Here is a 114,810-nt window from a genome sequence, read left to right as displayed (position 1 = left end):
GCCTGCGAGATCTCGCGCGCCGAGCGCCGCGTCGTCGACCTCACCGAGATCAAGGGGGCCTGACCGTGGCCGGCATCCCGTCCGAGGCCCTGGCCGACCGCATCGCGGGGGCGCCCATCTCGTGGGGCGTCTGCGAGGTGCCCGGCTGGGGCCACCAGCTGCCGCCTGAGGTGGTCCTCGCCCAGATGTCCGAGCTCGGCCTGGCCGCCACCGAGTTCGGTCCCGACGGGTTCTTGCCCGACTCGGCCGAGGACAAGGTCGCCACGCTGCGCAGCCACGGGCTCGCCGCGGTCGGTCAGTTCGTGCCGCTCGTCCTGCACGACCCGGGCCACGACCCCTTGCCCGAGCTCGAGCTTGCCATGGTCGACCTCACGGCAGCCGCTGCCTCCACCGTGGTCCTCGCAGCTGCGACGGGCGCGGAGGGCTACGACGACCGCCCGCAGCTCGACGACCAGGGCTGGGCGACCCTGCTGGCGAACCTCGACCGGTTGGCTGCTGCGGCCGCCGCCCACGGCCTCACCGCCACCCTGCACCCGCACGTCGGCACGATGGTCGAGACCGGCGAGGAGACCGACCGGGTCCTCGCGGGCAGCCGGATCGGGCTCTGCCTCGACACCGGCCACCTGCTCATCGGTGGCGGTGACCCGGTGCGCGTCGCCCGCGAGCACCCCGACCGGATCGCGCACACCCACCTCAAGGACGTCCGGCTCGACCTCGCCCGCCGGGTGCAGGCCGGCGAGACGACCTACACCGACGCCGTCGCCGCGGGCATGTACGTCCCCCTCGGTCAGGGTGACGTCGACATCGCCGCCATCGTGGGCGCGCTCGAGGACAGTGGGTATGCCGGGTGGTACGTCCTCGAGCAGGACACCATCCTCCCGGGCGTCCCCGAGGGAGACGGTCCGGTGGCCGACGTCGAGGCGAGCTACTTCTACCTGCTGGGCCTGGCCGCCCAGCACTCCGGTGTGGGGATCTGACGTGACCGACCCCACCGCGGACGAGGTGCACGACGGTGCCTACGACCTGGTCGCCATGGGGCGCACCGGGGTCGACATCTACCCGCTCCAGTTCGGCGTCGGGCTGGAGGAGGTCGAGACCTTCCAGAAGTTCCTCGGCGGCACCGCCACGAACGTCTCCGTCGCCGCGGCCCGGCACGGCCGTCAGGTCGCCCTCATCACGCGCACCGGTGCCGATGCCTTCGGGCGCTATGTCCACCAGGCCCTGCGCGGCTTCGGGGTCGACGACCGGTTCGTCGCCGCCGTCGACGGGCCGCCCACACCGGTCACGTTCTGCGAGGTCTTCCCGCCCGACGACTTCCCCCTGTACTTCTACCGCTACCCCACGGCCCCCGACCTGCTGATCGAGCCGCAGGACCTGCCGCTCGAGGCGATCCGGGCTGCCCGGGTCTACTGGTCCACGGTCACGGGGCTCTCGCAGGAGCCCAGCCGCTCGGCGCACTTCGCCGCCTGGGAGGCGCGGGCCCGGCGGCAGCACACCGTGCTCGACCTCGACTACCGACCGATGTTCTGGCCGGACCCCGCCGAGGCCAGCGCCCAGGTGGGCCGCGCCCTCGGGCACGTCACCGTGGCGGTGGGCAACCGCGAGGAGTGCGAGGTGGCCGTGGGCGAGACCGACCCCCAGCGCGCGGCCGACGCCCTGCTCGAGCGTGGGGTCGAGCTGGCCGTCGTGAAGCAGGGCCCCAGGGGCGTGCTGGCGGCCACCCGCGACGAGCGGGTCGAGGTGGCGCCGTTCCCGGTGTCGGTCGTCAACGGCCTCGGGGCCGGTGACGCGTTCGGGGGCGCACTCGTGCACGGGCTGCTCGAGGGCTGGGAACTGCGTCGGGTCATCGAGTTCGCCAACGTGGCAGGCGCGATCGTCGCGTCCCACCTCGAGTGCTCGAGCGCGATGCCCACGACGGCCGAGGTGCTCGACACCCTGGCCGGAGCAGGCCGACAGGACGTGCTCCGATGACAGGCGTCACGGGCGCCAAGCCCGGCGCCGCGACCGGCTCGGTGACCGGCGCGGTCGACGTGGCCCAGCTGACCGAGCTGCGGGCCAGCGACCCGGAGGCGATCAGCCGGGCCTGGGCTGCCCGGGCCCGCCGCGACCTGCTTCGCGCCGACGGCCGACTGCTCCTCGTCGCCGCCGACCACCCGGCGCGGGGAGCCCTCGGGGTGCGCGCCGACCCGTGGGCGATGGCCAGCCGGCACGACCTGCTCGAGCGCCTGGTCACCGCGGTCTCGCGGCCCGGGGTCGACGGCGTGCTGGGGACGCCCGACATCCTCGACGACCTGCTGCTGCTCGGCGCGCTCGAGGACAAGGTCGTCATCGGCTCGATGAACCGCGGCGGCCTGCAGGGCGCGAGCTTCGAGCTCGACGACCGGTTCACCGCCTACCGGACGGAGGACATCGCGGCGTGCGGCCTCGACGGCGGCAAGACGCTGACCCGCATCTGCTACGACGACCCGGGCACCGTCGCCACGCTCGAAGCCACCGCCCACGCCGTCAACGAGCTCGCCGCACGAGGGCTGATGGCGATGGTCGAGCCGTTCCTCAGCGAGCGCCGGGAGGGACGGGTCGTCAACCTGCTCGACCCCGACTCGACGATCCGCTCCATCCACATCGCCTCGGGCCTGGGTGGCTCGAGTGCCCACACCTGGCTCAAGCTGCCGGTGGTCGACGAGCTCGAGCGGGTGATGGACGCGACCACCCTCCCGACCCTGCTCCTGGGCGGCGACCCGCAGGGCGACCCGCGGGACACCTACGCCTCCTGGGGGCGCGCGCTCACCCTGCCGCCGGTGCGCGGACTCGTGGTGGGCCGGGCCCTGCTCTACCCCCCCGACGGTGACGTCGCAGCCGCCGTCGACATCGCCGGGGAGCTCGTCCACGGGGCGCGCCCGTGACCGTGGAGCAGAGCGGCGCCGACAACGCCCGCTGGGTCCTGCCCCTGGGGTCCGCCGCGGCCGACGGCTGGCCGGTCGCCGTGGACGACACGGTGGCGGGGTGGCGGCACACCAGCCTGCACGTCGCCACGCTCGCCGCCGGCGAGGAGCGCAGCCTCGCGGCCGGGGAGTGGGAGCACGTGGTGGTCCCGTTGAACGGGTCGGTCCGGGTGCGCCCCGACGACCACGACGACGTCGTGCTCGCCGGGCGGGCGCACGTGTTCGCCGGCCCCACCGACGTCGCCCACCTGTCCCGCGACGTCGCCTTCACCGTGGTCGCCGAGGGCGGCCCCGCGCGGGTGGCCGTCTGCGGCGCGAAGGCGCGCACGCGGCATACCCCTGCCGTCACGGTGGTGCCTGCGGCGCAGGTGCCGGTCGAGCTGAGGGGCGCCGGGGCAGCCAGCCGTGAGGTGCGCAACTTCGGCGTGCCCGGGGTGCTGGACGCCGACGCGATCATCGCCTGCGAGGTGGTGACACCCGCCGGCAACTGGAGCTCGTACCCGCCGCACAAGCACGACGAGCGGCGGGCCGGGGTCGAGACCGAGCTCGAGGAGATCTACTACTTCGAGGTGCGACCCGTCGACGACGCCCCCGAGGGCGCGGATCCGGTTGGCTACCAACGGGTGTACGGCACCGGTGAGCGGCCGATCGACGTCCTGGCCGAGGTGCGCACCGGCGACGTGGTCCTCGTGCCGCACGGCTGGCACGGTCCGTCGATGGCTCCGCCGGCGGCCCACCTCTACTACCTCAACGTGATGGCTGGCCCTGGGCCGGAGCGGGCGTGGATGATCTGTGACGACCCGGCCCACACCTGGGTGCGCGACACCTGGGCGACCCAGGCCGTGGACCCTCGACTTCCGTTCGGAGACGACACATGAGCGACACGGTGCGGCTGACCGTCGGCCAGGCGGTGGTGCGGTTCCTCGGCCAGCAGTGGAGCGAGCGCGACGGCGAGCGGCAGCGGCTGTTCGCCGGCTGCCTCGGCATCTTCGGCCACGGCAACGTCGCCGGGGTGGGGCAGGCCCTGCTGCAGGCGGAGCTCGCCTTCGAGGGCCACGAGGACGACAACCCGCTGCCCTACGTGCTGGCCCGCAACGAGCAGGCCATGGTGCACACCGCGGTCGGCTATGCCCGGCAGCGCGACCGCCTGCAGACCTGGGTCTGCACGGCCTCGGTCGGTCCCGGCTCCACCAACATGCTCACCGGCGCCGCGCTGGCGACGGTCAACCGGATCCCGGTGCTGTTGCTGCCCTCGGGCACCTTTGCCACGCGGGTGTCGGCACCGGTGCTCCAGGAGCTCGAGCAGCCGTATGCCGCGGACGTCACCGTCAACGACGCGTTCCGCCCCCTCTCCAAGTTCTTCGACCGGGTGACCCGACCCGAGCAGCTGCCCGCTGCCCTGCTCGGGGCGATGCGCACCCTGACCGACCCGGTGGAGACCGGCGCCGTGACGATCGCCCTGCCGCAGGACGTGCAGGCCGAGGCGTTCGACTGGCCGGTCGAGCTGTTCACCGAGCGCACCTGGCACATCGCCCGACCGCCGGCCGAGGCGTCGCGGATCGCCGCTGCCGCCGACGTGATCCGGTCGGCCCGGCGCCCGCTGGTCGTTGCAGGTGGTGGTGTGCACTACTCCGGCGCCGAGGGGGCGCTGGCCGACTTCTGCGCCGCGACCGGGATCCCGGTGGCCGAGACGCAGGCGGGCAAGGGCTCCCTGCTGCACGGCCACCCCCAGCTCGTGGGCGCGATCGGCTCGACCGGCACGACCGCTGCCAACGCCCTGGCCGCCGAGGCGGACGTCGTGATCGGGGTGGGCACCCGCTGGTCGGACTTCACCACCGCATCACGGAGTGCGTTCCGGGACAACGGAGTTCGCTTCGTCAACCTCAACGTCGCCCCGGTCGACGCCGTCAAGCAGGGTGGGCTGTCGGTGCTCGCGGACGCTCGCGAGGCACTGACCGCGCTGACTTCGGCCCTGGTCGGGTACTCCGTCGACGAGGTGCACCGCGCCCGCCAGGCGGAGCTGTGGTCGGCGTGGGACGAGCAGGTCGAGGCGACCTACCACCCGGGAGCGGCCGTCACCGACGCCCTTGCCGAGGGGCTGCTGACCCAGGGCGAGGTGCTCGGGGTGGTCAACGAGCTCGCCGACCCCCGCGACGTCGTGCTGTGCGCTGCCGGCTCGATGCCCGGCGACCTGCACAAGCTGTGGCGGGTCCGCGACCGCAAGGGCTACCACGTGGAGTACGGCTACTCCTGCATGGGCTACGAGATCCCGGCCGCGATCGGCGTCCGGCTCGCCGACGAGAGCCGTGAGGTCTTCGCGATGGTGGGCGACGGCGGCTACCTGATGATGCCGACCGAGCTCGTCACGGCGGTGCAGGAGCGGGTCAAGGTGATCGTCGTGCTGGTGCAGAACCACGGCTTCCACTCGATCGGCTCCCTCTCGGAGAGCCTCGGCTCCCAGCGGTTCGGCACCCGCTACCGCTACCGCGACGACGTCTCCGGGCGCCTGGATGGCGAGCCGCTGCCGGTCGACCTGGCCGCCAACGCGCGCAGCCTCGGCGCCCACGTCATCGAGGTGCACTCGCGGGCCGGGCTCGAGGACGCGGTGAAGCAGGCGAAGGCGTCCAGCCACCCGGGTCCGGTGGTGATCCACGTGCAGACCGACCCCACCGTGCACTCGCCGGACAGCGGCTCGTGGTGGGACGTGCCGGTCGCCCAGGTGAGCGAGCTGGACAGCACGCAGGCGGCCCACGCGGCCTACCTGGCGCGCAAGGCTGACCAGCGCCCGCTGCTCTGAGCGCGTCACCCTGCGCAACACCGCAGGTGCGCGCGCCTCCGCCCAGCAGGTGGGCGGAATCAGACGCAACTCGCGTGTCGCGGGCTGGAGCGCCCGTGGCACCGGCAGAGGCCATGGGACAGAATCGGGCGCATGGACAGACGCGTGTCGATCGCGGCGACCGGTCCCGCGTCTGCCGACGCCGGCCTGGCCGCGGCGGCTGCCGGTGGCAACGCCGTCGACGTCGCGATCGCGGCGATGGTCTCGGCGATGACCACCGAGCCGGGAATCGTCTCGGCCGCCGGCGGCGCCTTCGTCAGCATCTGGCCGGCCGGTGGGGACCCCGAGCTCATCGACGGCAACGTCGAGATGCCGGGCCGCGGCCAGGACCCCGACCGGTTCGGCGCCGGGTTGCGCGAGGTGCGCACCTCCTACGGTGGCGGGCTGACCCTGTATGCCGGTCACGGCTCGGTGGCGACGCCCGGCGCCTTCGCGGCGCTCGGGATCGCCCATGACCGGCACGGGTCGGCGCCGTGGCGCGAGGTGCTGGCCCCGAGCATCGACGCGGCGCGTACCGGCTACTCGATCGGCGGCGCCGCGGCGCGCTACCTGGCGATCACCGGCGACCTGGTCTTCGGGTGGGACGAGCACACCTGGCCCCTGGTCCGGGGCGCCGACGGCAGGATCGTCACCGCCGGGCAGCAGGCCACGAACCCCGACCTGGCCGACACCCTCGAGCAGATCTCCGTCGAAGGCGCCCGGTCGCTCTACACCGGCGACCTCGCGGCCCGGATCGCGGCAGACAGTGCCGCCCGCGGTGGGCTGGTCACGGCAGCCGACCTCGCGGCATACCGGGCGGTGGTCCGCACGCCGCTGCGGCTGGGGGTCGGCGAGTGGGACCTGGCGCTCAACCCACCACCCTCGGTTGGTGGTCCGATGCTCGCGGTGATGCTCCGCGAGCTGGCCGCGGCGGGCTGGGACTGGTCACGGATCATCGACATCCAGCGGCGGGTGCTGTCGTTCCGCCACCAGGTGCACGACCTGTCGACGGACCTGGAGGAGGACGGCTACGCGCTGCTGGAGTCGATCGACCGCAATGGGCTGGCCGGCCTGCCCACCTCGTCCTCGACCGCCCACGTCTCGGCGGTCGACAGCGACGGCACCATCTGCGCGATCACCGCGTCGAGCGGATACGGCTCCGGCGCAACGGTGCCCGGCACCGGGCTGATGCTCAACAACTGCCTCGGCGAGCCCGAGCTCAACCGGTTGGGGCTGCACGCGCTGGCCCCCGGTACCCGCCTGGCCTCCAACATGGCCCCGTCCGTCGCGAGGTCGTCGTCGGGGTCGGCGCTCGCGATCGGGAGCCCCGGCGCCGACCGGATCACCACGGCGCTCATGCAGGTGCTCGGCCGGCACTGCCTCTCGGGCACCCCGATGCAGGAGGCCATCGACGCGCCCCGGGTGCACGTGCGGATCCTCGACGACGGCACGCCGCGGGTCGACCACGAGGACGACCCCGAGATCTCGGCTGCGATCGAAAGCCTTGGGCTGCAGTCGTTCTCGCACGGCGCCACCTCGATGTTCTTCGGCGGGGTAGGCGCGGCCCGACGACTGGCCGACGGGTCGCTCGACGCCGCCGGAGACCCCCGTCGAGAGGCCGCCACCCGCGTCTCCTGAGGTCCTCGCGACGCCGGCGTCATGTATCAGGGGGTGTCGGGTCACACTCCTTGACGTACACCCTCGGGGGAGGAGCCGAACAGCCGTGGCACGACACACCACCGCAGCAGCGGTCGACCTGGGCTGGGCCGACGCTGTCGAGCTGGCCGGTCGCCTGCTGCGCGGCGCGTCCTTGGCCCACCTCGAGCTCGGGGACCTGCCAGCGGGGGAACGGGCCACCCTCGAGACCACGCTGACCTACGAGCAGCAGTGCCCACGCGGGGAGACGCGTCGGGGTGAGGCGTCACCGGCCGACGTGGTGGTCACCGACCGTCGCATCCTCGTCAGCCGCCCGCTGCGGGGGCTGCTCAGCCTCTGGCACGTCGACCTCGAGAACCTCCAGCTCGGCGTGACCGGTCAGCAGTGCCACCTCGACCTGCACCCGGTGGGCATCAACCCGAGGGTGCGCCTCACGGGCGAGGCCGCACCGATGGTGGCCCTCCACGTGGCGCACGCCGTCTTCCCGAGCACCTGGGCGCGGCTGTCCGGGCTGCTGCCGCTGCTCGACTGCGCGGCCTAGCGGGCGGCGCCGGTCACGGCCCAGTCGTCGCCACGGATCCGCCACCAGAAGAACGCAGCGCGGATCGCCATGAACGCCGTGAACACCACCCACAGCACGGTCACGGCCCGGGGGGCCCCGTCGGCCACGAGGTCGTCGCCGCGGGCATGCACCCAGAGGGCGAGCGGCAGGTAGAGCACCAGCGTCGCGGCCATCGCCTTGGCCAGCCACCGTCCGTCGCCGGCGCCGATCAGCACGCCGTCGACCACGAAGACGTAACCGGCGAGGGGCTGCCCCAGGGCCACCACGACCAGCGCCGCCGAGAGCGCGGCGCGGACGGCGGGGTCGGTCGTGAAGAGCGCCGGCAGGAGCGAGTGGACGGCCAGCACGAGCAGCCCGAGCACGGCTCCACCCCAGAGGCCCCAGCGCAGCATCGTGGTCGTGGCGGCGCGGGCTGCGACGACATCACCTGCGCCGAGGGCCCGCCCGGTGATCGCCTGCGCGGCGATGGCCAGGGCGTCGAGGGCGAAGGCCAGGAAGGTCCACACCGTCGCTGCCACCTGGTGCGATGCCAGCGGCACGTCACCGAGGCCCGCTGCGACCCAGGTGGTGAGCAGGATGATGGCGCGCAGCGCGAGCGTGCGGACGAGCAGGGGTATGCCGGTGAGCCCGGCCCGCAGCACGCGCCCCGGGTGGGCGTGCAGGGCGGCTCCGGCGCGACGGGCGTGCCGGACCATGACCACCACCAGTCCGGTGGCCATCGCGGCCTGGGCGATCACGGTGCCCCACGCGGAACCCGCGATGCCCCAGCCGAACCCGTAGACGAACAGCAGGTTGAGCGCCACGTTCGCGGAGAACCCGGCGACAGAGGCCACCAACGGGGTCCGGGTGTCCTGCAACCCCCGCAGCACCCCGGTGGCGGCGAGCGCCACGAGCATCGCGGGGATGCCGAGGGCCGAGATGCGAAGGTACGTCGCGGCATACCCGATCGCGTCGGGGGAGGCACCGAAGACGCGGCACAGCGGCTCGGCTGCCACCGCGACACCGACGGACGTGAGGGCGCCGAGCCCGACGGCGAGCCAGGTGCCGTCGATGCCGGCCTCGAGCGCTCCCCGCTCGCTGCCGGCGCCGATCTGGCGAGCCACGATCGAGGTGGTGCCGTAGGCGAGGAACACGAAGATGTTGGCCGCGGTGATGAGCGTCGCGCTGGCCACGCCTAGCCCGGCCAGCTGGGCCGTGCCGAGGTGCCCGATGATCGCCGAGTCGGCCAGCAGGAAGAGGGGCTCGGCGACGAGCGCGAGGAACGCCGGGACAGCCAGCCGCAGGATCTCCCGGCTCTGCGCCGGGTCGCGGGGGCTGGTGCTCACCGCGCCACGGTAGCCGCGACCCGTGACGTCGTCGTCAGGGCGTCCAGCTCGTCAGGGCGTCCAGCGAGTGCGCACGCCCTCGACGAACGCGGCGAAGTCGCCGGCCATGTCGACCTCGTCGGGCCGCATCAACCACTGCACCTGCAGGCCGTCCATCAGGGCGACCGCTTGCCGGGCCAGGCTGTCGGCCGGGACAGCAGGGTCGGCCGTGCCGTCCGCGACGGCCTCGCGCAGGGCCACGGCAAGGGCTTCGACGGCGCTGCGGTGGTGCTCGCCGAGCCAGCCGTGGCCCGGGTGGTCGGGCTCCACGGCCTCGCCCGCGAGGCTGGTGAAGAGCCGGACGAGGACCTCGCGGTCGCTGTTCAGCCGGACCAGGCGGGTCATGTCGTCCCACACCTCCCAGCCGCGCGGGGCGCGGTCGCGGCCGGTGGCGAGCGTGGCCAGGTCGCGGACGTCGCGGGCGCGCAGCACCTCGGCGAGCAGCCCCTCCTTGCTGGGGAAGTGGTGCAGCAGACCGCTCTGCGACAGGCCCGACGCCTCGGCGACCGCCGTCATCGGGGTCGCGTGGAACCCGCGCTCGGCGAAGAGCTCCGCGGCCGCGGAGACGATCCGTTCGCGGGTGGCGGCGGTCGCCTCGGTGCCCGGACCGCGAGGGCGACCGCGACCCCGCCGAGCGGGCTGTCCGGTGTGCCTCGTGGTCACGCGAGCGGCAGCCGGAACCGGATGTCGCCGAGCCCACGGGCGACGAGCAGCTCGCCACCGTCGGCCAAGGACGCCCAGCCGTCGGCCGCGGTGTCCCAGCGACGCCACAGCCGCGGGTCGGTGGTCACCTCGACCGTGGCCGACTCCCCGGCCGCGACGTCGACGGTGGACCAGCCGACCAGTCGCACGGGCTGGTCGGCCTCGCTGGGCTGGAGGTAGACTTGGACCAGCTCCCGCGAGTCGCGACCGGCCGTGTTGCGCACCGCCACCGAGACGGTGGGGGACGCGTCGGCTCCGGAGCCGGTCAGCGCTGCCGCGGTGTAGTCCCAGGCGCCGTAGCCGTCGCCCGCACCGAGCCAGTGCGCCGGAGCGGCGGCTCGCCCGGCGTGGAAGCCGCGGTAGCCGACGAACGACCCGTCCGTGTAGTCGAGCTGGAGGTCGGTCGGCTCGACGGTCCACGCGGGCGCGGCCTCGTCGGCCGCCGGCCAGGTGGTGACCAACCGGCCGGCCGGCTCGCGGACGCCGAGCAGGGCGTCGGCGACGGCGTGGCCGCCTTCCTGTCCGGGCAGGCCCACCACCAGGATCGCGTCGACCTCGTCGGCCCACGGCATCAGCACCGGGGTCGCGGCGTTGACGACGACGACCGTCCGGGTGGCCGCCGCTGCGACGGCCCGGACCAGCGCGTCCTGCTCGCCGGGCAGCGCGAGCGTGGTCTTGTCGCTGCCCTCGGTCTCCTGCTCGGGGGTGAGCCCGACGACCACGACGGCGACGTCAGCAGCCTGTGCGGCCGCGGCGGCTGCGGCGAGCGTCTCGTCGACGGGAGCCGGCACCGGCGCGACGACGAGGGTCTTGGTGCCCATGCCCGAGGCGAGGATCTGCGACAGGGTGCTCAGCTTGCCGTCCGGACCCGGCACGGGCTCGGAACGGACCACGGTGAGCTCGGCCTCGACCAGCGCGCCGGCGGCGGCCTCGAGGTCGGCGGTCCAGACCGGCGGCTTGAACATCGCCTCGCCCGGGTCCGCCCCGCCGGACACCAGGTCGGCCCGGCCGATCTCGGTGCCGTCGACGCTGACCCGCCACGAGCCAGCCCCCTTGGCTCCCACGCGGACCCGCCCGCCCGTGACGAGGCGGGCACTGAGCCGCAGCTGCTCGGTCTGGCGGGGCAGGGTGTCGTCCCAACCCGTCGTGACCTCGGCGCCGTCGACGTGCTCCTCCAGCATGACCACGCCCTCGGCGTCCACGTGCTCGACCCGCATGCCGGGCTCGCCCGTCGACGGGTCCTGGATGGCCTCGAGCGCTGCGGGCAGCGGGCTCTCGCGCACGTCCACCCCGTCGACGACGACCAGTCGCTCACCGAGCTGCTCGCGCAGCCCGTCCGCGATGGAGACCTGGTGCGGAGGGTTGACCTGGGCCGAGCCGCCGCCCATGCACACGGTCTCGATGCCGTGCCGACCGATCAGGGCGACCGACCCTCCGGCCGCACCCGACCCGTCGGTCGTACCCCCCGCGAGCGGCAGGACACCGTCGGCGTTGCGCAGCACCACCATCCCGTCCGTCGCCAGCCGCCGCAGCTGGGCCCGGCGCTCCGGTGCGTCGGCGGCGAGCGAGTCGGTCGGCCAGCTGCGGTGCCCCTCGGTGGAGCCGGGGACGTCGAGGGCGCCGACGCGCTGCGCGAGCAGGAGCAGGCGGCACACGTGCTCGTCGATGACCGACTCGTCCACGGCACCCGCGCGGACGTCCGCCACCAGCGCCTCGCCCCAGGGCCCGTCAGGGCCGGGCATGACGAGGTCGAGACCGCCGAGGGCGGCGGGGGCCGAGGTCTTGGTCGCGAACCAGTCGCTCATCAGCAGGCCGTCCCAGCCCCACTCGTCCTTCACGACCTCGGTGTTGACGTGGACCTGCTCCGTGGCGGGCACGCCGTTGACGTCGTTGTAGGCGGCCATGATCGACCAGGGCTGCGACTCCTCGACCGCGATCTCGAACGGCAGGAGGTAGACCTCGCGCAGCACGTCCTCGGCCACGACGGAGTTCATGTAGTTGCGCAGCGTCTCGGACTCGTTGGCGACCAGGTGCTTGAGGCAGGCGCCGATTCCCTTGCCCTGCAAGCCCTTCACGTAGGCCGCGGCGAGCCGGCCGGTGAGCAGCGGGTCCTCGGAGTAGGCCTCGAACAGCCGGCCACCGAGCGGTGAACGGTGCAGGTTGATGGTGGGGCCCAGCACGACGTGGATCTGCTGGCGCTCGGCCTCCTCGGCGAGCATCTCGCCGACCTCGTGGGCGGTCTCCTCGCTCCAGGCGCTCGCGAGCAGGGTCGCGTTGGGGAAGAGCGCCACGTGGTCGCCACCGACGAACTTCAGCCCCCGGACGCCGGTGGGGCCGTCGGAGAAGGCCATCGGCGCCAGGCCGATCTCGTCCGCGCCGTGGAGGGTGAACGAGGTGGCGCCGGTCAGCAGCCGGACCTTGGTCTCGAGGTCGAGCTGGGCCACGAGGGGGGCGAAGTCGGTGGTGGTCACCGAGCCAGTGTCGGGAGCCGGGCCTCGACGGGTAAATAGATAGGGCTAACTATTTCGCAGTCTGAGACGACCCGGGGGCCCGCCCGCCGCGCGTGCGGGGTATGCCGCGTGGGCAGGACGGCGTGGCGTGTCCCCCGTCGGACGTGGTTGGCATGATGGCGTCGTGTCCACGATCGTGTTCCTCCACGCCCACCCCGACGACGAGGCCTCGCAGACGGCCGGCGCGATGGCCCGCGCGGTCGCCGAGGGCCACCGCGTCGTCACCGTGTTCGCCACCAACGGTGACCACGGCGAGCTCCCAGCGGCGGGCCTGCCGGAGGGGGAGACGCTGGTCCACTGGCGCCGTCGCGAGGCCCAGGCCAGCGCCGACGCCCTGGGCGTGCAGCGGATCGCGTGGCTGGGCTACGCCGACTCGGGTATGACCGGCTGGGAGCAGAACACCCACGCCAACGCCTTCCACGGCGCCGACGTCGACGAGGCGGCCCGCCGCCTCGTGGCGATCCTCGACGAGGAGGATGCCGACGTCCTGGTGGGCTACGACTGGCACGGTGGCTACGGCCACCCCGACCACGTGAAGGTGCACCCGGTCGTGCACCGCGCGGCCGAGCTGGCGGCCCGTCGACCGCGGCTGCTCGAGTCCACGATGAACCGCGACATCGTCCGAGGCGTGTTCCAGGCCGCCGTGGCCGCCGGCGCCGGCGACCAGGCCTTCGACCCGGACAGCCCGATGGACGACGGCAACCCGCTCGGCACCCCCGAGGCCGAGATCACCTGGCAGGTCGACACCAGCGACTACCTGGCCCAGCGGCGCGCCTCCCTGGAGGCGCACCGGAGCCAGGCGACCGACATCGAGGGGATGCTCTCGATGCCCGAGGCGTTCTTCGCGGAGTTCTTCGGGCGCGAGCACTACCTCGAGCCCGGCGTCGACAAGGACGCGCGCCCGACCATGCAGGTCGGCTGGCCGTTCGGTGACTGACCCGGCGCCGTCGCTCAGCCCCGGCGCCCTGCTGCGACTGCCCCAGGTCGCCCGCCTGCTCTTCTCGGCCTTGGTCGGACGGCTGCCCAACGGCATGGTGCCGCTGGCCTTGGTGCTCTTCGCCCGCGACACCGGCAGCGGCTACGGGCGCGCGGGCCTGCTCACCGCGGCATACTCGCTCGGCTGCTGCCTGGGCGGACCGGCGCTCTCGCGGGTCATGGACCTGCGCGGGCAGCGCCCGGCCCTGGTGCTCGGCGGGGTGGTCTCGTCACTGGCGCTCGCGGTGCTGCCGTGGGTGCCGTCCGGGGGCGCGCTGGTCGTCGCGCTCGTCGCCGGGCTGGCGACCCCACCGCTCGAGCCGGCGCTGCGCACGCTCTGGCCGTCGGTGCTGTCGCCGCGCCAGGTGCCTTCGGCGTTCGCGCTCGACGCGGCGGCCCAGGAGCTGATCTTCGTCCTCGGGCCGCTGGCGGTGCTGCTCGCCCAGGTCGCCGGAGACGGCGGTGGCCTCGTCGCCGCGGGCGTGGTCGGGCTGCTCGGCACGGTGTGGTTCGTGGCGTCGCGGGCGTCCGGCGCCTGGGTCCCGCCGGTCCACGAGGACCGCCACTGGCTGGGTCCGCTGCGCTCGCGGCGGCTGTGCGTCCTCTTCTCGGCCGTCATGTTGGTGGGGCTCACGGTCGGCGTGCCGGCCGTGGCGCTGGTCGCCTACACCGAGTCGATCGGTGACCGTGGGCTGGCGCCCTGGCTGGTTGCCGCCAACGCGCTGGGTGCGCTGGTCGGTGGGGTCGCCTACAGCCCGCGGGCCCCGCACCGCGACCCGCGCCGTGACCTCCTGCTCGGCCTCGGCGTCCTCGTCGTCACGTATGCCGCGTTGGCCGTGGTCCCGTCGAGCCCCTGGGTGATGGGGGTGCTCACCGTCGGCAGCGGCCTGGGCCTGCCTCCGGTACTGACCTGTGTCTTCCAGCTCGTCGACCGGCTCGCCCCGCCCGGGACGACCACCGAGGCGTTCGCGTGGCTGATCTCGGCGTTCCTCGTCGGCTCCTCGATCGGGGCGGCGGCGGCCGGCTCGCTGTCGGATGCCCGGCGGATCGGTGGGGCCTTCCTCGTGGCCGCGGCCGCGTCCCTGGCCGCGCTCGCGATCGCCCGCACGGTCGTCGGCCGCGGCGCCCCCGCCCTCAGAGGTGCTTGAGCGCCTCGCGCCGGCTCAGTCCGCTCAACCGGCCGTCGTACTCGGCCACCGTCGCCCGCACCCAGTCGGGGTCGGTCCGCGCGTACTGCCGCAGCGCCCACCCGATCGCCTTGCGGATCCAGAAGCTGGGGTCCTCGAGGTTGGGTTCGATGGCGGCTCGCAGCAGGCCGAGGTCGGTGCGCTCCTTGAAGGTGAGCTGGCAGATGATCGACGTCCGTCGGAGCCAGAGGTCCTCGTGCTCGATCCACTGCTCGACCCGTGGTGTGACCTCTTCCTTGTGGGACAACAGGATCGGCCCGATCCGGTTGCTGGCGACCTCGTCCACGTGGTCCCACCAGGCGCCGGTGACGACCAGGTGCTCGTAGAGCCGGAGGGTGTCGGGGTCCTGCCACGCGCGGTAGGTGCGCTGCCCCGTGAGTGCCGTCGCGGCATACCTCTCCTCGCGGTGGGTGGCGCCGTCCCACAGGTCGCGCACTGCCCGCTCCCATTCCCCGCGCTCGGCGATCCGGTGGGCCGGGTCGGCCAGGACCGGGCGCAGCAGCGTCTTCAGCTCGGGTGCCGTGATGCCGCGGTACGGCATCTGCGACTTCATGTAGGCCTGCTGGGCGGCGGCCCGCTCGGGGTCGCCGGTCGCGGCGAGGGCGGCTCGGATCGCGGAGACGACGGGGTGTGTCACGCAGCCAGCATGCCGGTTGCCGCGTCACACTGTCGCCAGCTCACGTCGTCGCACCGTCGTGCCACCAGGTCGTCGCAGTCCTCAGGGGGAGTCCATGTCGCAGCCGAGCCAGCAACAAGTCCAGCCGCCGTCGAAGCCGCCCATCGTGCGAATGCCCACGTGGGTCAACGTCGTCCTCGTGCTGATCCTGTTCGCGTCGTGCAGTGCCGCCAACGACGACGACCAGTACGTCGACAACGGGGGCATCGCCAACCAGGTGGTGAACCAGCTCCAGTCGCAGAACGGCTGGGGCACCCCCGAGGGGCCGGCCAGCGCCGCGGAGGTCGAGGACCTCTGCCGCCTCCTGGGCGCGGTGGCGGCGAAGCAGAAGGTGCCGCTCACCGTGATGAACCAGGACCAGCAGACCCGCTGCCGCGAGGTCGCCCAGGAGGCGGCCACCCCGACGCCGACCCCCACAGCGACGTCGACGCCCTGACCGCGCTCCGGTCAGGGCGTCGAGCAGGTGGATCGCTGGGACGTCAGTGCTGTGCCGGCGCGCTGTCGGTGGAGTGCGTGCGGACGGCGAGGGAGACGGCCACGACACCCAGCGCCAGCACCGCACCCACCCCGAAGCCCCAGCGCACGCCGGTGCTCAACGCGTCGAGGGGAGCGGCGCCGCTGACGGTGGCTGACGCGGCCCGCCCGGCCATCACGCTGACGACGATCGCCGTGCCGGCTGCGGCGGCGACCTGCTGGAGCGACCCGAGGACCGCGCTCCCGTGGGCGTAGAGGTGTGGCGGCAGGACCGAGAGCCCCGAGGTGAAGACGGGGGTGAAGATGAGGGCCAGCGACGCCATCAGCGCGACGTAGTTGACCAGGAGCAGCCAGGGCGAGGTGTCGGTGCCGACGCGGGTGAAGAGCGCGAGCGTCGCCGCCATCACGACCGCACCGGGGACCACGAGGCGCGGGGCGCCGAACCGGTCGTACGCGCGACCGACGACCGGGCCGAGCAGCCCCATCACGAGCCCGCCGGGCATCAGCAGGAGCCCGGTCACCAGCGTGCTGAGGTGCAGGACGTCCTGGAGGTAGAGCGGCAGCAGGATCATCGCGCCCATCATCGCCATGAAGGCCAGGCACATCACGCCGAGCGAGACGGCGAACGGCCGGAAGGTCAGGGTCCGCAGGTCGAGCAGGGCTCCGGTGCCGCGCTGCAGGACGACCTGACGGCGGACGAACGCGACGAGGGCGAGGACGCCGGTCGCCGTCACCACGGCCGGGGGGATGCTGTGCGTGGCGCGCGCCCCGTCCCCGAGTCCGCTGAGCCCGTAGACGAGGGCGCCGAAGCCGATCGCCGACAGTGCGACGCTGGGCAGGTCGATCCGGGTGCTGGTGGGTGCGCCGATGTTGACCAGCTCGCGCAGCCCCAAGGTGCCGACGACGCCCGCGATCGGCAGCACGACGGCGAAGATGAGCCGCCAGGAGCCGAGCTCGAGCAGCAGGCCGGAGACGGCCGGCCCGAGCGCCGGCGCGACCGACATGACGAGGGTGACGTTGCCCATCACCTTGCCGCGCTCAGCCGGTGGCACCAGCGTCATCATGGTGGTCATCAGCAGGGGCATCATCACGGCGGTGCCACTGGCCTGCACGACGCGGGCGACGAGGAGGACGGTGAACGTCGGCGCCAGGGTGGCGGCCGCGGTGCCGGTGAGGAACAGGCCCATCGCCAGCGCGTAGGCCGAGCGGGTGGTCACCCGCTGGAGGAACCAGCCGGTGGCCGGGATGACGACGGCCATGGTCAGCATGAACGCGGTCGACAGCCACTGGGCGCTCGTCGCCGGGACGGCGAAGTCGCGCATCAGCCGCGGGATGGCGTTGACCATGATCGTCTCGTTGAGGATGACCACGAACGTCGACAGCGTCAGGATCCGCATCACGAGGTTGACGTTGACCTCGGCTACGACCTCGGCGGGCCGCTCCTCGGTGGTGCTCACGGTGTCAGTCATGGGATGTCCTCGGTGTGTGTGGTGCTCTGGCGGTGGCCTTCTCAAACTGGCTTCATCGGGTTTGACCCGGGTCGCGGCCAGAACTCATCGCGACGCGCGACGAGGAGGGCACGGGTGTGCGCGAGGAGGACCTCCGGCCGTCCCGTCGGGCGCAGTCGTGGCGCCCCCGGGGGAGCGACCGGCAGGTCGGCTGCGGGGGCCAGTCGGTCGAGCAGGACTCCCCCACGTCCGGCAGCCGAGGCGGGCACCCCGAGCCGCGGCCACAGGTCGCGGGCGAGCAGGCGCCCCTCGCGTCCGAGCAGTCCGTTGGCCTGGGCGCCGGCCCACACCAGTGCGCCGACGGCCGTGTCGTCGCGGCTGCTCCGCGCGAGCATCCCCGGGTCGGTGACGAGCACCGCCTCCCACAGGCGTCGCAGCGCCGTGCCCAGCTCCTCGTCGTCGAAGACCTCGACCGCGAGCCGGTCGCACTCCGCCGCGACCGCCCGGGCCCGGGCGTTGAGCTCCGGACCCAGGTCGGGCACGGTGATCGGGCGCGGCTCGAGGGGTGCGTCGTCGAGGGCGAGCAGGGCCGCGCGCCCCCCAACCAGCGCCTCCAGCCAGCGCAGCTCGGCGTCGCGCTGCTCGGCCGCCGTGATCAGCGCCGCGGTCCGCCTGGCCCGGCCGCTCCCGGCGCGCGGAGGGACGGGCGGCGCGACGTCAGCGCTCTCCTCCACCCAGTGGTCGGCCGGCAACCCGTCGACCAGGACGAGGTGGGTGATGCGAGGGCGGCGGCGGTCGGTCGCGGGGCCGGGTGAGTCATTGCCGGGTGTTTCGGTGCTGGCTGAGTGCATCGCCCCACGATGGCAGCGCACCGGTCACGCCCTGGCGGATATCCACAGCCCTGCCATCGCCGCACGAGCCAGCCACGCGGCATACCCACGATCGGTATGCCGCGTGGCTCGGGCCGGCTGCGCGCGGCTCAGGCCGCGCCGTAGCGCGCCTGGGCGCGGGCGCGGGCCTTCGCGGCCTCGGTCTCGCGGTCCTTGGGCGGCGCGCTGGTGGTGAGGTGGTCGAGCAGGTGCTGGGTCGCGTGGGCGACCTCGGCCACCGCCTCGTCGAACGCCGCCTGGTTGGCAGCGCTCGGCTTGGTGCTGCCGCTGACCTTGCGGACGTACTGGAGGGCGGCGGCGCGGACCTCGTCCGAGGTGGCGGCCGGCTCGAAGTTGTGCAGTTGGCGGATGTTGCGGCACATGGCCTCAGGCTACGTCGCACAGGTCGAGTGTGTCCTGCGTCATGTGGAAGACCACGCGCGTGGACACGCCCGAAATTTTCTTGGGTCCACACCCGGTGGATCAGGAAACCGCAGGTCAGGGCATGTGTGTCGGACGGACCGTCGCGAAATCCACAGGGTTATCCCCCGACTGTGCACAAGGGACCCGGGCGTTGCGCACACCTTGTCCCCAGCCTTTCCACAGGGCTGGTTTGAGCTGCGGGTCCGGCCGCCATACGTTGTGCCGAATACGGGTCCCGGTCGTGTCGGCGGAGGTTTGTCGGTGGCGACTGGTGTACTCGAATCACACAGGTGGAGTTCGTCGCCGGTGGCCGTCAGGCGGCGCAGGTGGCGTCGGTGAGTTCGTGACAGGGGAGTTGCCCGAGTGTCTCTTGCGGAGCTGAGCACGAGCGCGTTCGGCACTGGTGGCGATGGTCCGCCACCCAGTGACGAGCGGGTTCCGCCGCAGGACGTGCACGCCGAGCAGTCCGTTCTCGGCGGCATGCTCCTCTCCAAGGACGCCATCGCCGACTGCGTCGAGGGCCTGCGCGGCACCGACTTCTACCGGCCCGCCCACGAGCTGATCTACGACGCGATCCTCGACCTCTACGGGAGGGGTGAGCCTGCCGACGCGATCACCGTCTCCGACGAGCTGTCCAAGCGGGGCGACCTGCAGCGGGTGGGTGGCCAGGCCTACCTGCACACCCTGATCCAGGCGGTCCCCACTGCCGCCAACGCCGGCTACTACGCCGAGATCGTCAGCGAGCGGGCCGTGCTGCGCCGGCTGGTCGAGGCCGGCACGCGCATCGTGCAGCTCGGCTACCAGCAGGGCAACGGCGACGTCGAGGACATCGTCAACGCCGCGCAGGCCGAGGTCTACGCGGTCGCCGACAAGCGCGGCGGCGAGGACTACCACGTGCTCGGCGACATCCTCGAGGAGACCCTCAACGAGATCGAGGTGGCGGCCGGGCGCACCGACGAGATGATCGGGGTGCCCACCGGGTTCATCGAGCTCGACGAGCTGACCCACGGGCTGCACCCCGGCCAGATGATCGTCCTCGCGGCCAGGCCTGCCGTCGGCAAGTCGACGATGGGGCTCGACATCGCCCGGGCCGCGGCGATCAAGCACAAGATGGCGACCGCCGTCTTCTCGCTCGAGATGAGCCGCTCCGAGATCACCATGCGGGTGCTCTCGGCCGAGGCCCAGATCCAGCTCCAGGACCTGCGCAAGGGCACCATCGGCGACGCGGGTTGGAAGAAGCTCGCGCGGATCATGGGGCAGATCACCGACTCGCCGTTGTTCATCGACGACTCACCGAACATGTCGCTGATGGAGATCCGCGCCAAGTGCCGGCGGCTCAAGCAGCAGCACAACCTCAAGCTGGTGGTGATCGACTACCTCCAGCTGATGAGCTCGGGCAAGAAGGTCGAGTCCCGCCAGCAGGAGGTCTCGGAGTTCTCGCGTGCCCTCAAGCTGCTCGCCAAGGAGCTCGAGGTCCCGGTGATCGCGATCAGCCAGCTGAACCGTGGTCCCGAGCAGCGCACCGACAAGCGGCCCCAGATGTCGGATTTGCGTGAATCGGGCTCGATCGAACAAGACGCGGACATGGTCATCCTGCTCCACCGCGACAAGGCCGACCCGGGTCGCGAGGGTGAGGCCGACGTGATCGTGGCCAAGCACCGTAACGGTCCGACCAAGGACATCGTGCTGGCCTTCCAGGGCCACTACTCCCGCTTCGCGAACATGGCCCGCGACGGCTTCTGATCGCCTCGGCGATTCGCGGGGCGGCCAACGCGTCGCGGCCCGGCTCGGCCGACCAGCGGGGAACTGGCAAAAGGCGAGACTCTCGTCTTCGTGACCATCGACAATGTCCCCGTGACCGTCGACCGCACTGATCGAGAGGAGCCTGCCCAGACGACTGGGGCCGGCTTCCCGCCGATGCAGCCGTTGTCGTGGTCCCAGCCCGAAGAGGCCCCGGTCGTGGACCGCAGCCGGTGGAGCCGCCGGACACACTACGTGCTCTTCGCGCTGTCCGGCCTGTGCGTCGCCCTGGCCAGCCTTGTGTTCTTCGCTGGGGACACCTACTTCGTGGTGGACCGGATCCTGCCGCCCGCGTTGTGGTTCATGGCCATCTGCACGTTGCTGAACATGGCGACGTCGTTCGATGAGCGCCGGGGTCAACCCAGCTGGGGACTGCGCACCCTCGTCGGCGTCGTGCTCCTGTGGGTCGCCTTCGGAGTGCATACGGTGTGGTCGGCCAACACCGAAGACCTGTCGAGCGTGCGTTCGCCGGACGGTCGGTTCACCGCAGTCGTCACCGAAGGCACCTCCACGATCGAGCCGACCTGGGACGTGACCGTGCACCAGAACGCGGGCCTGCTCTCCCGCAGGTGGGACGCTGGCTGCATCAGTCGCGACGACCCCGCCATCGCCAACGACAGCCTCGTGTGGGTCGACGACACGACCTTCGAGGTCCGCACCGACAGCGGGCAACAGCTGAGGGCCACCCTCGACAACACCGGACGCCCGCTCAGCCGGGTGACGAACGACGACGCCAGCTGCCCATGACCAGACGGAACCAGCGAACGCATCGCTTCCCGTGGCTAGAGGCGACCCTCTGGGTGCTCGACGGGAACCAGCGCGCTCGCCGGTTCTACGAGCATCACGGCTGGCGCTCCGACGGCGCGGCGAAGGTCGACTGGTGCGGCGACGTCCGTCTCGACGAGGTCCGCTACCGGCACTCGCTCGCGGCCGAGCCCGCGTGAGCAACCGTTCCACCGGTCGCCAGGCGGCCTGACCCCGCATCGCTGCGCGCCCCCCGGGAGTGGCGAGAGCCGGCGACGCCGTTGCCAAGGGAGGGTAACGAGGGTCGACGGAGGGAGTCGGCCATGGTCCCGAGAAAGTTTGGTTAAACGCTTGACCACGCCGCATCCCAGCCTCTACGGTCTGATCAAGCGTTTAACCAAGGCGCCGATCACGACGAAGTGAGGACCTCGATGGAACTGGGGACGACGACCGCGCCGGTGTTCTTCCGGCCGCGCGACGCCTGGGTGGGCGACGTCATCCCGTTCGAGCAGGATGGCCAGTTCTGGCTCTACTACCTCCTTGAGCGCCGCGCCGACCCGCCCACCGGAATGCCCTGGCACCTCGTCACCACCCGCGACCTGGTGACCCTCACCGACCACGGCCTGGCCCTGGCCACCGGCACCGAGCCGGACGCCGCCGACCACAACTGCTACACCGGCAGCCTCGTCCAGGACGACCAGGGCCGTCACCACCTCTTCTACACCGCCCAGAACCCGGACGTCCTCGGTGCCGACGGACTACCGCTCCAACTCGTCGCCCACGCCACCAGCGACGACGGCCAGACCACCTGGACCAAGCACCCCGAGCACACCTTCGGCGCCACGCCCGGCTACCAGCCGTCGGACTGGCGCGACCCGTTCGTCTTCCGCCACCCGGATGGCCGCTGGCACATGCTCCTCGCCGCCCGCCACCAGGACGGGCCCGAACGACGTCGAGGTGTCGTCGCTCGGTGCGTGTCCGACGACCTCGTGACCTGGGCGGCGGCCGAGCCGTTCTGGGACCCGCGTCGCTACATCACCCACGAGTGCCCAGAGGTCTTCCAGTGGGGGGAGTGGTGGTACCTCGTCTACTCCGAGTTCTCCGACCGCTTCGTCACCCGCTACCGCATGGCCCGCAGCCCCGAGGGGCCGTGGCAGGTGCCCGCCCACGACACCCTCGACGGGCGAGCCTGGTATGCCGCGAAATCCGCAGCGCGCGCCGGGCGCCGGTTCTTCTTCGGCTGGATCGCCAGCCGCGAGGGGCAGACCGATGATGGTCCCTGGCAGTGGGCCGGCAGCCTTTCGACCCTGGAGGCGCTGCAGCGCGAGGACGGCACCCTGGCCCTGCGTCCGCCGGCCGAGCTGGTCGACAGCTTCAGCGAGGACCGCTCCGCCCAGCTCGGCCTGGCCAAGGGTGTCCTCGAGGCCCCCGACTCCTACGCCGCGACCATCTCCGAGCACGCCACCCCGCGCCAGTTCCACACCAGGGTGGTGCTCGACGTCGAGGCCGGCACCCGGGAGTTCGGCCTGCTGCTTCGCTGTTCGGAGGACGGCGACACCGGCTACGTGCTGCGGCTCGAGCCGCACGCCTCACGGATGGTGCTCGACCGCTGGCCCCGCAAGTCGACCGGAGCCGCGCAGTGGCAGGTCTCCGGCGATGTCCCGCAGTTCCTCGAGCTCGAGCGCCCGGTCGACCTGGCACCGGGTCGGCACGTCCTCGAAGCCCTGGTCGACGACGACCTCGCCGTCTTCACCCTCGACGGCGCCGTGACCCTGAGCACGCCCCTCTACGACCACCGACGCGGACGCCTCGGTGTGTTCGTCGGCGAGGGACGACTCGAGGTGGTCGAGGCGAACCTCAGCCAACGCCCACCGGTCACCGATCTCACCCGCGCAGCCGAGCCCGGTCTGCCGGGCCACACCCTCACCGACAACTCGTACGCCACCGACGACACCGCGCTCCCCGACGCACCTGCTCTGCCCTCCCGTTTGACCACGACCGATCCCGGCGCCACGGGGTCCGCTGCACGAAGGAGTGCACCATGAAGAAGGTTTCGCTGCTGGCCGCTGCCGTAGGCACCGCGCTGGCCATGACCGCCTGTGCTGGGGGGTCGACCGGCGCCGCGCCGGGCGACGTCAACCCCACCGGGGCGATCAAAGCACGAGAGATCTCGTGGCTGCTGTCCCGTCCGGCCAACGGCTCCGTCATCACCGTGATGAAGGGCCTGGCCGACGAGTACGCCGCCACCCATCCGGGCTTCTCGCTGAAGTTCATCACGACGCCAGATCGCCCCTCCTACATCCAGAAGCTCGAGACCCTGGCGGCGGCCAAGAAGCTCCCCGAGTTCTTCGACACCGATGCCACGCCCTACGCCCAGAAGCTCGCCAAGCAGGGCCAGATGGTCGACGCCGAGAAGCTCCTCAAGGACATCGGTCTCGACCAGAGCTACCGCCCCTCGGCCCTGGCCTACCAGCGCTTCGACGACGGCTCCCTCTACCTCCTGCCGTTCGAGTACGGCGCCGAGTACTTCTGGTACAACAAGGCGCTCTTCGCCAAGGCCGGTGTCGAGGTGCCCAAGACGCTCGACGACTTCCCCGCCGTGTGCGCCGCGCTCGCCAAGACGGGGGTGACGCCGATCGCGATGGCCGGCAAGGAGCAGTGGCCCCTGGAGCGCTGGATGGCCTACCAGCCGTTCCGACTCGAGGGACCGGCATACGTCGGGAAGCTCAAGAAGGGTGAGGCCAAGTTCAGCGACCCCGCAGGGGCCACCGCGGCGAAGTGGCTCGGCGAGCTCGGCACCTCCGGGTGCTTCCAGAAGGGCTTCTCCTCGGTCGGCTACACCGACGCCCAGAACCTGTTCACCTCCGGCAAGGCGGCGATCTACAACATGGGCACGTGGGAGCTGGGCAGCCTCGCCACCGACAAGCTCGACGCGGGGGTGCGCAACGACGTCGACTTCTTCACGCTGCCGACGGTCGCCGGTGCCAAGACCGCGGACAACGACTACGTCGCCCCGTCCGGAATCGGCATGGCGGTCAACACCAAGACCTACGACCCGCTGGTGCGCGACTTCCTCAAGTTCGCCCTCACGAAGTACCCGCAGCAGTACGCGGCCTCGGGTGCGCTGGCCCCCACCACCACCGAGGTGACCTTGCCGGCCAACGCAACTCCGTTGTACTCCAAGGCGATCGCGACGGCAGAGAAGGTCGGTGACGAGCTGGCGATGCCCTGGGACACCCAGCTGGACCCCACCACGAACACCCGCCTCCAGCAGGAGCTGGTGCTGCTCGTCCAGGGTGACGTGACTCCTGCGGAGTTCATCTCCACGATGGACACCACACTCGCCCAGAACGCGCCGAAGTACTTCAAGTAAGGCCGCAGTCGGTGGGCCGGGAGCTCCCGGCCCACCGACCCGGAAGGAGACCCCGTGCTTCCCTACCGCTCCCGGCTCTCAGTCGTCGGCTTCCTGCTCCCGCCCCTGCTCCTCTTCGGTGGCGCGGTGTTGCTGCCCATCGTGCAGTCGGTCTACCTGTCGCTCTTCTCGTGGGACGGGATCACCGACCGGGAGTTCGTCGGGCTGGAGAACTACCGGCACATGGTCGGCGGCGACCCGACGTTCTGGACGTCGTTCACCAACCAGCTCGGCTACCTGGCCGTCTGCCTCGTGCTGCAGCTCGGCGGAGCCCTCCTGGTGGCCTCGCTGCTGCTGACCATCACCAGGGGCCGCGAGGTCGTCAAGGTCCTCTACCTGCTCCCCGCAGTCATCTCGACGGTGGCGATCGGCCTACTCTTCCAACGGATCTACTCCTACGACCCGGTCGGGTTGCTCAACGGGGTCCTCGACGACCTCGGCCTCGGCTCGCTGAGCCGCCCATGGCTCTCGGACGTGCACACCGTCCTCGCGGCCGTGTCTGCACCGGAAGGCTGGCGGTTCGTGGGTCTCTACACGATCATCGTGTATGCCGCGTTGCTGGCGGTGCCGCGCGAGCTCGAGGAGGCTGCGCGCCTGGACGGCGCGAACGCGTGGCAGGTCTTCACGAAGATCCGGTTCCCGTACATCCGACCGGTCTGGGTGACGACGACGATCATGGCCACCACCTTCGCCCTGCGCGGGTTCGACATCCCCTACCTGCTCACCAACGGCGGGCCCGGCCAGGCGTCGGAGCTGGTGACGACCTACATGTACAAGACCGCCTTCACCAGCACGAACTACGGCTACGCCAGTGCGATGTCCGTCTTCATCGTCCTCGAGTGCCTGGTCGCGGTCGGCCTCATCTACCTGCTGCTCAACCGGAAGGCCGTGCGATGACCTCCTCGCCCACCGACACGTTGCCCAAGCCGGCCCCGGCCCACGGCGGACAGGTGCCTCCGTCGCGCCGTTCTCCGTCCAGGGTCCACGCCCGACGGCGCCGTCCCCTCAGGCCGGCCCAGGTCGTCTCGAGGGTGCTGCTCGGCGCGTTGCTGGTCGTGCAGGTCTACCCGCTGGTCTGGATCTTCCTGACCGCCGTTCGCGACGACGCCGACTTCGCGTCACACGGCGCCTTCGGCCTGCCTCAGTCGTTCACGCTCGACAACTTCGCCCGGGCGTTCGAGCAGGGCGACCTCGGGCGCAACATCCTCAACAGCCTGGTCGTCACGCTCGGCGCCTCGGCGCTCATCGTGGTGTGCGGGATGATGGGCGCCTACGCCATCCAGGTCCTCGGCTTCCGCGGGAGCCGGGTGGTCCGCGCGCTGTTCCTCGTCGGCATCATCGTCCCGGTGCAGGTCGCCCTCGTCCCACTCTTCGTCGACTACGCGAAGGTGGGCCTGCTGGACACCCACCTGTCGATGATCATCCCGCTCGCCGGCTTCTCGCTGCCGATGTCGCTCTACCTGTTCATGTCCTTCTTCCAGTACATCCCGCAGGAGATCTACGACGCCGCCTCGATCGACGGGGCCGGTCCGACGGCGATCTTCGCCCGGATCACGCTCCCCATGTCGGTCAACACGATCGTCACGGTCGTCATGATCAACAGCATCTTCATCTGGAACGACTTCGTCTTCGGCAACACCTTCGTGCTGTCGGAGGAGCTCAAGACGGTGCCGCTCGGGCTGCAGAACTACATCGGCGCGATGGGCAAGACCGACTGGACAGCGACCTTCGCGGCCGTGTGCGTCACGGTGACTCCGCTGTTGCTGGTGTTCCTCGTCCTCAACCGCGCCATGATGTACGGACTCGAGAGCGGAGCAACCAAGGGATGAGTGAAGGGCGAGGCGCCACCGCGGCGTCCAGCGATGGCACGGCAGCCGCGTCGCCCCCTCGGGCTGGCGCGGCGCGCGTGACGCTGCGCGACGTCAGTCGGCTGGCCGGCGTCTCCACCACCACGGTGTCGCACGTCATCAACAACAAGGTGGGGGCCCGGATCGGCGACGACGCGCGCCGCCGGGTGCGCGAGGCGGTGGCGGCACTCGGCTACCGGCCCAACGCGACGGCGGCCAACCTCGTGAAGGGGCAGTCGAGCTTCATCGGGCTGGTCGCCGACTCGATCGCCACGACGCCCTTTGCCGGACAGATCATCCGCGGCGCCCAGGACGAGGCCTGGCGGCTCGGCTACACGCTGCTCATCGCCAACACCGAGGACAACGCCGACGCCGAGGCCGAGGCGTTGGGGATGATGCTGGCCCACCAGGTCAGGGGGATCCTCTTCTCGACCTGGTACCACCGTGAGGTCACCCTTCCGGCCGGGCTGAGCGAGGTGGACCACGTCCTGGTCAACTGCTACGCCAGCGACGGCGTCCGGGCGGTCGTGCCGGACGAGGTGGGCGGTGGCCGCGCCGCGACGGAGCTGCTCCTCGCACAGGGACACCGGCGGATCGCGTTCCTCAACACGACGACGCCCTCCCCGGCTCGGCGCGGGCGCATCGCCGGGCACCGCGAGGCGATGGCTGTGGCGGGCATCGACGTGGACGACGAGCTGGTCATCGACACCGCTCCCGACCAGGAGGGCGGGTTCGTCGCGGGTCAGCGCCTGGCCGACCTCGGGGTCACGGGGGTGTGCTGCCACAACGACCGGGTCGCGATGGGGGTCTACGACGCGCTGCGCGAGCGCGGGCTGGCGGTGCCGGACGACGTGTCGGTGGTCGGTTTCGACAACCAGGAGGTGATCGCGGCCCACCTGCGGCCGCCCCTGTCGACCGTCGCCCTCCCACACTACGAGCTGGGGGTGCAGGGCGTCCGAGTCCTCATGGGGGTCGAGGACTTCCCGGCCGTGGGGCCGCTGCGGGTGGCCTGCCCGCCGATCGGTCGCTCGTCGGTGGCTCGGCCCCGGGTGGGGACAGCCTGAGATGGCGGCCGACGACGGTCGGCCCGCGCTGCACCTCACCGCGGACCGTGGCTGGGTGAACGACCCCCTCGCCCCGACCTGGGACGGCGAGCGCTACCACCTGTTCTTCCAGTACGTGCCTGACTCGCTCGAGTGGCGGCCGCACTGCCACTGGGGTCACGCGGTGTCGGACGACCTCGTGCACTGGGAGCACCGCGGCGTGGCGCTCGCCCCCGGCGAGGGCGACGACGGCGTCTGGTCCGGGTCGATGGTCCGGCGCCACGACGGCTACCGGATCTTCTACACGGCGATCTCCGCCGACGACCTGCCGATGGGCCGGGTGCGCTGGGCGGACAGCCCGGACCTGTCCCCTGGCTCCTGGGTGAAGGGAGACGTCGTCGTGACGGCCCCGCCGCACGTCGACGTCACCGCGTTCCGAGACCCCTTCGTCTACCGCGACGGACCGGTGTGGCGGATGCTCGTGGGCACCTCCATCGGCGGCACCGAGGCGGCGGCGACCTCGTTCTCCTCGCCGGACCTGGTGGAGTGGACCTATGAGGGAGTGGCGGCGTCGCGTCCCACGACCGACAGCGACCCCCTGTGGACCGGCACCCTGTGGGAGTGTCCGCAGCTGGTCACGGTCGGCGGCGCGGATGCGCTGGTCGTCTCGGTCTGGGCCGACGACGCGCTCCACCACGTCGCCGCAGCCCGCGGTTCGGCCGAGGGTCCGACCTTCACCCCGGAGCGTTGGCAACGGCTCACCTACGGACACGGCTACTACGCACCAGCTTCCTTCATGGATGCCCAGGGACAGCCCTGCCTCGTCTTCTGGATCCGCGGGCTGCTCGACCAGTCAGCCGGACGGGCCGGCGCGCTCAGCGTGGTGCACCGCCTCGAGCTCATCGACGACGCGTTGGTGCTGCGGCTGCACCCGGAGCTGACCTCCCAGGGCCGGGAGCGACGCAACGGGGCCAACGCAGCGGTTGCCGAGCCGGCCGACCTGACCGACGGCCCCGTCCGGCTCACCTCGCACGGCCAGGACCTGCTGTCGGTGTCCTACGTGGACGGCGCGGTGGTCGTGGTCGCGGGCACCGAAGGGGTCGCCATCGTCGCCTCACCCCGAGGGGTGCAGGTGCTGGTCGACGGACCGTGCATCGAGGTCCTGACCTCGGGCGGTGCCTTCGCCCATGCCCTCCCCGGCGCGACGTGGTGGGACGACCGTGCGCAGGGGGCCGACCTCCGCTGGGTCGACTAGGCCAGGCGGGCCGGCGTCGTCACCACGAGGTCGGCGCGAGCTCGGGTTGCCGCGACCAGCGCGGCGTTCGCCTGGTCGACGCGGTCCACCCAGAGGGCGGCGGCGTCGGGCTCCTTCCCGAACTCCACGTGCCGCGCCACCAACCGTTCGAGTCGGGTCGGATCGTCGAGGTCGCAGAACCAGACCTCGTCCATCGCCTCCCGCACCCGGTGCCACGCCGGCTCGTCCAGCAGCAGGTAGTTGCCCTCGGTGATCACCAGCCGGGCCGACGGGGGCACGGCCAGGGCTGCGGCGATCGGCTGCTCGAGGTCACGCTCGAAGCCTGGCGCGTAGACGGTCTCCGAGGTGTCGGTCCGCACCCGCTCCAGCATCGCGGCATACCCGGCGGCGTCGAACGTCTCCGGCGCACCCTTGCGGTCCCGCAGCCCGAGCCGGTCGAGCTGGGCGTCGGCGAGATGGAACCCGTCCATCGGCACGTGGGCCACCCAGTCCGCACCCGCGCCCTCCGGCGGGTGCTCCGCGAGCTCGGCCAGGAGCCGTTCGACCAGCGTGGTCTTCCCCGCACCAGGCGCCCCGGTGATCCCCAGGACCGCGCGACCGCCGCGGCCCAGTGCCGCGCGCGCCACCAGGCCGCGAGCCCGCTCGCCCAGCACCGCGAACTCGCCGAGGCTGCCGTCGTCGCCGGCTCCAGAAGTCATGTCCCCCATGCCATCACACCCAGATCGCGGCGGGTATGCCGTCCGCGAAGGTCTGCGGCGGATCGGGCAGCGGGTGGGCGTCACCGTTCATGCGACGAGCCGCCGTCCACGCAGCCGCGCAGGCGTCGAGGACGTCGTCCGCGGCATACCCACTGCCGTTGAGCACCGATGGTGAGGGGAGCCCTGCGGCGGCCAGCGCGGCGAGCCTTGCGACGCGGCCCTCGTCGGTCTTCTTGCCGGCCACGATCGGTGCCCCGGCCATGACCGCGAAGCTGAGCTCGGGGTGCGCCTCGATGACGGTGACGGTGGGCCGGCCGCGGACCCACGCGTCCACCTCGTCCACCTGGTCACGAGGCAGGCTGTCGGCGTCGTCCCACGCGATGGCCACGGCCGCGAGGTCGAGCGACTGGCGCACCGTCTCGACGAGGTCGGCGATGGTCGACGCGACCGCGATCCGCGGGCGGGGCGCGCCCGGCTCGAGGATGGCGCCGACCCAGCCCGCCGGGCACGCGTCCACGCCGAGCACCGGCACGATCACGTCGACCGGCGGGGACGGCCGCGGACCGTCGTCACCGGAAGCGCGGAGAGCGGCGCCGAGCCGCTCCAGCGTGGTCGCGAGGGCCGAGTAGGTCTCGTCGACCCGGGCCCGGTCAGCCACGCCGGCAGCGGCGAGCAGCTCCGCCAGGGCGGCCGCCTGCTCAGCCACCCGGGCCGCCAGCTCAGACGCCTCGTCCGCCACTGCCCACCACCTTCCGTCGCCGTGGGTGAAACCTGCCAGGGGTGAAACAGTGCCAGACACCGCTGCGCGGCGGCGGATCGGCGACTCGTCACCCCCGCCGCCAGCCGGGATCGCGAGTAGAGTCGAAGCCGAAGGCTGCCCTGGACCCGGTGGCGTGAAACCACCCCCAGGAGTCCGGGATGAGCACCCTTCCCCGCATCGTCGACCCTGCGCCGCTCGCGCCGCGCCCGCTCTACCCCGAGGTCGTGAGCGCCGTGCGCGCCGCCGGGCTGATGGACCGTCGACTCGGCCCCTACTTCGTCCACTTCGCCGTCAACACCCTCGGGCTGTTGGCCGTCCTGGCCGCCATGGTCGTCTGGCACCACTCGTGGTGGCTGGTGGCGTGGGCGGTGGTCCTGGCAGTCGTGTCGGTGCAGATCGGCTTCCTGGGGCACGACATCGCGCACCGCCAGGTCTCGCGGCGGGCCAGGACGGCCGCGCTGCTCGGCCTCGTGCACGCGAACCTGCTCAGCGGCCTAAGCTACGGCTGGTGGGTGGACAAGCACAACGCCCACCACGCCCACCCGAACGACCTCGAGACCGACCCCGACGTCCGTGCTGGGGTGCTGATCTTCGACATCAGCCAGGCCCGCGAACGCCGTGGCCTGGCTGCCCTGGTGACCCGCCACCAGGCCTGGCTGTTCTTCCCGATGCTCACCTTCGAAGCCGTGAACCTCTACATCGCCGGCATCCGGTCGCTGGCCCGCCCCGGTCTGCAGCACCGCCCGGCCGAGGTCGCGCTCATCGGAGCCCACACCGCGGCATACCTCGTCGTGGTCGTCACCACGATGTCGTGGCTCCAAGGGCTCGTCTTCATGGCGGTGCACCAGGGCCTGCGCGGCCTCTACCTCGGGGTCTCGTTCGCGCCCAACCACAAGGGCATGCCGGTCCTGTCGCGCGCCGACGAGGCCGACCCGTTCCTGCGGCAGGTGCTGACCTCACGCAACATCCATGGCGGGCCGTTCGTTGACTGGGCGCTCGGCGGGCTCAACTACCAGATCGAGCACCACCTCTTCCCGAGCATGCCGCGCGCGAACCTCCCGAAGGCGCAGCGCATCGTCCACTCCGTCTGCGAACGCCACGACGTGCCCTACGTCGAGGCCACCGCGCGTGCCTCGTATGCCGAGGTGTTGCGTCACCTGCACGCCGTCGGGGCCCCGCTGCGCGCGGGTGGGTGACCGGCCCTCAGCGGGCGACGCTGAGACCGAGCCAGGCGGCGAGGTCCTCGACCTCCCGGTCGACGGCCTGGCGGACGGCGGAGCTGAACGGCGCGTCCTCGTGCACTGCGGCGACGCGCAGCACCCCGGCCGCGAGGTCGGCGCTGGCGTCGAGCTTCCCGACGAGGTGGTCGCCGTGCAGGATCGGCATCGCCCAGTAGCCCCAGCGGCGCTTGTCGACCGGCTTGTACATCTCCAGCTGGTAGTCGTAGCCGAACAGCTCGGTCATCCGCTTGCGGTCGAAGACCAACCGGTCCAGGGGCGACAGCAGCGCCGTGCGACCGCGGAACGGCTCGCCGAGGTGGTCGAGCTGGGCCGGGTCGACCCGCCACTGCCCGCGCAGCCCCTCGACGACCGCGGCCTCCCCCACCGACCCGACGTCGTTCGGCTCGGCGGAGACCTCGACCGCCTTGGCCCGCGCGATCCCGAGCGCGGAGAGCCTGCGGCGTCCCCGTTCGACCGACGCCTCCACGGCCGGGACGGCAGGCACCAGGGCGTCGTCGGGGTAGATCCGCGCGGCCAGGTCCCACTGCCGCTCACGTCCCTCACGGCTCGCGACGGCGACCTCCCCGCGGGCTTCCATGAAGTCGAGCATCCGCTGGGTGTTCTTGTTGTTGGTCCACCCCGTCGAGCGCCACGGGACGACACACGAGTCGGGCAGCCGTCGCGCCGAGAGGGGCGCCTCCGCCTCGAGCTGGTCGAGGATGTCGAGGCGGCACTCGTCGTTGGCCGACACCCACTCGGCGACGTCCATCTGCCAGTCGCGCAGCGGCTCCGGCCCCGGCCACTGCGCCATCTCGGCTCGGTAGAGCGCGATGTCCTCGGCCGGGCGCAGGAACCCCCGCAGCTCCACGACGACCCGCTCCTGGAACAGGTCGTCGAGGTCGCCGAGCGCGTAGCCGCCACCCAGCCGGCTCCAGCAGACCAGGTCGGCGCTGGGCGCGACGGCCGCCGTGAGGTCGACCTGCACCGCCCCCAGCCGACGCACCACGTTGAGCAGGTCCGTGGGCCGGGGCTCGTCGAGCAGCTGCGCCCGCACCGCGATCCGCCGGGCGTCGGCCCGCGACAGCCGGTGCTCGCTCACGTCGACCCCGTCAGCCGCGGCCGGACTCGAGGGCGAGCCGGCGGTCCAGCACCTTCGCGAGGTAGTTCATCTGCTCCACGTGGGCCGAGTCGCCGTCGGTCTGGCGCACCGCGGGGCCGACCGCGTCGGTGATGATCGCCACGGCATACCCGTCGACGATGCCCATCTGCCGGGTGACGGTGTCGCTGCGCAGCCAGCCGCCCTTGAACGGTCCGGCGCCGATCGTGCCCAGCCCCCAGCGGTGTGCTGCGATCGGTCGCATCGACGACAGGATGTAGGCGCTCGCTGCCTTGGACACCACCCGTCCCGAGCTGAGCGCGGCCATGAACCGCACCTGCTCACGGATGGTCCACTGCATCCCGCCCTGCGACGCGTCGGGGGCGACCGTGCGGGTGTCGCCGATCGACCGCAGCACCTTCGTGATGGCGGCGCCCGGGCTGCCGGGGATGTCCTCGCGCAGGGCGATGACGGCATTCATGTCGGAGGCGGTGAGGGCGGCCGTGACCCAGCGCTTCTGCTGGGCGCTGGCCTTGGCCGGGTCGCCGTCGCAGGCCGTGTCGAGGAAGGCTGCGACGACCAGCACCTTCGACGTCGACCAGGCCTTGTAGCTCGAGACCGAGCCCTCGACCGTGACGTTGCCGGGGTTGCTCAGCGGCGCGAAGGCGAAGGCGTCGTTGGTGTCGCCCTTGAGGCTGGTGCGCGGCTTAGCGGCCGACGGCTTGGGGGCGGACGGTGTGCTCGAGGGCTTGGGCTTCACCGGCTTCACCGTGGTCGTCCTCGTGCGGCTCGGGGTGGTCGTCGCCGTGGTCGGCGCGGCGGTGGTGCTGGTCGCCGGCGGGGCCGCGGGCGTCGGGCTCGCGGCCCGGGGGGTCTGGGTCGCGCCTGCGCACGCGCTGAGCGCGAGACAGGCTGCTGCCAACCAGACGGTATGCCGCATGGTCACCGAGGGTAACCCGCGCTCGCGTCCGCCCGCGTCTCGGAGATAATCGCGCCGTGCCCTACCTCGTGAAGCAGAGCCATCGGGCTCGACCCGTGCGAGGGCCGATTCCGCCCGACCCGCGGCTGCCCCGGGCGTGCGTCATCGGCGCCGGCTCCTCCGGCCTCGCGGCGGCGAAGGCGCTCTACACCGCACGAGTCCCCTTCGACTGCTTCGAGCGCGGCAGCGTCATCGGCGGCAACTGGGTCTACGACAACCCGAACGGGCTGTCCGCCTGCTACGAGACGTTGGAGATCAACACGTCCGGCCCGCGGATGGCCTTCTCCGACTTCCCGATGCCCGCCGACTACCCGCCCTACGCACGCCACGACCAGGTCGCCGCCTACTTCAACGCCTACGTCGACCACTTCGGGTTCCGGGACCAGATCACGTTCCACACCACCGTGACCGACGTCGCGCGCGGCGCCGGCGACAGCTGGCTGGTCTCCACCACGGGCCCCGACGGTGACCACGTGCGGGAGTACGACGCCGTCCTCGTCGCGAACGGCCACCACTGGGACCCGCGCTGGCCCAACCCGCCCTACCCCGGCGGGTTCGACGGCGAGCAGATCCACGCGCACGACTACCGCTCGGGTGCCCAGCTGGCCGGTCGGGACGTCGTCGTCGTGGGGTCGGGCAACTCGGCGCTCGACATCGCCGTCGAGGCCGGCACGGTGGCCCGGTCGGCCAACCTCTCGCAGCGCCGGGGACAGTGGGTGCTGCGCAAGTTCGCCCTCGGGCGTCCCGCCGACCAGGTCGCGCTGCCCGGGTGGCTGCCCTGGTGGGCCACGGCGCTGCGGCTGCGGATCGGGGCGCTGCTGTCCGGCAACGTCGCGAAGCTCGGCCTGCCGCAGCCCCACCACAAGCCCGGTCAGTCCCATCCGGTGCAGTCCGAGGGGATCCGCGACGCCCTCCGGGCCGGCCGGGTCGTCCCGCGCCCGGCGATCGAGCGGCTGGACGGCGACCACGTCGTCTTCGCCGACGGCAGCCGGGTGCCGGCCGACCTGATCGTCTGGGCGACCGGCTACCAGGTGAGCTTCCCGTTCCTCGACCCCGCGCTGGTCTCGGCCAAGGACAACGACCTGCCGCTGTGGAAGCGGACCATCCACCCCGACCTGCCCGGGCTCTTCTTCATCGGGTTGGTGCAGCCGGTCGGCGCCGTCATGCCGCTGGCGCAGGCGCAGGGGGAGTGGGTCGCCCAGCTCCTCATCGGCCGCTACGCGCCACCGCCGGACAGCGAGATCCGTCGGCAGATGCGGGCCGACCACGAGCGCAACAAGCGGCAGTTCTACTCCTCGGTGCGGCACACCATGGAGGTCGACTTCGACCACTACCTGTGGGACCTGCGCCGCGAGCTGCGCCGTGGGTTCGACCGGGCGAAGGCCGCCGCCCGCAGCCGCGCCTGACAGGATCGAGCCCATGGCTTCCAAGGCGCAGAAGTACCCGGACCTGTGGGTCGACCCCGAGGAGGACCCTCGCGAGACGGCGACCTCCTCCGCGACCGACGAGCGCAGCGTCCTCCTCGATTACCTCCGGCACTTCCGGCTCACCTTCGAGATGAAGTGCGAAGGTCTCGACGCCGAGCAGCTGGCCCGCCGCTCGGTGGAGCCGTCGACGATGTCGCTGCTGGGGCTCCTGCGCCACCTCGCTGCGGTCGAGCAGACCTGGTTCCGGATCACGATGGCGAACGAGGACGTCCCCCGGCTTTGGGGCAAGGACGACGACCGCGATGCCGACTTCGACCAGGCGGTGGCTGACGAGGCCGTCGTCGCCGAGGCCTGGGCGGCGTGGCGCCGTGAGGTGGCGTATGCCGTGGAGTTCGTCGAGCGCGCAGAGTCCCTCGAGCTGCTCAGCACCCACGCGACCCGTGGGCCGATCACGTTGCGCGAGCTGCTGGTCCACATGATCGAGGAGTACGCCCGGCACTGCGGTCACGCCGACCTGATCCGCGAGCGCATCGACGGCCGCACCGGCCAGTAGCCCCGGTTCGATGTAAACGCGCCCGGAATCTCCGGCGGGTTTACCTCGAACCGGCGGCAGGCACTGGTCAGGGGCGGATCTCGCAGACCGCCCGGAAGCCATAGCCTGTGCAGCGTGAGCACCGAGCCCGCAGCACCCGAACCGACCACCGTGCACGACGCGGTGCAGCGGTATGCCGCGATGCAGCCAGACCTGCGCGTGCCCACCGAACAGTTCGTCGCGCTCGTCACCTCGCTGCTCGACGACGCCGGCATCAACTACGTCAGCGTCACCGGTCGCACCAAGTCGGTGGCCTCGTTCGCGGCCAAGGCGTCCCGCACCCTCGACGGCGAGCCGGTCTACTCCGACCCGCTGACCGAGATCACCGACCAGCTCGGCGTGCGCGTCGTGACCTACCTCCACGGCGACGTCGACGCGGTGGCCGGTCTGCTCTCCGACCAGTTCAGCGTCCTCGACGACCGCGACATGGGTCGCGAGACGGCCCGGCAGGGCCGGTTCGGCTACTCCAGCCGCCACCTGCTCGTGGCGGTCGACCCCGTCAAGGGCGTGCCCGCGGCATACGAGACCCTGAAGGGGCGCAGCGCCTCGGTGCAGGTGCGCACGATCCTGCAGCACGCGTGGGCCGAGTTCGAGCACGACGTGCGCTACAAGGGGACCATCCCCGAGGAGCACGTGCCCGACCTCGACCGGCGGTTCACCCTGGCGGCGGGTTTGCTCGAGCTGGCCGACCGGGAGTTCTCCGAGATCCGCGACACGCTCCAGGCGACCATGGGTGGGCAGCGGCTCACCATCGACGAGGACGATCCGCGGATCAGCGCCTCCGACCTCGCGACCTTCCTCGCCGGGCAGTTCCAGGACGCCGGCTGGTCGCGCACCGACCACTACGCGTGGATCTCCGGGCTGCTGCTCGAGCTGGGCATCACCTCGCTCGACGAGCTCGGCGGGCTGCTGTCGTCGATCGACCTCGAGGGCATCAACGCGCGGATGGGCTACCGCTACCCTGCCGGTGCGGTGCGCCGCCTCGACGACGCGCTGCTCGCGGTCTACGGCTCGCGCTACCTCGCACTGCACGGCAACGGGCACCGGGAGGCCGCCCTGCGGGCCAGGCTCGACAAGCTCCGCGCGGTCTGAGTCCCCCCTGTTGGAAGCGTTCCTTCCGGAGGTCCGGAAGGAACGGCACCGACCCGAGGTGGGCTAAAGCGCCGCGAGCAGGGTGCGGGCCTCCTCCAGACGGCCGCGCTCCCGCTCCAGCAATGCGCGCCGGTCGGCCGCCTTGTCGGCCTGCTCGGCGACCCGGCGGGCGGCGAGCACGTCGAGCTCGACGGTGGTCCAGTCCTCGCACGCCTGCAGGATCTGCGGCCCGTCGCGCCGCCACACCTCCTGCTGGGCCTCGAGGTCGGCCAGCCGCGCGCGGGCGGTCGAGAGCTCCGCGGCGTACTCGGTCGAGAGTCGTGCGTGGGCCACCGGCCCGACGGTGCCCTGGTCGCGCCCGGCGTCGAGCCGGCGCTGGTAGGCCTCGAGATCGGCCACCGTCGAGCGGGCCTGCGCCAGGTCGTGGACCAGCTCGGGGAGCAGCACCGAGGCGGCCACCCGCAGCCGGACGATCCGCGTCTCGTCGGCGGCGAGGTGTCCGGCCAGCCCGCTCAGCTCGGCCGTCTCCAGCTCGAGGAACAGCTCGAGCAGCCCCACCTCCTGCGCGAGCCGGGCCACCTGGGCCGGCAGCTGCCGCACCCGGTCGCGCACGTCGAGGAACGGACGCATCACCCACTCGCGCAGGTCGGAGGACCGGTCGGTGGTGCGGTGCTGCACGTCCTTGATCCGACGCTGGAGGGTGCCACCCAGCCCGGTCAGCCCGGTCAGCCCGGCCGGGGCCTCGGGCGGCGCGGCCTCTCCGGTCGCGGAGCCCGTCTCGACCTCGACCGCGTGCACGTCGACCTGCAGGATCGCGTCGACGACCTGCCCGAGCTGGGCCACCCGGCCGAGGACCGTCTTCCACGCCGCCGTGCGCCAGCGCACATCGGCCAGGACCTTGAGGTCCTTGCGGATCCGGGTCGCGTCGACCGCTCCGTCGGGCGACTGCCGCTGCTTCTCCGCGAGGTCACTGATCCGCTCCAGCTCGGCCAGGTAGGCCTGGAACTCGCCGGAGGCCGAGGTCACGAAGGCGGCCCAGGTGCTCAGCGGCACCCCGGTCTGCTGCTTGACGTACTGGCTGGCCAGCCCCTTGACCGCGCGCACCGCCCCGGCGATCGGCAGCCCCACCAGCCCGAAACCGCTCATCGCCTGCGTCCCGCCACCGGCCCCACCCTGGGTGACCATGGCCAGGGCCTCCTCCAGCGACTCGAGCGTCTCGGCGACTTCCGCGCAGTCGGCCTGCACCGCCGCCACCGTGCGCCGCAGCGCGAGGAAGCTGGTCTGCACCACCATGGAGTCGCGCACCGCCAGCACGTCGCCGGTCATGGGCCCACGCCAACCATCCGGCTCGCCCCGTCGACGACCGGTGCGAGTGCCTGCGGTTGCCATCCGGTGGGACAGCTGGTGGGTGGCGGGCTCCCAGTGGCCATGTTTCTCATTGTCCACGCGCGCTCGAGCCTGTCCTCGGCCATTGGGGTGAGGCGTGACGGTCAGAGCCGGTGCGCCGTCAGGTGGCTGCCCTGACCCCCTGACGCCGTCGCCGACCGGGTCTATCGTGCGAGTCATCCACTCCACGACGGACCCAGGAGCACGCGATGGCCTCTCGCCTCAACCCCTACATCCAGTTCAAGGACAACGCCCGCGCGGCGCTCGAGTTCTACCAGGGCGTCTTCGGTGGCGACCTCACCGTCAGCACCTTCGGCGAGTACGGCGACCCCAGCCAGCCGGGCGCGGACGGCATCATGCACGGCCAGCTGGAGACGCCGAGCGGCTACACGATCATGGCCGCCGACACCCCGCCGGGCATGGACCACAACCCCGGCAGCAACATCGCCGTCAGCCTGTCCGGCGACGACCCCGACGAGCTGCACGGCTACTGGGACAAGCTCTCCGACGGCGGCCAGGTCCAGGTGCCGCTCGAGCAGCAGATGTGGGGCGACGAGTTCGGCATGTGCGCCGACCAGTTCGGGATCGGCTGGATGGTCAACATCGCGGGCGCCCGCCCCGAGTCCGACGGCTGAGGGTCAGGGGCGGAGCCAGGCGGTCGCGTCGGGCGGCAGCTGACCGTCCTCGAGCGGGATGCTGGACAGCAGCACGCGGTCGGCCGGCACGTCCACGAGCTCCGTGGACAGGTTGACGACGCAGCGCAAGGCGTCGTCGCGGTCGAAGTCGAGGACGTCCGGCGCGGAGTCGCGCCAGGCCAGCCCGGCGGCATACAGGCCGGGGGTCTCGCGGCGCAGTCGCAGCACGTCGCGGTAGAGGGTCAGCATCGACGTGGGGTCGCCCTCCTGGGCCTCGACCGTGAGGTCGCGCCACGACTCGGGCTGCGGCAGCCACGGCGTCACGCCCTCGGGCGAGAACCCGAACGGCGGTTCCTGCCCACTCCACGGCAGGGGCACCCGGCAGCCGTCCCGGCCGCGCATCTCGCCGCCGCTGCGCAGGAACATCGGGTCCTGGAGCACCTCGTCCGGCAGGTCGTCGACGTTCGGGAGGCCGAGCTCCTCGCCCTGGTAGACGTAGGCGCCTCCGGGCAGCGCGAGCATGAGCATCGCCGCGGCCCGGGCGCGACGGGTGCCCAGGGCCAGGTCGGAGACCTCGCCGGCGCCGTCGGAGATGAAGTACGAGCTCGTCGTCGTGCGGCCGTAGCGGGTCACCGGACGGGTCTCGTCGTGGCTGGTCAGCACCCAGGTCGACGGTACCGCGATCGGTGCGAACGACGACAGCGTCGCATCGATGACGTCGCGCAACGGCCCGGCCTCCCAGGGTCCCTTGAGGTAGGGGAAGTTGAAGGCGGTGTGCATCTCGTCGGGGCGCAGGTAGGCGGCAAGCCGTTCGGGCGTGCTGACCACTGCCTCGGCGACGAAGGCCCGGTCGCCGTCATAGGTGTCGGCGATCGCCCGCCAGCGCCGGAAGATGTCGTGCACGGTGTCGACGTCCCAGTGCGGGTTGTCGTCCCAGTCCACGGTCCGGAACTGCAGCACCCCGCCGTAGTCGGCGTCGGGCAGGCCGGCCTTCTTCGACATCGCCGGCGCCGCGTCGATCCGCAGCCCGTCGACCCCGCGGTCGAACCAGAACCGCAGCACGTCGTCGAAGTCGTCCAGCACCGCCTCGTTGCTCCAGTCGAGGTCGGGCTGCTCGGGCGCGAAGAGGTGGAGGTACCACTGGCCCGGTGAGCCGTCGGGCTCGGTGATCCGTGACCAGGCCGGCCCGCCGAACGCGCTGATCCAGTTGTTCGGGGGCTCCTCACCGGAGTCGCCGCGCCCGTCGCGGAAGAAGTAGCGGGCCCGCTCGGGGGATCCCGGTGCGGCGGCCAGCGCCTCGAGGAACCAGGGGTGCTGGTCGGACGTGTGGTTGGGGACCAGGTCGATGATGACCCGCAGGCCCAGATCCCGCGCCTCGCGCAGCACCGCGTCGGCGTCGTCCAGGGTGCCGAACATCGGGTGTATGCCGCGGAAGTCGCTGACGTCGTAGCCCCCGTCCGCCATCGGCGAGGGGAACCACGGGGAGATCCACAATCCGTCCACGCCGAGGTCGGCGAGGTAGGGGAGCTTGGCCCGCAGGCCCGGGAGGTCGCCCTCTCCGTCACCGTTCCCGTCGGCGAAGCTGCGCGGGTACACCTGGTACATCACGGCGGAGCGCCACCAAGCCTCTGGCGTGCCCGCCTCCTCGTCGAGTGCCACACGCCGAACCTAGTGCCCTGCAGCGGCTTCCAACAGGGTGAGACCGAGCGGTCCTGTGGGCGGCCGCACCGGTGACCAGCGCACCACGCGCATCGGCGCCCGACCCGGTGGGTCGGACGCCGATGAGCGGGATGCCGAGGTCGTCGCGGACCCGGCGCAGGAGATCCACCGTCAGTGGACCACCACCGGAGGCACCCCTTGCTCGTCGAGCAGGTGCGAGGCCTCCCGCTTGCGGGGCAGGAAGTACGCGGGGATGAGGGTGAGGCTCACCAGGATGGCGGCCCACCAGTAAGTGTGCGCGAACGCACTCGCGGCCGCGACCGGCGCCTGCGCCGGGCTGGTCGGTGGGTTGTCCTTGAGGGCGTTCGTGAGGACGACCGAGAACAGCGCCACCCCCACCGAGCTCGCGATCTGCTGCGTGATGTTGAGCAGCGTCGACCCACGGGCGACTTCGTGGTGGGTAAGCGTCTTCAGGGCGGTGGTGAAGATCGGCATCATCGTGCCGCCCATGCCGAGCCCCATCACGAACAGCACCGGGATGAGGAAGCCCCAGTGCGAGGAGTCCGCCTCGATCTGGGTCAGCGCGAACATGCCGCCGATGATGAGGACGAGTCCGAACGGCACGATCCGCCCGACCGGGAACTTGTCGACCAACGTGCCCGCGATCGGCATGGTGAGCATGGCGCCGACGCCTTGGGGCGCGACCAGCCAGCCCGCGTTGAGCGGCGTCTCACCCTGGACCTGCTGGAGGAACTGCGGCACGAGCAGCAGGCCACCGAAGAACGACGCCGCGAAGATGAACATGGTGATGACCGAGACGGTGAGGTTGCGGTTCTTGAACAGGCGCAGGTCGAGGAGGGGGTGCTTGGGCCGGAAGCTGTAGAGCACGAACGTCACCATCAGGGCCAGGCCGACGAAGCCCGGGATGAGCACCTTGGCGTGGCCGATGCCGCCCTCGCCGGGGATCGACGAGACGCCGTAGAGGAATAACGCCAGCCCGGGGCTCATCATCAGCATGCCGACGAAGTCGAACGACTCGGACGGCTGCGGGTTGTCCTTGGCCAGCGCGAACTGGGCGTAGATCAGCGCGATGAGCCCGATCGGCGCGTTGATCAAGAAGATGTAGTGCCAGCTGAAGTGGTCGATCAGCCAACCGCCGAGGATCGGGCCGAAGATCGGGCCGAGCAGCATCGGCACGCCGAGGATGGCCATCAGGCGGCCCATCCGGGCGGGGCCGGCGGCACGGGTCATGATCGTCATGCCGAGCGGCATGAGCATGCCGCCGCCCAGGCCCTGCAGGACGCGGAAGCCGATCAGCATGCCGATGGACGTGGCCGCGGCGCACAGGACCGAGCCGAGGGTGAACAACAGGATCGCCAGCATGTAGAGGCGCTTGGTGCCGAACCGGTCGGCCGCCCAGCCGGACAGCGGGATCACGGTCGCGAGCGCGAGCGTGTAGCCGGTCACCGTCCACGCGACGCTGGAGTAGGCGAGTGGCTCGCCACCGAAGGCCGTCTGGAACGTGCGCAGCGCGACGTTGACGACGGTGATGTCGAGGATCGACATGATCGCTCCGAGGACCACGACGCCGGCCACCTTGAGGACGGCAGCGTCGATCTTCTCGGGGTATTCCACGGGTGTCGTGGCAGGTGCTGACACTGGGAGTCCTCTCGGAACTGGCCTGAGCTGACAGGCAGATGGTTCAAGCGTGTGGTCGCGCCCCCCGCTCCGTTGCGTGACGCACGAAAAAGCCTAGACCCGCTGACCGACAGTCGACACGTGGATTTCTCCGCGTGATGTATCGCTGCAGGTGGGAGGGGGTCAGGCGTCGCCGGCCGCCTCGAGCGCGGCGATGTCGAGCTTCTTCATCGTCATCATCGCGGCGAAGACGCGGGCCGCGCGGTCGGGGTCGGTGGAGAAGATCGCGTCCCAGTCCTGCGGCACGATCTGCCATGACAACCCGAACTTGTCCTTGAGCCAGCCGCACGGTCCCTCCTCGCCGCCGTCTGCCGTCAGCGCGTCCCAGTAGTGGTCGATCTCCGCCTGGTCCGCGCAGTCGACGGTGATCGAGATGGCCTCGTCGAAGGTGAACTGGGGCCCGCCGTTGAGCCCGACGTAGGGGACCCCGTCGAGCTCGAACGCGACGGTCAGCACCTCCCCAGCCCGCTCCCCGCTGTCGTCGGGGTAGCGGGCGACGGTGCCGATGGAGGAGTTCGGGAAGACCGAGGTGTAGAAGGTCGCGGCGTCCTCCGCCTGGCGGTCGAACCAGAGACAGACGTACTGGCGTGGCATGGCGTGCTCCTCAGGGTCGGGGGTGGGTCGGGTATGACTGGTGTGGGATAGACCGCCACCGGCCCCGGAACTCATCGCGCGGTCAGCTTCGCCTCGGATGCGCACTCATGACGACACTCCTCGCTGAGGGGCACTTGCGGATCCTCTGGGCAGTCAGACGTATGAGGTGTCAGAGGGTGACGGCCCCTGGCTGGACACGCTCGGCGGTCCGTCCGCGTCCCGGCAGAGATCGGAGCCAGAGCCCGGGTATGCCGTAGCGTCGCCACCGTGGCCCCGTCACCTCCGTCGCTGCTCACGGCACCGCGCTCCGACGCCGACGTCCCGGCATACTGGCGCGCGCTGGGGCTGCCCGGACTCGCCGACATCCACGTGCACTTCCTGCCCGAGCCGGTGCTCGCGAAGGTGTGGGCCTACTTCGACCAGGCGCAGGAGCACTACGGTCAGCCGTGGCCGATCCACTACCGCGACGACGAGCCCACCCGGATCGCGACGCTGCGCGCGCTCGGGGTCCGTGCCATCCCCGCCCTCGCCTACCCCCACAAGGCCGGCATGGCGCAGTGGCTCAACGACTGGTGCGCCGACTTCGCGACCCGAGTCGACGGCGCGGTGCACTGCGCCACGCTCTTCCCCGAGCCCGGCGTGGGCGAGCAGGTGCAGCGCTCGCTGGAGTCGGGGGCGCGGCTGTTCAAGATGCATGTGCAGGTCGGTGGCTACAGCCCGGACGACCCGCTGCTCGACCCGGCCTGGGACGCGCTGGAGCGGGCCGGTGTGCCGGTCGTCCTGCACGCGGGGTCGGCGCCGAAGGAGGGCGCCTACACCGGGCCGAAGGCCGTCGCGGCAGTCCTCGACCGCCACCCACGGCTGACGTTGGTGGTGGCCCACCTCGGCATGGGGGAGTACGACGCGTTCGCCGACCTCGTCGAGCAGTTCCCGCGCGTGCACCTCGACACGACGATGGCCGGCACCGACTTCAGCAACCGGTTCGCCCCGCTGTCGCCGTCCTACGTCGAACGGCTCGGCGCCCTCGGCGACCGGGTCGTCCTCGGCTCCGACTTCCCCAACATCCCCTACCCTTACGCCCACCAGGTCGAGGCTCTGCACCGGCTCGGCCTTGGCGACGAGTGGATGCGGAAAGTGTTGTGGCACAACGGTGCCCGACTCCTCGGGTTGGAGGTCGACGATGCCTGACGTCCCCGACGCCGGCGCCCTCGCCGCGGCCCTGCGCAGTCTGTATGCCGTGCCGCCCGAGGAGTTCATGGCCGAGCGCAAGCGCCTGGTCGCCGCCGAGAAGGCGGACGGCGACCCCGCCGTGGCCAAGGAGATCGGCACCCTCCGCAAACCCAGCCTCGCTGCCTGGGCGGTCAACCTCCTGGCCCGCGAGGCGCCGGACCTCGTGGACGGCCTGGCCGACCTGGGCGGCCGGATGCGCGCGGCCCAGGGCCGGCTCGACACCGACACCCTGACCTCGTTGCGCCCCGAGCGTGACCAGCTGCTCAAGGAGGTCGTGCGGACGACGGTGCAGCTCGTCGCCGACGCGGGACGCACCTGCAGTGCGGCGGCGCAGCAGGACGTGCGGGCGACGGCGATCGCCGCCCTCGCCGACGAGCAGGCGATGGCGGCCGTGGCGTCGGGTCAGCTCGCGCGGACGTTGTCCTACAGCGGTTTCGGTGAGGTGGACCTCGCCGAGGCGGTCGTCCGCACCACGTCGGGCGCGATCCTCTCCGTCGTGCCGGGAGGCGGAGGTGGCAGGCCCGCCCGCGGCGACCGACCCGACGGCGGCGACGAGGCAGACGGCGACGAGGCCGACGAGGCCGACGAGGACACCGGCGACGCGGGCGACGAGGCCGACGAGGAGCAGCTCCGCGCGGCGCTCGAGCAGGCCGAGAAGCAGCTCGCCGCAGCGGAGTCCGACGTCACCCGGGCCCGGGAGCGAGCGGAGGAGACCCGCGAACGGCTGGCGGTCGTCGAGCGCCAGCTGGCCAAGGCCCGCGAGGCCGACGAGCGGGCGCTCGAGGCGGTGACCGACGCGGTCCGGGCGCGCAAGGCCGCCGAGGCCACCCGGCATACCGCGCAGGAGGCACTCGACCGGGCACGGTCGGACGGCTGACCGCCGACGGCTGCCGGGACGCGACCGACCGCGAGGGCGGGTACGTTGGCCGGACGGAGGTGGCCAGATGGCGCAGGAGCAGGTGGGAATCGACCCGGAGGTCGAGCCGAGCGGGACCGGATGCGTGGAATGCCTTGCGGTGCAAGGGTGGTGGGTCCACCTGCGTCGGTGCGCGCAGTGCGGACACATCGGGTGCTGCGACTCGTCGCCAAGTCAGCACGCGAGCCACCACTTCGAGGAGACCGGCCACCCGGTGATGGCCAGCTTCGAGCCGGGGGAGGACTGGTTCTGGGACTTCGCCCGGGAGCGGGGCTTCCGCGGCCCACGGTTGGCCGACCCGCAGAGCCATCCCGAGGACCAGCCCACCCCGGGTCCGGCGGGGCGCGTCCCGGCCGACTGGCAGAGCCACATCCACTAGTCGCGAGGACAGCCGCGCCACCCGTTCGCCTCAGGGTCGACCCTGAGAGTGACTAGTCACACCGAGGGTCGATCTGGGTATCTGCCCCCATGTACGGGGGTGCCCTGAGCCGGGACGGTTGACTCATGGCCCTCCAGACCGAGCTGATCCCGCCCACGGCACTGACCGCACCACTGCGGCNCCCGCCGCGCTCCTGGGGGAGGACGCGGCGGGCGGGGGGCCGCCAAGCTGCTCGTGACGGGCGCGCTCGCGACCGGCATCGTCGCGCTGGCCCTGCCCAAGGTGGCCGGCGCCGAGTGGGCCGACATCGCGACCGCGCTCAAGGGCCTGACCGTCGGCCAGCTCGCGGTCCTCACCGTCCTCTGGCTGGCCGGGCTCTGGGTGCAGACCCCCGCGCTCACCGCAGCCCTCCCTGGGCTGTCGCACCGCAGGGCGCTGATGCTCAACCTCACCGGCTCGTTCGTCTCCAACCTGCTGCCCCTCGGTGGCGCCGCCGGCACGGTCGCGAACTGGCGGATGGCGCGGTCGTGGGGCTTCGAGTCCCCGGCCTTCGCGCGGTGGGCCGTCCTGACCAACCTCGTCGACACCCTCCTCAAGTTCGTCCTGCCGGGGCTCGCGCTCGTCTGGCTGGGCGTCGCGGGGGTCGAGGTGTCGAGCAGCGTCAGTACCGCCGCCTACGTCGGGCTCGGCCTGCTCACCGCAAGCATCGCCGCCGTCTGGCTGGTGGCCCGCGACGACCGCGCGGTGCGGTGGCTCGGCCGGGTCGCCGACCGCGTCGTGGCCCGCGTCCACTTCCTGCCCAAGGCCGACGAGGGGTACGCCGAGCGCGCCGCGTCGTTCCGCCGAGAGAGCGCCGGGCTCGTCGCCGCAGGCTGGGGGCGGATGGTCGGCGGCAAGCTCGCGTATGCCGCGCTGCAGGCCGTGCTGCTCTGGGCCTGCCTGCGGGTGGTGGGCGCCGACGTGCACCCCGCCATCGTGGGTGCGGCCTTCGCGGTGGAGCGGATCCTGACCATGGCGGCGATCACACCCGGGGCCACCGGCATCGTCGAGCTCGGGATGACCGGGGTGCTCGTGGCGTTCCACGGCGAGCCGGCCACCGCTGCCGCGGGCGTCCTGCTCTACCGCGCGTTCATCTTCGGCATGGAGATCCCGGTCGGCGGGCTGTCGATGCTGGCCTGGTCACTCCGCCGCCGCAGCCTGGCCCTCGCCGCCTGACGGACCCCCGCACGCTCGGGTCTTTGATGGCTTGACCCCACCAGGGCGTGGTCAAGCCATCAAAGACCCCCGGGTGGGACCAGTCAGGCGGTCCGTTCGAGGAGGACCGCGAGGACGGCGGCCTGGGTCCGCAGCCGCGCGGCATACTCCCCGAGCCCGCCGGCCTCCGACTCCTCCGCGGCGTGGATCCGGTCCTGCCGTTCGCGCTCGACGATCTGGCGGACCTCGTCCTGGCTCAGCTCTCGCCGTGGGGCTTCCGTGGCGCCCAGCCCGACGGCCGCACCGGCGATCGGGCCATCGGTGAGCGGCGCGGCGTCGTCGACCGGCACGGCCTCGGCGTTCGCGATCGCAGCGAGGGCGGCCCGCACCACGGACACGGTGTCCTTGTCGCCCACCCGCATCGCGGGCAGCAGCGAGGACTGCAGCAGGGCTCGCAGGTCGGCACTCACACCCCGATCCTCGCACCGGCTCAGGGGGTGGTGGACGTGAACCCGCGCAGGCGGAGGCTGTTCGTGACGACGAACACCGACGAGAGAGCCATGGCGGCACCGGCGATCATCGGGCTGAGCAGGCCGAGCGCGGCCAGGGGGATCGCGGCGACGTTGTAGGCGAAGGCCCAGAACAGGTTACCGCGGATGATCCCGAGGGTGCGACGGGCCAGCCGGATCGCGTCGGGGGCCGAGCGCAGGTCGCCCCGGACCAGGGTGAGGTCGCTGGCCTGGATCGCCACGTCGCTCCCGGTGCCCATCGCCAGCCCGAGGTCGGCCTGCGCCAGCGCGGCCGCGTCGTTGACGCCGTCGCCGACCATCGCGACCGTGCGCCCCTGCTGCTGGAGGCGTCGGACGACCTCGACCTTCTCCTGCGGCAGCACGTCGGCGACCACCTCGTCGATGCCGACCTGGTCAGCCACCGACCGCGCGGCGGCCTCGTTGTCCCCGGTCAGGAGGATCGGGTGCAGCCCCAGCGCACGAAGCTGCGCCACGGCGGCCGCCGAGCTCTCCTTCACCGTGTCGGACACGACGAGCACGCCCCGGGCCAGCCCGTCCCACGCGACCACGACGGCGGTCGCGCCGCGTTGGTGGGCCGACTCCACGGCATACCTGAGGTCGTCGGGGACGGCCACCGCGCGCTCGGTGAGCATCCGTGGCCGGCCCACGAGGACCGCGTGCCCCGACACGCTCCCCGAGACGCCGAGCCCCTCGCTGTTGGCGAACCCCTCGACCCCGGGCAGTGCGCCGGCCGCGAGGGCGGCTTCGGCGACGGCGCGCGCGACGGGGTGTTCGGAGGCGTCTTCGATTGCACCGGCCAGGCGGAGCACGTCGGCCGCGTCCTCGCCGTCGGCGGGCACCACGTCGGTGAGTGACATCCGACCGGTCGTCACGGTGCCGGTCTTGTCGAGCAGCACGGTGTCGACCTGGCGGGTGGACTCGAGCACCTCGGGCCCGCGGATCAGCAGGCCGAGCTGGGCGCCGCGGCCGGTGCCGACCATGAGGGCGGTCGGCGTCGCCAGCCCGAGGGCGCACGGGCAGGCAATGATCAGCACGGCGACGGCGGCGGTGAAGGCAGCGGTCCAGCCGGCGCCGGTGCCCACCCAGAAGCCCAGGGTGGCCGCCGCCAGGAGGATCACGACGGGCACGAAGACGCCCGAGACGCGGTCGGCGAGCCGCTGCACCTGCGCCTTGCCGTTCTGCGCGTCCTCGACGAGCGTCGCCATCTGGGCGAGCTGGGTGTCGGCGCCGACCCGCGTGGCCCGGACGACCAGGCGGCCCCCGGCGTTCACGGTGGCGCCGACGACAGAGTCGCCGGGGCCGACCTCGACCGGCACGGACTCACCCGTCACCATCGTGGCGTCGACGGCCGAGGTCCCGTGCTCGACGGTCCCGTCGGTGGCGATCTTCTCGCCCGGGCGCACGACGAACCGCTGGCCGACGACGAGCTGCTCCACCGGGATCCGCTCCTCGCGGGCGTCTCCCTCGCCGCGCAGCACCGCGACGTCCTTGGCCCCGAGCTCGAGCAGCGCCCGCAACGCCGCGCTGGAGCTGCGCTTGGCGCGGGCCTCGGCATAGCGCCCGGCCAGGAGGAAGGCGGTGACGCCGGCCGCTGCCTCGAGGTAGATGTTGCCGGCGCCGTCGGTGCGTTCGAGCGTGAACCGGAACGGGTGGGTCATCCCCGGGACGCCAGCAGTGCCGAGGAACAGCGCGTAGAGCGACCAGCCGAACGCCGCCAGCGTGCCGACCGACACGAGGGTGTCCATCGTCGTCTGCCCGTGCCGCAGGCTGGTCCACGCGGCCCGGTGGAACGGCCAGCCACCCCACACGACCACTGGCGCGGCCAGGACGAGGGAGGCCCACTGCCAGTAGTCGAACTGCCACGCCGGCACCATCGCCAGCACGACGACGGGCACGGCGAGGGCCACCGAGACGAGCAGCCGCTGACGGAGCAGGGCGGTGGGGTCGGCCTCGGCCCCGGGGCCGGCGGCCGCGTCGGCGCGGGCGACGACCGGGAGGGACGCCGTGTAGCCGGTGCGCTCGACCGTCGCGAGGAGGTCGTCGGTCGAGACCGTGGCCGGGAAGCTGACCTTCGCCTTCTCGGTGGCGTAGTTGACGGTGGCCGTGACGCCCTCGATCTTGTTGAGCTTCTTCTCGATCCGCGTCGCGCAGGAGGCGCAGGTCATGCCCCCGATGACGAGCTCGACCGAGTCCGCCTCGACGGGCCCGGGCGCGGCGGTGGTGTCAATGGCCATGAGCCGGCGCCTCCTGCCCAGCAGTGACGGTGAACTCGGCGGTCCGCACGACGCCGTCGTGCTTGAAGTCGAGGTACAGCCGGTACGTGCCGTCGCTCGGGGCGGTGGCGTGGAACACGATCGCCGGCCCCGGCTCCGTGCGGCCGTCGCCGGGGGCGCCGTCCGGGTGGACGTGCAGGTACGCCAGGTCGCCCTGGCGCAGGGCCACGAGGTGCCCGTATGCCGCGAGGTAGGGCTGCAGGTCGGTCACCGGGGTGCCGTCCCGGCTCACCGACAGCGTGAGCCGGGAGTCGTGTCCCGGGGTCAGCCTGCCGTCGAGCGTGACGGTGTAGCCATCGACGACTGCCGTGCTCGACGGGGCCGGCAGGGGAGTGGGCATCAGGGGGCCGGAAACCAGCAGATCGGCGCCCAGCGTGAGCGGCCCGACCGCACCGGCGGGGTCGAAGTCGGCGAAGACGCGCCAGCTGCCCGGCGCCAGGCTGGTCGGCACGGACCAGGTGCCGTTGTGGTCGAGCCGCGGGTGCAGGTGGGCGAAGCCGCTCAGGTCGCGCCGCGCCAGGATGAGGTGCAGGTCCTTGTCGTGCGTCGTCGTGTAGCTGCGCAGGGGCTGGTTGTCCGGACCGAGGATGCGGAAGCTCAGCGCGCCGTCGTCGACGGGTTCGGCGATGGGGTGGTCGAGGACCAGCCGGTAGCCGTCCTGCGCGACCTGCAGGCCGCCCGGGACCGCCTCGGCCGCGGCGTCCCCGCTCGCGGCGGCACCGTGGTCGGCAGCCGGGCTGGTCGCGACCGCCCCGCCGTGGCCGTGGCCGGCTGCGTTCGGTGCCCCGGTCGCGGAGGTGCGGTCGGCGGCTCGGTCGGCACCCGGCACACCGAGGTCGGCGACGCGACCGATGCCGAAGGCGGCTCCGAACGCCACGGCGACCCCGGCGCCGAAGGCGGCGACGCGGGTGACGGCGTTCACGTCGCCAGGCTGTAGTCGCCCGCCTCGTCGAGGGCCGCGGCGACCTCAGCAGGGGTGAGCTCGCGTGAGGTCTCGACGCTGACGGCCGAGGTGCCGCCCGCGACGAGGTCGACGGTCACGCCGGACACGCCGTCGAGGGCGCTGAGCTCCTCGGTGACGGCGCTCGCGCAGTGGCCGCAGGTGAGTCCGACGACGTCGAAGTTCTGGGTGCTCATGGGGGTGCTCCTTGGGTGTCAGGGTGGTCGGGTCAGGACCGGACGAGCCGGGCGATCGCGTCGGAGGCCTCGCGGACCTTGTCCTGGGCCTCGGGACCGCCGCGGCGCGCGGCGTCGACCACGCAGTGCTCCAGGTGCTCCTCCAGCAGCTCCAGCGAGAACGACTGCAGCGCCTTGGTGGCGGCCGACACCTGGGTGAGGATGTCGATGCAGTACTTGTCCTCCTCGACCATCCGCTGGAGGCCGCGGACCTGCCCCTCGACCCGGCGCAGCCGCTTGAGGTGGCTGTCCTTCTGGTCGTGGTACCCGTGGTGCGTCTCGGTGTCAGCCATACGCACACCATACCCCCCTATGGTATCTAGTCAACCCCCTGCCCCCTCACAGGAACCTTTGCTAGCAAACAACAGTGGATGGCGGACAGGTTCCAACCTGTCCGCCATCCAGCAGTCCTTGCTAGCAAAGGTTCCTCGCGGAGGCCCCTTGCAGGGTCGTCAGCGCATCGGGTCGAACGGCTTGAGCTGCTCGACCTGCTTGCCGGTGACCATCGTCTCGGCGAGGAGGCGACCGGTGACCGGGCCGAGGGTGATGCCCCACATGCCGTGGCCACCGGCGGCGAAGACGCGCGGCGACTTCGTGGCACCGATCAGCGGCAGGCCGTCGACGGTGCAGGGGCGCGAGCCGACCCACTCGTCCTGGCGGTTGTCGAGGTCGGCGCCGCGCAGCAGCGGGCGGGCGGCCTCGGCGATGGCCTGGATGCGGCGCTGGTCGAGAGCGGCCTCGGGCTTGCGGAACTCCATCATCCCGGCGACGCGGAGGCGGTCACCGATCGGCGTGCAGGCGACGCGCTGGGCGGGGAAGTAGACCGGGCCGTTGGGCACGTGGTCGATGGCGACCGAGAAGGAGTAGCCGCGGCCGGCCTGCACGACGTTCTTCACGCCGAACTGCCTCGCGAGCTTGCCGAGCCAGGCGCCGGTCGCGAGGACGGCGGCGTCGAACTCCTCGACCGAGCCCTCCGCGGTGGTGACGACCACGCCGGTGCCGGTGTCGCGGATGTCGGCGACGGTGGCGGCGTCCATGATCTTGCCGCCGCGCGCCCGCACCGAGTCGGCGAGGGCGTGCACGTAGGTGCCCGGGTCGATGAAGCGCTGGCCCTTGAGCAGGATCGCGGCGCCGATCTCGTCGGACAGGCTCGGCTCGATGGCGCGGGCCTGGTCACCGGTGAGGGCGTCGAACTCGATGTCCTGGCCGGCGGCGTGGATGTGCTCGATCTCCTCGAGCAGGGTCACCCGCTCGGCCTCGGTGCGGTAGGACGCGAGGAACGACTTGGCCTCACGGGTCTCGGCCGGCACGCCACCGTCACGCAGGAGGTCGAAGCTCTCGAGCGACAGGTCGTTGACCGGCACGAGCGAGCCCATCGCCTTCTTCCACTGCTTCATCGTCGAGTTCCTGGTGAACCCGGTGACGAACTTGAGGAACTTGGGGTCGGCACTCGGCGGCACGTAAACCGGCGAGCTCGGCGACAGCACGGCGCGCAGCCCGTACTTCAGGACGGCCGGCTCCGGCAGCGGCGTCGCGATGCCGGGGGTCAGCCACCCGGCGTTGCCCCACGACGAACCCGCGGCGACACCCTCGCGGTCGAGGACGGTCACCTCCACACCGTGCTCCTGGAGGAACCAGGCGGTCGACAGACCGACCATGCCGGCGCCGACGACGGCGACGCGCTGGGGGACGGGGAGACCTGCTGCAGTGATGGGAGCCATAGATCGAGAGTGACAGCGCAGCCGGTATGCCGCCTTGGGCCGGGCGCATGAATGCCACGACGAGACTTGTGCCGGGAGCACAAACAGGAGCACCCTGAGCAGGTGCTCGCTGTCACCGACCTCGTGGCCACCCTCGGGGGCCTGCTGACCCTCGGGGTGCCGCATCCGGGTGCGGAGGTCGACGACCTGACCATCGCCGAGCCCGGCCAGGGGATCGTGGGCCAGCCGGGCGACCTCGTCCTCGGCGTCGGCATCGAGTCGGCCGAGTCGGCGGCCGACCTCGTGCGGCGGGCCGCCGAGGCGGGTGCGGGTGGCGTCGTGCTGCGGCGTGGCATCGCCCGGCGACGCACCGTCCGGGACCGGGCCCGGCGCAGCGGGATCGCGCTCGTCGAGCTCGCGGAGCAGGCGTCGTGGGCCCACCTGGTCTGGCTCCTCCGCGGCGTCATCGACCGCGCCGCCGTGGGGCCCGGGCGCCGTGAGGACGCCCCCGTGCAGGACGACCTGTTCGCGCTCGCCGACGCGGCCGCCGCCCTGGTCGACGCCCCCGTGACCATCGAGGACGCCCAGTCGCGGGTGCTGGCGTACTCCTCAAAGCAGGACCTCACCGACCCGGCCCGCGTCTCGACCATCGTCGGCCGGCGAGTGCCCGACGAGGTCCTCGCGACCTTGCGGGCACAGGGCGTCTTCCGCCGGCTCGCCCGGTCCCCCGAGCCCGTCTTCGTCCCGGCCTCGGGTGGCACCAAGCCCCGCCTGGTCATCCCCGTGCGCGCGGGGGGTGAGTGGCTCGGCTCGATCTGGGCCGTGGTCGAGGAACGCCCCCCGGCCGCCCTCGTGACCGAGCTGGTCCAGACCTCCTCGGTGGTGGCGTTGCACCTGCTCCGGCTGCGGGCCCAGGCCGACCTGTCCCGCCGGGTCGCCGCCGACCGCCTGCGCGGCGTCCTGGCCGGCAACACCAGCGGCGCCGCCGACTGGCTGCCGGCCGGTCCGTGGCGCGTCGTCGCCCTGGGCGGCGAGGGTGACCCGGTGCGCCTGCTCGACCTCTGGGAGTCGGTCTGCCGGCGGCACGCCTGGAACCAGCCGCTGCTCGCCGACCTCGACGGCCGTGGGTATGCCGTGGTGCGGGACAGCGACGAGACGTCACCCGGGACGTGGGCCTGGCTGGTCGGCGTGGTCGCGCAGGCCCGTGCCGAGTCGCTGGCGCTGACCGCGCGGGCCGGCCGCCCGGCATACGCACCGGGGGAGCTGGAGCGCTCGCGCGGTGAGGCGCAGGAGACCGACCGGGTCGTGGATCCGGCCGTGGCCGTGGCCGCGCACGAGGAGGTGTGGGCCGAGGTCACCATCGCCCGGGCCGCGGGCACGCTGGTCGGAGCCCCCCTCGGCCCACTCGCGGTGCTGCGGGAGCACGACGCCGAGCAGCACAGTGACTACCTGCGCACGCTGGCCGCCTGGCTGGACCATCCCGGTGCGCCCACCAGCGCCGCGCGCTCGATCCACGTGCACCCCAACACGATGCGCTACCGGATGGCCCGCATCGCCGACCTCGCTGGGCTCGACCTCGACGACGCCACCGTGCGGCTCGCCGTGCGACTCCAGCTCGCCGCGGCCGGTCAGTCGTTCCAGTAGTTGTCGTGGTAGCGCATGAACTCGTCGCGTTCCTGGTCGGTCAAGGTCTCGCCGGCGGCGACCCGGGCGAGGCCCTCGAAGTAGGCCTCGCGAGGGGCACCGGGCGCGAAGTGCAGCAGCATCGACGCCGGGCCCGACTCGTTGTGGAACCCGTGCAGCCCACCCGGCGGCACGTGCACGTAGTCACCCGGACGAGTGGTGTTCCAGCCCTTGCCGTCGAAGATGCTCACCTCACCGGACAGCACGTAGAAGGACTCGGCGAGGGTCCTGTGGAAGTGCGAGTCGGGGCCTGACCGCGGCCCCGCGAACTCCCACCGGTAGAGGCCGAACAACCGTCCGGTGGACTCGCCGGTCGACAGGTAGTGCACCCGGTTTCCGTTGGGGTAGATGACATCCGGCTCCGCGTCGCTCAGGCGGATGGTCGCGCTGACCTCACCCGTGGTGCCGTCGTAGAGCGGCGGTGGATAGCTCATGCCTGCCATCCTGCCCGGGCGGCCTCGAGCGCGCGACGGCTGCGTGCAGCGGGGGCGGCGCCGGCGTCAGACCGCGACGGCGGCCGGGAGCCGGTGCAGCGCGTCGACGAGTGGAGCCAGCTCCGGGGTCTGCTCGGCCTGTCGGATGGTGTCCTCGAGCACGCGGTCATGCGTCGGCCGGGCCGCCTCGAGGAGCTTGACCCCGGAGCGGGTGAGCTCGGTGTAGATGCCCCGACGGTCGTCGGCGCAGAGGATCCGCCGGATCAGCTTGCGGTCCTCGAGCCGGTTGACCAGGCGCGTCGTCGCACTGTTGGACAGTGCCGCCGCGCGGGCCAGCTGCGACATCCGCATGTGCCAGCCGTCCTGTCGGGAGAGGGCGTCGAGCACGGTGAACTCCACCACCGACAGGTCGTGGGCGCTGGTGAGCTCACGCTCGAGCGCCGACTCGATCAACCCGTGCAGCGCGGCGAGGGTCCGCCAGCCCTGGGCGCGCACCTCGACGGCATCGTCTGCGATTCCCATGTCTGCATCATAACCCGCATTTGCAACAACCCGCGCGTGCAACTACCTTGCTGCATACGCTGGTTGTTGCACACGCGGCATACCGGCTCGGGAAACCTCGAGACCACGAGACCCGACACCCCGACCGCACGGAAAGGCACGACATGCCCCTCGGACTCCTCGCCCTCGCCATCGGGGGCTTCGGCATCGGGCTCACCGAGTTCGTCATCGCGGGGCTGCTGCCCGACGTGGCCGCGGACTACGGCGTCGACGAGGCCGCGGCCGGCTGGCTGATCTCGGGCTATGCCCTGAGCGTGGCCGTCGGGGCGATCGGCCTCACCGCGGCGGTCACCCGGTTCAACCGCAAGCACGTGCTCACCGCCCTGATGGTGCTCTTCATCGCGGGCAACCTCGTCTCGGCGAACGCCCCCACCTACGAGGTGATGCTCCTCGGGCGGATCCTGGCGGCGCTGACCCACGGCGCGTTCTTCGGCATCGGCTCGGTCGTCGCCGCCAGCCTGGTCGCACCGGAGAAGAAGGCCGGCGCGATCGCGATGATGTTCGCCGGGCTGACCACGGCCAACGTGCTGGGCGTGCCCTTCGGCACCCTGCTCGGACAGCAGCTCGGGTGGCGCGCGACCTTCTGGGCGATCAGCGTGATCGGCGTGCTCGCCCTCGTCGGCATGGCCACCCTCGTGCCGTCGCAGCCGATGTCGGCCGCTGACGCGGGGCTGCGCGGCGAGCTGGGGGCGTTCCGGTCCGGTCAGGTGTGGCTGTCCCTGCTCGTGACCGTGCTCGGCTTCGGCGGGATGTTCGGCGCCTTCACCTACATCGCCTACACCCTCACCGAGGTGTCCGGCTTCGCGTCCTCCACCGTCCCGTGGCTGCTGGTGCTCTTCGGGGTCGGCCTCTTCGTCGGCAACTGGGTGGGTGGACGCGCGGCCGACCGCTCAGTCCCCGGCACGCTCACCGTGATGCTCGCGACGCTCACTGTCGTGATGGGCGGCTTCGCGCTCACCGCCTCCTCGCCGGTCCTGGCCGTGGTGGGGCTCGTGCTCATGGGTGGCTTCGGGTTCGCCACCGTGCCGGGGCTGCAGATGCGGATCATGACGTATGCCGGCTCGGCACCGACCCTGGCCAGCGGCGCCAACATCGCGGCGTTCAACGTCGGCAACGCCGCAGGTGCGTGGCTCGGCGGGCTCACCATCACCGCAGGGCTCGGCTATGCCTCGACCATCTGGGACGGTGCCGCGCTCAGCCTCGGCGCCCTGGTGGTGCTGCTGGTCGCCGAACGCCTCGCCCGCCGCTCGTCCGCCACCTCTGAGCCTCGCCTCGAGCCGGTGGCATCCGCGAGTCTTTGACGGGTTGACCCCACCCGGGCGTGGTCAACCCATCAAGGACTCGGCTCGTGGGTCGGGTCAGGAGGGGTGGAGGCTGGCCAGCAGGGTGGCGTAGCGGTCGAGGACGGCGGTGCCCTCGCCGGTGACGGGTGGGTCGAGGGTGGCCTCGTACCTGACCTCCCACTCGGGCGGGTGGTCGTCCCCGCCCAGCACCCACGCGGCCTGGCGGGCGGCGCCCAGCCCGACGTACTCACCGGGCTCCGGGATCGCGACCGGCACGCCGAAGAGGCCGGGCGCGACGGCTCGCACCGCGGCCGAGGCGGCGGCCCCGCCGATCAGCACCACGCGCTCGACGGGCAGGCCGAGCCGCCGCACGTCGGCCACCCCGGCGACGAGGTTGGCGAGCATCCCCTCCACCGCGGCCCGGGCGAGGTTCTCCGGGGTGGCGTTCGCGCGGGTGAGGCCCCCGAGGGTGCCGGTGGCGTCGGGCAGGTTGGGGCTGCGTTCGCCGTCGAGGTAGGGGAGCAGCGTCAGCCCACCCGCCCCGGGCGCGGCCGCGAGGGCGAGCCGGTCGAGCCCGGCGAGGTCGGTGCCGAGCAGCTGGGCGGCAGCGGTCAGCACCCGGGCCGCGTTGAGGGTCGCCATCAGCGGCAGGTGGCCGCCGGACGCACTCGCGAACGACGCGATCAGGCCGTTGGGGTCGGCCACCGGCCGGTCGGCATCGGCAAAGACGGCGCCGCTGGTGCCGAGGGAGACCACGACGTCGCCAGGGCGCAGCCCCAGCCCGAGCACGGCCCCGGCGTTGTCGCCCGTGCCGGGTCCGACGACCATCCCGAGATCGGTGCGGCCCGCGACCTCGTGGGGCCCCAGGACTGTGGGCACCCCGAAGACCCGTCCGAGGGCGAGCTCCTGGAGCTCGGGGAGGTAGGAGTTGTCGGTGCTGGAGAAGTAGCCGGTGCCGGAGGCGTCACCGCGGTCGGTGGTGTAACGCTCGAAGCCGTTGCCCTGCTTGAGGATCTGCGCGGTCAGCCAGTCGTGCGGGAGGACCACGTCGTGCACCCGCGCGGCATTGTCGGGCTCGTGCTCGGCCAGCCACCGCACCTTGGTCACGGTGAAGCTGGGGACCAGGGCAGACCCGGTGCGGCGCACCCACTCCTGCGGCCCACCCAGCTCGTCGGTGAGGTCACGGGCGGACTGCGCGGAGCGGGTGTCGTTCCACAACAACGCCTCCCGCACCACCGCACCGGACTCGTCGAGGGCGCACATGCCGTGCTGCTGCCCACCGACCGCGATGCCGGCGACGTCGTCGAGCAGCCCGTCGGCCGTCGCCGTGGTGAAGGCGTCCCACCACCGGTCGGGGTGCACCGACGTGCCGTCAGGGTGCGGCGCCCGTCCGGAGCGGACGATCTCACCGGTCGCGGCGTCGCAGACGACGACCTTGGTCGACTGCGTGGACGAGTCGACACCCGCGACGAGGGTGCGAGGGGCGTCGGGCATGAAGGCCTCCGGGACGGGCGGGCAGGGCGACCGTAGGGTCGGCACGAGATGCGCTGCTGGTGGTGCCGGTCAGGCTCTCACGCCCGGCCCGTCACCGCCTCCGTCGACATCCCGGGCCTGGTTGACTGTCGCTCAGATGAGCGCGATGATGCGCAAACGAGTTCGTCGAGCATGTCGGCGCACCCCGGACCCTGTCAATGGGAAGGACGGACACGTGGAGGACGACGGACCCGCCGAGCTCGTGATGCTCGCGGCGGTCGCGCGCCGCCACTACCTCCAGAACCAGTCGAAGGTCGAGATCGCCGACGAGCTGGGGATCAGCCGTTTCAAGGTCGCCCGGATGCTGGAGGCCGCCCGGCAGCGGGGCCTGGTCCGGATCGAGATCGTGCGGCAGGGGTCGCTCGACGTCGACCTGTCGGCGCGGCTCCAGGAGCGGTTCGGACTTGCGCACGCGGTCGTCGTCGACACCGCCGATGCCGACCCGGGAGCCGTGCGTCACCAGCTCGGCCGGGCGGCCGCCGACCTGCTCGCCGAGGTGCTCGTCGAGGGTGACGTGCTGGGCCTGCCCTGGTCGCGCAACGTCAATGCGATGGTCGGCGCCCTGACCAGCCTTCCGCGCGTCGACGTCGTGCAGCTGACCGGGGCGATCGCCCTCCCTGACCTCGACAGCAGCGCCGTGGACATCGTCCGCCGCGCAGCACGCGTGTCCGGAGGTAGGGCATTTGTCTTCTATGCGCCATTCGTCCTGGACAGCAAATCCAGCGCCGATGCGCTGCGCCGTCAGCCGGCCGTCGTGGACGGCCTGGCTCGGGCCTCCGGCGTGACCAAGGCCGTCGTCGGCATCGGCGGCTGGCAGCCGGGCGAGTCGACGATCCATGACCTCCTCGACGCGGCCGAGCAGCGCGACCTGACCGCCCGGGGAGTCATCGGCGAGCTGGCTGGCATCTTCTTCGATGCGAGCGGAAAACCGTTGCGCCCCAAGGTCGCTGCGCGTCTCATCACCATGGACCCCGACGACCTGACCCGGGTCCCGGAGGTCATCGCGGTGGTCTCCGGAGCCTCGAAGTCGACGGCCGTGCACGCCGCGCTCGACGGTGGGCTGGTGCAGGGACTCGTGGTCGACGCGACGCTGGCCGACGTGCTGCTCGCGGGCTGACCCACCCCCTCGACGCACCGGTCAGTCCGGCGGTTCGTCAGTCCGCTCCTGGCCCGCAAACCCCGTCGCGTTTGGTCGCCCCGGAAATCGGGTAGATGGCACGTAACCGACCAACAACGCGAACGGCACCTCTTGCACTATTCGCTCGGGGGTGGCATGGTCGAAACAGATGTAAGCGCTTTCAACGATGAGAGAGGCAGACCTGTGGCGACCGGTGCGACGCAATCCAACGGGACGACGATCTACTCCGTCGCCGAGCGCGCCGGGGTCTCGATCGCCTCCGTCTCCCGCGTCCTGCAGGGCTCCACCGCGGTCTCCGAGAAGACCCGCAAGCGCGTCCTGGACGCGGCCGAGGAGCTCAAGTACGTGCCGCTCGCTGCGGCCCGCAGCCTCGCCGTGCGCCACCACGAAGCCCACGGGCTCGTGCTGCCGGAGCTGTCCGGTCCCTACTACTCCGAGCTCCTGATGGGCTTCGAGTCGCGGGCCGCCGACCTCGGCCAGAGCGTCGTGCTCATGCTCGCCGAGGGCAAGGACAACCTCCCCGCGGCGGTCCGCAAGCTCGCCACCCGCGTCGACGGCCTCGCCATGCTGGGTTCGGCGGCCATCCCCGAGAGCACCGTCACCGCCCTGCACGGCTCGAAGCCGGTCGTCCTGATCGCCGGCGACCCGCGCACCGACGTCGACACCGTGACCTCGGAGAACACCCACAGCGCCGAGGAGCTCACCAGCCACGTCCTCGGGCACGGTCGCCGCACCCTCCGCTTCGTCGGTGACCCCGACTCGGGTCCCGACGTCCGAGACCGGTATGCCGGTTTCCTCGCCGCCCACTCGGCGGCCGGCCTGACCGCCGCGGAGCCGCTGCGCATCTCGCTGCGCGAGGCGGACGGCACCGCCCTCGCCGACCGGATCCTGTCCGGCGACCTGGCGACCGACGCCCTCGTCTGCGCGAACGACGAGCTCGCCCTCGCCCTGATCAAACGGCTGCGCGAGGGCGGCACCAGGGTCCCCGACGACGTGGCCGTCGTCGGCTGGGACGACGTGATGACCGCGCGGTACATCGAGCCCGCGCTGACCACCGTGCGTCAGCCGGTGCGAGAGCTCGGCGCCCAGGCGGCCGAACGGCTGCACCAGCGTGTCACCGGCGGCAGCGTCGAGGCCGGCCCGCTGGTGATCCCGACCCACCTGGTCCTCCGGTCGTCGTGCGGCTGTGCCCCCGGCCACCGCCCCGACCCACCGGACTGAGCCGCGGACTCCGCAGTCCGTCCCACCCCCAGTCCACCTCCCGTAATCCCCGCCCCCGATGAAAGAGAGAACCCCGATGAGACGCACCCCCGCCCTGGCGGTCGCGACGATCGCCGTCGCAGCGCTCACCCTGACGGCCTGTGGCCGTGGTGACGCAGGCTCGACCGCAAGCGAGACAGGCAAGGACGTCAGCGCAGGCAAGGCCACCGGCACCATCACGGTGTGGGCAATGGGCGCCGAGGGCGAGAACCTGCCCAAGCTCGCCAAGGAGTTCGAGGCAGCCAACCCCGGCGCCAAGGTGAACGTCACCGCGATCCCGTGGGACGCGGCATACCAGAAGTTCACCACCGCGATCACGGCCGGCACGACGCCGGACGCCGCCATGGTCGGCACCACCTGGATGGGTGAGTTCGCCGGTAACGACGCGCTCGACCCGACGCCCCCGTCGATCGACAAGTCGGTCTTCTTCGAGGGCGCCCAGAAGACCACCGAGGTCAACGGCACCTCGTTCGGCGTGCCGTGGTACGTCGAGACCCGGCTGGTCTACTACCGCACCGACCTCGCGAAGAAGGCCGGCATCACCACGCCGCCCACCGACTGGGACGGCCTGAAGTCGATGGCCAAGGCCATGCAGACCAAGGCGGGCGCGAAGTACGGCATCGGCCTCCAGGCCGGCGGTGTCGGCTCGTGGCAGTCGATCATGCCGTTCGGCTGGTCGAACGACGCTGACCTCACCAAGGACGGCGGCAAGGCCTACAACTTCGACAGCCCGCAGGTGCTCGAGGCCGTGAAGTACTACCAGAGCTACTTCAACGAGGGCATCTCCGACAAGGCTGCGCCGGCGACGCCGACCACCGAGCCCGACTTCAAGAGCGGTCGCGTGCCGATGTTCATCTCGGGCCCGTGGATGATGTCCGCGGTCGAGAAGGTCGGTGTGAAGAAGGACCAGTACGACGTCATGCCGATCCCGGCGAAGACCAAGTCGTCGTCGTTCGTGGGTGGGTCCGACCTCGTCGTGTTCAAGAAGTCCAAGCAGCGCGACACCGCCTGGAAGTTCATCCAGTGGCTGAGCGACCCGAAGACCCAGGTCAAGTGGTACTCGATGTCGACCGACCTCCCCGCCGTGAAGTCGGCCTGGCAGGACCCGGCACTGACGGCTGACAAGAAGCTGGCCACCTTCGGCAAGCAGCTCGAGACCGCGCAGGCCCCGCCGAGCTTCCCGACGTGGGAGCAGGTCGTCGCGAGCTTCGACACCGAGATGGAGAAGGTCACCAAGAAGGGCGCCGACCCCGCCGCGGCACTGAAGAGCGTGCAGCAGCAGGCTGACTCGATCGGCACCGGCCAGTAGTCATGGCCACCACCACCGAGGTGACCCCTCGCGGGGAGACGGGCGAGACCCGCCCGTCCCCCCGTGGGGGTGGTGCCGCGAGGCGGGCACTCCGCGAGGGGCCGGCAGCCTGGATGCTGGCGCTGCCGTTCTGCCTGCTGTTCCTCGTCTTCACCGCGTGGCCGGTGGTCCAGTCGCTCTTCATGAGCCTCACCGACACCAAGTCACGCGACCTGCGGAGCCCGTTCGCGGTCAACGTCGTGGGCTTCGACAACTTCACCAAGGCCTTCTCCGACCCTGTGTTCCGCAAGGCGGCCCTCAACACGGCCTACTTCGTCGTGATCGGGATGCCCCTGACGCTGGGCATCGCGCTGGCAGCGGCGGTCGCGCTCGATCGCGGCATCACCAAGTTCCGGTCGGCGTTCCGCCTCGGCTTCTACCTGCCGGTGATCACCTCGATCGTCGCGGTGGCCGTCGTGTGGCGGTTCCTCCTCCAGGAGGAGTTCGGCCTCATCAACACGGTGCTCGGCTGGGTGGGGATCACCGGGCCGAACTGGCTCGGCGACCCCAACTGGTCGATGCCCGGCCTGATCCTGATGGCAGCGTGGCGCAACTTCGGCACCGCGATGATCATCTTCCTGGCCGGTCTGCAGGGTGTGCCGTGGGTGCTCCACGAGGCCGCCTCGATCGACGGTGCGAGTGCGTGGCAGCGGTTCCGGCACATCACGCTGCCGATGCTGCGCCCGACGATGTTGTTCGTGTCGGTCACCACCTCGATCGGCTACCTGCAGTTCTTCGAGGAGCCGTTCGTGATGACCAACGGTGGCCCGCTGAACAGCACCATCTCGATGTCCATGTACACCTACAAGCAGTTCGGCTTCGGCAACTACGGCTATGCGGCCTCGATGAGCTACATCATCTTCGTCGTCATCGCGATCGTGGCTGCCATCCAGTTCCGCCTGCTGCGTGACAACACGTGAGGTCGTCATGACTGGAATGAACACTCGCGGCCGGGTGCTCCTCTACGGACTGCTCACCGTCCTCCTCGTGGTCGTCATCGCACCCTTCGTGTGGATGATCCTGGGCAGCTTCAAGACCCAGGGCGAGCTCCTGCAGAGCCCGCCGACCTGGTGGCCGGAGACGGTCACCCTCGACAACTACACCCAGCTGTTCTCACGGCTGAACTTCAAGCAGTACTTCTTCAACTCGACGGTCGTGGCGGTCTGCGTCACCGCGGGCAACCTGCTGTTCTGCTCGATGCTCGGATACGCCCTGGCGATGCTCGACTTCAAGGGCAAGAAGATCCTGTTCATCGTCGTGATGGGCACCCTGATGATCCCCGGCGTCGTGACCTTCGTGCCGCTGTTCGTCCTGGTGGCCAACATCGGGCTCATCGACACCCTGCCCGGACTGATCCTCCCGTTCCTGGCTGCGCCGTTCGGCGTCTTCCTGATGCGCCAGTTCTTCCTGGGCCTGCCCCGCGACCTGCTCGACGCAGGTCGGGTGGACGGTGCCGGAGAGCTGCGGATCTTCCGGCAGATCTTCCTGCCGCTGGCCGGACCGGCGCTGGCAACGCTGGGCATCCTGACCTTCCTCGGCAGCTGGAACAACTTCCTGTGGCCGCTGGTCGTCGCCCAGCAGGAGAAGACGTACACGCTGCCGGTGGCGCTCGCGCTCTACTCCACCGGTCAGAACTCGACGCAGTACGGCTTGCTCCTCGCCGGAGCCACGGTCGTCGTCGTCCCGGTGCTGGCGATCTTCCTGGTCTTCCAGCGCCGCGTGATCGAGGGAATCGCCACCACCGGCATCAAGTAGCAACACCCCGCTCGGCAGCAAGTGAAACCAACCCCTGATTGGAGCCTCACCCATGGCCACCCCCCAGCTCGTCCTCCCCGCCGCCACCCGCCGACAGCTCCTCGTGGGAGCCACGGCGCTGGCCGCGACCGGCCTGACCGCGGGTCGCGCCTCGGCCGGGACCTTCGCCGCGCCTGCGGCACCCGCCGCACCGGCATACCTCGCGTCGACCTCCTCGGCGGCCGCGCAGTCCGCGCGCGTGCACGGCTGGGCCACGGACACCTGGCGCAGCCTGGTGGCCATGACCGACCCGAAGACCGGGCTGCCCGCCGACAACATCGCCGAGTCGCTGGCCGCCGGTGACCGGTCCGGCTACACGTCGCCCACCAACATCGGCGGCTACCTGTGGTCCGCCGTGGTGGCGCGCGAGCTCGGCATCATCTCCAGGGCCGAGTGCACCAAGCGCCTCGTCCAGACCCTGAACACGTTGCTGCGCATGGAGCACCACGAGCCGAGCGGCATGTACTACAACTGGTACGACGAGGCCACCGGCGAGAAGCTCACCACCTGGCCCACCGACGGCAGCCGGGTCGACCCGTTCCTCTCCAGCGTCGACAACGGCTGGCTCGGTGCGGCGCTCAGGGTCGTGATGACGTCCGACAAGGGTGCCGCGCCCCTGGCCAACCGGCTGTTCAGCCGGATGCGCTGGGACAGCTTCTACGACCCGAACGCCTCCCGGAAGCCGGGCCTGATGCACGGTGGCTTCTTCGTGGTCCAGCCGCCCGACCGCACCGATGGCTTCTACGGCAACCACATCGGCATCGGGCCCGACGTCTGGCTCACCAACCACCACTACGACACGACCGTGTCCGAGACCCGCATCACCAGCTACCTCGGCATCCTCACCGGCCAGGTCCCGAAGGAGCACTACTTCGCCATGTGGCGCACCTTCCCCGCGACCTGCGACTGGTCGTGGCACGAGATGCAGCCGGTCGGCGAGAACCGCACCTACTTCGGCGTCGACGTCTACGAGGGCGCCTACACGTACCGCGGCATGCACGTCGTCCCCGGCTGGGGCGGCAGCATGTTCGAGGAGCTCATGCCCGACGTGTTCGTGCCGGAGTCGAGCTGGGCCCCGCGCTCGTGGGGTCTCAACCACACCCTGCACGTCCGCGCCCAGCGTGAGTACGGCCTCAGCGAGACCGGCTACGGCTACTGGGGCTTCTCACCCTCGAGCAACCCGATGGGTGGCTACCGCGAGTTCGGGGTCGACCAGCTGGGGATGAAGCCCGATGGGTACCTCTCGGACATCGACACGACGGACCCGAAGTTCGTGGGCACGAACTACGACGCCGGGTTCGGCGACTGTCGCGAGGGCATCAACCCGAACCCGGCCTACCGCGACGGCGTCGTCACGCCGCACGCGGCCTTCCTGGCGATGATGCACGAGCCCGACCAGGCCTTCACGAACCTCGCGAAGATCCAGGACGAGCTCAAGGCCTACGGCACCGGCGGCTTCTTCGACGCGGTCGCGGTCAAGTCCGGCCTGATCGCCCGCCGCTACCTGTCGCTCGACCAGGCCATGGTCATGGGCGCGATCGGGAACGTCTTGGCGGACAACGTGATCCGCCGCGCGTTCAGCACCGCCGACGTGGAGCGGGCGCTGCGTCCGGTCATCGGCGTGGAAGAGTTCGGAGCCGGAATCGCCTGACCCCCCGGGACACACCGCGCGCCCCGAGCAAGCCCCTGATGGCCCGGGGCGCGCGGTGCCGGGGGTGGCCGACCGGACGTCCGGTCGCCCAGAGCCCAGCCCACTGAGAGGACCCCATGCACCCGGTCAGGAAGACCAGCCCCGAGGGAGTCGAGTACCGCGACCTCAACGGCAACGACCGCATGGACCCGTTCGAGGACCCGCGCCTGAGCGTCGAGCAGCGCGTCGAGGACCTCCTTCCCCGGCTCTCGCTCGAGGAGAAGGTCGGCCTGATGTTCCAGACCGTCATCGAGGCGGGCGCCGACGGCACGGTCCTCGAGGGGCCGGGTGCCATCAGCAAGTCGGCGACCTCCGACGTGGTGCTGCGCAAGCACCTCACCCACTTCAACGTGCACGCCCTCGACGACGCGCGGATGGCCGCGCGCTGGCACAACGCGCTCCAGACGATCGCCGAGCAGTCTCCCCACGGCATACCGGTCACGATCTCCACCGACCCGAGGCATGCGTTCATCGAGAACGCCGGCACGTCGTTCGCGGCGAAGTCGTTCTCCCAGTGGCCCGAGCCGCTGGGGCTGGCCGCCCTGCGCGACCCCGAGCTGGTGCGGGAGTTCGGCGACATCGCCCGTCAGGAGTACTGCGCGGTCGGCATCCGGGCCGCCCTGCACCCCACCCTCGACCTCGCGACCGAGCCGCGCTGGGCGCGCCAGTCGGGCACCTTCGGCCAGGACCCCGACCTCGTCAGCGAGCTCGCGGTGGCCTACCTGCAGGGCTTCCAGCAGGAGTCGTTGGGCCAGGGCAGCGTCGCCTGCACCAGCAAGCACTTCCCCGGCGGTGGACCGCAGAAGGACGGCGAGGACGCCCACTTCCCCTACGGCCGTGAGCAGGTCTACCCCGGTGGCCGGTTCGCCGACCACCTCAAGCCGTTCCCCCCGATCATCGCCGCCGGCACCGCCGCGATCATGCCCTACTACGGCATGCCGATCGCCCTGGAGATCCACGGCGAGAAGATCGAGGAGGTCGGCTTCGGCTACAACAAGCAGATCGTCACCGGCCTGCTCCGCGGCGCGCTCGGCTACGACGGCGTCGTGGTCACCGACTGGGAGCTGGTCAACGACAACCACGTCGGCGACCAGGTGCTCCCGGCCAGGGCGTGGGGGGTCGAGCACCTCAGCCCGGCCGCCCGGATGGAGCTCATCATCGAGGCCGGGGCAGACCAGTTCGGGGGCGAGGAGTGCGTCGAGCTGCTGCTGGACCTCGTCACCCAGGGGCGGGTGACCGAGGCGCGCATCGACGAGTCGGCCCGCCGGCTGCTCACCGTGAAGTTCCGGCTCGGCCTGTTCGACGACCCGTTCGTGGACGAGGACATGGCCGCAGAAACGTTGGGACGCAAGGACTTCCGTGCCGCGGGGTATGCCGCGCAGGCCAGGTCCGTGACCGTGCTCGTCAATCGTGCGAGCGAGTCCGCGTCGGGTTCGTCGGTGCTCCCGCTGACGAAGGGCCTGCGGGTCTACGCGGAGAACGTGTCACCCGAGGCCGTCGCGGCGTTGGGGGTCGCGGTCGCCCGACCCGAGGACGCCGAGGTGGCCCTGGTGCGGCTGCCCGCGCCCTTCGAGCCGCGCTCCGACCTGTTCCTCGAGTCGTGGTTCCACCAGGGCTCGCTCGACTTCCCGCCCGGTCTGGTCGCCCGGCTCGCGCGGATCGCCGCGCAGTGCCCCCTCGTCGTCGACGTCGTCCTCGACCGCGCGGCGGTCGTCACCCCGCTGCTGCCGATGGCCAGCGCCTTGGTCGGCAGTTACGGCACCAACGACGAGGCCCTCGTCGATGCCCTGACCGGGGTGATCTCTCCTGAGGGCCGGCTGCCGTTCGACCTGCCGCGCTCGATGGAGCAGGTGCGTCGCCACGGCGAGGACGTCCCCGGCTACGACGACCCGCTGTTCGCCTTCGGACATGGCCTGTTGATCATCTCTACCGTTTGACCGGCTCACCCTTTATGTTTAGGCCGTGAATCCATCCCAGACGGCTCCCGGCTCGCAGGCATCCCTGCGTGAAGCCAACCGTCTGCGCGTCCTGGAGGCCCTGCGCGACCAGGGCGCCATGACGCAGGTGGAGATCGCCGGCTTCACCGGGCTCAGCCCCGCGACCGTCTCCAACATGGTCAAGGAGCTCGACACCTCCGGGGCGGTCGAGCTCGAGCCGAGCATCCGGAACGGCCGGCGGGCGGTCCTGGTCTCGTTGGCGACCGGCAGCACCCTCATCGCGGGCATCGCCTTCGGCGACCGCGACGTGCGGGTCGCGCTCGGCACCGGCCCCCGCGACATCATCGGCCGGCAGCGCATGCCCCTGCCCGCCGACCACGCCGCCGACGAGGGCATGGACCGCGCCTCGCGGCTGCTCCTCGACCTCGTGGAGAAGGCCGGCAAGACGATGGCGGACGTGCGTGCGGTGGGAGTCGGCATCCCCGCTCCGGTCGACGCCGTGTCGGGCCAGGTGGGCAGCGAGAGCATCCTCCCCGGGTGGCGCGGCGTGGCGGTGGCCAAGGAGATGGAGGGGCGGATCCAGGCTCCTGTGGCCGTGGACAACACCTCCAACCTGGCGGCCCTCGGCGAGCTGAGATGCGGTGTGCTGCAAGGGGTTCAGCACGCGGTTTACATCAAGCTGTCCTACGGCGTGGGTGCCGGTCTGATCCTCGACGGCGATGTCTTCCGGGGAGCAGCCGGGACGGCGGGCGAGATCGGCCACCTGACCATCGACGAGAACGGCCCGGTGTGCCGCTGCGGCAACCGCGGGTGCCTCGAGACCTACATCGGTGCCCGCGGGCTGCTCGACGCCCTGGCCTCCTCGCACGGACCGATGAGCCTGCGCGACGTGATCACCCGCGCCCTGGACGGCGACCCCGGCTGCCGCCGGGTGCTCGAGGATGCCGGGCGCCACCTGGGCGTCGCGGTCGCGGGCCTGGTCAACCTGCTCAACCCCGAGGTCATCGTCCTGGGTGGGCAGCTGTCGAAGGTCGGCTCGATCATCATCAGCCCGATGCGCGCCTCGCTCGAGCGGTGTGCCATCCCGAGCGCCGCGGCCTCCGTCGTCGTGCGTGAGGGCGAGCTCGACACCGACGCCGACGTCGTCGGCGCGCTGGTGTGTGCCACGGCCCTGCTGCCGGCCAACCAGGCCGTTCTGGCCAGTGCAGCGTCTATTTCTTGAATTCAACTCTTGACGTCAAGGGTTGGTCAGCGCTTAACTCAGGACACGCCCGCACCATCGTGGTTGTCGGCGCCTGACCAAGGGAGTTCAGCTATGCCCACCCGTTCCATTCGTCTCGCCGGGGCCGCTCTCGTGGCTGGCCTCGGCCTCGCGTCGCTCGCCGCGTGTGGCGACAGCGGTGACTCCGGCTCCGGCAGCAGCGGCTCGTCGTCGTCCGGTGGCGGCGGCGCGAAGAAGATCGCGCTCCTGCTTCCCGAGTCGAAGACCACCCGCTACGAGACCTTCGACCGGCCGCTGTTCGAGGCCGCCGTCAAGAAGGACTGCGCCGACTGCACGATCATCTACAGCAACGCCGACCAGGACCCCGCCAAGCAGCAGCAGCAGGCTGAGGCGGCGCTGACGCAGGGTGCCAACGTGCTCGTCCTCGACCCGGTCGACGGCAAGGCCGCCGCCGGTGTCGTCGCCAGCGCCAAGGGCCAGGGCGTCCCCGTCGTCGCCTACGACCGGTTCATCGCCGGCGCCGACTACTACGTCTCGTTCGACAACGAGACGGTCGGCAAGATCCAGGCCCAGACGCTGGTCGACACGATCAAGGCCGGGGGCAAGACCTCGGGCGACATCGTCATGATCAACGGCTCGCCGACCGACCCGAACGCCGCCAGCTTCAAGAAGGGCGCGCACAGCGTGCTGGACTCCAGCGGCTTCAAGATCGCTGCCGAGTACGACACCCCGGACTGGAGCCCCGACAAGGCGCAGGCCTGGATGGAGGGCCAGATCTCGGCCGTCAAGGGGAGCCTCGTCGGCGTCTACGCCGCGAACGACGGCACCGGCGGCGGCGCGATCGCCGCGCTGAAGGCCGGTGGCGTCAAGCCGCTCCCGCCCGTCACGGGTCAGGACTCCGAGCTCGCCGCGATCCAGCGGATCCTCGCCGGCGACCAGGCCATGACCATCTACAAGCCGGTCCCGCCGGAGGCCGAGGCTGCCGCCAAGGCCGCCATCGCACTGGCCAACAAGCAGAAGCCTGCTTCGACCGGTGACACCGACGGTGTGCCCTCGACCATCCTCGACCCGATCGCGGTCACCAAGGACAAGGTCAAGGACACGATCATCAAGGACAACGTCTACAAGGTCGCCGACATCTGCACGGGTGCCTTCGCCGCAGTCTGCACCGCGGCCGGCATCAGCTGACGACAGGCCAGCGGGTGGGAGCAGCGCCTCGGCGCCGTTCCCACCCGCTGGCGTAGGCGGCAGACTGCGGGGCGGGAGTACTCCGTCCAGATCCGCGCCCCGGCAGGCGCGCCACCGCACCCGGCTCCACCGAACCACCGAAGGACTGACATGACAGCGACCCTCTCGCCTCCGACGACCGCGGTCCTTGCACTGACCGGCGTCTCCAAGCGCTTCGGTGCAGTGCAGGCTCTCAAGGACATCGACTTCGACGTCCACTCGGGCGAGGTCGTGGCCCTGGTCGGCGACAACGGCGCCGGCAAGTCGACGCTCGTCAAGACGATCGCCGGCGTCTACACGCCCGACGAGGGGCAGATGACCTTCGACGGCAAGGCCGCCAGCGTCGCCAGCCCCGCGGAGGCACAGCACCTCGGCATCGCCACCGTCTTCCAGGACCTCGCGCTCTGCGACAACCTCGACGTGGTCGCCAACCTGTTCCTCGGCCGCGAGCTCTACCGCGGTCGCGCCCTCGACGAGGTGACCATGGAGCAGGAGTCCTGGCGGCTGCTGCGCCAGCTCAGCGCCAAGATCCCGTCGGTGCGGATCCCGGTGGCCAGCCTCTCCGGCGGCCAGCGCCAGACCGTCGCGATCGCCCGGTCGCTGCTCGGCGCACCCAAGGTGGTCATGCTCGACGAGCCCACGGCCGCCCTCGGTGTCGCCCAGACCGCCGAGGTGCTCAACCTCGTCGAGCGGCTGCGCGAGAACGGCCTCGGCGTCATCCTCATCAGCCACAACATGTCCGACGTGATGGCCGTCGCCGACCGGGTCAGCGTCCTGCGGCTCGGTCGCAACAACGGCACGTTCAACGTCGCCCAGACCACGAGCCAGGAGATCATCGCCGCGATCACCGGCGCGACCACGAACGCCGTCTCGCAACGGGCCGCCCGCCGCGCGGTGACCCCCGAGCCCACCGGCGCCGATGCCGGTCCCGACACCGGAGCCACCTCGGAGGAGCAGTCATGAGCACCCCCACCCCCACCCCAACCCCAACCCCTACCCCTGAGGCCCAGACCGCGGACGCCACGGCTGCCCTGCCCGCCGACCTGCAGGACGAGCGGCTGATCGCGTCGCAGGGCGTCGGTGGCTTCCTCCGCGCCTTCCTGTCGCGGCTGCGCAGCGGTGACCTCGGCTCGCTGCCGGTCGTCGTCGGCCTGGTCGTCATCTGGGGCGTCTTCGCCCTGCGCAACGACGCCTTCCTCTCCAGCCGGAACCTCGTCAACCTCACCCAGCAGAGCGTCCCGACGGGCATCATCGCGCTCGGTATCGTGCTCGTGCTCCTGCTCGGGGAGATCGACCTGTCGGTCGGCTCGATCAGCGGTCTGTCCGCCGCGATCCTCGCTGTCGGCTTCGTCGGCCACGGGTGGGCCCTTCCCCTCGCGATCATCGCGGCCCTGCTCGCGGGGGCCGTCATCGGCGCGGTCTACGGCGTGCTCTACACGCGGTTCGGCGTGCCCAGCTTCGTCATCACGCTGGCCGGGTTGCTCGGCTTCCTCGGCCTCCAGCTGAAGGTGCTCGGCAAGGAGGGGTCGATCAACATCCCGTTCGACTCCGCGATCGTGCAGTTCTCGGCGCTGAAGTTCCTGCCCGACGCCACGGCCTACGCCGTCGTCGTCGCCGCAGTCGTGATCTACGCCCTCCTGCGCCTGCGCTCCAACCAGCGTCGCGCGGTGGCCGGGCTGTCCACCACGCCGGTCGCCACCCTCGCGGTGCGCTCCGTGGCGCTCCTGCTGCTGCTCGGGATCCCGGTCTACGTCCTCAACCGGGACCGCGGGGTCTCCTACATGTTCGTGCTGTTCCTCGCACTGGTGGTCATCTTCGACTTCGTCATCCGGCGCACGTCGTGGGGTCGCTCGGTGCTGGCCATCGGCGGCAACGTCGAGGCAGCCCGGCGCGCAGGCATCAACGTCAAGCGGATCTACGTCACGGTCTTCGTGTTCTGCTCGACGCTGGCTGCGCTCGGTGGCCTTCTGGCCGCCGGCCGGCTCGCTGCGGCCAACCAGAGCAGCGGTGGTGGCGACGTGAACCTCAACGCCATCGCGGCAGCCGTCATCGGTGGCACGTCACTCTTCGGTGGTCGCGGGTCGGCCTACTCCGCCCTGCTCGGCATCCTGGTCATCCAGTCGATCTCCAACGGCCTCAGCCTGGTCAACCTCGGCTCCCCGGAGCGCTACATGATCACCGGGGGTGTCCTGCTGCTCGCGGTCATCGTCGACTCCCTCAGCCGTCGCAGCCGCGCCGCCCACGGTCGCGCCTGACGGTTCGAGCCGCACCCACCCACACAGGAGGGGTATGCCGGGTGGTCACCACCCGGCATACCCCTCCTGCCGTCGTCCCACCTTTATCGGGTCTAGCAGGAAGGTTGACCCTCGCACGGGTTCTGAACCGGTGCGAGGGTCAACGTTCTTGCTTGACCCGATAAAGCTGAGGACCGTGGGGTGGAGGATCAGCGGGTGGCGAGCTCTGCGGCCTGGCGCTGGGACCACACGCGGTCGGCTGCGTCGATGCTGGCCCGTGAGCGCAGGTCGACCCCAGCGCGCCGGGCGGCCGCCTTGGCCTCGGCCGTCGTCAGGTCCGGCGCCCGGAACTGCTCGGGGCTGATCGAGGAGTCGGCGGCGGCATAGTGGCGCTGCTGCGACGCGAGCCGGTCGGCCGACAGCTCGGCCTGGCGCAACGTCGCGCTGCTGACCCTGAACGCACTGCCCGTGAGCGGCGTGCTGACCAGCGGGGCGTAGCCGTCGCGGTGCCCCGCGACGTTGGGGTGGTAGCTCTCGCCGACCGGGTTGGACAGGCCGTTGAGCCACTCGACGTCGTCACAGACCGCGTGCCCGATGAACCGGCTGGTCGGGTTGACGAAGGTGAACCCCTTCGCCGCGGCCTGGGCGGAGGTCTTGCTGTTGAGCAGGTCGGCGGTCTGGTTGAGCCGGGTCTCCTCAGCAGGGGAGAACCAGGTGAAGGCGTTGCAGTCCTCGCCCTGGAAGATGCGGGGGTAGCCGACGACGACCACCTTGGCGTTGGGCGCCTTCGCCTTGATCGAGGCGTAGAGCGTTGACAGCCGCGCCGGGATGGTGTTGTTGATGAGGTTCTGGGCACCGTCGATCGCACCGTTGCAGTTGCTCATCCAGCCGGGCTGCGCGCACTCGGTGAGCACGTCGGCGAAGCCAGCATCGTTGCCCCCCACCGAGATCGACACCTGCGTCGTCGCCGTCGTGAGCGCGCTCAGCTGGGTGTTGGTCACGTCGGCGATCTTGGCGCCGGAGCAGGCGCGGAAGTTGAGGGTCAGTCCCTTGCTCGCCGAGATGAGCGAGGGGTAGGCGTACACCGAGCGCTGGCACGAGGTGCCGTCGTTGATGTAGCTCCGGGTGCCGGTGCCCGAGGAGTACGAGTCGCCAAGGGCCACATACGAGTTCGCGGCCTGCGCGGGTGCTGCCGACAGAGTGAGGGCGGTCGCGGCGCCGAGTGCCACGAGCGCGCCGAACGTGCGGGTCATCGCCATTGATTTCTCCCTGCAGTCCAGTGGATCGGTGGTCGCACAGTAGGGCTGGGAAATCGGGGGTGGCGTCCTGCGCGCGAACCCTTGCCAAGTCCTTACCTCAGGTGGGGACGATCCGGAGGCGGGCTCGGGGCCTCCGCGGGGGTGTGCCGCGGGGCCGGGTCATCCTCGCGCCAACCGGAGGTGGGCCGCTGACCTGCGCAAACGCCGGGTTCTGAGTGGCGGGTCAGGCCTGCGTGGCATAGGAAGGGAGGAGCGGCGTGACACGGCGTCGCTCGACGACAGGGAGAACAGCCATGACCGAAACCCCCCTGAACGAAGCAAGCGACGACGAGGGCGGCATCGGACCGTCCGACGGCGGTGCGGCGGGCATGCCGGGCAGCGCGGACGACGGTGGCGCCGACGGTGGTGCTGACGGTGGTGCGGGCGAGGGTCCGGCCGACGGTGGCGCGAACCCCGGTGGTCACGACGGTGGGGCCGACGGTGGTGCTGACGGTGGTGCTGACGGTGGTGCTGACGGTGGTGCCGACGGTGGTGCCGACGGTGGTGCGGATGGGGGTGCCGGCGAGGGTCCGGCCGACGGTGGCGCGAACCCCGGTGGCCACGACGGTGGTGCCGACGGCGGTGCCGACGGCTCCTGAGCGCCCCGACCCGCGACCGGTGAGCCGGTGACCACGACGTCATCGCACCGGGTGCCCGCCACGAGCGGTGGGCACCCGGTGCTGTCGCGCCTCCTGGCCGTCCCGTCCGCCGAGTTCGCCGAGCGGCACTGGTCGCGCACCCCGCTGCTCAGCAGGGCCGCCGACCTGCCCAGGTCGTTCGACGACCTGTTCTCCGCCGCCGCCGTCGACGAGCTGGTTTCCGGGCGAGGGCTGCGGACCCCCTTCCTGCGGATGGCCAAGGAGGGCACCACCCTCGAGGACCGCAGCTTCACGCGAGGCGGTGGGATCGGTGCCGCCATCGCCGACCAGGCCAGCGACGACGCCGTCCTCCAGCACTTCGCCGACGGAGCGACGCTGGTGCTGCAGGGGCTGCACCGCACCTGGCGGCCGGTCGTCGACTTCTCCCAGTCGCTCGCTGCCGAGCTCGGGCACCCGGTGCAGGTGAACGCCTACGTGACCCCGCCGGGCAACACCGGTTTCAGCGACCACTACGACGTCCACGACGTCTTCGTCCTCCAGGTCGCGGGGGAGAAGCGCTGGCGGATCCGTCCTCCGGTGCACGAGCTGCCGTTGCGCGACGAGCCGTGGACCGCCCACCGCGCCGCGGTCGAGGAGGCGGCCCGCGCCGCTCCGTTGATCGAGGAGACCTTCGCGCCGGGTGACTGCCTCTACCTGCCGCGCGGCTACCTGCACTCCGCGACGGCGTTGGGCGGCACCAGCATCCACCTCACGATCGGGGTGCACGCCTGGACCCGGCGGCACGTCGCCGACGAGCTGCTGCACGCCGCCGTCGCGCGGGCGAGCCGCGCCACCCAGCTGCGCGAAGCCCTCCCCCTGGGGACCGACCTGGTCGGCGAGGGGGCAGCGAGCGACGACGTGGAGGTGGTGCGGGCAGCCCTGCTCGAGGCACTGGCGGAGGTCGACGCGAACGACCTCGCGACCGGGCTGGCCGGCGCGGCTCGGGCGGCCCAGCGGCCCGCCCCACTGGCGCCCCTGGCGCAGGCCGAGGCCGCGAACGCCCTCACCCCCGGGACCCGGGTGGCCCTGCGGGCGCACGTCGCAGCGACCCTCGTGCCGGCCGCCGGTGGCCGCACCGTGCTGCGAAGCAGGGTCGGGTCGCAGGCCGTCGAGCGGCCGGACCTGGCCGTCGTCGAGCAGCTGCTCGAGTCGGGTTCGGCCACGGCGGCCGAGCTCGGCCTCGAGCTCACCCGCGCCCTCCTGCGCGCCGGCGTCGTCGTCCCTGCATGACCACGCCCCTGTGCTCGACGTCGGCGCGACGTCGGCGCGACCCGATGCTCGGCACCGCCGCTCCCGCCATCCGGTGGCTGCTCATCGAGCACCCGGGCGGGTGGGCGCCGGCGGCCCTCGACAGCCCCGGCATCCACGACGACGTGGCGGACCACCTGCACCGGACCGCACTGACCGTCGGGGGTCGGGTCGTGCTGGTCCGCCGACCCGGCCGGGCCGCGGTCCCGGGGCCACCGGAGCTGCGTCGCTGGACCGTGCTCGACCTCGACGGTCGGCAGCAGTGGGGCACCTGGCGCCGGTCCGAGGACCTGCTCGCTGCCGGCGCGGCCCTGCTCCACGGCCCGGCCGACTCCCTCGCGGGCCATCCGCCGGACCCACTGTTCCTGGTCTGCACGCACGGTCGGCACGACGTCTGCTGTGCGGTCAGGGGTCGCCCCGTCGCCCAGGCCCTCGCGGTCCGCTGGCCGCAACAGACCTGGGAGTGCACGCACATCGGCGGCGACCGGTTCGCGGCCAACCTGCTCGTCGTCCCCGACGGCACCGTCTACGGCGGGCTCGACGCGGCGACCGCGGTGGACGTCGTGCAGTCGCACCTCTCCGGGTCGGTGGACCTCGAGCACCTGCGCGGGTTCTCGGCCCACCGGCCGCCGGTGCAGGCCGCCCTCGCGGCGGTGCTGCGGGCGCACGGCCCGGCCGGTGCCGGCGACGTGACCCCCGGCGAGGTGGTCTCCGACGGCGGGCTCTGGCGCGTCGAGGTGCTGGGTCGCGGCGCGTTGCCGGCCCGGTCGGTGGTGACGGTGCGACGCACCAGCCAACCGCCCGCCCGGCTGACCTGTCGCGCCGAGGCCGACGCCACGGCATACGTGTGGACGGCCGTGGTCGCCGACCCGGTCGGCTGAGCAATCTCGGCCAATTGGCCGAAACCCCGGGCACCTCGCCCTCGCTGGCCCCCGGAACTCGGCCCATTGGCCGAAAACCCCGCGCGCCGACCCCGTCGGCTGGCTCAGGCGACGCGTCCGCCGCAGGACGCCGAACCGAGCCAGGTGTGCGGGTTGCCCTCCCAGCACCACCCCAGCCGCGGGTGCCCCTTGCTCACCCAGAGCGCGGCCACCCGCTTGCTCGCGTCCCGCGCGCCAGGCAGGAAGAAGGCGTTGCGGTCCTTGAGGATCCCCGGCCACAGCGCGAGCAGGCTGACGCCCTCGTCGACGGTGAGCGGCGTGCGGCCCTCGGCCGCGATGAGCGGCACCGCGTCCTTGGCCCGCACGTCGAGGGTCGCCGTCCCGGTGTCGACGTCGGTGACGAGGTATGCCGCGTGGTCGGGGACATCGACGCCTTGGATCGGGCGGTAGCCGGCCAGGTCGTCGGCGGTGTACTCGGTCCAGCCGGTCGTGGCCTTCCAGTGCACCGTGGGTAGGGCCCGGTCGGCGGTGACGAGGCGCGAGGTCACGACGAGCGCGAAGGGGATGCGGTCCTCCGCCGTGGCCTCGGCTCGGAAAGCCTTGTCCCGCAACGGCTCCAGCTGGTCGACGAAGGCCCGTTCGGTCAGTCCAGCGAGGGCCGGGTAGCCGGCGTCGAGGTAGGCCTGGACCTGCCGGTCGAACTCCGTCGCGGTGTCGGTCAGGGCCTGGGCCTGGGTGTCGGTCTGGGAATGGGTGGTGGTCGGGCGGTGGGTGTCGGTCGGCGTCTGGGTCACGGTTCCTCCGGTCACGAGCGGGTGGCCGAGGTTCAACGGGGGGCGGCGGTCACGCGTTCCCGGCTCTGCTCCAGGTCCGGTCCGCAGGCGCGGGCCTGGGCGGCCGCACCGGTCGCGCCGGCCTCCGTCGCCGGCACCGCCGCGGCGGGTGCTGCGCCCTCGATCCGCGAGCCGTTGATGAGGGTCACGTCGTCATAGGCCGGACGCCCCTCGATGACGTTGCGGAACTGGTACCGGGTCAGCGACGCCAGGCGGCAGTCGGTCCCGAAGGTGGCGATGTCGAAGGCCGACGGCTGGCCGGTGAGCTCGCCGACGTCGCCCTTGATCCCGTTCGCGGAGCCCGTGCCGTCACTCGCGATGAAGTGGCTGAACGGGCCGCCCCCGGTGAAGGTGCCCACGCCGATCCGTGAGCCCTGGAGCTGGCTGGCGTGCAGGTGCCCGTTCACGCGGATGCCCGCGCGCGCCACGTCCTCGGCCGCGGCCGGCTCGTGCGAGACGACGATGTCGGGCACCGGCTCGTCGGCCATCGTCGCGTTGTACCGGGCCGCGGCCGGCTTCTGCTTGGCGGCGTTGTTCGTGTTGTCGTCGCCGAACCAGCGAGGGTCGTTGAAACCGGCGATGCGCAGGCCGTGGATGCTCTCGACCACGTAGGTCTCGTCGTCCGGCTCGAGCAGCACCACGTTGCGGACGGCCGCGAGCCGGTCGAGCAGCTCCCGGTCGACGTCGGAGCGCCCGTCGTGGTTGCCCTTGACGAAGAGGTACGGAACGCCGAGGGAGGCGATGCCCTGGAAGAGACCGGCGGCGTCGGCCTCGGTGGCGCTGCCGAAGTTGACCAGGTCGCCCGAGTCGATGACCGCGTCGATCCGCTCCTGCTGGACGATCGTCTTCATCAGCGCGTACTGGTTGGCCCCGTGGATGTCCGAGACGAGGAGGATCCGCGCGGCGACCGGTTGGTCCAGGGCTTGCGGCGCGTACTTGTCCTGGAGCGCCGCGGACAGGGCCAGGAGGTTCTTGAGGTAGGGCGTCACCTGCTCGGCGCGGGTCTCGACGCCCTCCAGCAGGTCGGCGTTGCGCTGCACCGTGCCGAGGATGCCGGTCGTGCTGAAGCTGTCCAGCCGCTCCGGCTGGTAGGACAGCCCGATCACGCCGAACGTCGCGACGCACGAGGCGACCCACACCGAGGCGACCACGGCGGTCCACCGCAGGTCGGGGCGCCGCCGGCGCCACGCGGCATACCCGCCGAGGCAGAGGAGGGCGACGACGAGGGCGCCGGCCGCGAACCGCCAGGCGAGGGCGATCACGCCGCCGCGCGCCGCGCGCTCGAGCTCGAGCGGGCCCGGCTGGAGGGACTGCACCGAGATGTTGGGGCGGGCGAGCAGGTCGGTGATGCGCTCCTTCACGTGGACCTGGGCCACCACCCCGGGGGCCGGCACGGGACCACCGAAGTCGAGCTTGATGTCGCCGAAGATCGTGGGGCTCTGGATCTTGGAGATGTCACCCGGGTCGAGTGAGAGCCGCAGGTCTGCCCCGTAGTTGAGCGTGTCCGCAGGGCTCGGGAAGAGCGTGGTCGCGGCCACGCCGCCGCTGTTGCAGGCGACGAAGAGCAGCACCAGCGCGCCGAACCGCAGCAGCCACCGGGACGCACGCCTCCAGCGACGTGGGCTCTCCGGGGGCGTGCTCACCGGTCCACCGTAACCGGCCGCCGTCGGCGCCTCCTAGGCTGGCGGGTATGCCGCGACGCCTGGGGACGCTGGAAGGCCGCACCTTCGCGGCGGTGCTGTTCGACATGGACGGGACGCTGATCGACTCGATCCCGACGGTCGTCCGGTCGTGGCTGCGGTGGGCGCAGGAGGAAGGTGTCGACCCGCACGACCTGGCGGGTTTCCACGGGGTGCCGGCGCGCGGGGTCATCTCGGCGCTGCTGCCGCCGGAGCGCGTCGAGTCGGCGTTCGAGCGGATCGAGGCGATCGAGATCGCCGACACCGAGGGCATCACCGTCCTGCCCGGCACCCTCGACGCGCTCGCCGTCCTGACCGGCGACCCGGAGCTCTGCGCCATCGCGACCTCGTGCACCCGACCGCTTGCCGACGCGCGTCTGGTCGCCACCGCACTCCCGGCGCCACGGGTGGTCGTCACCGCCAGCGACGTGGCGCAGGGCAAGCCGCACCCCGACCCGTTCCTGCTGGCCGCCGCCCGGCTCGGGGTCGACCCCACCGACTGCCTGGTCGTCGAGGACGCCCCGGGCGGACTCGAGGCGGCCCGCGCGGCGGGGTGCTCGACCCTGGCCGTCACGACGACGACCGTCGCCGCCGACCTGCTCGCCGACGCCGTGGTCGGCACCCTCGCGGACGTGCGGTTCACCGTCGAGGCGGGTCGGGTCGCGCTCACCGCCCGGTAGCCCACGGCTCGGGCCGGCCCCCGGACGGGACCACCCGGCATACCGCGGTGTTATCCATTGTCAAAGGTGAGGTTATAGTCGGACGCATTGCCCTCCGCCGACGCGACCGCGTCGCCCTCCCCAAGGAACCTCCCATGCGCACCCGCTTGTCCTTCGTCGCCGTCCTGCTCGCTGCCACCACCGCACTCGCGGCGTGTGGCGGTGGCTCGTCCAGCCCCGAGACCGACCTCGCCCGCGTCAAGGAGGCAGGGGTCCTCAAGATCGGCACCGAGGGCACGTACTCGCCGTTCAGCTACCACGACCCGACGAACAACCAGCTCACCGGCTACGACGTCGAGGTCGCCAAGGCCGTGGCGGCCAAGCTCGGGGTCAAGGCGGAGTTCGTCGAGACGCCGTGGGACGCCATCTTCGCGGGCCTCACCTCGAAGCGCTTCGACGTCATCGCCAACCAGGTGACCCGCAACAGCGAGCGCGAGGGCCTCTACGGGCTCAGCTCGACCTACACGGTCTCCGAGGGCGTCATCGCCACCCGCGCCGACGACTCCTCGATCACCGCGCTGGCCGATCTCAAGGGCAAGAAGACGGCCCAGAGCCTCACCTCCAACTGGGCGCAGGTCGCCAAGGACGCGGGCGCCAAGGTCGAGGGCGTGGAGGGCTTCACCCAGGCCGTCACCCTCGTGAAGCAGAAGCGCGTCGACGCCACCGTCAACGACAACCTGGCCGTCCTCGAGTACCAGAAGTCCACCGGCGACACCTCGATCAAGATCGCTGCCGAGACCGGTGAGACCTCCGAGCAGGTCGTCGCCACTCGCAAGGACTCCGACCTCGTCGCCGCGATCAACACGGCCCTCGCCGAGCTGCAGGAGGACGGCACGCTGAAGAAGATCTCGGAGAAGTACTTCAGCACCGACGTCTCCGTGAAGCAGTAGTCCGGCGGTGGACGGACAGACCCTCACCCTGGTCGGGGACAGCCTCTGGCCACTGCTCAAGGCGTTGGTGCTCGGGACCATCCCGCTCACCGCGGCGAGCTTCGTCATCGGCCTGGCGATCGCCCTCGTCGTGGCGCTGATGCGGCTGTCCCCGCTGCGCGTGGTGTCTGGCGTCGCCCGCGTCTACATCTCGATCATCCGGGGGACGCCGCTGCTGCTGCAGCTGTTCCTCATCTATTACGGCCTGCCCTCGGTGGGGATCCGGTTCGATCCCTTCCCCGCCGCCATCATCGCGTTGTCCCTCAACGTCGGTGGGTATGCCGCGGAGGTGATCCGGGCGGCGATCCTGTCCGTCCCCAAGGGCCAGTGGGAGGCCGCCTCGACGATCGGGATGGGTTACACCACCACCCTGCGCAAGGTCGTCCTCCCCCAGGCCACCCGCAACGCCATCCCGCCGCTGTCCAACACGCTGATCTCGCTGGTCAAGGACACCTCGCTGGCGTCCGCGGTCCAGGTCGGAGAGCTGCTGCGGAAGGCGCAGGAGGTCGCGGCGCCGACGTTCCAGTTCTTCGAGCTCTATGCGGTGGCGGCGGCCTACTACTGGGTCGTCTGTCATCTCCTGTCACTGGTGCAGAACCGGCTCGAGAAGCGAGAGAACAGGTACGTGGCGCGATGACCGACTCCCTGGGGTACACCCCGACCTCGCAGGACCCTGCGGAGGGTGCGCTGGTGTCCGTGCGCGGCCTGGCCAAGGCGTTCGGCGACAACCAGGTGCTGCGCTCGGTCGACTTCGAGGTGCACGCCGGCTCGGTCACGGTGCTGATCGGGCCGTCGGGCTCCGGCAAGACGACGGTGCTGCGCTCGCTCAACGCCCTCGAGCGACCGGACGCCGGGCAGGTGCGGATCGGGCATGTCGACGTCGACTTCTCCGGGCCGGTGGCCAAGGACGACCTGGTCCGGCTGCGCGCCCAGAGCGGCATGGTGTTCCAGGCCCACAACCTGTTCCCGCACATGACCGTCCTCCAGAACGTCACGGTGGGCCCGGTCGTCGTGCAGGAGCGCCCGGAGGCGGAGGTGGAGCGCGAGGCCCGCGCGCTGCTCGACGCCGTGGGCCTGGCGGAGAAGGCCGACGCCTACCCGTTCCAGCTGTCCGGCGGCCAGCAGCAACGGGTCGGGATCGCCCGGGCCCTGGCGATTCGGCCGCAGCTCATGCTCTTCGACGAGCCGACCTCGGCCCTCGACCCCGAGCTGGTGGGTGAGGTGCTCGCGACGATGAAGGACCTCGCCACCCAGGGCTGGACCATGGTCGTGGTGACCCACGAGATCCGCTTCGCCCAGCAGGTCGCCGACCAGGTGCTCTTCATGGACGGCGGCGTCATCGTGGAGCGGGGCACCCCGGCCGAGGTGCTCTCCCAGCCGAAGACCGAGCGGGCCCGCCAGTTCCTGCAACGGATCCTGGACCCGTTGTAACCGGCCCGTGGCGGCCGTCGGGGGCCGTAGGGTGCGGTCATGGACGCTGACGTCATCGTGGTCGGAGCCGGGCTGGCCGGACTCGTCGCTGCCGCCGAGCTGGCCGACGCCGGACGCCGGGTGGTGGTGGTCGACCAGGAGAGTGCCGCCAACCTCGGCGGGCAGGCGCACTGGTCGTTCGGCGGGCTGTTCCTCGTCGACAGCCCGGAGCAGCGGCGGATGGGCATCAAGGACACCGTCGACCTCGCCTGGCAGGACTGGCAGGGCTCGGCCGGGTTCGACCGGCTCGAGGACGAGGACAAGTGGGGCTCGCAGTGGGCGCGCGCCTACGTCGACTTCGCGGCCGGCGAGAAGCGGGCCTGGCTGCACCAGCAGGGGATGCGGTTCTTCCCGGTCGTCGGGTGGGCCGAGCGGGGTGACGGGTCCGCCTCGGGCCACGGCAACTCCGTGCCGCGGTTCCACATCGTCTGGGGCACCGGCCCCGGGGTGTTGGCGCCGTTCCTGCGCCGGGTCGAGGAGCACGTCGCGGCCGGGCTGGTGGAGCTGCGGCACCGCCACCAGGTCGACGAGCTGGTCACCAGCGACGGCGCCGTCACCGGCGTGCGCGGGACGCTGCTGGCCGACGACGAGGCGTCGCGGGGCCGGCCGACCAGCCGCGATGCCGTGGGCGAGTTCGAGCTGACCGCGCAGGCCGTCATCGTCACCAGCGGCGGCATCGGCGCCAACCACGACCTGGTCCGCGCCAACTGGCCGGCGCGACTGGGCCCGCCGCCGGAGCACATGCTCACCGGGGTGCCGGCCCACGTCGACGGCCGGATGCTGGCCATCACCGAGGCCGCGGGTGGGCGCTTGGTCAACCGCGACCGGATGTGGCACTACGTCGAGGGCATCGAGAACTGGGACCCGATCTGGCCGTCCCACGCGATCCGCATCCTGCCCGGGCCGAGCTCTTTGTGGTTCGACGGCAACGGCGACCGGCTCCCACCACCGCTGTTCCCGGGTTTCGACACCCTCGGCACGCTGGCCCACCTGCGCCAGACCGGGCACGACCACAGCTGGTTCATCCTGACCACCAAGATCATCGGCAAGGAGTTCGCGCTCTCCGGGTCGGAGCAGAACCCCGACCTGACCGGGAAGTCGGTCAAGGACGTGCTGGGTCGCGCGCGGGCCGACATGCCCGCCCCGGTGCGGGCGTTCCTCGACAAGGGAGCCGACTTCGTCTCGGCCGACACCTTGCGCGAGCTGGTCGACAAGATGAACGCCCTGACCCCCGACGCCCCCCTCGACCTCGCCCACATCGAACGGCAGGTCGTCGAGCGCGACCGCCAGATCGACAACGACTTCAGCAAGGACGCCCAGGTCACCGCTCTCCGTGGGGCGCGGAACTACCGTGGCGACAAGCTGATCCGCACGGCCACCCCGCACCGCATCCTCGACCCCAAGGCCGGACCGCTCATCGCGGTGCGCCTCAACATCCTCACCCGCAAGACCCTCGGCGGGCTGGAGACCGACCTCTCGTCGCGCGTCCTGTCCGCGTCGGGTGAGCCGGTGCCCGGCCTGTATGCCGCGGGCGAGGTCGCCGGGTTCGGCGGCGGTGGGATGCACGGCTACCGCGCGCTGGAGGGCACCTTCCTGGGCGGCTGCATCTTCTCGGGCCGCACCGCCGGACGGGCTGCCGCGGCAGCAACCGCCTGACGCGGCATACCCCGGCTCCCCGCCGGGTCGATGTGAACACGCCGGTCATCACCGGCGTGTTCACCTCGCACCGGGGGAGGTGGTCGGGGTCGTGGCGCGTGACCCCAGGGCCGCCGGCTCGTTGACGGGGTAGACCCGCACCCTGGAGGACCCATGCGCCGCACCGCATCCCTTGTCCCTGCACGCCTCGCCGCCGGCCTCGCCGTCGCCCTGACCGCCAGCCTGCTCGGCGCAGGGGGTGCCCAGGCGCACGGCGACCGAAACGGCGACGCGCACCGGGCCACGGAGAAGCGGGCTGCCTATGCAGGCGGCACCTCGGTGCCGCTGGTCAACAGCCCGAACACCCGGCTCGCCGCGAACTTCCCCGAGACGGCCGGCATCTCCGGCTGCTTCCTCAAGACCGCACCGTTGTTCGTGATGTCCTCGCTGGACTCCCTGAGCGTCTTCGACGTCAGTGACCCCGTGGCGCCGAAGCTCGTGGGCACCCTGCCCAACCTCGTCTTCGAGAACGAGGCGATCAACTGTGGGGAGCGCAAGACCAGGACCGGCACGAAGCGGTTCGCGCTCATCGGTGTCGACACCTATGACGTGTCGGCCGACATCCAGCACACCGCCTCCGCACTGGGTGGCAAGGAGCTCATCGTCGTCGACGTGACCGACCCCACCACGCCGCGGCTCCAGTCCAGCGCCACCGCATCGACCAGCACCCACACCGTGGCCTGCGTGGACGACCGCGACTGCCGTTACGCCTACTCGGCCGGTGGCCGGACGAACTTCTCGCTGATGGACCTCGACAACCTCGACGCTCCCCACGAGGTCGACGCTGATCCAGCCGTGGCAGGGGTGCAGCCGTTCGCCTCACCCTCGGGCGGCCACAAGTGGAACTTCGACCGGGCGGGCTTTGCCACGCACACCGGGTACAACGGCTCCTCGGTGTTCGACGTGCACGACCCGCTGCACCCGCGCCTGGTCACCACCACCGGCCTCGCCGGCCGGGGGTTCGAGGCCGACGGCGTCACGAAGAACGGCTACAACGACTTCATCCACCACAACTCCTACCGCCCGAACGCCGAGGCCTTCATCGCCGACGCGGCGCCGAGCCTGGCGAACGGCAATGTCCTGCTCGTGACCGAGGAGGACTACGAGCAGGTCGACTGCTCGAAGGCCGGCTCGTTCCAGACCTGGTGGGTCAAGCGCCTGGACGGTACCCCTGACGCGATCGTGCCGCTGGACAAGGTGGAGGTGGCCGACCTCGGCTCCTTCCCGTTGCCGGTCGGCGGTTTCTGCTCGGCGCACTGGTTCGACTTCCACCCGTCCGGCATCGTCACCGTGGGCTTCTACGGTGGCGGTACGCAGCTCGTCGACGTGCGCGACCCCCGCGACATCAAGCCGTACGGTCACGCTGTCTGGGGCGCCTCGGAGGTGTGGGACTCCTACTGGGTGCCGGACTACAACGAGCGGGACGTGCGGACCGACCGCAAGACGAACATCGCGTACTCGGTCGACCTGGTCCGTGGCCTGGACGTCTACACCGTCGACCTTCCGGGACAGACGTCCGGGCCCGCGTCCGCCCTGCCGCACGGGCTGGTGCCCTGACCCACCCGGTCAGGGGAGACGGTCGCGGACGATGCCGTCGAGCACTCCGAGCGGCACGCTGCCGCCGTCGAGCACGGCGTCGTGGAACGCCTTGATGTCGAAGGCGTCGCCCTGGCGCTCCTGGGCCTCGCGGCGGATGCGCAGGATCTCGAGCCGACCGATCATGTAGCCGCAGGCCTGGCCGGGCAGCACGGCATACCGGTTGACCTCGCTCGTGACGTTGGCCGTCGACATCGGGGAGTTGGCGACCATGTAGTCGATCGCCTGCTGGCGGCTCCAGCCCAAGGCGTGCAGTCCCGTGTCGACGACGAGCCGGCAGGCGCGCACCGAGTCCATGGTCAGCATGCCGAGCCGGGTCAGCGGCGTGGAGTAGAGCCCCATCTCGTCGGCCAGTCGCTCCGTGTAGAGACCCCAGCCCTCGGCGTAGGCGTTGAAGACGGTGTGCCGGCGCAGGGCCGGCAGGTCGGTGAGCTCGGCCGCGATGGCGAGCTGCAGGTGGTGGCCCGGGATGCCCTCGTGGTAGCTGAGCGCCTCGATCTCGACCCGACCCCAGGCGGATGGGTCGGAGGTGTTGACGTAGAAGACACCGCCACGGGAGCCGTCGTCCGACGGCGGGTAGTAGAAGCCGAGCGCGCCATGGGTGGTGGTCTTGATGGCGCAGTCGGCCGCGGGCAGCCGGTTGAACCAGGCCGGCATCTCGGCCCGCGCCCGGGCGAACGCGGTCTCGCAGTCGGCGAGGATCTCGGCAGCGTCGTGGTGGCGCAGGGCCGGGTCGGTGCGCAGTCGGTCGTAGATCGCCGGGACGTCGGACGTGCCGAGGACCTCGCCACCGAGGGCCGAGTACTCGTCCTCGAGGGAGGCGATCTGTTGCAGCCCCAGGTCGTGGATCTCCTGCGCGCCCAGCGTCGTGGTGGTGTTGGCGGCCAGGGCGCGCGCGTAGGTCTGCTCACCGTCGGGGAGCCAGACCAGCCCGCACTTCTCGTCGGGTCGGGTGTGGGCCGCCACCTCGTCGGCCAGGACGTCGCGGTACTCCTGCAGGCCCGGGCGGACCTGGTGCTCGATGGCGTCGGTCAGCCGAGCCCGCCACGCATCGACGTCGACGTCGGCCGGCAGGTCGGCCGTCCTGAGCAGCGGGTCCTCGGGCAGTGGCGTGGCCAGCCAGGCGTCGAGCTGCGGGATCGTCTCGGCCACGGCGAAGGCGGCCGGGGTGCGCCCGGAGGCGACCCCCTCGCGGTGCCGCTGGGCGGCGTCGCGCAGGTACTGGCCCATGCCGTGGAACTTGCTCACCATCGCCTCGGCGACGTCGGCATTAGGGATCGCGAGGTTCGCGACGGTCAGCGGGAGGTCGACCTGCGGGCCGAAGACCGGGTTGACCGCGAACTCGGCGGTGCGGCTCTCCGCGGTGTCGGCCGCGCTGGAGGCCTGGAAGGCGACGACGTCGCGAGTGGCGCGGTCCTGCAGGCTGAGCCCGTCGTCCGGGATCGCGGCAGCCCGGGCGGCGAACTCGCGCGAGGCGGCGATGAGGTCGTCCTCCGCGGCCCGGCTCGCGTCGTCGAACCGGTCGGCGAACCGGTAGTCACCCACCATGTGCGCCCAGCTCGGGCTCGTCCGCATCCAGTGGTCGTGGTAGTCGTCAGCCAGCTGTCGCACGTCGTCCGTCATGCCCCGAACGTACCGGCCTGCCCCTCCTCCACGCGCGGTCGGCGCCCGACTTCGGCGAACGCCGCAGCGGTGACCTGGTGCGGACCTTGATGGAGGACCCGGACCACGCGTCGTTCGCGGCCCGCCGAGCTGGGGCTCGATCCCCGGGGTGGTCTCGCCGTCGCGGCGTTCTCGCTGCCGTGCGTGGAGCCGGTGACGAGAATCGAACTCGCGTGTCCAGCTTGGGAATCTGATTCATCGGGCAGGCGGTGTTCCGTTGCAGGTGGCGGGGGAAGCCGTTGTTGCCCTTTGGCGCCCCGTGTATGCCGTCTCCTGTTGTCCGACTGTGGTCCAAGGGCCGGGGTGTTCATTGCGCCGATCTACTACGGGCCCTGGCCGATCACGACACCGGATTGCGCAGGAGGTTCGCAAGATCCAATTTGACGTTCGCCCCTATATGTAGCTGACGTGCCACCTCTGGAGCCATGGTCTTCCCCCCACATCATCCTGGAACACCTGAACGCCTTGCATTTGCCCCCGCTAATGTTCGGGTGGGCGTTGTGCCCGATTGAACCGCGGGCGGGGAGGCACCCAATGGCTAGACGGCAGAGTTTCTCTTCGGCCATGTCGCAGTATCAGCGAGAGCGGGAGCGGGCATACGCGGCGCAGCAGCGGGCGATTGCCAAGGCGCATCGGGACGCGGAACGTGCCCGAGCCGCGCAAGCGCGAGCGACTGCCGCAGAGCAGCGCGAGATGAAGCGGCTCTATGCCGAGAGTCGGGCGGCTGAGGTTGTCGCGATGAACGACGAGCTGGATGTTCGCGTTGCTGCGCTTGCGATGCTTCTTGCGGACACCCTCGACGTAGACGACCACTTGAATTTCGAGAGTCTCAAGGAGCATCCGGAGATGCCGGCGCGACCAACGTCGTGGCTGGATACACCTCTGGTGGCACCGAACCTGTCAGCATTCATGCCTCCACCCCCTACCGGGCTTCTGAGCATGCTTGGCGTGGGCAAGGCGAAGCACGCGGAGGCTATGGCTGCGGCCGAACAGAGTCACGCCGCCGCGATGGTGGATCATGGCCAGAAGGAGGACGCCCGCCTAGAAGAGCTCAATCGCGTGAGGGCGGTCCATGCCAAATGGATGGAGGACCTCAAGCAGTGGACGGCGGGTCAGCACGCTGAAGTCGACCGCTTCCGGGAGGCCTTCGATCAGGGCGATCCTGACGCTGTGATCGGCTACTTCGAGCTGGTCCTTCAGCGCTCCGCCTACCCAAATGGTTTTCCACAGCGGTTCAAGCTGGCGTACGTGCCTGAGTCGCGGCAGCTGGTGGTGGAGTACGAGCTTCCCACCGCAGAGGTGGTCCCTGGGGCAAAGGTCTATCGGTATGTGAAGGCATCCGACTCGATATCCGACACCGCCCGGCCGGCAACCCAGGTACGGAGCATCTACGCGGGTGTGGTGGCACAGGTGGCCTTGCGGACGCTGCACGAAGTATTCGAGGCGGACAGGGGACGCAACATCGATGTTGTGGTGTTCAACGGCGTCATCTACACCAACGATCCCGGCAGCGGAAAACCCATCAAACCCTGCTTGGTGACGGTCCGGACAACGCGGGATACGTTCGCTGAACTCGACCTGGCCCGCGTCGAACCCCTTGCCTGTCTGCGCCATCTCTCTGCCGGAGTGTCTAAGAGTCCCGCGGAGCTTGTGCCGGTCCGACCAGTGCTGGAGTTCGACATGGTCGACCCCAGATTCGTCACTGAGTCTGACGCTCTCACTTTGTTGGATGAGCGTCCCAACTTGATGGAGCTGCACTTCACTGAGTTTGAGGTTCTCATTCAGAACCTGTTCACGAAGATGGGTCTGGAAGCCAAGCAGACAAGACCCTCGCGTGACGGCGGCGTTGACTGCGTGGCCTACGACCCCCGACCGATCTTCGGCGGCAAGGTGGTCATCCAAGCGAAGCGCTACAAGAACACCGTCGGCGTCTCAGCCGTGCGTGACCTCTTCGGCACCCTGCAGAACGAGGGGGCCAGCAAGGGCATCTTGGTAACCACCAGCGGCTACGGACAGGCTTCGTTCGAGTTCGCGAGCAACAAGCCGATCGAGCTGATCGATGGTGCAAACTTGCTCTACCTGTTGAAGCAGCACGCCGACATAGACGCGAAGATCCAGCCGCCCGACGACTGGTCCGATCCCGGCACGGACTTGGGCGAGTAAGTGCGAGCAGTCAACGTCTGGAGACTGCGGGTCTGCCACCTAGGGCATGCGACTCCTTGTTGATCGTCGCCTTGACCTCGCGCGCCATGGAGACGTCCAGTTCGTGGTGGACCTCGGTGTGGGTTCCGGCCCTTGTCGCGGCCCTCGTTTCTGTAACCGTGGCCGCCGCATTCTCACGGATATCAGAGCTTTTCCGGCAGGCATGGTCGAAGGTCCGCAGAGACCACTCCACGATCGTCACCGGGGATTTCTCCATGGAACAGGGTGGCCGACACGACGTCCTGTGCGTCGTTCGCTTCGCCCCCTCAAGACGGGTCCGACAGAAGAGGCTTCAGCAATCGATGGTGGGCAAGTTGGCCATCTCGTTGGCACCAACAGTGGACGCAACCCCAGACTCGAGCGGCCCGGACGCAGCAACCTTTCGAGCACCGGACGAGAACCAATCCTTCTGCCAGGTATCCCTTAGGAGCAACGGCCTCGTCGAGGTGGCCACCAATTTGCGTTCGATCGCCAACGAGTCGTCGGACGGGCGAACCCTTGTCAGCCTCGCCGACGTGGCACATCAGATGGCAAGGGCCGTCCTCCAGGTGAGGGCGGGGCATTACGAAACGGCCATGGGTATCCGTGGCCGTCTTGACTGGGCACTTAGTGTCTCCTCGTACATCAGTGGCCCGCAGGGGACCGCGCCGGTTCGCCTGCTTGTTGCGGGCGCCAACACGGCGGCCCGGGAGGCCAAAACCGCGAACGCAGCCTTTCCCAACCCACAATTCGGAGCCCAAGCTCTCAAAAGCACACGACAACGCGCGGACCCAGCACACATCCTTCACAAGGCACTGGACGATTGGCTGTCTCGATCCGGGTACTGGGACTACGAAGACTTGCTTGCCGACGTAATCGCTCAGGCAGTACGACGAGCCGACCACGAGCAGCGCCGGGCGAAACGATGGCGGAACGATTAGCGGGGGAGCGGGAGCATGGTGCGATGGGTGCTCGCCGCGAGACTTCTGCTGAGCGTCTGGCAGCTTGCCGGCCCAACTGGACGATTGGAAGGGTGCGCGGCACACGCGCAAGTCACGGGAGCACATCACCAAAGGCATACCTCACGTCGGTGGGTGCACTGTTCACGCGGTCAGGGCGGGGAGCCTCCCGCGCCTTGTCCGTCCCCTCAGGCAGGATGAGCGCATGCTCCACGGCGACACCGCAGAACTCCGCAAGGCCCGGGGCGCGTACTTCACGCCGCGCCCCATCGCCGCATTTGTCACCTCTTGGGCGGTCCGACACCCGACGGACGCTGTGTTGGAGCCCTCGTGTGGGGAAGCGGTCTTCTTGCATCAGGTCGGCCCGAACCACACCGGCCCGGTTGTTGGGGTCGAACTTCACACGGCGTCAGCGGCCGAGGCCGAGAGCACGTTGCGCGCACAGGGCGTCAACGCGGAGGTCCACGTCGGCGACTTCTTCCTCCATGAGGACTTCGGGGCGTACGACGCAGCAATCGGAAATCCCCCCTACGTCCGATATCAAGGTTGGACCGGCGAGGCGCGCACCAAGAGCCGGGCAGCGGCGCTCAGGGCAGGAGTGAACCTAACGAATCTGGCGTCGTCATGGGCGGCATTTGCGATTCACTCGGCCCTGCACCTTCGCCGAGGGGGACGTCTGGGCCTTGTGCTTCCCGCCGAACTACTGACGGTCAACTACGCCGCGCCAGTGCGGCGCTTTCTGATGGATCACTTCTCGGAGGTCAATCTCGTTCTGTTCGAGCAGCGGGTCTTTCCTGGGGTCGATGTTGAGGCGGTACTCCTTCTGGCCGATGGCTACGACCCGGACGGCGCAGCTGGCACGGACCACATGGCCGTGCTCCAGGTGAGGGATGCCGACGGCCTCACCAACCTGGCGGCGGCAAGGCGCTGGACACCGCTGTCGAAGTCGGCCAAATGGACGGCAGGCATGCTCAGCACGGAAGGGCTGGCGGCCTACAGCTCTGCAACGTCGTCGTCGCTCTTCGAGCCCCTGGCGACGTGGGGAGACACGACCCTCGGCATGGTCTCTGGCAACAACAAGTTCTTCGCTCTGTCCCCGGCACGGGTTCGGGAGTTGAGGTTGACACCCGAAGACGTTGTCCCGATCTCGCCGCCCGGATCTCGGCACCTCAGACAGCTCACGCTGACGCAAAACGCCCTAGATGGGCTCGGCGAATCCGGACAGGCCTCGTGGCTCTTCCGGCCCGCAGGTGATCCATCCGCGGCCGCGAAACGCTACATACAGGCCGGTGAAGCCCTCGACGTCCATGAGGCCTACAAATGCCGAGTCCGCTCTCCTTGGTGGCGCGTGCCGTACCTTCGCCCAGCCGATCTCTTCCTGACCTACATGAATGCGGACACCCCACGCCTCGCGACCAACCGGGCCAAGGCCCACCACCTGAACTCCGTGCATGGCGTCTACTTGCGCGCCGAAGTACGGACCCTGGGTAAGGACCTGCTGCCGCTGGCATCCCTGAATAGCGTGACCCTCCTCGGCGCCGAGACTGTGGGAAGGGCCTATGGCGGTGGAATGTTGAAGATCGAGCCTCGCGAGGCAGACCTGCTCCCGCTGCCGTCGCCGGCCCTAGTTGGGCGCATGGCGCCAATCCTGCGAGAGCTCCGGCCAACGGTTCGACGGCACCTTGCCAAGGGGCAGCTGCACGATGCTGTCCGGATGATTGATTCCGTCCTTCTTGCGCATGGTCTTGGAATGAGCCAGCAGGACCTGTCAGCCGTTCGGTCAGACCATGCCTTGCTGACTGGGCGTCGAGCCGCCCGTGGTAGGGCGACTGATGTCTGACAACAAGAAGGTGAGTTTCAAAGCCCTGGCGTGGCCACTGTTCGACGCGATCGTCGCGGATGCCCCCATGCGTGACCTGAACCCGTGGGAGAACGGGGAATACCACCCCGACTACGCCACGCTATGCCTCCTGCTCGGAGTGCCGCTCCACTTGGAAGCCAACACCAGGTCAGGCGTCCCCGCTCTTGCACTCGACATCTGGGTTGCATACGAACTTCGCCGCGGCGGGCTCGATCCTGACGCCGTATGGCCCCGCGCCGAGGCTCCCCGCGTAGTTGACCGAGATGTTCTTCGCCTGGTCCGCGCCCTTCCCAAGAAAGCGCTGGGCAACGAGATCATGACGAAGTTGCGTAGCGGTTCGGGAGTGGGTGGTGTCGCTACCGCCTCGGCGAACATGCTTGGCAAGAACTACTTCAAGCAGGTCGACGTGATCATGTCCTCCTGGCAGACCGGGCCGGAACTAATGATCTCTACGAAGCGCATGGACTCGTCCTTCGGGAAGAACATGCAGAACCGGGTCGAGGAGTCGTACGGGGACGCAAAGAACCTGAGCTTGAGGCACCCACTCGCCAGCATCGGCTTCGTCTACAGCCTTCGCTCAACGGCCTACGACACGGCGAGGCCGCAATACCTGTGGCTCGTCGACCTGCTCATCAAGCTCGGACGCGAGGATGACGCTTACGACGCCTGCTGTCTTGTCATGCCTGAATGGGAGGGCGCGGGCCCGGCCGATGAGGGCGAAGTGGACGAAGACGAGCCAGTCATCTCACCCGATGACGTCGAAGTGGAGGATGTGGAGGAGGAGCCGCCAGTCGAGGATGTGGATGCGGTCCTCGCAGCCCTTCCGGTGGTTTCACTTCGCCACGACCTGGTACCGGACGAGGTTTCGCCTGGGCGCTTCTTCAAGGTCATACTCGAAGGTGTGCTTGACGCCAGCCCGATCAGCATGCACGTCAAGGCACGAGAACTGCGGCGGGGTCTGAAACCAACGTCGTGACCATCAGACAGCTCCGCCGCTTCTAGGACTGCGGTTTCGTCGGGTTCGCGCTCAGCAAAACGAATGCACCCCCGCCGCTGAATGTCCGTGGGATCTTCTGGCCACGAAGCCTGTGGCATTAAGAGTCGGTTGTCACCCGCGACTGATAACCGCAGGACGAGTTGCGATGTCAGACCAATAGGAGAGTATTTGTCTCCACTCGTCGCCTCGTCACCCGAACGGACTAGCCCCAATGGGCCACGCGAGGGACGTGATCGTCCTGGCCCTGCGCTACGGTGGACCAGTCGACGACCCGAAACAACCGTCGCAGATGAAGGGACCTGTCATGGCCTCCGTGCACGATGTGGCAGCCTACATCCTCGCCAAACGCGGTGAGATGACCGCCATGAAGCTGCAGAAGCTCACTTACTACTCCCACGCCTGGCACTTGGTGTGGGACGAGCGACCGCTATTCGCCGAGCCCATTGAGGCTTGGGCAAATGGTCCTGTGGTGCCTGCCCTCTATCGTCAGCATCGTGGCAAGTTCTCTGTGAGCACCATCGAAGGCGGCGACTCGAATCGGCTTACGCAGGCGGAGCAAGGCACCGTGGACGCCGTCGTCGGGTTTTATGGAGACATGACCGCTCATCAGTTGAGCGAACTCACCCACTCGGAACGACCATGGGCGGACGCTCGGGCAGGCATGCCGGCTGGCGCTCGGGGGTCGGCCCGGATCACAGACGAGATGATGGCCTTCTACTACGACTCGCTGACTGCAAAGTCGACGTCCTCTTGACTCTCTGACATTGGGGAACAAGAACAAGACGCCAAAGGTCGGATCTGGCGTACCGCAGTTCGCGGGCAAGACTGCTGCCACAGCGTCCGCCGTGACGCCCGCCGTGAAGCAGCCACGGATGCTGCGCGTCGATGACGAGCGGATCCAATCAAGGTGCCCCGTCTGGCGATTCGCTGACTTCCATGACGACGGCCCCTGGTCATTCGATGGTGTTCCGGACAAACACGTTGTAAATCTGGTCACGAAGTTGGGCGACTACGAAAAAATGACGATCGGGGAGCTCTTCAAGCCTGGGAGTGAACATGGCAAGGCATATCCGACCGAGACGTTGCCTGAACGCGCCAGTGCTGTCCTAAGGGACGCCGGTCGCGATGACGAGACCGAAGTTGTACGACTAAGACTTGGCGGCAAACCGCGCCTTTACGGCATTCTCCGTGAGCATGTCTTCTACGTCCTCTGGTATGACCCTGAGCATCAAGTCTGGCCGACGGAGAAGTCCTAGCTCGCCCCCCGGGGTACCCCGCTCGAGGGCGCGACGACGCCGAATGCGGGGTCGCTTGCCTTACGGGGAGTGCGTGGTGGCCCTCCAGGTGGGAGTGTCCCCTCTTCGTCCCGAACTTCAGGCATCGACGTCGGGGAGATGTGATCGTGGTTGCGACCCACCATCAGCCTGCGCAGAGAGGCAAGCTCCGTCGCACCGACTGCTGTACTTCCGTGCTGTACCGCACGCGCCCTTGATTCTCCGATTTTCAGGTGCCGGCGGCCATCTCGCAGATGTCCTGCCGGATGCATTGTCAATCTCTAAGCTAAATGGTCCGGTGGGCCCCGTTCGTGCGCGGTCCAGGAGTGAGCCTGTTGCGTCTCACGGCTTCCGGCGCTGTGGTCGGTTATCCCGGTCGTGCGCTGGCTGGCACGCCGCCGCGGCGGCGTCACCTGCGCTCCGTAGCGGGCGAGGCAGAAGTCCCTGAGTCGCTTCGCGATACCCGCAATCTCTTCGGCCCCGTGGTGTCTGGGATCCCACGCGGCGTACAGGCTGATGTGCACGGCGCCGGCTGGGCCGTCGATCCCGAGTCCGCGCAGACCGAAACGCGGGTCGTCGGAGACGACGGCGACCCCGCGTCCGGAGGCCGCCACGGCTTGGGCCACCTCGGCAGTCTCGAACTCTTGGACAGCGCGGTAGCCGAGTCCGCCGAGGGCGACGGCCTGGTCGAGAGCGCGCCGGGGGTGAAACTCCCGGCTCTGGGCCAGCAGCGGCTGCTCGACCAGCTCATCCAACGGCACCCGGAACCTGCGGGCCCACGGGTGGCCCCCCGTGACGTACGCGAACACAGGGAGGTCGGCCAAGGCGAGGCCGGCGTGATGCCGCGGTGGGGGAGTCGTGCCCACCGCCAGGTCGGCGCCGCGCCCAAGCGTCTCGTAGACCGAGGACGGAACCTCCTCCCAGACGGCGGGCATCGGATCACCCTCGGCCAGGGTCGCCAGGAACGGTGCCACGACATCCGTGAGGGTCGTGCCCGGCGCCGAGATGACGATCCGCTGCAGCTTCCCCGCTGCGATGTCGGCGGCGGTGGCGAGGGCGGCGTCGGCCTGGGCCACGAGGGCCTGCGCCACCGGGAGGAACTCGCGGCCGGCGGCACTGAGTCGTAGACGGCCGTCCTCCCGGGCGAAGAGGGTGATGCCCAGGTCGCGTTCGAGCTGGCGCACCTGGCGCGACAGCGAGGGTTGCGTGATGTGCACCGCGGCGGCGGCCGCGGTGACCGAGCCTGCCTCGGCGACGGCGGCGAAGTAACGCAGGGTGCGCAGTTCCACGGCATGCCTCCAGGGCATGGTTGGCGTGCAGGACAGGTATTGGACAGCATGGTACGGCCTCGCCGAGGCTGGGTCGTTGGCAACGGGCACTCCGCCCGATGTGCACGTCCGAGAAGGAGATCCGACATGGCCACGACCGTCGAGCAGCGCCGCCACCTCGCCACGGCGATTCCGGGCCCGCGCTCCCAGGCGCTGCAGTCCCGGAAGCTGGCCGCCGTCTCGGCGGGGGTGGGCACCGGCATGCCGGTCTATGTCGAGCGGGCAGGTGGAGGAATCCTCGTCGATGTCGACGGCAACCAGCTCATCGACTTCGGCTCAGGGATCGCTGTGACCACGGTTGGCGCGTCTGCCCCCCGCGTGGTCGAGGCGGTGAAGCGCCAGGTCGAGGACTTCACGCACACCTGCTTCATGGTGACGCCGTATGAGGAGTACGTGGCCGTCTGCGAGAAGCTCGCGCTGCTCACGCCCGGTGACCACAAGAAGCGATCGGCGCTGTTCAACTCCGGCGCCGAGGCGGTCGAGAACGCCGTGAAGGTCGCCCGCGTCTTCACGGGGCGCACCGCGGTTGTCGCGTTCGACCACGCCTACCACGGCCGCACCAACCTCACAATGGCGCTGACCGCGAAGAGCATGCCCTACAAGCACGGCTTCGGGCCGTTCGCCGGCGAGGTCTACCGCGCACCGATGGCCTACCCGTACCGCTGGACCGGTGACCGCGAGCGCACCGCCGAGGAGGCGTTCGAGGCGTTCGCAACGCAGGTCCATGCGCAGGTGGGCGAGCAGAACGTCGCGGCCGTCATCATCGAGCCGATCCAGGGCGAGGGTGGCTTCATCGTGCCGCCGGCCGGCTGGCTGCGCCGGGTCGCGCAGTGGTGCCGGGAGCACGGGATCCTGCTCATCGCCGACGAGATCCAAACCGGCTTCTGCCGCACCGGGGAATGGTTCGCCTGCGACCACGAAGGGGTGGTGCCCGACCTCATCACCACAGCCAAGGGCATCGCCGGCGGCCTGCCGCTGGCCGCCGTGACCGGGCGCGCCGAGGTCATGGACGCGGTGCACGCCGGTGGGCTCGGCGGCACATACGGCGGTAACCCCATTGCGTGCGCCGCGGCCTTGGCCGCGATGGAGACCATGGAGGTAGACGATCTGCGCGGCCGCGCCCGCGCGATCGAGAAGCTCTTCCTCGGGCGGCTGCAGCAGCTCGCCGAGAAGTTCGACGTGATCGGCGATATCCGCGGCCGTGGCGCAATGTTGGCCATCGAGCTCGTCAAGGGCCGCGGAGACACCACGCCCAACCCCGAGCTCACCGCGGCGCTCAACAAGTACTGCCACGCCCACGGGTTGGTGACGCTGACCTGCGGCACCTACGGCAACGTCTTCCGCTTCCTCCCGCCGCTGTCGATCAGTGACGAGCTGCTCAGCGAAGGCCTGGACATCCTCGAGCAGGCATTCGTGGCCAACGCGTGAGCCAGCCCGCCTGCATCCCAAGGAGATCTTCGATGGCACTGAGCGCCTCCGAGGCCGCGCTCGTCGCCTCCGTCCCCACTGGCTTGTTCATCGGCGGACAGTGGCGTGAGGCATCCGATGGCGCTCTCGTGGATGTCGAGGATCCCGCCACCGGCCTGGTGATCGCGTCGGTCGCAGACGCGACGGTCGCCGACGGCGACGCGGCGCTGGCGGCCGCCGCGACTGCACAACGCGAATGGGCGGCCACGGCGCCCCGCGAGCGCGGCGAGCTGTTGCGGGCGGCATACGAGCTGCTCGTGGAGCGCACCGAGGACTTCGCGACGCTCATGACGCTCGAGATGGGCAAGCCGCTCGCCGAGGCGCGCGGCGAGGTGGCTTACGGCGCCGAGTTCTTCCGCTGGTTCGCGGAGGAGGCGGTCCGCATCTCCGGTCGTTGGATGAGCGCGCCCAACGGCGGCACCCGATTGCTGACCATGAAGAAGCCGGTAGGCCCGACGCTGATGGTCACGCCGTGGAACTTTCCACTGGCCATGGGAACCCGCAAGATCGGCCCGGCCATCGCCGCCGGGTGCACGATGGTCGTCAAGCCCGCCAGCCAGACGCCCCTGACGATGCTCGCCCTCGCCGACCTGTTGAGTGAGGTGGGTGTCCCAGCCGGTGTCATCAACGTCATCACGACGACGCGCACCGCCGAGGTCATGGAGCCCCTGGTTCGCGACCCGCGCACGCGCAAGCTCACGTTCACCGGGTCGACACCAGTGGGGCGCACCCTGGTCGAGCAGTCGGCGACCCAGCTGTTGCGGGTGTCGATGGAGCTCGGTGGCAACGCGCCGTTCATCGTCTTCGAGGACGCCGACCTCGACGCAGCAGTCGAGGGCGCCCTGCTCGCCAAGATGCGCAATGGCGGGGAGGCGTGCACCGCGGCCAACCGCTTCCTGGTCCACGAGTCCGTCGCCGACACCTTCGCCGCGCGGCTTGCGGAGCGGATGTCCCGTATGCCGGTGGGGCGCGGGACCGAGGTTGGTACTACAGTGGGTCCGCTCATCGACGCGAAGGCGCAAGCCAAGGTGGCAGCGCTCGTGGACGACGCCGTGGTCAGGGGCGCGCGCGTCGCCTGTGGTGGGAAAACCGTTGGAGAGCAAGGGTACTTCTACGCCCCAACGGTCCTCACCGACGTGCCCGCAGACGCGGACCTCATCCGCGAGGAGATCTTCGGCCCGGTCGCCGCGCTCACTACGTTCACCACCGAGGCTGAGGCGGTGGCGCGCGCCAACGACACCGAGTACGGCCTGGCGGCCTACGTCTACACCAGGGACCTCGCTCGCACCCTGCGCATCAGCGAGGCGCTCGAGTTCGGCATGGTGGGGGTGAACACCGGGGTCGTGTCCAACCCGGCAGCGCCGTTCGGTGGCGTCAAGGCATCGGGGTTCGGCCGCGAGGGCGGCTTGGAGGGCATCAACGAATACCTGGAGACCACCTACGTCGGTCTCTCACTTCGCGTTGCCCAACCCGGATGACGCGCTGCCGGTCGAGCGTCACGGCCGTTTGCGCCGATCCTCGGTGTGGTTCCGATCGCTCAGGCGGCGGGCAGGAGGACGGCCACGCCCATCTCGCGCAACCGGTCATGGCTTCGCAGGGCTGTGGATCCATCGTTGCCGATTGCGCTCGCCACTTGTCAGAACACGTTTACGGCGAGCCGCTCTTTGGGCCGCTTGACGAGTCTTCTGCCGCGGCCTAAATTGGACATGCGTAGAAAATAAGCGATGCCGATCAGCTACCCAGTGAAACCAGTCCGTGAGGGCTATCCGACTACTCGCGTAGCAACCGTGTACTTCCTCCCCAACGAAGGGCCACCATGGCAGCCGGAGAGACAGCAGAGATGTGGCGCGCTCGAGCGGAATCGCTAGTTCCGCCTGGGCGGATGGTGATCGATGGTCGCTGCGCCCCGGCCGCGGACGGACGTGTGACGGAGGTCCTGTCGCCTCGGGACGGACGGCCCCTAACGGCCGTACCGGACGGGAGCGCCGTCGATGTCGACACGGCGGTCGCTGCGGCCCGGCGTGCCTTCGCCGACTCTCCCTGGTCCCGGATGTCACCTGCCGAGCGGAAGCGGGTGATGCACCGATTCGCCGACGTCATCGAGGCTCACCGCGACGAGCTGGCCCTGTTGGTCTCGCTCGAGATGGGTAAGCCCATCGAGTACGCGTCTGCGATCGAGATGCGGACGACCGTCGCGTGCTACCGGTGGTACGCCGAATGGGCGGACAAGCTTTCCGGGGAGATACCCGAGGTTGGCCGGGATGCGCTCGCGCTCGTCACGCGCGAACCGGTCGGGGTGGTGGGCGTAGTCGTTCCGTGGAACTTCCCGATGACCCTGCTGGCATGGAAGGTGGCACCCGCTCTGGCGGTTGGATGCACCGTCGTCGTGCGACCATCGGAGCTCTCACCACTGTCGGCGTTGCGGGTGGCCGAACTCGCGCTGGAGGCAGGTGTGCCGGACGGCGTGCTCAATGTCGTTACGGGGCAAGGCTCTGCGACGCCGCGCGCCTTGGCATTGCACCCCGACGTCGACACGGTGGCCTTCACCGGGTCGACGGAGGTGGGCAGAGAGTTCCTGCGCTACGCCGCAGACTCCAATCTCAAACGGGTCTGGCTGGAGCTGGGCGGGAAGTCGCCGAGCATCGTGCTGCCGGACGCCGACCTTGCTGCAGCGGTTGCCGGCACCGCTGGAAACATCTTCTTCAACCAGGGCGAGATGTGCACGGCACCCTCGCGCCTCCTTGTGCACCGTTCGGTGCGAGACGAGGTCGTCGATGGAGTCGTGCGGGCCGCGGAGGCGCTGCAAATCGGTGACCCCCTAGACCCTGGGACCCAGGTGGGCCCGCTGGTCAGCGCAGCCCATCGGGAGCGAGTCGAGTCCCACACGGCGCGTGCGGTGGATGAGGGCGCGCGGTTGCGAACCGGCGGAGGCAGGCCACCCGGCCCGGGGGACGGGTTCTACTCCCAGCCCACCGTTCTGGACTTGGTCGAGCCGGACATGGCCATCGCGCGCGATGAGGTGTTCGGGCCGGTCCTCTCGGTTCTCACCTTTGAGGACGAGGCCGAGGCTGTGCGCATGGCAAACGACTCGGTCTACGGCCTTGCCGCAGCCGTGTGGACCCGTGACGTCGGGACCGCCCACCGGGTCTCCCGTCAGCTCCAGGCGGGGACGGTGTGGGTGAACTGTTACGAGGAGGGCGACATGACCGTTCCCTTTGGCGGCTACAAGCAGAGCGGAAATGGTCGCGACAAATCCGTCCACGCGCTGGAGAAGTACACGGAGCTCAAGACCACCTGGTTGGCGCTGTGAGTGGTCGACCGCTGATCATCGTCCCGGCTCGGTTCTCCGAGTCCGCCTCAGCCCTGAGGTTCCGCGCCGAGGTCACCGCACGCGCGTTGGCGACTGCAGTGTTCGACGCCGGGGGTGAGCCGGTCACGGTGCACCCTCACGCGCGGGACGGGCTGGTCGACGAGGGACAGGTCGCCGATCGCTTCGACTTTGCCGACGGGGTGCTTCTGCCCGGGGGCGGAGACATCACGCCTGCGTTGTACGGCGGCCTCGAGCATGGCGAGCACTATGACATGGACCCTGAGCAGGACGCCTTCGACCTCGCGGTGGCCCGATGGGCCCTGCGCACCGGGCGCCCGGTGCTCGCGATCTGCCGGGGTCTGCAGGTGGCAAACGTCGCGATGGGCGGCACGCTGGTTGCTCACATGGACCGTCCGCACCGCCATGTTGTGTCGGAGCTCACCCTCGAACGGGCGTGCGCCCTGACCGACGCTCTCGGCACCCGCACGCTGTCGATCAGTTGCTACCACCATCAGGCGCTGGACCGGTTGGGCGATGGGTTGGTGGCGGTCGCCTGGTCAGGGGACGGCACCGTGGAGGCCGTTGAGATGGTTGCGGCCGATGCGCCTTGGTTCCTCGGAGTGCAGTGGCACCCCGAAGACACTGCGGCGACCGACCCAGCGCAGATGGCCATCTTCGCCCAGCTGGTGGCAGCCAGCCGGCGTTCGCTTCAGCCGTCGAGCTGAAGGGGCGGTCTTCACAGGCCGGACTGGCCGCTCAACTGTGAAGCAGTGAGCGATCTACTGGGACTTCCGCCGGGTCGTGAAGGGCAGCCACGTCGGCAGGCCACCTGCCGCGTAGCGACGTTCCGGGCTCGGTCCACGGCTTGAGGATCTGCTCGATCAGTAGCCGCTGCATCGACGGTGGTGTGCGGTGAGGAAGAGTTACCGCTCGGACCTGCATGGCATGCACGGTCGTCACGAGCAGCTCGGCGAGCGGAGCCGGCTCCGCCTCCGCGCTCAGGTCGCAGTCCTCGATCGCCTGCTCGAGCATCTGCTGGACACTGCGGGTCCAGGCTTCGTGCTCCTTGGGCAGGAGGGCGCGGAGGCGTTCGTCGGTGGTGATGCGTCCCCAGAAGCAGACGACGATTCGGGCCTCGTCGACGGTCACCGCGTCCATCGGCAGCAGCTCGCGTAACGTCGCCAAGAGCGCGTCGAGACCGCGCCGACCCGCAGCGCGTTCGGCGGCGCGCCCATTGGTTCGGGCGAAGACCTCTTCGTAGGTGGCGGCCAGCAAGGCGTCCTGATTCGTGAAGTAGTGGCCTATCGCCCCGTTGGCAACGCCGAGTTCCTTGGCGATCGCGCGCATGGTGGCGCCCCCCAGCCCATCCCGCGCCACGAGACGCAGGGTGGCATCGATGATCTCGGCTCGGCGCCGTTCGTGGTCGACAAGTTTCGGCACAGTGATGCCGCCTCCCTCTCCTTGAGCTTTGGCCATTCGGCAAGACCTACCGGCATGGATCACGGCCCCCATCCGTCGCGCGGGATGGCGTAGGGCATTGCTGCGGCTGCTGGCACTCGCTGGCGCGAGCCGATTCGCGAGTTTTTGGTCATGCGTCGAAGAAAACTATAGACAAGGTTGGGGCGGTGTCGCTACGGTTGCTGAGTTGGCTCTACAAGCGTAGAAGAAAACCTTGCAATGACCCGCCCACTCGCTAGAGAGGCAGCGATCACGATGACCGTCCCCGGAGCGCGTACCCCCCTTGAGACAGAGCCGACGGCGCGGGCAGAGCTGAACGACAACCTTGCTCTCGTTGTCGACGGGATCTCGCGTTGGATGTCGCAGTTCGGAGCCTTCGAGCCTCACCCAGCGACGACTATCCACGCGGACCAGCTCGACGATGCCTTGCACGAGCTGATCGGTCGGCTCGAGGACAACTACCCCTTCTTCCATCCCCGCTACGCCGGCCAGATGCTCAAGCCGCCACACCCCGTGTCGGTGATCGGATACCTCGCCGCGATGCTGATCAACCCCAACAACCACGCGCTCGACGGCGGGCCGGCCACGGCACAAATGGAGAAGGAAGTGGTCGCTCAGCTCGCGGCCATGTTCGGGTATGGAACTGACTTCCTCGGTCACCTGACCAGCAGCGGCACCATCGCGAATCTGGAGGCCCTGTTCGTAGCCCGGGAGACGCATCCCGGCAAGGGCATCGCCTTCAGCGCCGACGCCCACTACACGCACGGCCGGATGTGCCACGTGCTGGGCGTCGAGGGTCATGCTGTGGCCACCGACGCGGCCGGTCGGATGGATCTGGCGGCACTCGAGGAACTGCTGCGCACCGGAACCGTCGGGACGGTTGTGTTGACCACCGGCACCACCGGACTTGGAGCCGTGGACCCGGTCCACGAGGCGGTGCCGCTATGCCAGCGGTACGGCGCGCGCATCCACGTCGATGCCGCCTATGGAGGGTTCTTCCGCCTCATCGCGGACGACTCACCCGATGGGGTGCAGGCGGCGCCCTTCCGGTCGATCGCCGATTGCGACTCGGTGGTGGTCGACCCGCACAAGCACGGGCTGCAGCCTTACGGCTGCGGGGCGGTGCTCTTCAAAGACCCGCAAGTGATTCGTTTCTACACCCACGACTCCCCATACACGTACTTCACATCCGACGAGCTCCACCTGGGCGAAATCTCTCTGGAGTGCTCACGGTCGGGTGCGGCGGCAGCCGCGCTGTGGGTCACATCCCAGGTGCTGCCGTTCACGGCAGAGGGGTTGGGTCGTGTCCTGCGACCGGGCCGGCGAGCCGCACTTGCCTGGGCCGATCTGCTGGCCGACTCCCCAACCCTCGCCCTGTACCAACCGCCGGAGCTGGACATCGTGACCTACCTGCCCCGTCGGGCGAGTCTCTCCGACGTTGATCGTGTGTCAGCCCACGTGCTCGACGCGGGTATGACGAGGCCAAAGGAAGACGCGGTCTTCGTGGCGACGTACAGCGTGACCGCGGAAGCCTTGGCCGCCCGTGGTCACCGCATTACGGCCGACGTGGATCACGGCCGGATCCTGCGCAGCGTGCTGATGAAGCCAGAGAGCGAGCAATGGGTCGACTTCCTGCATTCGGCAATCGACGAGCTGGCCACGGCCGCCGGCTGACGTTCCATCCCACCACTACCTCAAGAAGGGAGAGCCGATGAGCACGAAACTGGACCAGTGCGACGTTGTGGTGGTCGGCTCTGGGGGGGCAGGACTTGTCGCGGCATGTGCAGCGGCCGACCGCGGGGCCCGGGTCTTGGTGCTCGAGGCCACGGATCTGTTCGGTGGCGTCACCGCGGTGTCCGGCGGTCAGCTCTGGATCCCCGACAACCCCGTCATGCACCGATCCGGCTACTCGGACTCCCGAGCCGATGCGCTGCGCTACCTCCGGCGAAACACCCTCGGCGCCTCCAGCGAGGCGCACCTGAGCGCGTTCCTCGACGCCGGCCCGAGGCTGGCCCAGTACCTGGAGGACCTGGGGATACCCCTGCAGGCCATCTCTCGACCCGACTACCACCCCCACTGGCCCGGGGCGCGGGCCGGCCGAAGCCTAGAGCCATTGCCCGTCCCCACCGCAGCCTTGGGGGAGTTGCGCGGAAAGGTGCGAACCTCATCGACCCGCGGGCCCCTGACCAGCACCGAGTCGCGTGGCGGCCTGGACCCCCAGGAGGTGCTGACACGTCAGAGCCGTGACGTCCGGACGCAGGGCGCCGGTTTGGTGGCCGGGCTAGTCGCCGCCGCACTGGCGCGGGGAGTAACACTCGTGGCCGAGCGTCGCGTCGTCTCGATATCCCGGGTCGGAAGCGAGGGGTTCACCATCACTGCTCGCCGCCCCGACGGTTCGGTGACCGCAATCAAGGCCGGCGCCGTAGTCCTCGCCAGCGGCGGATTCGCTGAGAACAGCGCGCTGCGACGCGACTTCCTCCCGCCGGTCCAGATGCTGCCCACCGCGGCCGCCGGCAGCTATGGCGATGCCTTCCGGTTGGCGCTGCCCCACGGAGCCCACCTAACCGGCATGAGCGAGGCCTGGTGGACAGCAGCCACAACCATTCCCGCCGACCCGGACGGGGCGCCTGCGACCCATCGCAACCTTGTGCGCGAGCTCGCCTACCCAGGATCCGTCCTCGTCAACGACAGTGGCACCCGGTTCGTGGACGAAGCCAGCTCCTACAACGATCTGGGCAAGGCCTTTCTGCGTTTCGATCCGACGACGCACCGGTACCCGAACGAGCGCGCATGGCTGGTCTTCGACGCGGCGTTCAAGAGTCGGTATGCGGTCGCCGGCGTCGCGCCCAACATGCCAGTGCCAGCCTGGTTCGCCTCAGCGCCGGACATTGGTTCGCTCGCCGAGCAAGTCGGAGTTGACCCGGCCGGGCTGATCGCCACGACCGCTGTGATGGGCGAGCACGCGCTGCGGGGCGAGGATTCGGACTTCGGTCGAGGCGGGGACCCCCACGACGCCTTCAACGGCGACAGCACCCACCGCCCCAACCCCTGCCTGGGCACCCTGGGCACCGCGCCCTACTTCGCCATTGAGGTCTCGTTGGGCCTGAACGGCACCAAGGGTGGCCTGGTTACTGACCCGGCCGGCGCACTTGTGGACTTCGACAACAAACCCCTCCCCGGCCTGTTCGCCTGCGGCGAGGCGGCGGCCGCGCTGATGGGCCCCGGCTACGCCGGATCCGGCGCCTCGCTCGGTCCGGCTTTGACGGCGGGTCTACTCGTCGGCGAGCGGGTTGGAACCGCGGTCACTAGACCGCGCGGTGTCGCGAATGAAACACCGGGGGAGTCCCACACAGCGCCTGAGAGCCACATGCCGAGCGCTACCGAACCAATCAGGGAGAAGACATCGTGAACAGCTCTCGTTTCGCCGACCGCGTGGTGCTCGCGACCGGCACCGCTTCCGGTTTGGGCCTGGCCGCTGCCCGGCAGTTCGCGAACGAGGGCGCCAGCCTCGTGTTGGTGGACCGCGACGAACAGTCGCTGCGCGACGTCGTCGTCGAGCTGTCAGGCATGGGCGCGAACGTCGTGCCCGTGGTTGGTGATGTGTCGCGCGCCCTCACCGCGCAGGAGGCCGTGCGGACCGCGCTGTCCCAATTCGGCCGTCTCGACGTCCTGTTCAACAACGCTGGCATCGATCCGCTGGAGGCCACCACTTTGGTCGAGACCACCGAGGACCTGTGGGACTCGATCATCAACGTCAATGTCAAGTCCGCATACCTGTTCGCGAAGGAGGCCATCCCGGCGATGATCGCGACCGGGGGCGGCGCGATCGTCAACACCGCGTCATCGGCGGGGATGCGGGCTTCGGCACAGGAAGCGGCCTATGGCATCTCAAAGGCCGCCATCATCGCCCTCACCCGGTCGTTGGCCCGAGACTTTTCCGCTCAAGGCATCCGCACCAACGCCATTTGCCCGGGACCCCTCGAGGCGATTACCACCGACCGCCGGGCCACCATGAGCGACGAACAGAAGGCGGCCCGCCGCGAACGGGTTAGCGACCTTGTACCCCTGGGCCGGGAGGGGACATACGAAGAGGTCGCCAAGTCCGTCCTGTTCTTGGCCAGTTCGGAGTCCAGCTACACCAGCGGCGCCGCGCTGCTCATCGATGGCGGGTTGATCGCGTGAACCGCTCCCGGCAGCCCGTCACGGCTGCACCCCGCGTACCGGTCACACCAGGAGTACGGCTGTGAAGCTCGACATGAACGGTCCGTTGACCGAGGCTGCGGCGCAGCTAACCGCTGGTGGTACCGACGTGGTGCGGGTCGGCTACGCGGACGTCCTCGGCACAGAGCGTGGCCGCGATGTACTGGTCAGCAGGCTGCCGCGCACATTGGGAAGCGGTTTGGCCTTCTGCCGGTCCGTTTTCGGCACAACCCCGCAGGGAGACACCGTCGATATCGACGGCGGGCGGGGCGACGGGTTGCCCGACGTCGTCGCTGTGCCGGATCTCGCGACGCTGCAGGCTGTGCCATGGGAGCCCGGGGTCGCTCATTGCATCGCCGACCTCTACGAGCCGGACGGGTCACCAGCCAGCGACAGCCCCCGCCAGGTGCTTCGTCGGGTCGTGGACAAATTCGTCGAACTGGGTCTCCGCCCGGTGGTGGGACCCGAGCTGGAATTTTACGTCCTCGAACGCGACCCTGGTTCCCCCACAGGGTGGCGGCGTTACGGCGAAGCCGCGGGCAACGTCTACGTATCCGGGCTGAAAGGCGACCCGGACAACTTTCTCCTTCGGACCCTGCGCCTGCTGGGCGACTACGGCATCGAGGCCGTCTCTGGCAATCACGAGTACTCCTCAGGTCAGTTCGAACTGAACCTGTGGCACTCGGACGCGCTTGATGCCGCCGACCGTGCCTTCCGCTTCAAGTCAGCCATCAAGGAGCTCGCCCGCCGAGAGGACAAGTTGGCCACGTTCATGGCCAAGCCGTTCAACGATGAGGGCGGATCCGGGTTCCACCTGCACTTCTCGGCCTGGTCTGACGACGGTGAGGCCGCCTTCGACGGAGGGCCGGGCTCCGAACACGGGCTGTCGAAGACGGCACTGTCCGCTCTCGCGGGAATTCTGGCCCACGCCCCGGCGCTGGCCGCGGTGAACAACCCCACGATCAACTCCTACAAGCGATTTGGCCCGGACACCATCGCCCCGTGGTTAATCGACTGGGGTCTGGACAACCGCAGCGCCATGGTGCGCATCCCACCCGAGCGTGGAAAGGCGACCAGGCTCGAGCTTCGGCTCGGGGACGCCACCGCGAATCCATATCTGGCCATCGCGGGGCTGCTCAGCGCTGCCTATCTCGGTATCCGCGATGCCCTCACCGCACCGGACCCACTTGAGGGCTACGGATACGACCCCACCAAGGCCGAGAAGCTACCGGCCGACTTGGCTGCGTCACTCGCCGCCTTGGAGGCAGACACCGAGCTTCGGGGAATGTTGGGTCCCAAGTTCATCAACAACTTCCTGACCTACAAACGCAACGAGCTCGAGCGCTTCTCCCGCTTCGTCACGGACTGGGAGTTCGCCGAGTACGCCTACCACCTCTGATCACCCCAGCGGCTGTCGCCGTGGCAACGCCGCCCACATCCGCACGAGCAAAGGAGTTCCTGTGGCCAAACTCCAGGGTTTCTATCACCCGAAGACGGCGACCGGACGAGCGTCGCTGCTTCCGCCACCGCCATGGCACTACTCCGGCGACCTGCTCACGATCGAGTACCGCACAGATCCACGACGCGTCGCAGATCTGCTGCCGGACCCGCTGCAACCGGCAGGTGACGACCCCGGTGCCGTTGCCTTCATCTGGGCGGACTGGCAATCAACGGCCGCCGACGGGGCACAGCTGCTGGACCCGGTTCTCGGCCAGTACAAGGAAGCCTTCGTCGTGGTTCGCTGCCAGTTCAAGGGCCAGGTGTTCAGCCGCTGCGTGTTCATCTGGGTCGACACCGACTTCGCCATCGCACGGGGCATCCACCAGGGCTACCCGAAGAAGCTCGGCTCGATCCACCAGACCCGGCCGCACCCATACGGGCCAGCGCCCCGCCTCGAGGCTGGCGCCCGGTTCGGCGCCTCGCTAGCGGCGGCAGATCGAAGACTTGCGGAAGCCCGGATCACGCTGACCGGCCCATCGGCCACAAACGGCTTCGTGAACAGCCACAAGATGGCGCACCACCGGCAGGTCACCTCCATAGACAAGTCGGACGCGTACCGACTCGACGAGATCATCTCGACCGGCGCCGCATCGGCTGAAGGCGGAACCCCCTGGCAGGCCCGCGTCGACACCTTCACCCTCTTCGACTCACCAACGGAGGAGCTGACCTTGCTTCAGCCAGATGAACTCATCGGTGCCTACTACCGCCAAGTGGGAGTGACCTGGGACGGGGGCGAGATGCTCCACGACAACCTCGCCGGGGCCAAGGTGGCAGCCTCATGAGCGGCGCGGCGACCTTGGGCCAGGAGACGATCGACGTCGAGGGCGTGCTAGTGGATACCCGGCATTGGATCGACGGCCGACGGGTGCGCTCGCGGACCACCTTCGCCGACCTGTCGCCCATCGACGAGGCCGTTTTGGGACACATTTCGGCCGGCGGCACGGCGGAGGTCGACGCGGCCGTCGCCGCGGCACGACGAGCCTTCCCGGCGTGGAGGGCCTTGTCGGCCGACGAACGCGCCCACGCGCTGGAGCGGGTAGCCGACGGGATCGACGCCCGCGCCGACGAACTGGCCCGGGTGGAGACCCGTGACAACGGCTCGCTGCTGCGTTCACATCGCCGCAGCGTGATGCCGAGGGTGGGTCACAACTTCCGGTTCTTCGCCCAACAGGTGCGAACCCTCATGCACCCGGATCGAGAGATTCGGGGCCACCGCGAGCGAATCACATACAACCCATCGGGCGTCACCGCTGTCATCACACCGTGGAACGCGCCGCTGATGCTGGCGACGTGGCGGATCGGGCCGGCCTTGGCGTCGGGGAACACCGTGGTGTTCAAGCCACCGGAGTGGGCTCCGCTCACGGCCTCCCTGCTCGCCGACATCACTTCTGACGCAGGCCTACCGCCCGGGGTGCTCAACATCGTCCAAGGCTTGGGCCCCGATGCGGGAGCCGCACTGGCAGGACATCGCGGGATCCGCCGCCTCTCGTTCACTGGATCAGTACCGACCGCCGGCAAGGTCGCCGCCGCGGCCGCACCAAACATCGTTCCCCTTTCTCTGGAGCTGGGCGGAAAGTCCCCATTGGTCATCTTCGACGACGCAGACTTCGAGCTCGCCGTCTCCCTGGCTGTGGAGCAGTTCGACAACGCCGGCCAGGTCTGCCTCGGCGCCTTCCGCATTCTGGTCCAGGACACGCTCTACAACCGCTTCATCGAGGCTGTGGTCGATCGGGCCCGCCAGCTTCGCCAAGGTGATCCGCGGGACGAGAGCACGGATGTGTCAGCACTGGTCTCTCGACAGCATTTCCAGCGCGTCAGCGGCTTCGTCGAACGCGCGCGTGCTGAGGGTGCATCGGTAGTGCTGGGCGGGGGACCCAACACAGAGCTCGGCGGCCTCTACTTCCGTCCAACGATCCTCACGAACGTGTCGCCCGACAGCGAGATCGTCACTGAGGAGGTGTTCGGGCCTGTGCTAACGGTGCAGACGTTCGGCACTGAGGAGCAGGCGATCGAGATGGCCAACGACACCAGGTTCGGACTCGCCGCCACTCTGCTGACGGGCGAACCCGAGCGCGCAGAACGGGTTTCGGCCGCGCTCGACGCCGGCACGGTCTGGGTCAACTGCTTCTTCGTCCGTGACCTCGGTGCACCGTTCGGAGGCAACGGGCACTCGGGAATCGGCCGCGAGGGCGGTGTGTGGTCGTTCGACTACTACTCCGACATCAAGAACACGGTCTTCTCGCCGACGGGCTGGAACTCCGAACAGAAGGGAAGCAGGTAATGGGTGAAGTCATGGGCGCCGGGCTACTGGCGCACGTCCCGACCATTGTTCTTCCGGAACAGGACCGCCGGGAACTGAACCACGGAGAGGACTCAACGTTGCCAGCCGGCCTCGAGCAGCTGCGGCGCGAGGTGTTCGACAAGGCTGACTACGACACCGTGGTTGTGCTGGACTCCCACTGGGCAACCACAGTGGAGTTCGTCGTCACCGCACAGCAACGGCGGTCGGGCCTGTTCACGTCCGAGGAACTACCGCGCGGCATGAAGCAACGACCGTACGACTTCGCCGGCGACCCGGAACTCGCCCACCTGATCGCCTCCAAGGCAGGGCGCCACGGCACCTGGATCACGGCGGTCGAGGACGACCACCTGCCGATCTTCTACGCCACTACCAACCTGTGGGAGTTCCTCGGCCAGGGACTACCCGAGAAGAGATGGATCTCCATTGGGGTCTGCCAGACCGCGGACACCGAGGACAATCTGCGGCTCGGTCGGGCCCTGGGCGACGCCATCGCCGAGTCCGACCGCAAGGTATTGCTCATTGCCTCCGGCGCGATGAGTCATACGTTCTGGCCGCTGCGCCAACTGCGCGACCACGAAGCGGCCGGCATCGAGCACATTTTCACGCGCGCTGCCTACGAGGCCGACATGGAGCGACTGGACTGGTTCGCCAGCGGAAACCACGCCAAGGTCCTCGAGTCGATGCCGGAGTTCTACCGGTTCAGGCCGGAGGCGCGCTTCGGCCATTACCTCATGATGATCGGCGCGCTCGGCGAAGGCAGCTGCACCGCCCCGTCCCGGCAGTTCGGGGAGTACGAGAACTCCATCGGCACCGGTCAGGTCCACCTGTGGTTCGATCGACCAGCCGACGGCTTTCCCCGGCCCCGGCGCACCCACATTGAGCCACTCACCGCAGAACAGCCGTCGCTGCACGACTCCGCGGTGGCCGGATCATGACCGAGTACCGCCGGATCCTGCTGGACGGCGCCCAAGTGGAGGCGGTCCGCTCCGGCGACAACCTCATCGTCGGTGACGGCCGTGTGGTCGCCATCAAGAACGCACACCACCTGCCGCCCGTAGTCCCCACCAAGATCATCGCGGTCCACCTGAACTACCGCAGCCGCGTCGACGAGTTCGGGATCAGCCTGCCCGGAACACCAACGTACTTCCACAAGCCGACATCGTCGCTGAACAGCCACAACGGCGCTGTGGTGCGCCCCGAGCGGTGCAATTGGCTGAACTACGAAGGCGAGATCGCGATCGTCATCGGACGAACCTGCCGCAATGTCTCCGCGGGCGACGCAGGTCGGTACATCCGCGGCTACACGGTGGCCAACGACTACGGCCTGCACGACTTCCGGGACACCGATGCCGGCTCGATGCTTCGCGTCAAAGGCTCGGACACGCTCTGCCCGCTCGGACCCGGCCTGGTCGAGGACTGGGACTTCCAAAACAAGCGGATCCGGGTGACTGTCAACGGCCAGGTCAAGCAGGACGCCAACACCAACGAGATGGAGTGGAACATGCACTACCTCGTCGCCGACATCGCCCGCACGATCACGCTCTACCCGGGCGATGTGTTGCTCTCCGGCACTCCCGCCAACTCCCGAACCGTCTACCCCGGCGACGTAGTGGAAGTCGAAGTGGAGGGACTCGGCACTCTACGCAACCACATCGTCGCCGGCCCCACCCCAGTCCGAGACGACGTTGGCGCCCAACCCACCGAGTCCGACGAAGTCCTCTCGACCGCCCAGGGCGGCGACTGGCCGCACCGCGGAAGACGGGCACCACAACCACCGCGGAACTGAGACCGAAAACCGATCAGGACTGCCAGCCAACGAAGCAAGAGGTCGCGACAGGGAAACCACCAGCCTCCTCCCCATGCGAGATCCGAAACAACCCGCACGCAGCCCCAGCCAACACACCCATCCGGAAAGGCACACACCATGTCCACTCACTCCCTGCCCACGCGGCCGACGGCGCACACGAACCGACCGCGTCTCACCTGCCGACGATCCCTCACCGTGCTGGCTGCGGTGAGCACCATCGCGCTCACCGCGGCGGCATGCGGTTCGTCCGGCGACGACAACACCGCCAACGGCGGGCCATCCAGCGGCGCCAACAACCAGAACGCGAAGTTCGACCAGAGCATCGCCGATCAGCTTCCCGCTGCCATCAAGAGCGCTGACGAGATCAAGAACATCGTCTTCAACAACTCGCCACCGGCAACCTTCCAGAAGGATGGCAAGGAGGTCGGGTGGGCGATGGATCTGAGCGCCGCGATCGCCGACGTACTAGGCGTGAAGATGAACACCACGGTCTCCGGTGACTTCTCCACCTTCATTCCCGGCATCCAGAACGGCCGCTTCGATGGCAGTTTCGGTCCGCTCATCGTGACCCCAGAACGGCTGAAGCAGATCGACATCGTCGGGGTCTTCCAGGTCGGCACCGGCTTTGCAAGCAAGAGTGGGAGCGACGTCAACGTCAACACCGCGACGGACGTCTGCGGGCTCACGGTCGCAGCAGTCGAGGGGAGCGCCTTCATCAAGAGCGTGGAGTCCATCAACCCGAAGTGCGAGGAAGCCGCCAAGCCGGACCCGATCGTGCAGTCCTTCCCCAACAACGCCGCCGCGCAGCTGGCTGTGAGCAACGGCCGCGTGAAGGTCTTCGCCAGCAACGCCGACGCACTCCAGTACCTCATCTCGCAAACCGGCGACAAGTTCGAACGCGAGCCGCTCGACTACCAGCCGATCATCGAGGGCATCGGCCTGAACAAGGACGCTGGCCTGGCCAAGGCGGTAAAGGCAGCGGTCGACAAGCTGATCGCGGACGGCACCTACGGAGAGATCCTCAAGAAGTGGAACCTGTCCGAGAACGCGGTTACTGAAGCAGTGATCAATCCCTCCACCAGCTAGGCAAAAAGGACATGGCCATGTCGAATGTCAAGACGTCAACGGGATCATCGCCTCCGGGCGGCGACGGCGCGTCCGGCGGTGTGGGCTCCTGGGTCTCCAACGCCCATCCAGCCCGCACTGCCGGACGGGTTGTAGTGACCCTCATCGCGCTGGTCCTAGGCGCAATGTTCCTCAACCTGCTCGTGACGTCACCGACCCTCCAGTGGGACGTCGTGGCGCACTACTTCACGAGCCGGGAGGTCATTGACGGTCTGATCAAGACGATCGAGCTGACCATCGCCGCCATGGTGATCGGAGTGATCTTGGGGATCATGCTTGCGCTCATGCGCATGTCGCGCAGCGTCATCCTCACGACGGGCGCGTCGGCGTTCATTTGGCTGTTCCGCGGCACACCCCTTCTGGTGCAGATCATCTTCTGGTACAACCTGTCGTCTTTCATCCCCCGCATCTCCTTGGGGATACCGTTCGGTCCGAGTTTCGCCTCCTGGGACGTCAACCACATCGTCACTCCCCTCGCGGCTGCCCTTCTCGCGCTCGGCCTGAACGAGGGCGCATACATGTCCGAGATCGTCCGGGCGGGCATCGCCTCCGTCGAGGGCGGTCAGATGGAGGCATCGCTCGTGCTAGGCATGACGAAGGGGCAGGCGATGCGACGCATCGTGCTACCCCAGGCGGTGCGGATCATCATCCCTCCCACCGGCAACCAAGCCATCGGGATGCTCAAGGGGACCTCACTGGTCAGCGTGATATCTACACCCGAGCTGCTCTACTCCGTGCAGATCATCTACGCACAGACGTTCCAGACGATCCCCCTGCTGCTGGTCGCCAGCATTTGGTACCTGATCCTCACCACCGTGCTGTCCATCGGCCAGTACTACCTCGAACGTCACTACGCGAAGGGCGCGTTGAGGGCCATGCCTCTCACTCCGCTCCAGAAGGTCCGACGCTGGTACGCGACTCACGCGCCGAGCGCAGTCGCCAAGAAGACGGGATCCCTGCGATGAACGAGAGGCCCCTGCTCCGGGTCGAGGACGTCCACAAGTGGTACGGGAACGTCCAAATCCTGCGCGGTGTGTCACTGGACGTAACACTCGGCGAGGTGCTCTGCATCATCGGGCCATCCGGCTCGGGCAAGAGCACGCTCCTACGCTGCATCAACCACTTGGAGACCCTGGACGCCGGTCGGATCTACCTCGAGGATGAACTCATCGGTTACCGCGACGAGCGGGGCAAAGTCGTCGAACGGGCCGCCAAGGACCTAGCTCGTCAGCGAGCATCCATGGGCATGGTGTTCCAGCAGTTCAACCTGTTCCTCCACAAGACCGTCATCGAGAACCTGATCGAGGCACCCATGCTGGTGCTCAAGGAGTCTCGCGCCTCCGCCACGCAGCGGGCTCACGAGCTCCTCGGCCAGGTGGGATTGGCGGAGAAGGGACATCAGTACCCACGACAACTGTCCGGCGGGCAACAACAGCGCGTGGCCATTGCCAGAGCGCTCGCCATGCGGCCGAAGCTCATGCTCTTTGACGAGCCAACGTCCGCACTCGACCCAGAGATCGTCGGCGATGTCCTCACAGTCATGCGTGATCTGGCGAAAGCCGGCATGACCATGATTGTCGTGACCCATGAGATGGAGTTCGCGCGCGAAGTCGCTGATCGCCTCATCTTCATGGACGAAGGAGCGATCGTCGAGCAGGGTGATCCGGCTGGCATCCTGTCTCAGCCCACTGAGGCCAGAACGCGGCAGTTTCTCGCTCGGCTCTGATGGCCGCCGCCGAAGCGGCACCCTCCTGAGATTCCCAGGCTGGGCACATCCTGCCAGGGGCAGGTGCCGGCGGGCTCAGCATTGTCGTGCGATACCTCGCGAATCGGGTTATCGCGGTCACTCCCAGTCCGTTGCCAGTCACGGTCCGTTGCCTGCCCGCCGAGGTGTTTCATGGGATCAAGAAGAACTGCAGTTCAAAGCCTTTGACCGGCAGCTTCGCGGCGGTGGCCAGGGGCGGGGTCGAACCGCCGCCCTTCTGATCTTCAGGTGAACGCGAACTCGCAGGCTGTGTGGCCTAACCGACGCGGCGTGCAACATCTCGTGCCACATTGCGCTGCAGGCGCCTCGCCAGTTGGCCATTTGGGAGGTCGGGGTTCAGAATCCGGCGTTGCCCATGAACGTAAGGCGGCGGCGCAGGGAGTGGAGGCCACGAGTAGGTCCCTGGCCTGACTCTCTCTTCATGCGCGATCGCGACCTTCAGTACGACTGGGAATGACCGATAGCAATGAGCGAAGAGGTCTGGGTGCTCGGGGCCGGGCTCCAAGCGTGGTGATGGCCCGAAATCTGGTCCGAGAAGTGTCGGCTGCTGTACGCCTACTGCGGTACTTTCGGCTCGAACGAGCGTGACGGAGTAGGCGCACAGGCCCCTGACCTGCGCGAATGTGTCGGGGTGACAGGATTTGAACCTGCGGCCTCTTCGTCCCGAACTCCAGGCATTTGCCTCGGGAAGCCGTCATCGTGCTTGCGACCCGCCGTCAGCCTGCGCAGAGCGCCAAGCTCCGCCGCACCGACTGCTGTACTTCCATGCTGTACTGCGCCTTCTGTAATCGTCCGATTTTCAGACGTACGCAGGTGCGCAGGTCAGAAGGCACTTTCCGGCGGCCGTGCCACATCTCGTGCAACATCTCGCCGGTCTCGTCCTAGGCGAGCCAGGGTGGTCAGTCTTGCCAGCGTGAGGCGTCCGACGCATGGGCCTGTTTGCCGCTCAGCACGGTTCCCTGCAGAAGGCTCACCTTGGCGGTGGTGTGGCCGGTGGTGCCGTGGCCCACCTCGTCACCTTCGAGGACCACCACCGAAGGGCTTGACTGTGCCAGCAGCACCGCCGTGGCGCGCTCGGTGAGGCCTGCGCCGACGACGACCACGTCAGGGGTCGCCTCCGGCTCCAGGCGATTGGTGTCGGTGTGCAGGGGCGGGTCGAGCCAGAGGGATGCCATGCGTCGAGCAGACCATGGCCAGGGGGGACCGGCGCTTCCGAGCGCCGTCGAGGACCGCGCTGCGACCCCGAGCACCTGGTCGATGGCTGACTGCTCCCCGGTCCGCGAAATTCGAGACCGCCTTGGTGGAAATAGGACTCCAGGAAGAGGTCGTCGCGCGGATCGAAAGGA

104 protein-coding genes (1 of these 104 only partly in view) are annotated in these 114,810 nt (G+C 70.1%); 72 read left to right on the top strand and 32 right to left on the bottom strand.

Features of this window, described 5'->3' with window-relative positions; translation table 11 throughout:
- The 8 genes from ASG95_RS00510 to ASG95_RS00475 all read left to right on the top strand — a co-directional run.
- On the top strand, positions 1-63 hold the end of the coding sequence (locus ASG95_RS00510) for a Gfo/Idh/MocA family oxidoreductase (protein WP_057376165.1). 942 nt of this gene lie to the left of the window's left edge; 63 of the gene's 1,005 nt are visible here — the last part of the coding sequence; its start codon lies beyond the left edge, outside the window; the stop codon is at positions 61-63.
- A 2-nt stretch (positions 64-65) separates the two neighbouring features.
- Positions 66-977 carry a sugar phosphate isomerase/epimerase gene (locus ASG95_RS00505; protein WP_235543196.1) on the top strand — a complete coding sequence of 304 codons (912 nt, stop codon included), beginning with the start codon at positions 66-68 and terminating at the stop codon, positions 975-977.
- Between the two features lie 55 nt (positions 978-1,032).
- Entirely contained in the window at positions 1,033-1,971 is a 939-nt protein-coding gene (gene iolC, locus ASG95_RS00500) for a 5-dehydro-2-deoxygluconokinase (protein ID WP_057378648.1), read from the top strand.
- Positions 1,968-2,903 (top strand): deoxyribose-phosphate aldolase, encoded by a 936-nt coding sequence (locus ASG95_RS00495; protein ID WP_200961853.1) that lies wholly within the window; start codon positions 1,968-1,970, stop codon positions 2,901-2,903. The genes iolC and ASG95_RS00495 overlap by 4 nt, the downstream gene beginning before the upstream one ends.
- A complete protein-coding gene (iolB, locus tag ASG95_RS00490) occupies positions 2,900-3,820 on the top strand; it encodes a 5-deoxy-glucuronate isomerase (protein WP_369820342.1) in 921 nt (306 codons plus the stop codon). The genes ASG95_RS00495 and iolB overlap by 4 nt, the downstream gene beginning before the upstream one ends.
- Positions 3,817-5,739, top strand: coding sequence for a 3D-(3,5/4)-trihydroxycyclohexane-1,2-dione acylhydrolase (decyclizing) (iolD, locus tag ASG95_RS00485; RefSeq protein WP_057376164.1), 1,923 nt, complete (start codon positions 3,817-3,819; stop codon positions 5,737-5,739). Before iolB ends, iolD begins: the two co-directional genes overlap by 4 nt.
- A 132-nt stretch (positions 5,740-5,871) precedes the next feature.
- The gene (locus tag ASG95_RS00480; RefSeq protein ID WP_057376163.1) at positions 5,872-7,395 is read left to right on the top strand and encodes a gamma-glutamyltransferase; all 1,524 of its coding nucleotides are present in this window, start codon (positions 5,872-5,874) and stop codon (positions 7,393-7,395) included.
- A gap of 85 nt (positions 7,396-7,480) precedes the next feature.
- Positions 7,481-7,954, top strand: coding sequence for a hypothetical protein (locus ASG95_RS00475; RefSeq protein WP_057376162.1), 474 nt, complete (start codon positions 7,481-7,483; stop codon positions 7,952-7,954).
- Here ASG95_RS00475 and ASG95_RS00470 read toward each other — a convergent pair.
- From ASG95_RS00470 to ASG95_RS00460, 3 genes are read right to left on the bottom strand one after another with little or no spacing between them, the layout of a single operon-like run.
- Positions 7,951-9,300 carry an MATE family efflux transporter gene (locus ASG95_RS00470; protein ID WP_057376161.1) on the bottom strand — a complete coding sequence of 450 codons (1,350 nt, stop codon included), beginning with the start codon at positions 9,298-9,300 and terminating at the stop codon, positions 7,951-7,953. The genes ASG95_RS00475 and ASG95_RS00470 overlap by 4 nt on opposite strands.
- A gap of 51 nt (positions 9,301-9,351) precedes the next feature.
- A complete protein-coding gene (locus ASG95_RS00465; protein WP_057376160.1) occupies positions 9,352-10,002 on the bottom strand; it encodes a TetR/AcrR family transcriptional regulator in 651 nt (216 codons plus the stop codon).
- A complete protein-coding gene (locus ASG95_RS00460; protein WP_057376159.1) occupies positions 9,999-12,512 on the bottom strand; it encodes a beta-glucosidase in 2,514 nt (837 codons plus the stop codon). Before ASG95_RS00460 ends, ASG95_RS00465 begins: the two co-directional genes overlap by 4 nt.
- Before the next feature lie 163 nt (positions 12,513-12,675).
- Between ASG95_RS00460 and ASG95_RS00455 the strand changes: the two genes are divergently transcribed.
- Both ASG95_RS00455 and ASG95_RS00450 read left to right on the top strand, forming a co-directional pair.
- A complete protein-coding gene (locus ASG95_RS00455; protein ID WP_057376158.1) occupies positions 12,676-13,488 on the top strand; it encodes a PIG-L family deacetylase in 813 nt (270 codons plus the stop codon).
- Complete coding sequence (locus ASG95_RS00450; RefSeq protein ID WP_057376157.1) at positions 13,481-14,674, top strand: MFS transporter; 1,194 nt, start codon at positions 13,481-13,483, stop codon at positions 14,672-14,674. The genes ASG95_RS00455 and ASG95_RS00450 overlap by 8 nt, the downstream gene beginning before the upstream one ends.
- Here ASG95_RS00450 and ASG95_RS00445 read toward each other — a convergent pair.
- Complete coding sequence (locus ASG95_RS00445; RefSeq protein ID WP_057376156.1) at positions 14,661-15,350, bottom strand: DNA alkylation repair protein; 690 nt, start codon at positions 15,348-15,350, stop codon at positions 14,661-14,663. The two genes, ASG95_RS00450 and ASG95_RS00445, sit on opposite strands and share 14 nt — an antisense overlap.
- A 145-nt stretch (positions 15,351-15,495) precedes the next feature.
- On the opposite strand from ASG95_RS00445, the gene ASG95_RS00440 reads away from it, so the two are divergent.
- Entirely contained in the window at positions 15,496-15,825 is a 330-nt protein-coding gene (locus ASG95_RS00440; protein ID WP_162259336.1) for a hypothetical protein, read from the top strand.
- Between the two features lie 43 nt (positions 15,826-15,868).
- Here the strand turns inward: ASG95_RS00440 and ASG95_RS00435 are convergent, their stop codons facing one another.
- The 3 genes from ASG95_RS00435 to ASG95_RS00425 form a co-directional block, all read right to left on the bottom strand.
- Complete coding sequence (locus tag ASG95_RS00435) at positions 15,869-17,332, bottom strand: DHA2 family efflux MFS transporter permease subunit (protein WP_082592227.1); 1,464 nt, start codon at positions 17,330-17,332, stop codon at positions 15,869-15,871.
- A 41-nt stretch (positions 17,333-17,373) separates the two neighbouring features.
- The gene (locus ASG95_RS00430) at positions 17,374-18,162 is read right to left on the bottom strand and encodes a hypothetical protein (protein WP_057376154.1); all 789 of its coding nucleotides are present in this window, start codon (positions 18,160-18,162) and stop codon (positions 17,374-17,376) included.
- A gap of 128 nt (positions 18,163-18,290) precedes the next feature.
- Positions 18,291-18,563, bottom strand: coding sequence for a DUF2277 domain-containing protein (locus ASG95_RS00425; RefSeq protein WP_056921413.1), 273 nt, complete (start codon positions 18,561-18,563; stop codon positions 18,291-18,293).
- Positions 18,564-18,981: 418 nt separating this feature from the next.
- On the opposite strand from ASG95_RS00425, the gene dnaB reads away from it, so the two are divergent.
- The 9 genes from dnaB to ASG95_RS00380 all read left to right on the top strand — a co-directional run bounded on the left by dnaB (position 18,982) and on the right by ASG95_RS00380 (position 28,704).
- Positions 18,982-20,346 (top strand): replicative DNA helicase, encoded by a 1,365-nt coding sequence (dnaB, locus tag ASG95_RS00420; RefSeq protein WP_056921779.1) that lies wholly within the window; start codon positions 18,982-18,984, stop codon positions 20,344-20,346.
- A gap of 90 nt (positions 20,347-20,436) precedes the next feature.
- Positions 20,437-21,150 (top strand): hypothetical protein, encoded by a 714-nt coding sequence (locus ASG95_RS00415; protein WP_157581661.1) that lies wholly within the window; start codon positions 20,437-20,439, stop codon positions 21,148-21,150.
- Entirely contained in the window at positions 21,147-21,347 is a 201-nt protein-coding gene (locus ASG95_RS21685) for a hypothetical protein (RefSeq protein WP_057376153.1), read from the top strand. The genes ASG95_RS00415 and ASG95_RS21685 overlap by 4 nt, the downstream gene beginning before the upstream one ends.
- 231 nt (positions 21,348-21,578) lie before the next feature.
- Positions 21,579-23,192 (top strand): glycoside hydrolase family 32 protein, encoded by a 1,614-nt coding sequence (locus ASG95_RS00405; protein WP_082592225.1) that lies wholly within the window; start codon positions 21,579-21,581, stop codon positions 23,190-23,192.
- Positions 23,189-24,520, top strand: a complete 1,332-nt coding sequence (locus tag ASG95_RS00400; RefSeq protein ID WP_057376152.1) for an ABC transporter substrate-binding protein — start codon at positions 23,189-23,191, stop codon at positions 24,518-24,520. Before ASG95_RS00405 ends, ASG95_RS00400 begins: the two co-directional genes overlap by 4 nt.
- Positions 24,521-24,574: 54 nt before the next feature.
- Positions 24,575-25,456 (top strand): carbohydrate ABC transporter permease, encoded by an 882-nt coding sequence (locus tag ASG95_RS00395; RefSeq protein WP_057376151.1) that lies wholly within the window; start codon positions 24,575-24,577, stop codon positions 25,454-25,456.
- Complete coding sequence (locus ASG95_RS00390) at positions 25,453-26,388, top strand: carbohydrate ABC transporter permease (RefSeq protein ID WP_057376150.1); 936 nt, start codon at positions 25,453-25,455, stop codon at positions 26,386-26,388. The genes ASG95_RS00395 and ASG95_RS00390 overlap by 4 nt, the downstream gene beginning before the upstream one ends.
- Complete coding sequence (locus tag ASG95_RS00385; protein ID WP_082592224.1) at positions 26,385-27,470, top strand: LacI family DNA-binding transcriptional regulator; 1,086 nt, start codon at positions 26,385-26,387, stop codon at positions 27,468-27,470. Before ASG95_RS00390 ends, ASG95_RS00385 begins: the two co-directional genes overlap by 4 nt.
- 1 nt (position 27,471) lies before the next feature.
- Positions 27,472-28,704, top strand: coding sequence for a glycoside hydrolase family 32 protein (locus tag ASG95_RS00380; protein WP_057376148.1), 1,233 nt, complete (start codon positions 27,472-27,474; stop codon positions 28,702-28,704).
- Here ASG95_RS00380 and ASG95_RS00375 read toward each other — a convergent pair.
- Together ASG95_RS00375 and ASG95_RS00370 are read right to left on the bottom strand one after the other, a co-directional pair.
- Positions 28,701-29,402 carry a nucleoside/nucleotide kinase family protein gene (locus tag ASG95_RS00375; RefSeq protein WP_082592981.1) on the bottom strand — a complete coding sequence of 234 codons (702 nt, stop codon included), beginning with the start codon at positions 29,400-29,402 and terminating at the stop codon, positions 28,701-28,703. The genes ASG95_RS00380 and ASG95_RS00375 overlap by 4 nt on opposite strands.
- A gap of 13 nt (positions 29,403-29,415) precedes the next feature.
- Positions 29,416-30,141, bottom strand: a complete 726-nt coding sequence (locus ASG95_RS00370) for a DUF429 domain-containing protein (protein ID WP_057376147.1) — start codon at positions 30,139-30,141, stop codon at positions 29,416-29,418.
- Between the two features lie 179 nt (positions 30,142-30,320).
- Here ASG95_RS00370 and ASG95_RS00365 point away from each other — a divergent pair, with 179 nt between their 5' ends.
- A complete protein-coding gene (locus ASG95_RS00365) occupies positions 30,321-31,358 on the top strand; it encodes an acyl-CoA desaturase (RefSeq protein WP_057376146.1) in 1,038 nt (345 codons plus the stop codon).
- 7 nt (positions 31,359-31,365) lie between these two features.
- On the opposite strand, the gene ASG95_RS00360 is transcribed toward ASG95_RS00365, so the two are convergent.
- Together ASG95_RS00360 and ASG95_RS00355 are read right to left on the bottom strand one after the other, a co-directional pair.
- A complete protein-coding gene (locus tag ASG95_RS00360) occupies positions 31,366-32,481 on the bottom strand; it encodes a DNA glycosylase AlkZ-like family protein (protein WP_057376145.1) in 1,116 nt (371 codons plus the stop codon).
- Between the two features lie 10 nt (positions 32,482-32,491).
- Entirely contained in the window at positions 32,492-33,238 is a 747-nt protein-coding gene (locus tag ASG95_RS00355; RefSeq protein ID WP_157581660.1) for a hypothetical protein, read from the bottom strand.
- On the opposite strand from ASG95_RS00355, the gene ASG95_RS00350 reads away from it, so the two are divergent.
- The 4 genes from ASG95_RS00350 to ASG95_RS00335 all read left to right on the top strand — a co-directional run bounded on the left by ASG95_RS00350 (position 33,216) and on the right by ASG95_RS00335 (position 36,568).
- On the top strand, positions 33,216-33,467 hold the full coding sequence (locus tag ASG95_RS00350) for a hypothetical protein (RefSeq protein ID WP_157581659.1): 252 nt from the start codon (positions 33,216-33,218) through the stop codon (positions 33,465-33,467). The genes ASG95_RS00355 and ASG95_RS00350 overlap by 23 nt on opposite strands.
- A 7-nt stretch (positions 33,468-33,474) precedes the next feature.
- Positions 33,475-34,863, top strand: a complete 1,389-nt coding sequence (locus ASG95_RS00345) for an NAD(P)/FAD-dependent oxidoreductase (protein WP_057376142.1) — start codon at positions 33,475-33,477, stop codon at positions 34,861-34,863.
- A 13-nt stretch (positions 34,864-34,876) separates the two neighbouring features.
- Positions 34,877-35,437, top strand: coding sequence for a DinB family protein (locus ASG95_RS00340; protein WP_056921425.1), 561 nt, complete (start codon positions 34,877-34,879; stop codon positions 35,435-35,437).
- 114 nt (positions 35,438-35,551) lie between these two features.
- Complete coding sequence (locus tag ASG95_RS00335; protein WP_304438258.1) at positions 35,552-36,568, top strand: GTP pyrophosphokinase family protein; 1,017 nt, start codon at positions 35,552-35,554, stop codon at positions 36,566-36,568.
- A 63-nt stretch (positions 36,569-36,631) separates the two neighbouring features.
- Here ASG95_RS00335 and ASG95_RS00330 read toward each other — a convergent pair whose 3' ends face one another.
- Positions 36,632-37,894, bottom strand: coding sequence for a hypothetical protein (locus ASG95_RS00330; RefSeq protein ID WP_057376141.1), 1,263 nt, complete (start codon positions 37,892-37,894; stop codon positions 36,632-36,634).
- Positions 37,895-38,163: 269 nt separating this feature from the next.
- On the opposite strand from ASG95_RS00330, the gene ASG95_RS00325 reads away from it, so the two are divergent.
- A complete protein-coding gene (locus tag ASG95_RS00325) occupies positions 38,164-38,589 on the top strand; it encodes a VOC family protein (RefSeq protein WP_056921427.1) in 426 nt (141 codons plus the stop codon).
- Between the two features lie 3 nt (positions 38,590-38,592).
- Here ASG95_RS00325 and ASG95_RS00320 read toward each other — a convergent pair whose 3' ends face one another.
- From ASG95_RS00320 to ASG95_RS00310, 3 genes are all read right to left on the bottom strand, one after another.
- A complete protein-coding gene (locus tag ASG95_RS00320) occupies positions 38,593-40,194 on the bottom strand; it encodes a glycoside hydrolase family 13 protein (RefSeq protein WP_057378643.1) in 1,602 nt (533 codons plus the stop codon).
- A 225-nt stretch (positions 40,195-40,419) separates the two neighbouring features.
- Positions 40,420-41,907 carry a DHA2 family efflux MFS transporter permease subunit gene (locus tag ASG95_RS00315; RefSeq protein ID WP_056921428.1) on the bottom strand — a complete coding sequence of 496 codons (1,488 nt, stop codon included), beginning with the start codon at positions 41,905-41,907 and terminating at the stop codon, positions 40,420-40,422.
- 162 nt (positions 41,908-42,069) lie between these two features.
- A complete protein-coding gene (locus ASG95_RS00310) occupies positions 42,070-42,540 on the bottom strand; it encodes a VOC family protein (RefSeq protein WP_056921429.1) in 471 nt (156 codons plus the stop codon).
- 267 nt (positions 42,541-42,807) lie between these two features.
- Here ASG95_RS00310 and ASG95_RS00305 point away from each other — a divergent pair, with 267 nt between their 5' ends.
- The 4 genes from ASG95_RS00305 (at position 42,808) to ASG95_RS22285 (ending at position 46,280) form a co-directional block, all read left to right on the top strand.
- A complete protein-coding gene (locus tag ASG95_RS00305) occupies positions 42,808-43,728 on the top strand; it encodes an amidohydrolase family protein (protein ID WP_235543193.1) in 921 nt (306 codons plus the stop codon).
- Positions 43,721-44,647, top strand: coding sequence for a hypothetical protein (locus ASG95_RS00300; RefSeq protein ID WP_057376140.1), 927 nt, complete (start codon positions 43,721-43,723; stop codon positions 44,645-44,647). Before ASG95_RS00305 ends, ASG95_RS00300 begins: the two co-directional genes overlap by 8 nt.
- 67 nt (positions 44,648-44,714) lie before the next feature.
- The gene (locus ASG95_RS00295) at positions 44,715-45,065 is read left to right on the top strand and encodes a UBP-type zinc finger domain-containing protein (protein WP_056921431.1); all 351 of its coding nucleotides are present in this window, start codon (positions 44,715-44,717) and stop codon (positions 45,063-45,065) included.
- 234 nt (positions 45,066-45,299) lie between these two features.
- Positions 45,300-46,280 carry a lysylphosphatidylglycerol synthase transmembrane domain-containing protein gene (locus ASG95_RS22285; RefSeq protein ID WP_057376139.1) on the top strand — a complete coding sequence of 327 codons (981 nt, stop codon included), beginning with the start codon at positions 45,300-45,302 and terminating at the stop codon, positions 46,278-46,280.
- Positions 46,281-46,363: 83 nt separating this feature from the next.
- Here the strand turns inward: ASG95_RS22285 and ASG95_RS00285 are convergent, their stop codons facing one another.
- The 6 genes from ASG95_RS00285 to ASG95_RS00260 all read right to left on the bottom strand — a co-directional run bounded on the left by ASG95_RS00285 (position 46,364) and on the right by ASG95_RS00260 (position 51,959).
- On the bottom strand, positions 46,364-46,729 hold the full coding sequence (locus ASG95_RS00285; RefSeq protein ID WP_200961852.1) for a hypothetical protein: 366 nt from the start codon (positions 46,727-46,729) through the stop codon (positions 46,364-46,366).
- Positions 46,730-46,749: 20 nt separating this feature from the next.
- Positions 46,750-49,023 (bottom strand): cation-translocating P-type ATPase, encoded by a 2,274-nt coding sequence (locus ASG95_RS00280; protein WP_057376138.1) that lies wholly within the window; start codon positions 49,021-49,023, stop codon positions 46,750-46,752.
- On the bottom strand, positions 49,013-49,984 hold the full coding sequence (locus ASG95_RS00275) for a hypothetical protein (protein WP_057376137.1): 972 nt from the start codon (positions 49,982-49,984) through the stop codon (positions 49,013-49,015). The genes ASG95_RS00280 and ASG95_RS00275 overlap by 11 nt, the downstream gene beginning before the upstream one ends.
- Positions 49,981-50,199: a heavy-metal-associated domain-containing protein gene (locus tag ASG95_RS00270; protein ID WP_056921435.1), complete on the bottom strand. Its 219-nt coding sequence runs from the start codon at positions 50,197-50,199 to the stop codon at positions 49,981-49,983. The genes ASG95_RS00275 and ASG95_RS00270 overlap by 4 nt, the downstream gene beginning before the upstream one ends.
- 32 nt (positions 50,200-50,231) lie before the next feature.
- Positions 50,232-50,531, bottom strand: a complete 300-nt coding sequence (locus ASG95_RS00265) for a metal-sensitive transcriptional regulator (RefSeq protein WP_056921436.1) — start codon at positions 50,529-50,531, stop codon at positions 50,232-50,234.
- A gap of 159 nt (positions 50,532-50,690) precedes the next feature.
- Positions 50,691-51,959 carry an FAD-binding oxidoreductase gene (locus ASG95_RS00260; RefSeq protein ID WP_057376136.1) on the bottom strand — a complete coding sequence of 423 codons (1,269 nt, stop codon included), beginning with the start codon at positions 51,957-51,959 and terminating at the stop codon, positions 50,691-50,693.
- 102 nt (positions 51,960-52,061) lie between these two features.
- Between ASG95_RS00260 and ASG95_RS00255 the strand changes: the two genes are divergently transcribed.
- A complete protein-coding gene (locus ASG95_RS00255; protein ID WP_235543191.1) occupies positions 52,062-53,582 on the top strand; it encodes a CdaR family transcriptional regulator in 1,521 nt (506 codons plus the stop codon).
- Here the strand turns inward: ASG95_RS00255 and ASG95_RS00250 are convergent.
- Entirely contained in the window at positions 53,567-54,055 is a 489-nt protein-coding gene (locus ASG95_RS00250) for a cupin domain-containing protein (protein ID WP_057376134.1), read from the bottom strand. The two genes, ASG95_RS00255 and ASG95_RS00250, sit on opposite strands and share 16 nt — an antisense overlap.
- A 66-nt stretch (positions 54,056-54,121) precedes the next feature.
- Positions 54,122-54,577 (bottom strand): MarR family winged helix-turn-helix transcriptional regulator, encoded by a 456-nt coding sequence (locus tag ASG95_RS00245; RefSeq protein ID WP_056921440.1) that lies wholly within the window; start codon positions 54,575-54,577, stop codon positions 54,122-54,124.
- 143 nt (positions 54,578-54,720) lie between these two features.
- Between ASG95_RS00245 and ASG95_RS00240 the strand changes: the two genes are divergently transcribed.
- Positions 54,721-55,917: an MFS transporter gene (locus ASG95_RS00240; protein WP_057376133.1), complete on the top strand. Its 1,197-nt coding sequence runs from the start codon at positions 54,721-54,723 to the stop codon at positions 55,915-55,917.
- 57 nt (positions 55,918-55,974) lie between these two features.
- On the opposite strand, the gene ASG95_RS00235 is transcribed toward ASG95_RS00240, so the two are convergent.
- Positions 55,975-57,393: an FGGY family carbohydrate kinase gene (locus ASG95_RS00235; protein WP_057376132.1), complete on the bottom strand. Its 1,419-nt coding sequence runs from the start codon at positions 57,391-57,393 to the stop codon at positions 55,975-55,977.
- 214 nt (positions 57,394-57,607) lie between these two features.
- Here ASG95_RS00235 and ASG95_RS00230 point away from each other — a divergent pair, with 214 nt between their 5' ends.
- The 11 genes from ASG95_RS00230 (at position 57,608) to ASG95_RS00180 (ending at position 71,303) form a co-directional block, all read left to right on the top strand.
- Positions 57,608-58,549: a sugar-binding transcriptional regulator gene (locus ASG95_RS00230; RefSeq protein WP_162257501.1), complete on the top strand. Its 942-nt coding sequence runs from the start codon at positions 57,608-57,610 to the stop codon at positions 58,547-58,549.
- A 204-nt stretch (positions 58,550-58,753) separates the two neighbouring features.
- Positions 58,754-59,791 carry a LacI family DNA-binding transcriptional regulator gene (locus ASG95_RS00225; RefSeq protein WP_056921443.1) on the top strand — a complete coding sequence of 346 codons (1,038 nt, stop codon included), beginning with the start codon at positions 58,754-58,756 and terminating at the stop codon, positions 59,789-59,791.
- 76 nt (positions 59,792-59,867) lie between these two features.
- Positions 59,868-61,139, top strand: coding sequence for a sugar ABC transporter substrate-binding protein (locus ASG95_RS00220; RefSeq protein ID WP_056921444.1), 1,272 nt, complete (start codon positions 59,868-59,870; stop codon positions 61,137-61,139).
- A gap of 2 nt (positions 61,140-61,141) precedes the next feature.
- The gene (locus tag ASG95_RS00215) at positions 61,142-62,098 is read left to right on the top strand and encodes a carbohydrate ABC transporter permease (RefSeq protein ID WP_057376131.1); all 957 of its coding nucleotides are present in this window, start codon (positions 61,142-61,144) and stop codon (positions 62,096-62,098) included.
- A gap of 7 nt (positions 62,099-62,105) precedes the next feature.
- Complete coding sequence (locus ASG95_RS00210) at positions 62,106-62,933, top strand: carbohydrate ABC transporter permease (RefSeq protein ID WP_056921446.1); 828 nt, start codon at positions 62,106-62,108, stop codon at positions 62,931-62,933.
- A gap of 52 nt (positions 62,934-62,985) precedes the next feature.
- Positions 62,986-64,623, top strand: a complete 1,638-nt coding sequence (locus ASG95_RS00205) for a glucoamylase family protein (RefSeq protein ID WP_057376130.1) — start codon at positions 62,986-62,988, stop codon at positions 64,621-64,623.
- Between the two features lie 116 nt (positions 64,624-64,739).
- Positions 64,740-66,599, top strand: a complete 1,860-nt coding sequence (locus tag ASG95_RS00200) for a glycoside hydrolase family 3 protein (protein WP_057376129.1) — start codon at positions 64,740-64,742, stop codon at positions 66,597-66,599.
- A gap of 25 nt (positions 66,600-66,624) precedes the next feature.
- The gene (locus ASG95_RS00195; RefSeq protein WP_057376128.1) at positions 66,625-67,821 is read left to right on the top strand and encodes an ROK family transcriptional regulator; all 1,197 of its coding nucleotides are present in this window, start codon (positions 66,625-66,627) and stop codon (positions 67,819-67,821) included.
- A 93-nt stretch (positions 67,822-67,914) separates the two neighbouring features.
- Positions 67,915-69,009 carry a sugar ABC transporter substrate-binding protein gene (locus ASG95_RS00190; RefSeq protein ID WP_056921450.1) on the top strand — a complete coding sequence of 365 codons (1,095 nt, stop codon included), beginning with the start codon at positions 67,915-67,917 and terminating at the stop codon, positions 69,007-69,009.
- A gap of 150 nt (positions 69,010-69,159) precedes the next feature.
- A complete protein-coding gene (locus tag ASG95_RS00185; RefSeq protein ID WP_056921451.1) occupies positions 69,160-70,011 on the top strand; it encodes an ATP-binding cassette domain-containing protein in 852 nt (283 codons plus the stop codon).
- Positions 70,008-71,303, top strand: coding sequence for a sugar ABC transporter permease (locus tag ASG95_RS00180; RefSeq protein ID WP_082592219.1), 1,296 nt, complete (start codon positions 70,008-70,010; stop codon positions 71,301-71,303). The genes ASG95_RS00185 and ASG95_RS00180 overlap by 4 nt, the downstream gene beginning before the upstream one ends.
- Before the next feature lie 188 nt (positions 71,304-71,491).
- Here ASG95_RS00180 and ASG95_RS00175 read toward each other — a convergent pair whose 3' ends face one another.
- Positions 71,492-72,541 (bottom strand): SGNH/GDSL hydrolase family protein, encoded by a 1,050-nt coding sequence (locus ASG95_RS00175; RefSeq protein ID WP_056921453.1) that lies wholly within the window; start codon positions 72,539-72,541, stop codon positions 71,492-71,494.
- Between the two features lie 293 nt (positions 72,542-72,834).
- Between ASG95_RS00175 and ASG95_RS00170 the strand changes: the two genes are divergently transcribed.
- The 3 genes from ASG95_RS00170 to ASG95_RS00160 are packed head-to-tail and all read left to right on the top strand — an operon-like array spanning position 72,835 to position 75,347.
- Complete coding sequence (locus ASG95_RS00170; RefSeq protein WP_057376127.1) at positions 72,835-73,179, top strand: hypothetical protein; 345 nt, start codon at positions 72,835-72,837, stop codon at positions 73,177-73,179.
- Positions 73,180-73,206: 27 nt separating this feature from the next.
- Positions 73,207-74,448 carry a cupin domain-containing protein gene (locus tag ASG95_RS00165; protein WP_056921455.1) on the top strand — a complete coding sequence of 414 codons (1,242 nt, stop codon included), beginning with the start codon at positions 73,207-73,209 and terminating at the stop codon, positions 74,446-74,448.
- Entirely contained in the window at positions 74,445-75,347 is a 903-nt protein-coding gene (locus ASG95_RS00160) for a sucrase ferredoxin (RefSeq protein WP_057376126.1), read from the top strand. Before ASG95_RS00165 ends, ASG95_RS00160 begins: the two co-directional genes overlap by 4 nt.
- Before the next feature lie 104 nt (positions 75,348-75,451).
- On the opposite strand, the gene ASG95_RS00155 is transcribed toward ASG95_RS00160, so the two are convergent.
- Positions 75,452-76,141, bottom strand: coding sequence for a DUF5701 family protein (locus tag ASG95_RS00155; RefSeq protein ID WP_157581658.1), 690 nt, complete (start codon positions 76,139-76,141; stop codon positions 75,452-75,454).
- A gap of 32 nt (positions 76,142-76,173) precedes the next feature.
- Positions 76,174-77,823 (bottom strand): metallophosphoesterase, encoded by a 1,650-nt coding sequence (locus tag ASG95_RS00150; protein WP_057376125.1) that lies wholly within the window; start codon positions 77,821-77,823, stop codon positions 76,174-76,176.
- Positions 77,824-77,870: 47 nt separating this feature from the next.
- Here ASG95_RS00150 and ASG95_RS00145 point away from each other — a divergent pair, with 47 nt between their 5' ends.
- The 6 genes from ASG95_RS00145 (at position 77,871) to ASG95_RS00120 (ending at position 84,229) form a co-directional block, all read left to right on the top strand.
- Positions 77,871-78,539: an HAD-IA family hydrolase gene (locus tag ASG95_RS00145; protein ID WP_057376124.1), complete on the top strand. Its 669-nt coding sequence runs from the start codon at positions 77,871-77,873 to the stop codon at positions 78,537-78,539.
- 134 nt (positions 78,540-78,673) lie between these two features.
- A complete protein-coding gene (locus ASG95_RS00140; protein WP_056921459.1) occupies positions 78,674-79,468 on the top strand; it encodes an amino acid ABC transporter substrate-binding protein in 795 nt (264 codons plus the stop codon).
- 7 nt (positions 79,469-79,475) lie between these two features.
- Positions 79,476-80,144, top strand: a complete 669-nt coding sequence (locus ASG95_RS00135; RefSeq protein WP_056921460.1) for an amino acid ABC transporter permease — start codon at positions 79,476-79,478, stop codon at positions 80,142-80,144.
- Positions 80,141-80,938: an amino acid ABC transporter ATP-binding protein gene (locus ASG95_RS00130; protein ID WP_082592217.1), complete on the top strand. Its 798-nt coding sequence runs from the start codon at positions 80,141-80,143 to the stop codon at positions 80,936-80,938. The genes ASG95_RS00135 and ASG95_RS00130 overlap by 4 nt, the downstream gene beginning before the upstream one ends.
- 39 nt (positions 80,939-80,977) lie before the next feature.
- Positions 80,978-82,633, top strand: coding sequence for an FAD-binding dehydrogenase (locus tag ASG95_RS00125; protein WP_057376123.1), 1,656 nt, complete (start codon positions 80,978-80,980; stop codon positions 82,631-82,633).
- Positions 82,634-82,786: 153 nt separating this feature from the next.
- Entirely contained in the window at positions 82,787-84,229 is a 1,443-nt protein-coding gene (locus ASG95_RS00120; RefSeq protein WP_057376122.1) for a hypothetical protein, read from the top strand.
- Between the two features lie 9 nt (positions 84,230-84,238).
- Here ASG95_RS00120 and ASG95_RS00115 read toward each other — a convergent pair whose 3' ends face one another.
- Positions 84,239-85,891 carry a DUF885 family protein gene (locus tag ASG95_RS00115; RefSeq protein WP_057376121.1) on the bottom strand — a complete coding sequence of 551 codons (1,653 nt, stop codon included), beginning with the start codon at positions 85,889-85,891 and terminating at the stop codon, positions 84,239-84,241.
- Positions 85,892-86,494: 603 nt separating this feature from the next.
- Between ASG95_RS00115 and ASG95_RS00110 the strand changes: the two genes are divergently transcribed.
- Complete coding sequence (locus ASG95_RS00110) at positions 86,495-88,093, top strand: restriction endonuclease (protein ID WP_157581657.1); 1,599 nt, start codon at positions 86,495-86,497, stop codon at positions 88,091-88,093.
- A 10-nt stretch (positions 88,094-88,103) separates the two neighbouring features.
- Here the strand turns inward: ASG95_RS00110 and ASG95_RS21100 are convergent, their stop codons facing one another.
- A complete protein-coding gene (locus ASG95_RS21100) occupies positions 88,104-88,334 on the bottom strand; it encodes a hypothetical protein (RefSeq protein ID WP_157581656.1) in 231 nt (76 codons plus the stop codon).
- 941 nt (positions 88,335-89,275) lie between these two features.
- Between ASG95_RS21100 and ASG95_RS00105 the strand changes: the two genes are divergently transcribed.
- The 4 genes from ASG95_RS00105 (at position 89,276) to ASG95_RS21095 (ending at position 93,184) form a co-directional block, all read left to right on the top strand.
- Positions 89,276-90,910 carry an N-6 DNA methylase gene (locus ASG95_RS00105; RefSeq protein ID WP_057376119.1) on the top strand — a complete coding sequence of 545 codons (1,635 nt, stop codon included), beginning with the start codon at positions 89,276-89,278 and terminating at the stop codon, positions 90,908-90,910.
- Positions 90,903-91,907 (top strand): hypothetical protein, encoded by a 1,005-nt coding sequence (locus tag ASG95_RS00100; RefSeq protein WP_057376118.1) that lies wholly within the window; start codon positions 90,903-90,905, stop codon positions 91,905-91,907. Before ASG95_RS00105 ends, ASG95_RS00100 begins: the two co-directional genes overlap by 8 nt.
- Before the next feature lie 250 nt (positions 91,908-92,157).
- Positions 92,158-92,682 carry a Panacea domain-containing protein gene (locus tag ASG95_RS00095; RefSeq protein ID WP_235543189.1) on the top strand — a complete coding sequence of 175 codons (525 nt, stop codon included), beginning with the start codon at positions 92,158-92,160 and terminating at the stop codon, positions 92,680-92,682.
- A 118-nt stretch (positions 92,683-92,800) separates the two neighbouring features.
- Positions 92,801-93,184, top strand: coding sequence for a hypothetical protein (locus ASG95_RS21095; RefSeq protein ID WP_157581655.1), 384 nt, complete (start codon positions 92,801-92,803; stop codon positions 93,182-93,184).
- Positions 93,185-93,483: 299 nt separating this feature from the next.
- Here the strand turns inward: ASG95_RS21095 and ASG95_RS00090 are convergent, their stop codons facing one another.
- Positions 93,484-94,491, bottom strand: coding sequence for a LysR family transcriptional regulator (locus ASG95_RS00090; RefSeq protein ID WP_082592215.1), 1,008 nt, complete (start codon positions 94,489-94,491; stop codon positions 93,484-93,486).
- Positions 94,492-94,617: 126 nt separating this feature from the next.
- Here ASG95_RS00090 and gabT point away from each other — a divergent pair, with 126 nt between their 5' ends.
- The 4 genes from gabT to ASG95_RS00070 all read left to right on the top strand — a co-directional run bounded on the left by gabT (position 94,618) and on the right by ASG95_RS00070 (position 100,032).
- The gene (gene gabT / locus ASG95_RS00085; RefSeq protein WP_057376117.1) at positions 94,618-95,958 is read left to right on the top strand and encodes a 4-aminobutyrate--2-oxoglutarate transaminase; all 1,341 of its coding nucleotides are present in this window, start codon (positions 94,618-94,620) and stop codon (positions 95,956-95,958) included.
- Positions 95,959-95,990: 32 nt separating this feature from the next.
- Positions 95,991-97,475: an NAD-dependent succinate-semialdehyde dehydrogenase gene (locus tag ASG95_RS00080; RefSeq protein ID WP_057376116.1), complete on the top strand. Its 1,485-nt coding sequence runs from the start codon at positions 95,991-95,993 to the stop codon at positions 97,473-97,475.
- A 446-nt stretch (positions 97,476-97,921) separates the two neighbouring features.
- Positions 97,922-99,307: an aldehyde dehydrogenase gene (locus ASG95_RS00075; RefSeq protein ID WP_200961851.1), complete on the top strand. Its 1,386-nt coding sequence runs from the start codon at positions 97,922-97,924 to the stop codon at positions 99,305-99,307.
- Entirely contained in the window at positions 99,304-100,032 is a 729-nt protein-coding gene (locus ASG95_RS00070; protein ID WP_057376114.1) for a gamma-glutamyl-gamma-aminobutyrate hydrolase family protein, read from the top strand. The genes ASG95_RS00075 and ASG95_RS00070 overlap by 4 nt, the downstream gene beginning before the upstream one ends.
- 31 nt (positions 100,033-100,063) lie before the next feature.
- Here ASG95_RS00070 and ASG95_RS00065 read toward each other — a convergent pair whose 3' ends face one another.
- Positions 100,064-100,783 carry a TetR/AcrR family transcriptional regulator gene (locus ASG95_RS00065; RefSeq protein WP_162259335.1) on the bottom strand — a complete coding sequence of 240 codons (720 nt, stop codon included), beginning with the start codon at positions 100,781-100,783 and terminating at the stop codon, positions 100,064-100,066.
- Between the two features lie 339 nt (positions 100,784-101,122).
- Between ASG95_RS00065 and ASG95_RS00060 the strand changes: the two genes are divergently transcribed.
- From ASG95_RS00060 to ASG95_RS00010, 11 genes are all read left to right on the top strand, one after another.
- On the top strand, positions 101,123-102,439 hold the full coding sequence (locus ASG95_RS00060) for an aminotransferase class V-fold PLP-dependent enzyme (RefSeq protein WP_057378636.1): 1,317 nt from the start codon (positions 101,123-101,125) through the stop codon (positions 102,437-102,439).
- A 37-nt stretch (positions 102,440-102,476) separates the two neighbouring features.
- Positions 102,477-104,174, top strand: a complete 1,698-nt coding sequence (locus ASG95_RS00055; protein ID WP_057376112.1) for an FAD-dependent oxidoreductase — start codon at positions 102,477-102,479, stop codon at positions 104,172-104,174.
- Positions 104,171-104,947: an SDR family NAD(P)-dependent oxidoreductase gene (locus tag ASG95_RS00050; protein WP_057376111.1), complete on the top strand. Its 777-nt coding sequence runs from the start codon at positions 104,171-104,173 to the stop codon at positions 104,945-104,947. The genes ASG95_RS00055 and ASG95_RS00050 overlap by 4 nt, the downstream gene beginning before the upstream one ends.
- A 61-nt stretch (positions 104,948-105,008) precedes the next feature.
- Positions 105,009-106,364 (top strand): glutamine synthetase family protein, encoded by a 1,356-nt coding sequence (locus ASG95_RS00045; RefSeq protein WP_235543187.1) that lies wholly within the window; start codon positions 105,009-105,011, stop codon positions 106,362-106,364.
- A gap of 61 nt (positions 106,365-106,425) precedes the next feature.
- Positions 106,426-107,247, top strand: coding sequence for an acetoacetate decarboxylase family protein (locus tag ASG95_RS00040; protein ID WP_057376110.1), 822 nt, complete (start codon positions 106,426-106,428; stop codon positions 107,245-107,247).
- Positions 107,244-108,746 carry an aldehyde dehydrogenase gene (locus ASG95_RS00035; RefSeq protein ID WP_057376109.1) on the top strand — a complete coding sequence of 501 codons (1,503 nt, stop codon included), beginning with the start codon at positions 107,244-107,246 and terminating at the stop codon, positions 108,744-108,746. The genes ASG95_RS00040 and ASG95_RS00035 overlap by 4 nt, the downstream gene beginning before the upstream one ends.
- A complete protein-coding gene (locus ASG95_RS00030; RefSeq protein WP_057376108.1) occupies positions 108,746-109,702 on the top strand; it encodes a catechol 1,2-dioxygenase in 957 nt (318 codons plus the stop codon). The genes ASG95_RS00035 and ASG95_RS00030 overlap by 1 nt, the downstream gene beginning before the upstream one ends.
- Positions 109,699-110,553, top strand: coding sequence for a fumarylacetoacetate hydrolase family protein (locus ASG95_RS00025; RefSeq protein WP_057376107.1), 855 nt, complete (start codon positions 109,699-109,701; stop codon positions 110,551-110,553). The genes ASG95_RS00030 and ASG95_RS00025 overlap by 4 nt, the downstream gene beginning before the upstream one ends.
- Positions 110,554-110,691: 138 nt before the next feature.
- Positions 110,692-111,660 carry a transporter substrate-binding domain-containing protein gene (locus ASG95_RS00020; RefSeq protein WP_082592211.1) on the top strand — a complete coding sequence of 323 codons (969 nt, stop codon included), beginning with the start codon at positions 110,692-110,694 and terminating at the stop codon, positions 111,658-111,660.
- A 17-nt stretch (positions 111,661-111,677) separates the two neighbouring features.
- Positions 111,678-112,664: an amino acid ABC transporter permease gene (locus tag ASG95_RS00015; protein ID WP_082592977.1), complete on the top strand. Its 987-nt coding sequence runs from the start codon at positions 111,678-111,680 to the stop codon at positions 112,662-112,664.
- On the top strand, positions 112,661-113,425 hold the full coding sequence (locus ASG95_RS00010; RefSeq protein ID WP_057376105.1) for an amino acid ABC transporter ATP-binding protein: 765 nt from the start codon (positions 112,661-112,663) through the stop codon (positions 113,423-113,425). Before ASG95_RS00015 ends, ASG95_RS00010 begins: the two co-directional genes overlap by 4 nt.
- A 938-nt stretch (positions 113,426-114,363) precedes the next feature.
- Here the strand turns inward: ASG95_RS00010 and ASG95_RS00005 are convergent.
- Positions 114,364-114,639 (bottom strand): FAD-dependent oxidoreductase, encoded by a 276-nt coding sequence (locus ASG95_RS00005; RefSeq protein WP_057376104.1) that lies wholly within the window; start codon positions 114,637-114,639, stop codon positions 114,364-114,366.
- Positions 114,640-114,810 lie beyond the last annotated feature (171 nt).

Origin of the sequence: Phycicoccus sp. Soil803 (genome assembly GCF_001429685.1) — a bacterium.
Taxonomy (GTDB): Bacteria; Actinomycetota; Actinomycetes; order Actinomycetales; family Dermatophilaceae; genus Pedococcus.
This window is presented reverse-complemented; position numbering and strand designations above follow the sequence as displayed.

Excerpts from the sequence above, each read along its gene's own strand:
- iolC (WP_057378648.1), top strand. The coding sequence starts at position 1,033 with ATGGGGCGCACCGGGGTCGACATCTACCCGCTCCAGTTCGGCGTCGGG.
- ASG95_RS00495 (WP_200961853.1), top strand. The coding sequence starts at position 1,968 with ATGACAGGCGTCACGGGCGCCAAGCCCGGCGCCGCGACCGGCTCGGTG.
- iolD (WP_057376164.1), top strand. The coding sequence starts at position 3,817 with ATGAGCGACACGGTGCGGCTGACCGTCGGCCAGGCGGTGGTGCGGTTC.
- ASG95_RS00480 (WP_057376163.1), top strand. The coding sequence starts at position 5,872 with ATGGACAGACGCGTGTCGATCGCGGCGACCGGTCCCGCGTCTGCCGAC.
- ASG95_RS00435 (WP_082592227.1), bottom strand. The coding sequence starts at position 17,332 with ATGACTGACACCGTGAGCACCACCGAGGAGCGGCCCGCCGAGGTCGTA.
- ASG95_RS00430 (WP_057376154.1), bottom strand. The coding sequence starts at position 18,162 with ATGCACTCAGCCAGCACCGAAACACCCGGCAATGACTCACCCGGCCCC.
- ASG95_RS00425 (WP_056921413.1), bottom strand. The coding sequence starts at position 18,563 with ATGTGCCGCAACATCCGCCAACTGCACAACTTCGAGCCGGCCGCCACC.
- ASG95_RS21685 (WP_057376153.1), top strand. The coding sequence starts at position 21,147 with ATGACCAGACGGAACCAGCGAACGCATCGCTTCCCGTGGCTAGAGGCG.
- ASG95_RS00405 (WP_082592225.1), top strand. The coding sequence starts at position 21,579 with ATGGAACTGGGGACGACGACCGCGCCGGTGTTCTTCCGGCCGCGCGAC.
- ASG95_RS00400 (WP_057376152.1), top strand. The coding sequence starts at position 23,189 with ATGAAGAAGGTTTCGCTGCTGGCCGCTGCCGTAGGCACCGCGCTGGCC.
- ASG95_RS00390 (WP_057376150.1), top strand. The coding sequence starts at position 25,453 with ATGACCTCCTCGCCCACCGACACGTTGCCCAAGCCGGCCCCGGCCCAC.
- ASG95_RS00385 (WP_082592224.1), top strand. The coding sequence starts at position 26,385 with ATGAGTGAAGGGCGAGGCGCCACCGCGGCGTCCAGCGATGGCACGGCA.
- ASG95_RS00380 (WP_057376148.1), top strand. The coding sequence starts at position 27,472 with ATGGCGGCCGACGACGGTCGGCCCGCGCTGCACCTCACCGCGGACCGT.
- ASG95_RS00375 (WP_082592981.1), bottom strand. The coding sequence starts at position 29,402 with ATGACTTCTGGAGCCGGCGACGACGGCAGCCTCGGCGAGTTCGCGGTG.
- ASG95_RS00365 (WP_057376146.1), top strand. The coding sequence starts at position 30,321 with ATGAGCACCCTTCCCCGCATCGTCGACCCTGCGCCGCTCGCGCCGCGC.
- ASG95_RS00340 (WP_056921425.1), top strand. The coding sequence starts at position 34,877 with ATGGCTTCCAAGGCGCAGAAGTACCCGGACCTGTGGGTCGACCCCGAG.
- ASG95_RS00330 (WP_057376141.1), bottom strand. The coding sequence starts at position 37,894 with ATGACCGGCGACGTGCTGGCGGTGCGCGACTCCATGGTGGTGCAGACC.
- ASG95_RS00325 (WP_056921427.1), top strand. The coding sequence starts at position 38,164 with ATGGCCTCTCGCCTCAACCCCTACATCCAGTTCAAGGACAACGCCCGC.
- ASG95_RS00320 (WP_057378643.1), bottom strand. The coding sequence starts at position 40,194 with ATGTACCAGGTGTACCCGCGCAGCTTCGCCGACGGGAACGGTGACGGA.
- ASG95_RS00310 (WP_056921429.1), bottom strand. The coding sequence starts at position 42,540 with ATGCCACGCCAGTACGTCTGTCTCTGGTTCGACCGCCAGGCGGAGGAC.
- ASG95_RS00300 (WP_057376140.1), top strand. The coding sequence starts at position 43,721 with ATGCCTGACGTCCCCGACGCCGGCGCCCTCGCCGCGGCCCTGCGCAGT.
- ASG95_RS00295 (WP_056921431.1), top strand. The coding sequence starts at position 44,715 with ATGGCGCAGGAGCAGGTGGGAATCGACCCGGAGGTCGAGCCGAGCGGG.
- ASG95_RS00280 (WP_057376138.1), bottom strand. The coding sequence starts at position 49,023 with ATGGCCATTGACACCACCGCCGCGCCCGGGCCCGTCGAGGCGGACTCG.
- ASG95_RS00270 (WP_056921435.1), bottom strand. The coding sequence starts at position 50,199 with ATGAGCACCCAGAACTTCGACGTCGTCGGACTCACCTGCGGCCACTGC.
- ASG95_RS00265 (WP_056921436.1), bottom strand. The coding sequence starts at position 50,531 with ATGGCTGACACCGAGACGCACCACGGGTACCACGACCAGAAGGACAGC.
- ASG95_RS00260 (WP_057376136.1), bottom strand. The coding sequence starts at position 51,959 with ATGGCTCCCATCACTGCAGCAGGTCTCCCCGTCCCCCAGCGCGTCGCC.
- ASG95_RS00250 (WP_057376134.1), bottom strand. The coding sequence starts at position 54,055 with ATGAGCTATCCACCGCCGCTCTACGACGGCACCACGGGTGAGGTCAGC.
- ASG95_RS00245 (WP_056921440.1), bottom strand. The coding sequence starts at position 54,577 with ATGGGAATCGCAGACGATGCCGTCGAGGTGCGCGCCCAGGGCTGGCGG.
- ASG95_RS00240 (WP_057376133.1), top strand. The coding sequence starts at position 54,721 with ATGCCCCTCGGACTCCTCGCCCTCGCCATCGGGGGCTTCGGCATCGGG.
- ASG95_RS00235 (WP_057376132.1), bottom strand. The coding sequence starts at position 57,393 with ATGCCCGACGCCCCTCGCACCCTCGTCGCGGGTGTCGACTCGTCCACG.
- ASG95_RS00220 (WP_056921444.1), top strand. The coding sequence starts at position 59,868 with ATGAGACGCACCCCCGCCCTGGCGGTCGCGACGATCGCCGTCGCAGCG.
- ASG95_RS00215 (WP_057376131.1), top strand. The coding sequence starts at position 61,142 with ATGGCCACCACCACCGAGGTGACCCCTCGCGGGGAGACGGGCGAGACC.
- ASG95_RS00210 (WP_056921446.1), top strand. The coding sequence starts at position 62,106 with ATGACTGGAATGAACACTCGCGGCCGGGTGCTCCTCTACGGACTGCTC.
- ASG95_RS00205 (WP_057376130.1), top strand. The coding sequence starts at position 62,986 with ATGGCCACCCCCCAGCTCGTCCTCCCCGCCGCCACCCGCCGACAGCTC.
- ASG95_RS00200 (WP_057376129.1), top strand. The coding sequence starts at position 64,740 with ATGCACCCGGTCAGGAAGACCAGCCCCGAGGGAGTCGAGTACCGCGAC.
- ASG95_RS00190 (WP_056921450.1), top strand. The coding sequence starts at position 67,915 with ATGCCCACCCGTTCCATTCGTCTCGCCGGGGCCGCTCTCGTGGCTGGC.
- ASG95_RS00185 (WP_056921451.1), top strand. The coding sequence starts at position 69,160 with ATGACAGCGACCCTCTCGCCTCCGACGACCGCGGTCCTTGCACTGACC.
- ASG95_RS00180 (WP_082592219.1), top strand. The coding sequence starts at position 70,008 with ATGAGCACCCCCACCCCCACCCCAACCCCAACCCCTACCCCTGAGGCC.
- ASG95_RS00175 (WP_056921453.1), bottom strand. The coding sequence starts at position 72,541 with ATGGCGATGACCCGCACGTTCGGCGCGCTCGTGGCACTCGGCGCCGCG.
- ASG95_RS00170 (WP_057376127.1), top strand. The coding sequence starts at position 72,835 with ATGACCGAAACCCCCCTGAACGAAGCAAGCGACGACGAGGGCGGCATC.
- ASG95_RS00160 (WP_057376126.1), top strand. The coding sequence starts at position 74,445 with ATGACCACGCCCCTGTGCTCGACGTCGGCGCGACGTCGGCGCGACCCG.
- ASG95_RS00145 (WP_057376124.1), top strand. The coding sequence starts at position 77,871 with ATGCCGCGACGCCTGGGGACGCTGGAAGGCCGCACCTTCGCGGCGGTG.
- ASG95_RS00140 (WP_056921459.1), top strand. The coding sequence starts at position 78,674 with ATGCGCACCCGCTTGTCCTTCGTCGCCGTCCTGCTCGCTGCCACCACC.
- ASG95_RS00130 (WP_082592217.1), top strand. The coding sequence starts at position 80,141 with ATGACCGACTCCCTGGGGTACACCCCGACCTCGCAGGACCCTGCGGAG.
- ASG95_RS00125 (WP_057376123.1), top strand. The coding sequence starts at position 80,978 with ATGGACGCTGACGTCATCGTGGTCGGAGCCGGGCTGGCCGGACTCGTC.
- ASG95_RS00120 (WP_057376122.1), top strand. The coding sequence starts at position 82,787 with ATGCGCCGCACCGCATCCCTTGTCCCTGCACGCCTCGCCGCCGGCCTC.
- ASG95_RS00115 (WP_057376121.1), bottom strand. The coding sequence starts at position 85,891 with ATGACGGACGACGTGCGACAGCTGGCTGACGACTACCACGACCACTGG.
- ASG95_RS00110 (WP_157581657.1), top strand. The coding sequence starts at position 86,495 with ATGTCGCAGTATCAGCGAGAGCGGGAGCGGGCATACGCGGCGCAGCAG.
- ASG95_RS00105 (WP_057376119.1), top strand. The coding sequence starts at position 89,276 with ATGCTCCACGGCGACACCGCAGAACTCCGCAAGGCCCGGGGCGCGTAC.
- ASG95_RS00100 (WP_057376118.1), top strand. The coding sequence starts at position 90,903 with ATGTCTGACAACAAGAAGGTGAGTTTCAAAGCCCTGGCGTGGCCACTG.
- ASG95_RS21095 (WP_157581655.1), top strand. The coding sequence starts at position 92,801 with ATGCTGCGCGTCGATGACGAGCGGATCCAATCAAGGTGCCCCGTCTGG.
- gabT (WP_057376117.1), top strand. The coding sequence starts at position 94,618 with ATGGCCACGACCGTCGAGCAGCGCCGCCACCTCGCCACGGCGATTCCG.
- ASG95_RS00080 (WP_057376116.1), top strand. The coding sequence starts at position 95,991 with ATGGCACTGAGCGCCTCCGAGGCCGCGCTCGTCGCCTCCGTCCCCACT.
- ASG95_RS00065 (WP_162259335.1), bottom strand. The coding sequence starts at position 100,783 with ATGGCCAAAGCTCAAGGAGAGGGAGGCGGCATCACTGTGCCGAAACTT.
- ASG95_RS00060 (WP_057378636.1), top strand. The coding sequence starts at position 101,123 with ATGTCGCAGTTCGGAGCCTTCGAGCCTCACCCAGCGACGACTATCCAC.
- ASG95_RS00055 (WP_057376112.1), top strand. The coding sequence starts at position 102,477 with ATGAGCACGAAACTGGACCAGTGCGACGTTGTGGTGGTCGGCTCTGGG.
- ASG95_RS00035 (WP_057376109.1), top strand. The coding sequence starts at position 107,244 with ATGAGCGGCGCGGCGACCTTGGGCCAGGAGACGATCGACGTCGAGGGC.
- ASG95_RS00030 (WP_057376108.1), top strand. The coding sequence starts at position 108,746 with ATGGGTGAAGTCATGGGCGCCGGGCTACTGGCGCACGTCCCGACCATT.
- ASG95_RS00025 (WP_057376107.1), top strand. The coding sequence starts at position 109,699 with ATGACCGAGTACCGCCGGATCCTGCTGGACGGCGCCCAAGTGGAGGCG.
- ASG95_RS00020 (WP_082592211.1), top strand. The coding sequence starts at position 110,692 with ATGTCCACTCACTCCCTGCCCACGCGGCCGACGGCGCACACGAACCGA.
- ASG95_RS00015 (WP_082592977.1), top strand. The coding sequence starts at position 111,678 with ATGTCGAATGTCAAGACGTCAACGGGATCATCGCCTCCGGGCGGCGAC.
- ASG95_RS00010 (WP_057376105.1), top strand. The coding sequence starts at position 112,661 with ATGAACGAGAGGCCCCTGCTCCGGGTCGAGGACGTCCACAAGTGGTAC.
- ASG95_RS00005 (WP_057376104.1), bottom strand. The coding sequence starts at position 114,639 with ATGGCATCCCTCTGGCTCGACCCGCCCCTGCACACCGACACCAATCGC.